Below are 115,343 nucleotides of genomic sequence, written 5' to 3'. Positions count from 1 at the left end.
GACTGACGCAATCGGCCGGGCGACCAGTTTTCTCAAGATGCGATAGTTGCCGCTCTCTTCGAGCGCCCGCACCATGTCTTCATCGGAATGGACGACCGGCTGCGATGGCCGCCGGTGCGATGGACCGCGTGCCTTGGCCGTCGCGGGCGATGCCTTGGCAAACATATCGAGTTGCGAATCTCTGTGCACGCTCATCGAATCTATATGTCACGGAGACGCGATTTAATCCATCGCATGACAACGCCGTGCCTCTTTTCGCGAGGCGCAAGGAACGCCGTAGCACCTTGAATTATGCAGTCGCCAGATGTGGTGGAGTATCAACATGTGCCGTTTTGTCCGTCGGGAAGCTCAGCCGGCAGACTGTCCCGGGATTGTGGTTGTCGATCGTCACCTCACCGCCGTGCATGCGCAGGATGTCGCGAACTAGATTGAGGCCGAGGCCGGCACCGCGTCCGTCGTGATGGCGCTTGAAGAACGGCTCGAATATCCGGTCGCGCATATCGGCGGGGATGCCTGGTCCCTCGTCCCTGACCTCGATCCAGTTGCTGCCTGATGTCAGCGAGATGGTGCCTTTTCTGCCGCCATGGTTGATCGCGTTCTGGAGGATGTTCATCAGGGCGCGCTGCAGCGCCAGAGGATCGCCCTCGATCTTTCCGGCACTGTCGACATCGAACTGCACCGTATAGCCGGCGGCAAAGGCCAGCGGCGCCATCTCGATGATGACCTTCCTCGCCAGCTGGCCGAGATCGACCTTGGTGAACTGGATCTTGCCCTGTTTCAGCCGCTGAAGATCGAGCATCTGCTCGGTGAGTACGGCGAGCCTGGCTGCATCTTCCAGGAGGTCGGTCTTGATCGAACTGTGCGGCAGGGCTCCAATTCTCGTATTCAGAATGGCGATCGGCGTGCGCAGCTCATGGGCGGCATCGGTCAGAAACCGTTCCTGCCGCTCGTAACCCTCGTCGAGACGTCCGAGCGCGCGGTTGACGGCGTGCACCAGCGGCGCGATCTCTTCGGGAATGTCGTGTTCCGACAGCCGGCCCCCACGCTGATCGATATCGATGGTATCGGCCTGGAGCGCGGCCTGGTCGATCCCGACCAGCGATCGTCGCACGACGAGCGGCGTCGCGATCAACGCACCCAACGCCATCACCGCGACGATCGGAATAACAATCTTCGCAAGGATCAGCGAAAGCTTGAGCAGGATGAAGGTGGACGAGATGGGGCCGTCGGTGCCCGTCAGAAACTGAACCTGTCCCCACTCCGTCGCGATCCATTTCATCCGGGCAGCCGGACGGTCGTGGTCGCCGAGATTCGCGCCGAACTCGGCCTCGTCGAGATGATCGAGCGCGTTGCCGATCGTGGCATATTCTTCCGGAATCCGGCCCTCGGTCAAAACATGTCCCTGCATGTCACGGACAGTGTACCAGAGATCGGGCGCGTCCTTGCGCAGCTGCCGCAGATCCTCGGTCTCCCTCAGGCTCAACTCTCCGGTGGGCTGGCGGAAGACGGCCTGGCGCAGGATCTCGATCGTGCCCTCCGTCGACCTATATTCGGATATCTTGCCAACCGAAATCAGCACGATCATCACCAGGATGAGCACGACCGATTGCACGGCAAGAAGGCGCCAGAACAGGCGCTTGCGCAGCGAATAGGAGCATCGTTTGCTCATGATGCTTCCCGCAGGAGATAACCCACGCCCCGGATAACGTTGATGACCACGCCTGCTTGCGATGCCGCCAGCTTGCGCCGCAACCGCGATATGTGGGAATCGAGCGCGTTCGACTGTATCTCGTCGTCGAAGCCGAAGACTGCTTCCATCAAGGCCGGTCGCGGCACCATGCGACCGGCACGACGCATGAGGCATTCGAGCACCAGCGCCTCCCGGCGCGGCATTTCCAGACGCAGTCCGGAGACGATGACGTCGCAATAGGTCGGATCGAACGAAAGACGGCCGATCGAGATCAGCGCCGGGCGCAAGGTTTCGGAGCGGCGCATCACGGCACGCAGCCGCGCCAGAAGTTCGTCGAAGACGAATGGCTTAGCAAGGTAATCGTCGGCGCCGGTCTCAAGCCCGGTGATCCTGTCTGGAACCTCTCCCTTGGCGGTGATGACGATGATCGGCAGTGTCAGCCCCTTCTTGCGGATCTTCGGAATAAGCTCGAGGCCATCGCCGTCAGGCAGTTGCCGATCCAGAAGGACGGCGTCGTAGGCGCCGTCGCCGATCACCAGCTCGGCGTCGCACAGGGTCGAAACGTGATCCATCACCATGTCGTGCCTGGTCAGGGCGCCCCGGAGCGCCACGGCCATTTGAGGTTCATCCTCGATCAGTAATATGCGCATCTCACATTCCTATCGGGGGCGTCTATCGGGGATCGTCGGTCCATAGGTGGAAACCATATCACCATCGAGCAAGTCTGCGGTGCCTGACGCGCGTCGAGCAAAAGATCGCCGTCTCGCAGCGGAGTGAAGCGCGGCGCTTACTCGGTGGTCGATCGAAACGCCCATTGACCCTCACAGTGGCTGTTTGTTCCGAACTATGAACCGGATCAACATTGCAACAGTCTGTCATGTCACCGTCGCGGTGCCGCTGCTCAGAACTTGCATGAGGACTGTGGGCGCGTCCTCCAATCAAACATCATTGCGCGGGAACGGCAGGTCTGCCGCGCCTTGCGTTTCATGAACACGGAGCATAGCTGTTTGATCCCGGGCTCCCCCTCGGGTAGGCGAATTGGCGGCGAGCGGCCAAGGAGAATGCATGCCTGGTGACAACAGCAAAGGTGCCGACGAGGATGTCGTCATCATCGGCGCCGGTGCCGCCGGCATTGCCGCCGCCCGTCGCCTGCGGGCAATCCGCCCGGATCTTTCCATCCTCCTCCTTGAAGCCGGCGATCGTCTCGGGGGTCGCGCCTGGACGGTCAGCCTGCCTGAAGCCGATATCGGGCTTGATCTCGGCTGCGGCTGGCTGCATGGCGCGCGGACCAATGCCTGGACTGCGATCGCCGGCGAGATCGGACTGACGGTCGACCGCACGCCTGCGCCCTGGGACGATGGCGGAAGGCGGCTTCAGCGGGATGACGCGGAGGCGCGTGCCGCAAGGCAGGAGATCGGCGCCTATTTCGAGCGACTTGAAAGCCACTCGGGGAATGATGCGGCCATGGCCGATATGCTCGAGCCGGGCAATCCCTGGAACGGCCAGATACGGGCGGTCGGCACCTATATCACCGGCGCCGAACTGGAGCGGTCGTCGGTCGTCGATTACAACAGATATGATCCTGGCCCTGGCCCTGACTGGCGGGTGCGCGAGGGCTATGGAACGCTGGTCTCGCTTTACGGCAAGCCGGTTCGGGCAAGGCTCGGCACCGAGGTAACCCGCATCGACCATCGTCATGCCGGCCGTATCGGCATCGAGACGAAGCAGGGTGCGCTCAGCGCTCGCGCGGTGCTTGTGACCGTTTCGACGAATGTGCTTGCCGCCGGCAAGATCGCCTTTGACCCGCCTTTGCCTGACAAGATCGAGGCAGCGGTCCGTTTGCCGCTCGGGCTCGCCGACAAGCTCTTCCTGAGGCTCGCAAATCAGGAGGCGCTGCCGGCGGACACGCATATGCTCGGCTCTACCCGTCGCGGCGCGACCGGCACCTATCAGCTCCGGCCGTTCGGCGCGCCCGTCATCGAGGCCTATTTCGCCGGCGACCTCGCGCATGATCTGGAGGGGCAAGGCAGAGAGGCTGCCTTTTCCTTCGCTGGAGACGAACTGGCGGCATATTTTGGTGCTGACATCCGCAAGGAGCTGTCGGTAGCGGCAATGTCGGCCTGGGCCGCAGCGCCTCATATCGGTGGCTCCTATTCCTACGCCGAGCCCGGCGCCTCCGATCAACGCGGCCGTCTCGCCGCGTCGCATGACGGGCGGATCTTCTTTGCCGGCGAGGCCTGTTCGACGTCGCGTTATTCGACGGCGCACGGCGCCTACGAGACCGGCGTCGCCGCAGCCGATCGAATCGCCGGCTCGTTTTCTTGAAATCCGTGCCTTCGCCGGCTGCCGCAGCAGGCAGGAATATTTTTTTCTCACTTGGTCGCGCGGGCGGGATTGGTTATGCTTCCGCTCGCCCCTGTGCTTCCAGCCCAGGGCGCTATACGTCATCCGGCGGCAAGCGGCCGCCTCAAGCACATTATTGTCATTGTCATTGATTGCAGGAGCCCCGGCTTCTACCCCGACGTTTGCACGTCGGCTGCGGGCATCCGCATGAGGAGGAAGAAATGGATTATCGCAAGCTCGGTCCGAGCGGGACCGTCGTCACCGCCTATTGCCTAGGCACCATGACCTTTGGCGCGGAGGCCGATGAGGCCGCCTCGCACAAGCTGCTCGACGATTATTTCGCCTGGGGCGGCAATTTCATCGATACCGCCGATGTCTACAGCGCCGGCAAATCGGAAGAGATCATCGGACGCTGGCTGAAGGCGCGCCCGACCGAAGCCCGCCAGGCGATCGTCGCCACCAAGGGGCGGTTCCCGATGGGCAACGGCCCCAACGATATCGGCCTGTCGCGCCGGCATCTTAGCCAGGCCCTCGACGATTCGCTCCGCCGTCTCGGCCTCGAGCAGATCGACCTCTACCAGATGCATGCCTGGGACGCGCTGACGCCGATCGAGGAAACGCTGCGTTTCCTCGACGATGCGGTTTCCTCCGGCAAGATCGGCTATTACGGCTTCTCCAACTATGTCGGCTGGCACATCGCCAAGGCCTCGGAGATTGCCAAGGCGCGCGGTTACACCCGCCCGGTGACGCTGCAGCCGCAATATAACCTGCTGGTGCGCGACATTGAGCTCGAGATCGTCGCTGCCTGCCAGGATGCCGGCATGGGCCTGCTGCCGTGGTCGCCGCTCGGCGGCGGCTGGCTGACCGGCAAGTACAAGCGCGACGAGATGCCGACCGGAGCCACCCGCCTCGGCGAAAACCCCAATCGCGGCGGCGAATCCTATGCGCCGCGCAATGCGCTGGAGCGAACCTGGGAGATCATCGCTGTCGTCGAGGAGATCGCCAAGGCGCATGGCGTCAGCATGGCGCAGGTGGCGCTCGCCTGGACGGCGGCGCAGCCGGCAATCACCTCCGTCATCCTCGGCGCCCGCACGCCGGAACAGCTCGCCGACAATCTCGGCGCCATGAAGCTCAAACTCTCCGACGACGAGATGGCGAGATTGAACGAGGTGAGCGCTCCTCAGCCGTTCGACTATCCCTACGGCAAGGGCGGCATCAACCAGCGCCATCGCAAGATTGAGGGCGGCCGCTGAGCCTTCCTTCGGCAACCGGATGATTCGTCTCGCCCGGTCTGCAACCACCAATGAAAAAGCCGCCATGTTTCCATGGCGGCTTGGCGGCCTGTCTGCTTGGGAGGCGATTTTAGGCCGGAAGCTGGAAGACGACGTTGGCGATCAGGACGATCGCCAGGCCGCCTGCGAGTGCGAGATAGGGCAGGATGCCGGCTTTCCTGACGCCGAGATCCTGGCCGACGAGGCCGAGATCCTCCATCGCGCCGGCCGGGAACTTGCCGCCGTCGCGCACATAGTGACGATAGGCGAAGACCGGTAGGATCAGGGCGGCGAAGATGAAACCGACCCAGAGCGCATTGGAATAACCCCAGACCTTGGCACCTGCGCCCAAAAACAGAGCGTTGACGAAGGCCAGCACGGTGTTGAGGCCGATCAGCCAGGTCGGCGCCTTCCAGGGGCGTTCGATATGGCCGGAATCCATCCGGTGGATCCAGCCGGAATTGAGGTTCAGGAAGTTGAAGATGATGTAGCCGACATTCGAGACGGCGAGCACGAAGAAGTAGCCGCCGACATCCGAGGCAATCGCCAGCAGGAAGAGGTTGAAGGCGAAATCGGTCCACATCGCCCGCGTCGGCGCCCCGTGCTCGTTGACGTGGTCGAGATATTTCGGCAGCCAGCCATCCTTCGAGCCCTGGTAAAGCGTACGTGACGAACCGGCCATCGCCGTCATGATGGCGAGGAAAAGCGCCATGATCATCAGTACGACGAGCAGCTGGGTGACGATCCGGCCGGCGCCGATCAGGCCGCCGAGCGCTTCGGCGACACCGGTGCCGTCGACGATGCCGGGGGCCAGCATGCCTGCATGGCCGAGAACGCCCTGGAAGGCGAAGGGCACGAGGAAGAAGAACAGGCAGCAGGCAAGGCCGGAATAGAAGATCGCCTTGAAGGTGTCGGTCTTCGGGTTCTTCAGTTCGCGGGTGTAGCAGACTGCTGTTTCAAAGCCGTAGGTCGACCAGGCGGCGATATAAAGGCCGCCGAGGAAGAGCGTCCAGCCGCCATTGCTCCAGGTTCCGTCGGAAGCGGCATAGGCGGCCGTCGGCGGCACGAGGCCGGTGACGTTGGTGGCAAGGATCTGGCCGCTGACGATCGGGTAGAGGCCGATGATGAGCAGCGGCACCAGCACGATGATGGCCAGCCACTTCTGCACGCTTGCCGTTTCCGAAATGCCACGATGCTGGATGGCGAAGATGATCAGCATCAGCATGCCGCCGATGAAGAAGGTGGCATTGATATTGGCGGTGGCAAGGAAGGGAATACTGAAGCTGAAGAGCGACCAGCTGCGGATCGCCGGCGTGAGCGCCGCGACACCGTCGGTGCCGAGCAATGCCTTGACGGCGTCATCCGGCGTCGTGCCGGCATGGGCTGCGATATATTCGGCGACGCGGGGGCTGTCGGCCGTGACGGAAGCGGCATGCGCTGAGATCCAGTCGAGGACCATTTGCGAATCCGCTGCCGGAATCGGGTAGAATGCGTTGAGGATGTAGCCGGCGGCGATAGCGCAGCCGAGCGACAGCACCGGCGACCAGGCAAACCAGTTGCACCAGACGGAGAGCGGCGCGATGAATTTCGAGTAACGCAGCCAGGCGGTAGCGCCATAGACGGAAGCGCCGCCGGATTTGTTGGCGAACATGCCGGCGATCTCGGCATAGGTGAAGGATTGCAGGAAACCCATCACCATCGAGATGATCCAGACGACGAAGGCGAGCTTGCCCGTCGTGCCTGCGATGCCGCCAATGGAGAAAAGAACGAGCGGCGGCACGCCCGCAGCCACCCAGAATGCGCCCTTCCAGTCGAGCGCGCGTACAAGCTTACCTTCGGTGCCGGATGCAATCCCGGCCTCCACAACGTCTGTCATCGGTGAAATTCCCCATTCTATTTGTTCCGGACGTATCTTTGTACGTCTCCCTGAACGCGTCTCCCTGACAGTCTCAAGCCGGCCCGGATGATTTTGGCGATCCGTGTTCCCGACGGATTCCCGAGTCTCAATTCTTTATGCATAGTGAAGATATTTTCTTTTTAGTCAACATCACTTTACTTTCCCGGGGCATTTTGTAACCTGCATGGGTGGGTTGTCCGTGGACGCCCGATCCTCCCATGAGGGCAGTATGCGAGAACTTCATCCTGCTATGACAGGCCTGCGGCCGGCCGCTCCGAGCCTCGTGCATTATCCCGGCATTCCCACCCTGCCGGAGGGAATGGAGCGCTACAAGGCAAAGGGCGGCGGATCGGTCGTTATGCGCGTCGAACCGGGAGACCGCGTCAGCGTCATCGACAGCGAGGGCGGTCAGCTCTGCGAGATCTCCTTCCTCGACGAGAAAGGGCGCTTCCTGGCAGCCGGTCTCGGAACGGCATTCAGCAATTCAGCCGAGGGCTTGAAGGACATTCTTCAAGCCGAGGATGAGAGTGCTGCCCGCACGCGTGCGGCACTTCAGCGGCGCGGCGCCGATCTGGCGGCGGCCGGCGCGCTCTGCATTTTCGGGGCGGGATCGACGCCGGGCAGCCGGGCGGATTTCACGATTTCCATGAAGGGCCTGCTGATCGTCGCAGCACCTGCCAGCGCCATGTCGCCGGAGGCGCAGGATACGGCGACGCCGATCGAGATCAGGATCAAGCGCAGCCTGCTGATCCGCGATTACGCTTCCGCTTTGCCGGAACCGGCCGCCGATCCGGTCGAGGATATCCGCATCCGGGCGGCGACCGCCGCAGCCTATTTCGTGCGTGCCGGCGAATTCATCCAGATCATCGATGTTTATGGACGCCAATGCACAGATTTCCAGGCGTTTGCCGCCCGCCAGGTCGACAAGGGTCTCGACCTGGCGCTCGATTCCACCGTCACCCGCACGCTGCTCGGCCGCAGCTATCCGATGCCGGGTCTCCCCTCCAAGGCCTTCGACCGAGACTTCGAGCCGCTGGTCGAAATCGTCCAGGATACGGTCGGACGTCACGACGCTTTCGCGACCGCCTGCAATTCGCGCTATTACGACGACATGGGTTATCCCGGCCACGTCAACTGCACGGATAATTTCAACGCGGCGCTGGCGCCTTACGGCATTGCCGGCCGCAAGGGCTGGGAAGCGCTGAACTATTTCTACAACACCAATATCGACCACAACAACCAGCTCTATCTCGACGAGCCCTGGTCGCGTCCGGGCGATTACGTGCTGATGCGGGCGCTGACCGATCTCGTCTGTGTCTCTTCGTCCTGCCCTGACGATATCGACGCTGCGAACGGCTGGGATCCGACGGATATCCACGTCCGCACCTTTTCCGGAAAAGAGAAATTCTCACGAGCGGTAGCCTATCGCATGACCCCAGATGCAGACGCCGAACTGACGCGCGAAACCGCCTTCCATCCCCGCCTCTCCGCCTTGACGCGGGACTACACCGAATATCGCGGCTATTGGCTGCCGAACCGCTTTTCCAGCGAAGGGCCGGTCGAGGAATACTGGGCCTGCCGCGAGCGCGCCGCCGTCATCGACCTCTCGCCCTTGCGGAAATTCGAGGTGACGGGGCCGGATGCCGAAGAGCTGCTGCAATATTGCCTGACGCGCGACGTGCGCAAGCTGTCGACCGGCCAGGTCGTCTATTCCGCCATGTGCTACGAAAACGGCGGCATGATCGATGACGGCACTCTGTTCCGGCTCGGCGACAAGAACTTCCGCTGGATCGGCGGCGATGATTTCAGCGGCATATGGCTGCGCCAGCAGGCCGAGAAAAAGGGCTTCAAGGCCTGGGTCCGCTCCTCGACCGATCAGATGCACAATATCGCCCTGCAGGGGCCGAAGAGCCGCGATATCCTGAAGGAGATCATCTGGACGGCGCCGCGCCAGCCGACGATTAGCGAACTCGAATGGTTCCGCTTCACCGTCGGCCGCATCGGCGGCTTCGAGGGTGCCCCGATCGTCGTCTCGCGCACGGGTTACACCGGCGAACTCGGCTACGAGATCTTCTGTCATCCGAAGGATGCGCTGACGGTGTTCGACGCGGTCTGGGAGGCGGGGCAGCCGCACGGGTTGAAGCCGATGGGGCTGGAGGCGCTCGATATGGTTCGCATCGAGGCGGGCCTGATCTTCGCTCACCATGAATTCACCGATCAGACCGACCCGTTCGAGGCCGGGATCGGCTTCACTGTGCCGCTGAAATCCAAGCAGGACGATTTCATCGGCCGCGAGGCGCTGATCCGACGCAAGGAGCATCCGCGCCATCTGCTCGTCGGGCTGGACATCAAGGCGAACGAAGCGGTCGGCCATGGCGATTGCATCCATATCGGCCGCGCCCAGGTGGGCGTCGTCACCAGCGCCACGCGCTCGCCGGTCCTCGGCAAGATGATCGCGCTCGCCCGCATCGACGTGATGCATGCGAGCCCCGGCACCGAGGTCGAAATCGGTAAGCTCGACGGCCATCAGAAGCGCCTTCCGGCGACGATCGTGCCCCTTTCGCATTACGATCCGCAGAAGACGCGGCCGCGCTCGTAATGCCTGCTTTTGAGGTCGGGAGACGGCGATCGGCTTCTTGCGCTGTTGATGAAGCCGCACGTTTTAGCGGCGGCATGCAAGGTGACCAAGATGCAACCTTATATTGAGTGTATGACCGTGAAAAACTAAAAGTTGACAAATTTGGATTGAATGACTATATCTCGGTTGTCGATATTGCTTGTTTGACTTTTGTTATCGCGCGCTGGCAACGTGCCCTGGACGAACTTCCCTCTTCAAAATCGAGATCATCATCCGTCGTGCTTCCGCACGTGCGGTCGTCAATTGCTATGAAAGGGTTCGTTATGACCACTGGCACAGTTAAATGGTTCAATTCCACCAAGGGCTTCGGCTTCATTCAGCCTGATGACGGCGGCGCTGACGCCTTCGTCCACATCTCTGCCGTCGAGCGCGCCGGCATGCGCGAAATCGTCGAAGGCCAGAAGATCGGCTACGAGCTTGAGCGCGATAACAAGTCGGGCAAAATGTCCGCTTGCAATCTCCAAGCTGCTTAAACTGAAATCTGCTTTCCTTTGACCGCGGATGTACCGGCACTGTCGAAAGTATGATACTATCAAGGTCAGGCAAGTTGCCTGGCCTTTTTGCTGCTTTCGCCAAGCGGGCTCACAAATCCAGGATTAATATGACAGAGTCACACAGCAAATCACGCAAGCAGGCGGAGATTGCCTTCGGAAACGCGCAATCGCAATTCCTGGCGCGAAGCCGCGCGGTCGAAGAGATCGATTCGACCGTACGTGCCCGCGAGGAAAAAACCTTGCGATTACGCGAAGCGCGTGAGGCCAAGGAATTGCAGGATCGCTTGACAGGGGTTGCTGCTCCCGGCGCGAAGCGAAAAAAGAAAATCTGACACTACTGCATAATTCCTTAAATCGGATTCGATTTCAGGATAAACCATGCGGCAGTTCAAAGTATTGCAGCGCCCTTCGCGCGTCTGATGGCGCGCGGCGCCCTGGAACAGGATGATTTTAGGCCGGATCGGCCTAGACACTCAATCTGTTCTAATTAAAGAGTAGAGCATGATGTGGTCCGAAAACCGCGCACGCTTTTCGACATCATGCTCTCGGGTCGAAGTCAAACAGTCAGGAAACAGATTTGAAAAACGCCAAAAACAACGAGCTTTCCGATCGCCGCAGCGCCGCTGCCGAAGCCAAGGCGGCTCTCCTCAATGCGTATCGTAGCGCCAAGGATTCGGCCGAACCCACGAGGCTGGCAAAGCAGGCGGAGCGTCAAGCTATTGCCGCGGCCAGGGAAGAACGTCGCGCTCAGCGGGAACGCGTCAAGCTCGAGGAACTGGAGCGGGCTCAGGCCGCCGAAGCCGAACGTCAGGCTGCCGCCGAGGCCGCAGCACGCGCCGATGCCGACGCGCGCGAAGCGGCTGACAAAGACCGGATCGCTCGTGTGATTGCCGATGAAGCCGCCCGAAAGGCCGAACGCGACCTGCGTTACGCCAATCGCAAAGCCAGGAAGTCCTGATCGTCAGCGCCGCCTGTCGTCAGGACAGGCAGCGCTCTCTTTCAAGCGGCCTGCACGGCTGCATTCAGCGGGATTTCGACGTCGATCTCAAGGGTCGAGACGTACTCGTTGCGATCGATCGTCACCTGCACCTTGTCGTGGTCAAGCTGCACATGCTTTGCGATCACCGCCAGGATTTCCTCGCGCAGCAGGGTAACCAGGTCCGACCCCGCCGAGGAACGTTCATGGGCGAGAAGGACCTGCAGCCTTTCGCGGGCGGCCGGTGCGGTTCTCTGCTTGTTGAAAAGACGGAAAATATTCATGCCGCCCTCCGTCCGAAGATCTTGCCGAAAATATTCCTCTTTTCCTCTGGGATCGCGATCGGCACAACTTCGCCGGCGAGCCGGCGAGCGGCGTCGAAATAAGCCATCGCAGCGGCGCTGCGGCTGTCTGCCAGCGTGACCGGCGCTCCGATGTTGGATGCCCGCAGAACATCCATGCTCTCGGGGATGATGCCGAGCAGCGGGATGGACAGGATTTCCAGAACGTCGTCGACCTTGAGCATGTCGCCGCGTTCGGCGCGGTTGGCGTCGTAGCGAGTGAGCAGCAGGTGCTTTTCCATCCGCTCGCCGCGCTCGGCCTTGGCGGTCTTGGCATCCAACAGGCCGATGATGCGATCCGAATCGCGCACCGACGAGACCTCGGGATTGGTGACGACCACGGCAACATCGGCGTGGCGCATGGCGAGCGTTGCGCCGCGCTCGATCCCGGCGGGGCTATCGCAGATGATCCAGTCGAAATAGCGCTTCAGGTCGTTGATCACGCGCTCGACGCCCTCGGCCGTCAGATTGTCCTTGTCGCGTGTCTGCGAGGCCGGCAGCAGGAACAGCGTTTCCAGCCGCTTGTCGCGAATCAGCGCCTGGGTAAGCTTGGCGTCGCCCTGGATGACATTGATCAGGTCGTAGACCACCCTGCGCTCGGCGCCCATGACGAGGTCGAGATTGCGCAGGCCGACGTCGAAATCGACGACGACGACTTTTTCATTGCGTTGCGCCAGCGCCGCTCCCAATGCGGCGGTCGAGGTTGTCTTGCCAACCCCGCCCTTGCCTGACGTGACGACGATCACTTTCCCCATCATTGTCTCTCCTTTGCCGTGGCCCCAGTAATTCAAAGTGTTAAAGCGTCCTTTGCGGCTCTCGAAGAGACGCGCGGCGCTGTCGTCAGATCAGTTTTTCTGCCATGATCGCGTCGTCTTCGAGCCAGAGCTGAACAGCCTGTCCGCGAAGATTGGGGGCCATGTCTTCCGCCATTTTGTAGATGCCGTCGATTGCAACCAGCTCGGCCTCGAGCTTGCGGCAAAAGATCCGCGCCGATGCGTTTCCGATGGACCCCGCCATGGCTCGGCCACGCAAGGCGCCATAGATATGGACGGACCCGCCGGCGATGACCTCGGCACCCGAGGCGACCGATCCGATGACCGTGACGTCGCCTTCCGGAAAGATCACCGATTGCCCCGAGCGCACCGGCTCCCTGATGACGATCGATTGCATGGCCGGGCGGGTCTCCGCCACTGCCTGTTTGCCGGGCGGATCGGCAGGCTCCTTTGCCTGAACCTCGATGTCGGAAACCGAACGACCGCCTTTGAGTGCCGGCGGCATGCCGGATCCGAGGATCGAAGGCCGCGCGCCCTCGATGCCCATGATGCTGACATTGCGCTTGGCAAGTTCGGCAATCAGGTCCTTCAGCTGCGGCCGGTCGATTTGCAGGTCCGTCAGGTCGAGCACGACAGGCCGTCCGAGGAAGAAGCCGGCCGAACGCGCGGCCAGATCGTCCAGCCGGATCAACCAATCATCGATCGGAAGATCCGGAGACAGCATGACCGCGAGGAAAGAACGGCCCTTGATGCGGATGGAGCGAGCGTCTGTTAGCACTTTGGTCATCTATGTGAAGAAATCGTTGACCATGTCTACCGCTGCTATGGTTAACAAAAAGTTAACGCGACCTTAATATCACCGACAATCACCTGAGATTCTTTAAGCGCGGAATTACCGCAAGTCATTGGGAAAGCGTCGCAATCTCTGGAAGCACTGAACGGTTAATGACGCGGCTTTGAACTTGAGCCGCAAATCCGCCGCTGCTTGGGTAACGCTCAGCCTTTCGCCGTGCGTTGTGCGTTGGAAATAGCGCGTGCGGCCTCTTCCGAGGAGTTGGCAAGCGTGCGCATCTCGGCGGCCAGCACGGCAAAACCCGATCCGGCCGTGCCGGCGCGGGCGGCCTCGATACCGGCATTGACGGCCAGCAGCTTCAGGTAACGCAGCGATTGCAGGATCTCATTGGTCTTCGAAGCGGTGATGCGCATGTCGGCGGTCTGGTCATCGATTCGCTGATAGAGTGATTCGATGTTGATGATGCTGCCTTCGAGATAGAGAAGCTCGCCCTTCTCGTCCCAGATGCCGCCGCCCGTCTCGGTGACCCAGATGAGATGCCCCATGGCGTGACGGATGCGGTATTCCATCGTCCAGTCCGCGCGTCTCTCCAGCGCCCGCCCGACGATCTCGTCCATCAAAGGCACGTCTTCCTCGTACATGATCGAGGTGAAGGTCCGCGTGCGGTTGCCGATGATTTCGTCGGCCGGATAACCGAAGATGCGCTCGATGCCGTCGGTCATCTCAAGCATCGTGTAGTTTTCATCGGCATGGCAGCGGTAGAGAAAACCGCTCATGCGCCCGAGAATGCTCGTTTGAAAATCCATGTAGGCGACATCCGAAGAAAAGAGCTGCAGTCGTCTCGCTCAAAGGCGCGGCTCACAATATGCCGGAGGAGAGTGCCCGCACACCCTCCTCCGGCAATGCAGGCCCGCCTCGTCAGTTGCGCAGATATTCCTCCATGGAATCGTCGAGCGCCTCGACCCAGGGCGTGTGGTGCGTCGGCGATATATTGCCGGTCATCAGCGATCGGTAGGCATGGTCGCGGAAGCCCATGATGTTGTGAGCCTTGTGATGTTCCCACTCCATGAAGGTCTGGTTGGTCCCCTCGATGTCGAAGTTGGGATAATCGGTTTCGGCGAGCAGTTCCTTCACATAGTCGCCCTGATACCAGATCATCTGCTCGGCATCCTCGAGCGTTTCCTCACGGGCGCGCCACATGTCGAAATTGGCTTTCAGCTCCTCTTCGGATGGCAGGGTGATGCGACCCATCATCACGTCGCGCGCCCACCAGGCCTGCACGTCGAACATGTTGAAGGTGTAGAACTGGTCCTGCATGCCGATATAGAAAAGCCGCGGGTTCTTGTCGAAAATCACCCCCTTGTAGAGGCTGTCGGCCCAAAGGCGGTTGGCGGTCTTCAGCCGGAGATCATCGGGCAGGAAGGGGAAATGGTGCTGGTAGCCGGTGCAGAGGATCACGGCATCGACCTCCTTGGTCGAGCCGTCGAGGAAATGCGCCGTGCGGTTTTCGAGCTTCACCAGCAGCGGCCGCTCCTCGAAATTCTCCGGCCATTTGAAGCCCATCGGCTTCGAGCGATAGCTGGTCGTCACCGATTTCGCGCCGTATTTCCAGCATTGCGAGCCGATGTCCTCGGCCGAATAGCTGCGGCCGACTATGAGGATATCTTTGCCCTTGAACTCCAGCGCGTCGCGGAAATCGTGGGCATGCAGCACGCGGCCGTTGAAGGTCTTCACGCCTTCGAAATAGGGCACATTCGGCGTCGAGAAGTGACCCGATGCCACGACGACATAGTCGAACTCCTCGTCATACATCCGGTCTTCGATGCGGTTATGCGCCGTCACCGTGAACTTCTTCGTCTCATCGTCGAAGCGCACCATGCGCACCGGCGTGCTGAAGCGCACCCAGTGGCGGACGTTGGCTTTCTCGACGCGGCCCTTGATGTAATCCCAGAGCACGGCGCGCGGCGGGTAGGAGGCGATCGGCTTGCCGAAATGCTCCTCGAAGGAATAGTCGGCGAATTCGAGGCATTCCTTCGGACCGTTCGACCAGAGGTAACGATACATGCTGCCATGGACCGGCTCGCCATATTCGTCGAGGCCGGTGCGCCAGGTATAGTTCCAGAGCCCGCCCCAATCCGACTGCTTTTCGAAGCAGACGATCTCCGGGGTTTCGGCGCCCTTCTGGGCGGCCGATTGAAAGGCGCGCAACTGCGCCAGCCCGGAAGGCCCGGCACCGATGACGGCTACTCTTGTCATGAAGCATTCCCCTCTTGATTATATCGCATTGTCCTGCGTGTCAGTCCGGATAGATGCCGGGGCTGGTCGGTGCCCCGTCGTCATATTTGGCAAGCCAGTCGATCGTCGTCTCGCGGAAGCGGGTGAGGCCCTTATAGTCGATGAGCTCGGGCGGCAGCGTCTTCAGCACGCGCGGGAAGCGGCGTGCCCATTTCGGCACGGTGACGAGCTCTTCCATGTTCATCAGGTAGCAGCGGATGACGAAGAGGATGGCGTTCGAGCGCGGCAGGCGCCAGAGGCTTTGCAGCTCGACGCGCAGATGCACCTTTTCGCCGACATTGTCCGGCGTCACCGTCGTGCGGTCAGGACCCCATTTGTGATAATTCTCCGGGCTGGTGTCGAGGCGCGGATTGATCGTCATCGTCCAGTTGAAGCGCCGTGTCGGCTTGCCCTGCTGCAGGTTCAGCAGGAATTTCAGCGCCCGGTCGAAGACGCCGATCTGGTGGGCGAGCGGCACCGGCCCGTGCCATTCCATGAAATTCATGCCGATATCAAAATCGAGCGACCAGTCGGCCTGCGTCGTCACCATGCCGGCGTCCATCCAGAGATTGCTGTCGCGCTGGTCGACGATGCAGAAATCGCCCTGGGCCTGGCGGGTGATATATTCGAAGGGCTCATAGGGCAGCGTCGAAGCATCACCGAAGGTGAAGCTGTCGTCGATACCGAGTGGGCGGTTGATCCAGCGCCACTGGTCGCCGTCGCGGATCAGGGTGAAATGGTCGGGGTAACCCGCCGCCTGCTCTTCCATCAAAAGTTCGAGCGTATCCCATTGCGCGCTCATCATGTGCGGCAGGGCCTGATAGCGCAGCGGATCTTCCTTCAGGACCAACGCCCGGTCGTGCATCTCGGCGACATAATGCTCGTCGACGTCGATCAGGCTTTCGTAGACGGTTCCCGCCCGGCCGTGCACATGCGGCTCCATATTGACCGAATACATGTATTCGTCGCGGTCGAACGGAAACGGGAAACGCCGGATGTTTTCGGGGCTGTTCCGATAGCTGAAATCGTTCCGGAAGGTTTCCTGCTTGAAGACGATTGCCATGTCCGGTCTCCTTGTTCCGCTTCCGATGCCGCTAGAGATCAAGATGCAGCGTGTTTCCCTCGAAGCGGGAAACGCAGATCATCACCTTGCGGCCAGATGTTTTTTCTTCGTTCGTCAGATAGACGTCATGGTGCAGCAGCTTGCCGTCGCAGGTGACGACCCCGGTCTCGCATTGACCACAGGCGCCGCCGCGACAGAGGAAGGGCGCGTCGACGCCCGCCGCCTCGATCGCCTCCAGCATGCTTTCGTGATGGCCGACCTTCACGGTCTTGCCGGACCGCAGGAGCTCGATCGCGAAGGGCTTGCCTGGCAGAGACGACAGGAACCGTTCCGAATGCAGGTTCTGCTCCGGCCAGCCGGCGTTGAGGCCGGTTTTCAGCACGCCGTCGATCATCCCGGACGGGCCGCAGACATAGAGATGCGTGCCGAGCGGTTGGCTGTCGAGCAGGCGTGTCAACGGGATGGCGCCGCCTTCGGCATCGCAATAGATCTTGATGCGATGTCCGCCATAGCGCTCGACGAGTTGCCGCCAATAGGCACCGCGGTCGCGCGTGCGGATGGCATAATGCAGTTCGAAATTGGCGCCCTCGCGGGAAAACTGCTCCATCATCGCGATGAAGGGGGTAATGCCGATGCCGCCGGCGATCAGCAGGTGCTTGCGCCCGCGCCAGTCCGGCTGGAACAGGTTGACGGGATAGCTGACCTTCAGCTCGTCGCCTTCGCGGACCTTCTCATGCATGAAGGTGGAGCCGCCGCGCGAATCCTCGATGTGCAGAACGCTGATCTCATAGGCTGCGCAATCATGCGGCGGCGACATCAGCGAATAGGCGTTGCGGCGCATATGGCCGCCATCGTTCATCAAAACGATGACATGGGCGCCGCCGGAGAAATAGGGCATCGGCTTGCCGTCAAGGCGCTCGAAACGGAAGCGCTTGACCCGCTCGGCGATCGGCGTGATCCTCGTCACGCGGACAGGAATTTCAGTGCCACCGCTCAAAGGAACAACTCCTCCGGATCAGGCGCGCTGCCCGGTTCTTCCGCATCGATGTTGACGCCCTGGAAGGCAGCCAGCCGGCGCGAATAATGGTCGCGCACCAGAAGGGGCAGCCCGCAATGGCTACAATTGAAGGGGCTGGTGGTGACGTCGTCGGTGATGCCCTTGCAATGGACGCACTGTACGCGCCGGGCCAGGGAGCCGCGATGCTCGGTGATAATAGAGGCATGGTCCATGCCGTAATCGAGCGCCACGAGCATTGCCTGGCCGATGAAGCCTTCCGTGCCCGACAGATAAAGCCGCGTGCCCATATGGGCGGTGGCAAGCGAACCCTTCAATCGGAAGAGCAGCGTGGCGATCGTCGGCGCCGTGAAGAACATGTCGGCGCCGAGGCGGGCCAGCGCCTCGTCCAGGCCAGTACCCTGCGAGCCGCGGGCGACATAGAGGATTTCGCTGCGGGAAAGAGCTGTTTCGTCAAGCTCCGGCTGCTGATCGAGCAGAGCCTTGGCGCCCTCCCCTTCAAGCGCGAAAATGTGCCGCCGGGCGCGCGGCTGGATGGTCAAGCCCGTGTAGACTGGTCGGCTTTTGATGCCTGCAACGAGCATTCGCGTGCTCCTTAACCTACGGCAATCCTCTTTTTCTTCTCCGGATCGTCGAAGGGAAGCGTGTGGGCGGTGGCGCTTGCCTTCACGGTCTTGCCGCGGACTTCGAGTTTCGTCCCATGCATCGCCTTGTCAACGTCCAGACGGGCAATCGCCATGGATTTCTTCGTCAGCGACGAATAGCTCGGGCAGGTGATGACGCCGACCTTTTTGCCGTCGGCAAAGACTTCGTCGCCGAGGTCGGCCGGTCCGTCGGCATCGATCAGCATGCCGAAGATCTTGAAGCGTTCCTTGCCCTTGAGGCGCGCATGTTCCTCGGCGCCGCGGAAACCCGTCTTGCCGGGGCTGACGGTAAAGTCGAGGCCGAGTTCCCAGAGGCTGTCGCCGGGCGGCTGGTCGGCGAAGGGATACATCTGCGAATTGTCATAGGGGTAGAACAGCAGGTAGCTTTCGACCCGCAGCATGTCGAGAACGGAGAAGCAGCAGGGGATGATGCCCATCTCCTTGCCTTCCTCGACGATCCGGTCCCAGACCATGACGGCGTCCTGGCCGCGCACGAAGATCTCGTAGCCGCGTTCGCCGGTATAACCGGTGCGCGAGATCATCACCGGCGCGCCGAACAGCGTCGTCTGCATGTGGTGGAAATATTTGAGGTCGCGGATGCCGGGCACATATTTGGCGAGATAGTCGACCGCGATCGGACCCTGCAGCGACAGGTCATGCAGGTCATCGTCGAAGAGCACCGCGCAATTGCGGCCCGCCGCCTGCTTGACGAGTTCCTCGTGGCCGGAGCCGGAGCCATGCACGAGCATCCAGGAATTCGGGCCGGTGCGATAGACGATGCAGTCGTCGGTGAAGTGGCCGCGCTCGTTCAGCATGGTCGCGTAGACCGAGCGGCCGGGGTAGATCTTCGTCAGGTCGCGGGTGGTGATGTGGTCGAGCACGGCGATGGCGTGCGGGCCGACCAGGTGCACCTTCTTCAGGCCCGAGACATCCATGATGCCGGCCTTGGTGCGGACGGCGACATGCTCTTCCGACATGTCCTTGTCGTAGGTCCAGGCGGTGCCCATGCCGCTCCAGTCCTCGAGCTTCGATCCCAGAGCGCGATGCCGATCCGCCAAGACGGAGAAACGCCATGATAAAGCCATTGTCCGTTCCCTTTTGTTTCCTCTACGGAATATTTATTTCCTGACTATATTCGTCTTTCGCGCCGTGGCAAGCCCGCCCGACATGCATTTCCCAAAACTTTCGGCGCCCTCGCTGCATCCCTCACCGAATGAATGAGGGATACGGCTACGCTTTTGCCGTCCCTCAACCCGCCTCTAACCCATGCGTTCCGAGGCGTAGCTGCCGGGGCTTGCCGGGAAGACCACGGTGCGATTGCCGTTGATGAAGGTGCGGTGATGGATATGGGCGTGGATGGCCCGCGCCAGCACCTGGCTTTCGACATCGCGGCCGATCGAGACATAGTCGTCGGGTGACTGCGCATGGGTGATGCGCGCCGTGTCCTGTTCGATGATCGGGCCTTCGTCGAGATCGGCGGTGACGTAATGCGCCGTGGCCCCGATCAGCTTCACGCCGCGTTGATAGGCTTGTTTGTAAGGATTGGCGCCCTTGAAGCTCGGCAGGAAGGAATGGTGGATATTGATGATCTTCCCGGACATATTCTGGCACATCTCGTCCGACAGGATCTGCATGTAGCGGGCGAGCACGATCAGCTCGGTGCCGGTCTGCTCGGCCACGTCCATGATATGGGCCTCGGCCTGCGCCTTGTTGGCCTTGGTGACCGGAATATGGTGAAAGGGAATGTCGTGGTTGACCACGACCTTCTGGTAGTCGAAATGATTGGAGACGACGCCGACGATATCGATCGGCAGCGCGCCGATCTTCCAGCGGTAAAGCAGGTCGTTCAGACAATGGCCGAAACGCGACACCATCAGCAGCACCTTCATGCGCTTCTCGCTGTCGTGAAAATCATAATCCATTTCGAAAGGAGCGGCGACGGTCGCGAAACCGGCGTCGATATCGGCGCCCGAAAGCCCCTCTTCCGAAATGAAGCCGACGCGCATGAAGAACTTGCCGGTATCGAGATCGTCGAACTGCGAGCTGTCGATGATGTTGCAGCCCCTGTCGGCCAGATAGCTCGAAATCGCCGCGACGATGCCGCGCGTCGACTTGCAGGATACGGTGAGTACGAAACTCTTCATGCTGTCACTTTCTTCGCCATATCAAGTGCAGGGGCCCGATCACGCCGGAGCTTGTTCGCCCCGGCGCGTTAGCCTGTCATTGGACGCGTCTAGGCCACTCAGATATCGAGCGTGCTGTCGCGTTCCCACTGGGTGAAATGCGAGCAGTAGGCATTCCATTCCTGATGCTTGAGCTTGAGATAGGCGGCGGAAAACTCGGCCCCGATCGCCTGCTTCAAGCCCTCGTCGGCATCATAAGCGCGCAGCGCGTCAAGCAGGTTGAGCGGCAGGCGCGGCGCGTCCTTCACCAGGTACCCCTCGGCATACATGTCGATATCGTAGTGGCGGCCGGGGTCTGCCTGGCAGCGAACGCCGTCGAGGCCGGCCGCGATGATGATCGCTTGCAGCAGGTAGGGATTAACAGCCCCATCGGGCAGGCGCAGCTCGAAGCGGCCCGGCCCCGGCACGCGCACCATGTGGGTGCGGTTGTTGCCCGTCCAGGTGACGGTGTTCGGCGCCCAGGTGGCGCCCGATGTGGTGCGCGGCGCGTTGATGCGCTTATAGGAATTGACCGTCGGATTGGTGATCGCGGCAAGCGCGGAAGCATGTTTCATGATGCCGCCGAGGAAGGTTTTGCCCTGAGCGGAGAGGCCAAATGGCATTTCCTTGTCCGCGAAGGCGTTGACCTTGCCACCGACGTCCCAGACCGAGATGTGGGCATGGCACCCGTTGCCGGTCAGGCCCTTGAAGGGCTTCGGCATGAACGTAGCGCGAAGGCCGTGCTTTTCGGCGACCGACTTGACCATGAACTTGAAGAAGGAGTGCTTGTCTGCCGTCTGAAGCGCGTCGTCATACTCCCAGTTCATCTCGAACTGGCCGTTCGCGTCCTCGTGGTCGTTCTGATAGGGCTTCCAGCCGAGCTCGAGCATGTAGTCGCAAATCTCGGCGATGACATCATAGCGACGCATCACGGCCTGCTGATCGTAGCAAGGCTTTTCGGCTGTATCGAACTGGTCTGAAATCACCGAGCCGTCCGCGGAGATGAGAAAGAACTCGGGCTCCACGCCGGTTTTCACCCGGAGCCCTTCTTTCGCAGCTTCAGCGACCAGTCTTTTCAGCACCACGCGCGGTGCCTGTTCGACAGGCTGATCGTCCATGACGCAGTCGGCGGCAACCCAAGCGACGTCTTTCTTCCAGGGGAGCTGGATGACGGAGGAAGCATCGGGAAGCGCGAACAAATCGGGATGGGCAGGTGTCAAATCCAGCCAGGTTGCGAAGCCCGCAAAGCCGGCGCCATCTCTCTGCATATCGGCGATGGCTTCTGCGGGAACCAGCTTGGCGCGTTGGCCGCCGAACAGGTCGGTATAGCTGATCATGAAATATTTGATGCCTTTGTCTCTGGCAAAAGCAGCAAGATCCAGTGTCATTCTCGTTCCCCTTTGGATTTCTTCGAGACACTTTGCCTATGGATGCGAGGCGGCCGGGATGTTTGCCCGGCCGGTAGTAGAAATCAGTAGCCTCCCTTGCCGGGATACCAATTTGTGCCGGCGAGCGGGATCTGGGCCATTGCGGCCGCCTCCATCGTCAGCGCGCAAAGATCTTCCGGTTCCAGGTTGTGCAAGTGGTTCTTGCCGCAGGCGCGCGCGATGGTCTGGGCTTCCAGCGTCATAACCTTCAGATAGTTGGCGAGACGGCGGCCGGCGGCGATCGGATCGAGCCGCTTCATCAGCTCCGGATCCTGCGTGGTGATGCCCGCCGGGTCCTTGCCTTCGTGCCAATCGTCATAGGCGCCGGCCGTGGTGCCGAGCTTCTGGTATTCTTCTTCCCAGTGCGGATCGTTGTCGCCGATCGCAACCAACGCCGCCGTGCCGATGGCAACGGCATCGGCGCCGAGCGCCAGTGCCTTGGCCACGTCGGCGCCCGAACGGATGCCGCCCGAGATGATCAGTTGCACCTTGCGATGCATGCCGAGATCCTGCAGCGCCTGGACCGCGGGGCGGATGCAGGCGAGCGTCGGCATGCCGACATTTTCGATGAAGACATCCTGCGTGGCTGCGGTTCCGCCCTGCATGCCATCGAGCACCACCACGTCGGCCCCGGCCTTCACAGCAAGCGCTGTATCGTAATAAGGCCGCGCGCCGCCGACCTTCACATAGATCGGCTTTTCCCAGTCGGTGATCTCGCGCAGTTCCAGGATCTTGATTTCGAGGTCGTCCGGGCCGGTCCAATCCGGATGGCGGCAGGCCGAGCGCTGGTCGATGCCCATCGGCAGGTTGCGCATGTTGGCGACGCGATCGGAGATCTTCTGGCCGAGCAGCATGCCGCCGCCGCCGGGCTTGGCACCTTGACCGACAACCACTTCAATCGCGTCGGCGCGACGCAGGTCCTTGGGATTCATGCCGTATCGCGACGGCAGATACTGGTAGACCAACGTCTGTGAATGGCCGCGCTCTTCATCGGTCATCCCGCCGTCGCCTGTCGTGGTGGAGGTTCCGGCAATCGTCGCGCCGCGTCCGAGCGCTTCCTTGGCATTGCCGGAGAGCGCGCCGAAGCTCATGCCGGCAATGGTGATCGGCGTCTTCAGATGAATGGGCTTTTTGGCGAAGCGCGCGCCGAGGACAACCGATGTGTCGCACTTCTCGCGGTAACCTTCGAGCGGATAACGCGAGATCGATGCGCCGAGAAACAGCAGGTCATCGAAATGAGGAACCTTCCGTTTGGTGCCGGCGCCGCGGATGTCGTAAATGCCGGTCGCCGCGGCACGGCGGATTTCCGCCAGCGTGTAATCGTCGAAGGTCGCGGACTTGCGCGGCGGGGTATAGGGGTTGTGGTAGCTCATGATGGTCCCTCGCCTTAATACGCGTCGGCGTTGTCGATATTGAAATTGTAAAGCTTGCGGGCCGAGCCGTAACGCTTGAATTCCTCGGGCCTCACTTCGGTCACGCCCGCCTTTTCAAGAAGTTCGGCCAGCTTCGTCAGGTGCTCGGGACGCAGCTCCTTTTCGATGCAATCGGCACCCAGGCTCTTGACCGAACCGCGCACGAAGAGCTTCGCTTCGTAGAGCGAATCCCCAAGCGCATCGCCGGCATCGCCGAGCACCACGAGGTGGCCGGACTGACCCATGAAGGCGGACATGTGGCCAATATTGCCATGAACGACGATGTCGATGCCCTTCATCGAGATGCCGCAGCGTGACGCCGCATTGCCCTTGATGACAAGGAGGCCGCCGCGGCCGGTTGCGCCGGCATACTGGCTGGCATCCCCCTCGATGACGACGGTTCCAGACATCATGTTTTCCGCAACACCCGGACCTGCCGAACCGTGAACGGTGACGGTCCCGCCGTCGTTCATGCCGGCGCAGTAATAGCCGACCGACCCCTTCACATCGACCGTGACGGGCGCATCGATGCCGACGGCAACCGAATGGCTGCCGCGCGGATTGACGACTTCGAAGGAAAGATGGTTCGAACCGTTCTGGATGTTGTGCAGGGCACTATTGAGTTCACGTAACGGCGTAGTGGCAAGATCAATGACAGGCATGTTTCGATAAACCCTTGGAGAATACGCATGAGGCGCCGGTCAAGCGACCTTCTGGTGATCCCAGAAATAGACGGTTGCAGGCTCCGGCTCCCAGACCCGGGCATTCTCGATGCCGGGCAGATTGACGAGCGCCCGGTATTCCGAACCGAATGCGACATACTGGTCCGTTTCGGCCATGACGGCGGGCTTGCAGGCAATTGCGTCGCGCACGACGCCGAAGCCGGATTTCGTGCCGACGACGAAGGTGAAGAATCCGTCGAGGTCATCCACTGCGCCTTCCAGCGCCTGGCCGAGATTCTTGCCCTTGGCCATCTCAGCCGTCAGATAGGCGGCGGCGACCTCGGTGTCGTTTTCGGTTTCGAAGGTCATGCCTTCGCGCTTCAGCTCGCGGCGCAGATTGTTGTGGTTGGACAGCGAGCCATTATGCACCAGGCATTGGTCGGAGCCGGTGGAGAACGGATGGGCGCCGAGCGTCGTGACGGCCGATTCCGTCGCCATGCGGGTATGGCCGATGCCGTGGGTGCCGGCCATCGAATTGACCGCGAAGCGGGAGACGACATCCTTCGGCAGGCCGGTTTCCTTATAGATCTCGATGGCGTCTCCGCTGCTCATGATGCGAACATTCGGACGCAATTCCGCAACGGCTGCCTTGCCCGCGTCGAGTAGATCCTTCGCAAGCGTGATGACGGCATGCGTGCTCTTCACCTGGATGGCGACCGATGCGCCAACCGCCTGGCCGAGTTCAGCCTCGAGGCCGGCGAAATCCTTCTTCGGATTGGCCGACTGGATGGTGATCTTGGCATTGTTGCCGCTGGCGTCGCCATAGATCGCGATGCCGGCGCTGTCCGGCCCCCGATCCGTCATCGTCACCAGCATCGAGGACAGCAGTGCCCCGAGCTCCGGTTCGAGACTTTTATCCTTGAGGAAGAGACCCACAATTCCGCACATGACCAGACCTCCGTTCGTGTTGAGAAAGGACTAGCAGGTCTGTTTTGGGTTTTCAACTCGGAAGAAAGATTTTTTCTTTTAAGGCAAGTCAGCCTTTCGAGCTCTGCTGTGGATAGCTGATGATCGAGAGGTATTTGCTCGGCAGTTTCACCAGTTGCTCCGGCCCATGCGGCGCATCGGCGTCGAAGAACAGGCTGTCGCCCGGCTGCATCTGGAAAAGCTGGTCGCCGTGGCGGTAAACGACTTCGCCCTCGAGCATATAGAGAAATTCCATCCCCTCGTGCTGGAAGGTCGGGAAGATGTCGGAATCGGTCGTCAGGGTGATGAGGTAAGGCTCGACGATGACGCCGCTGGTATTGTTGTCGATATGACCGAGCAGATTATATTGGTGGCCGGCGCGCGTGCCGCGCCGTTCGAGCTCGATACCCTGGCCTGCCTTGACGAAGACAGCGTTACGCGGTTCCTCGAAACGTCGGAAGAAGGCCGTCAGCGGCACGCCAAGCGCCCGCGACAGCGATTGCAGCGTCGTCAGCGACGGCGAGATGTTGCCGTTCTCGATCTTCGACAGCATGCCGAGCGAAATGCCCGTCGCCGCCGCCAGATCGGTCACCGTAATGCCGAGTTTCTTTCGGTAGGCGCGCACCTCATGGCCGATTGCCATTTCGAGGTTGTTTTCCTTCGGCTCGCGGACGGCGTGAGGGTCCTGGGAAAAGGGAGCGCGTCCACTATTCGCCTGTTCCGGTTGCTCTGCCGCTGCACGCTTGGATTTCATGGGTTTTCCCCTGCCGCCTTCTCATTTCTGAAGGCAACCCTATCGTCATAGTGAAAATTCCTCAACCGTGAAGAAAAACCTATTCCCGCCGTGCCTCACGCGGGGCGATGCCATAGACGGCACGGAACATGCGGGAAAAATGGCCCAGACTGGAAAAGCCGGTGGCCACAGCGATTTCCGAGACGGAAAGCGGGCTCTGCTTCAGCAGCCGATGGGCATGCTGCAGCCTGATCCTGCGGTATTGATCAAGAAAGGTGGTGCCGAGATGGGCAGCAAAGAGCCGGTCGAGATGGCGGGTCGTGACGCCGGCGATGCGCGCCATGGCGGCACGCTCGAGCGGCATCTCGATCGTCTCCTCCATTCGTTCGAGAACGTTAAGCAGGCCGGGATGATGGACGCCGTAACGCTCGGCCAAGGATGCGCGCTGGGGTGCAGCGGGCTCGTTGACCTCTGTATGAAGATACCAGTCGCTGACACGGCGGGCGAAATCCGGCCCCATGCGCTCGGCGATCAGCACATGCATCATGTCGAGCGGCGCGATGCCGCCGCCGCAGGTAATCCTGTTGCCGTCGATCATGAAGCGCGCCTGGCGCGGCGTGAGACCCGGGAAGGCTTCGAGAAGGGCGGCCGCATGCTCCCAGTGGATGGTGAAGTCGCGGCCGCCAAGCAGTCCGGCGGCGGCCATAAGATAGGGGCCGCCCGAGATGCCGCCGATCCTTACCCCTTCGCGCGACAGCTGCCGCAAGCAGGACAGCACGCCGGGATACCGCCAGTCGCGGGGCAAGCCGCCGGCGCAGACGAAGGCCGTTCCGAGCCCCGCGCCCCTGACAGGGAGAGGTTCGGCAGGCACGCTGACACCCGAGGAGGAGAGTGCCGCTGCGCCATCCGACGAGAAGATCTGCAGCCGATAGATCTCGCGTCCAGCCAGAAGATTTGCCGCCCTCAGCGGTTCGGTCGCCGAGGCATAGGACATCAGGGCGAATCCCGGGATAAGGATAAAGCCGATCGTCTGCACATTTCTGCTATCAAGCGAGGACATGTCTCTTTCTTAGCGATTAATGTCTCTTCTGTGCAAGTCTGCCCTCCCCTTTCTGGCATCATGCACCTGTTCTTTCCGGGGTGACCCATGCGCTATTCCGCTCTTTCGATTTTCCTGAACGGCCTTCGCGGCAACAAAAGCTGGGCGCCGGCCTGGCGCGATCCGGCGCCGAAGCCGCATTACGACGTCATTATCGTCGGCGGCGGCGGCCATGGCCTTGCCACCGCCTATTATCTTGCCAAGGAATTCGGCGTCACAAATGTCGCCGTCCTCGAAAAGGGCTATCTCGGCTCGGGCAATATCGGCAGGAACACGACGATCATCCGTTCGAACTACCTGCTGCCTGGCAACAATCCCTTCTACGAGCTGTCGATGAAGCTCTGGGAAGGGCTGGAGCAGGACTTCAACTTCAACGCCATGGTCTCGCAGCGCGGCGTGCTCAACCTCTTCCATTCCGACGCGCAGCGTGACGCCTATACGCGCCGCGGCAACGCCATGCGGCTGCACGGCGTCGACGCCGAGCTTCTCGACCGGCAGGCGGTGCGCAAGAAATTGCCCTTCCTCGATTTCGACAATGCCCGGTTCCCGATTATGGGCGGCCTGTTCCAGCCGCGCGGCGGCACGGTGCGCCATGATGCGGTCGCCTGGGGTTATGCGCGCGGCGCCGATCAACGCGGCGTCGACATCATCACCCAGTGCGAGGTGACCGGCATCCGCCGCGAAAACGGTCAGATTACCGGCGTCGAGACCAGCAAGGGTTTCATCGGCTGCGGCAAGCTGGCGCTGGCGGCCGCCGGCAATTCCACCGTCGTCGCCGATATGGCCGGCCTTCGCCTGCCGATCGAAAGCCATGTGCTGCAGGCCTTCGTCTCCGAAGGGCTCAAACCGTTCATCGACACCGTCGTCACCTTCGGCGCCGGGCATTTCTACGCGTCCCAGTCGGATAAGGGCGGCCTTGTCTTCGGCGGCGACATCGACGGCTACAATTCCTATGCCCAGCGCGGCAATCTCGCCTCGGTGGAGCATGTCGCCGAAGCCGGGCTTGCGCTGATTCCCTCGCTGTCGCGCGTGCGATATCTGCGCTCCTGGGGTGGCGTCATGGATATGAGCATGGACGGCTCGCCGATCATCGACCGCACCCACATCGACAATCTCTATCTCAACACCGGCTGGTGTTACGGCGGCTTCAAGGCGACACCCGCCTCCGGCTTCTGCTACGCCCATCTGATCGCCCGCAATGCGCCGCATCAGACCGCCCGCGCCTTCCGGCTCGACCGCTTCGCGCGCGGCTATCCGGTCGACGAAAAGGGCGTCGGCGCCCAGCCCAATCTGCACTGAGGACATTTGACGATGGCAAGCCTGATTTCCTGTCCTCATTGCGGCGTCCGACCGAAGGAGGAGTTCTCGATCCGCGGCGATGCCGGCCTTGCTCGGCCGGTGCCGGATGCCGGTGCGGAGGCCTGGTACGATTATGTCTATCTGCGCGACAATCCGCGGGGCCGGCACAGCGAATACTGGCACCATTCCTCCGGATGCCGCCGCTGGCTGATCGTCGAACGCGATACCGTCACCCATGCGGTCCACGGCGTCAGGGATGCCGCCCTCTCCAAGCTCGGCGGAGAACCGGCATGACGAGCTTCCGTCTTTCTTCCGGCGGCCGCATCGACCGCACTGCTTCGCTCGGTTTCACCTTCGACGGCAAGCCTCTTGAGGGCCATCCGGGCGACACACTCGCCTCGGCGCTGCTTGCCAACGGCGTCCAACTCGTCGGCCGCAGTTTCAAATATCATCGCCCGCGCGGCATTCTGACGGCGGGGGCTGCCGAACCGAACGCGCTGGTGACGACAGGCAGCGGCGGGCGCACCGAACCGAATACGCGCGCGACGATGATCGAGCTTTACCATGGGCTGACGGCAAAGAGTCAGAACCGCTGGCCCTCGCTCGGCTTCGATGTCGGCGCGGTCAACGGACTGCTGTCGCCCTTCCTCAGCGCCGGTTTCTACTACAAGACCTTCATGTGGCCGGCGGCGCTCTGGGAAAAGCTCTACGAGCCGGTGATCCGTAAGGCGGCCGGCCTCGGCAGAGCCTCCTACGAGGCCGATCCCGACACTTACGAGAAATGCTGGGCGCATTGCGATCTGCTGGTGATCGGCGCCGGCCCTGCCGGTCTTGCCGCAGCGCTCACTGCCGGCCGCGCCGGTGCGCGCGTCATCCTCGCCGACGAGGGATCCGAACTCGGCGGCAGCCTGCTTTCCGACAGCGGCACCATCGACGGCGAGGATGACGCGCTTCTCGGTGAGCTGCTTGCCGAACTGGCGAGCCTGGAGAATGTGCGCTTCCTGCCGCGCATGACGGTGTTCGGCTGGTACGATGACAATGTCTTCGGCGCGGTCGAACGGGTGCAGAAGCACGTGGCGATACCCGACCCGGAACGCCCCGTCGAACGGTTGTGGCGCATCGTCGCCCGCCAGGCGATCCTTGCAACCGGCGCCGAGGAGCGTCCGCTCGTCTTCGGCGGCAACGATATTCCCGGTGTGATGATGGCAGGCGCGATGCGCAGCTACCTCAATCGACAGGCGGTCGCACCCGGCAGAAGCACTGTCATCTTCACCACCAACGACGCCGGATATCGCACCGCCGCCGATCTCGAGGCCGCCGGCCTCGCGGTCGCGGCGATCGTCGACAGCCGCGGGGATGGAGGTGGGAGTTGGCAGGGCCGCGCCGAAGTGCTGGAGGGTGCCAGGGTCATCGATGCGTTTGGCGGCAAGAGCCTGCGCGGCGTCAACGTCAAGACCGCAGACGGCACCCGCCGTATCGAAGCGGATGCGCTTGCCATGTCAGGCGGCTGGAGCCCAATCATTCATCTTGCCTGTCATCGCGGCGCGAAGCCGCAATGGTCGCACGAGGCCTCGGCGTTTCTGGCGCCCGCCCAGCAGGAAAGTCTTGCCGTTGCCGGCTCGGCCGCCGGCCTTGCGAAGACGGCGACCTGCCTTGGGGATGGCGCCGCAAAGGCAGCTGCCGCATTGAAGATGATCGGCTTCGCAACGGTGGAGCCGGCCTTTGGCGCGGCGTCCGAGACGGCCGCGCAGGCAAAGCCGCTCTGGTCGGTGAAGGGTTCGAAGAGCAAGGCTTTCGTCGATTATCAGAACGACGTGCATCTCAAGGATTTGGGTCTCGCTGTCCGCGAAGGCTACGGCCATGTCGAACTCGCCAAGCGTTACACGACATCAGGCATGGCGACCGATCAGGGCAAGCTTTCCAACATCAACGCCATCGGAATTCTTGCCGAGGCGCGTGGCGTGTCACCTGCCGAAGTGGGAACGACAACGTTCCGGCCCTTCTATACGCCGGTTTCCTTCGGCGCTTTGACCGGGACGTCGCGCGGCAAACATTTCCAGCCGGCGCGCAAATCGCCGCTGCATGGCTGGGCCGAGAAGAACGGCGCGGTCTTCGTCGAAACCGGCCTCTGGTACCGTTCCGCCTGGTTTCCGCGCGCCGGCGAGGCGACGTGGCGCCAAAGCGTCGACCGCGAGGTGCTGAACATCCGGAAGAATGCCGGCCTCTGCGATGTCTCGACCCTCGGCAAGATCGAAATCTTTGGCAAGGATGCCGCGACCTTCCTCGATCGCATCTACTGTAACGGCTTCGCCAAGCTCGCCGTCGGCAAGGCGCGTTACGGCATCATGCTGCGTGAGGACGGCTTCATCTATGATGACGGCACCACCAGCCGGTTCAGTGACGAGCATTTCTTCATGACGACGACGACGGCGCTCGCCGCCGGCGTGCTGACCCATCTCGAATTCTGCGCCCAGACGGTGTGGCCGGACCTCGACGTCTGCTTCGCCTCCTCGACCGATCAATGGGCGCAGATGGCCGTCGCCGGGCCGAAGTCGCGTACCATTCTCCAGGAGATCGTCGACGAGGATTTGTCGGATGCGGCCTTCCCCTTCATGAGCGCCCGCAAGGTATCCCTCTTCGGCGGCCGCCTCGAAGGCCGGCTCTTCCGGATCTCCTTCTCCGGCGAACTTGCCTACGAGCTGGCAGTACCCGCCGGCTACGGCGAAGGCGTTGCCGATGCGGTCATGGCGGCGGGCGAGAGATATGGCATCTGCGCCTATGGCGCCGAAGCGCTTGGCGTCATGCGCATCGAGAAGGGTCATGTCACCCATGCCGAAATCAACGGTACGGTGACGCCTGGTGACCTCGGTTTCGGCCGCATGGTTTCATCAACCAAGCCGGATTTCATCGGCAAGGCAATGCTTGCCCGCGAAGGGCTGCAGGATCCCGAGCGGCCCCGCCTCGTCGGCGTCAAGCCGCTTAATCCGGCAACCGGCTTCCGCACCGGCTCGCATATTCTTGCCGAGGGTGCTGCGGCGACGCTCGAGAACGACCAGGGCTACGTCACCTCAAGCGCGTTTTCGCCGGGGCTCGGCCATACGATCGGCCTGGCGCTCGTCAGGCGTGGGCCGGAGCGCATCGGTGAAAAGGTGACGGTCTGGAACGGCCTGCGCAACGAAATCACCGATGCGGTGCTCTGCCATCCCGTCTTCATCGATCCCGAAAACGAGAAGCTCCATGCGTGATCTTCCGCAGCACAAACCGGTTCTTGCCGGCATGGCATATAACGGCATCTCAGGGGCGGGCGTCCGGCTGGAAGCCTTGCCGGAGGGCCATCTCCTGCATGTGCTCGGCGCGATCGAGCCCACCGCGCTCGCCACGGAATTGGTGAAAGCAGGCTTTGCGCAAAGTTCGATCCGCCAGGCGGGTTTCCGCCAATGGTTCGTCGCCGGCGACGAACCGTTCGTGCCCGCCAGCCTCGATGCTCTCGTTGCAGCGCTTGCGGGAAAGGCCTTCGTCATGGACCAGAGCCACGGGCGCGTGCGTATCGGCGTTTCCGGCCGTTCTTCGCGGGGGCTTCTCTCAAGGGGGACCGCCGTCGATCTCGATCCTTCCGTCTTTCCGGAAGGCCATTCGGCCATGACAATGGTCGGTCATCTCTCGGTGCAGATCGTCCGCACCGGCGATGACAGCTTCGAACTCACGGTCCTGCGCAGTTTTGCCGAAAGCCTCTGGGACGATCTCACCCATATGGCGGCGAGCGCCGAAAAGGACGGCGTCTGACAGAGCATGATGCCCAAAGGTGTGAGCGGTTTTCGGATGACATCGTGCTCTAACTATATAATGTAGAACAGAATTTCGATTGTTTTTAGGCTGTATGCAGCGCGGCGGCGCCGACCCATTCGGGGCGCTCGGCGCCTTGCAGCTCTTCCACCGCATCGGCGGCGAAGCTCGGCACGACACCGGTCCACAGCAGCGCGCCATCGGGATTGGAATGTCCGTCGCCCTCGAGCTTGTAGATGCTTTCGACGATATACTGGCCGTCATTGTTCAGGCCCTTGATCTCGGAGATCTCGATCACCCGGCGCCTTCCGGTGCGCTTGAAGCGGGCGATCTGCACGACGACGTCGACCGCCGAGGCGATCTGGGCGCGCAGCGGCCGAAGCGGCATGTCGATATCAGACATCAGCGCCAGCGTTTCCAGCCGGTGCAGGGAGTCATAGGGCGTGTTCGCATGTACCGTCGAAAGGCTGCCGCTGTGGCCTGATGTCATCGCCTGGATCATATCGAGCGCCTCGCCGCCGCGGCACTCGCCGACGATGACCCGGTCCGGCCGCATGCGCAGCGACGAGCGGAAGAGGTCGCGGATGCTGGCGCCGCCGCGGCCGAAACGGTCGGGCTTGGTCACTTCGAGATAGACGACGTGTTCCTTGCGGATCTGCAGTTCCGACGTGTCCTCGATGACGATGATGCGCTCGTGGTCGGCAAAGGCTTCCGACAGCGCGTTCAGCATCGTCGTCTTGCCGGTGCCGGTGCCGCCGGAGATGATCACGTTTTTCTGCAGCCCGACGGCCGCCTGCAGCAGCGTCAGCGACTGGTCGGTCAGGCTGCCCTGGGTGACGAGATCGCGGATGCTGCGATGTTCTTTCAGAAAGCGGCGAATGGAGATGCAAAGCCCGGTGCGGGAGGCGGGCGGCTGGATCATCTGCACGCGCGAACCATCCGGCAAACGCGCCTCGACGCTCGGCTCCTCCGGCGTCAGCCGCTTGCCTGAGAACTGCGCGATGCTGCGCGCGGCCGATTCCAGGTCTTCGCGGCTGGCGAAGCGCGTATCGGCGCGTTCGAGCTTGCCTCGCCTTTCGACGAAGATGTCGGATGTGCCGTTGATCAGGATTTCGGACACGCTCGGATCATCGAGGAGAAAACGGATCGGCCCGAGCAGCTTGTCCAGCGCCCGGGTCAGGACCTGGAAGGTTGCCTGTTCGGCAGCGTCGTCGGAAACGGCTTTCATCAGAGCGGCATCCCGACCAGGACCGTGCTCATGCCGAACAGTGTCGCCATCATCTGAACCGCGGTGGGAAAGAACATCATCAATGGAATGAGGACCAATGCAAGTATTAAGATGCTGCTCATCGTTTCCATCGTTTTCTCTCCGGATCGACTGGCGGGCGGTACCCACCATTTTGGGAAAGCTTAATCCAGATCATCAAACAACACCATGGTCGGGCGTCGCGCAGGCAGTGATTCTGATCGCAGTACGCCGTTTCTTCTATCGCTTTGAAAGAATTGACCAATTATGGAGCAGTAGACGAAGCCGCGAAGAACCATCAAAAACTTCCTCTTCGCATGTAAAACTGCAGCCTGTTCAAAAGCTTAGTTAAGAGAATCCGTCGTCAACTGCGATTTTTCCGGCGATGCCTCCAAGACAATTGGAACCCTTCGTTTCGTTTGCTTGACGGAGGGCTGGCCTTGGGCGCACTCTTGGGTCTTAATGGTGTTGCTCAACAAACGTTGGCCGCCGGGGAAGATAAGCTGAAGCAGAAAAAATCATTGGATCGAGCAACATGCTCGTTCGGATCGATGGCGTATGCTTGGTTCATCTTCACCACGGCTTCGAACCGAAACAAACCTGAGAATGAGGAGTAATCACATGTTTGGTAAACTCAAGACTCTCGCAATTGCACTTCACAAGGACGAACGCGGCGACATGGCCCAGATCGTCCTGGCGGTCGCCCTGATCGTCATTCCGCTGATGCTGATCCTGCTCGCCTTCGGCAAACAGATCGGCGAATGGTTCAACGAAAAGAACACGGCGCTCTCGGATGCCGAGAGAATTCCTGAGCCGGGTCAATAAGCGGATCGGGATCATGGATACGACCTATGATCTGACCCTGATGCCTGCGGCGGCGGCTCTTGCCGTCGCCTGCACCATGACCGCGGCGGTGCTCGACCATCGCCACGGTCATATCCCGAACGCCGTCACCTACCCCTGCCTGCTTGGCGGGTTCATGTTGGCGGCAATCGGCGGCGGTCTCGCAGGAATAGGGCTTGCCTTCGCAGGCCTCCTTGCAGCCGGCCTGATCTTCATCATCGCCTTCGCAGCCGGAAGCTGCGGCGGCGGCGACGTCAAGCTGATGGCGGCGCTCGGCGCCATTCTCGGCCTCTGGCCCGCCATCGACGTCACACTTGCCTCGCTGATGGCCGGTGGCGTGATCGCCGTTTTCTCCATGGCGCGGCGCGTTCAGTGGAGCGTGCTGGCCCGAACGGTCGGGCTGTTTGCGCTTCTCCTGCCTGCCGGTTTCCGCGATGCCGCTTCGGTGCTGAAGCCGCGCGAAACCCAACACACGGTCCGCTTCGGCGTTGCCGCTGCTCTCGGACTTCTCTGGTGCCTTTTCATGCCCGATTTCACCCCTCTTTCACTCGTGAGGTAACGGCAATGCGCGCTGAACTCGAACGCCCCATCTTCGACGGTGCCTTCTGGAGTTCGATCCTGCACTCGCGGACCTTCTGGGTCCCTCAGGATCACGGCGCGCTCCTCGGTACCTTTGCGATCGCCATGATGCTGCTTGCCTCGCTGCTGCTGCTGCCGCGGCTTTCCGCCCGCCGGCGCCGGATATCGGAGCTGCACGGCGACATCTCCGGCAGCACGACGATGATGGATTTCGTTCTCGTGACACCCGTCTTCGTCTTCTTCATGTTCGTGGTCTTCCAGTTCACCATCCTGGCCAAGAACCACCTCTTCACCCACTATGCCGCCTATGCGGCGGCGCGCAGCGCCCGTGTCTATTTCTGTCCGGCCCTGCCGATCACCATCCGGAGCTTGATCGACGCCAGGACGTGCGACGACGATGCTGCCGCCGGCAAGGCCGATCTTGCCGCCCGCCTGGCGCTGATCCCGGCCGCACCCTACGACCAGCTGAAATGCGTCGGTGCCTGCCAGCCGCCGGAAGATGCGCTGAAAAGCCTTGCCGATGCCTCGGGCCTGTCGAAGAACTGGCGCGCGATGCGCAACCAGGCCCGTTATATGTTCGACCCGCAGAACGTCACCGTGACCGTCGACCGCGCGCCGATGGCGATCTATGCCGCCATCAACCGCTCGCCGCATGTGCCGGTCACCGCCAAGGTGGAAGCGCGCTTCCTGCTGCTCGAATATGCCGGCTGGGTCTTTGCCCGCGGCCAGAGGAAGGACGGCCGCTACTACACGATCTCTACGGCGGAGGTGAACCTGCTATGACACTGACCCTCATCAAGCGCCTGCACCGCGACGAACGCGGCTTCCTGTCACCGATCATTCTCTACATGACGATCGCGCTCGCCCTGATGATCGTCTGGATCCTGAATACGGGACAGATGATCTACGACAAGCAGCGCACGCAAGACACAGCCGACGCTGCTGCTCTCGTCCACGCCGACTGGGAAGCCCGCTATCTCAACATTATGGCGATGAACAACGTCGCCTCCTCGCAGGCAACCGTCGTCATGGCGACGTCAGTCGCCTTCCAGCTGACGACGGCGGAGCTTGCCCTGCGCTCTACCGCCATTCTGGCAAAACTCGCCCAATATTCTTTTACTGAAGGCTTCGGGCCGGCATCCCTTTTGCCGCCGATGCCTCCGATGCCCTATTGCCCGGGCTGGCAAAAGGTCCCGATCGTCGGTGGCATCATCTACGGTGCTTGCCTGGCATTCCAGGGGGTCCGCGCGATAGGAGCCACCAAGGCGCTTGCATATACGGTAAAAGCACAGCTCGATTATGATCCATGGGGCCTTATCGAAAAGTCCAGCGACATTATCGACGCCATGAACGACCTCAACGACTACCTCGTCGAGAGCTTTCCTCAGCGCGTGGGCAACGAAGCCCTGCATCTGGTGCGCCTGAACAAGTCGGATCATGTCGTCTTCCACCCGCCGTGCGAATCCTGCAACGACGCCGGAGAGGGCGCCGGCGGCAACCTGCCGGTCGATCGCGACGGCATCAATCCCGCTGCGGCCTATGCTGAAATGTGCCTGGCGATGAGCAAGGGCACGCAAGGGCAGGATCCGCTCCTCATGCGCGGCGAGTTTGCCAAACGTGGCTTCCCCAATGGCAAGGGCCCGTTGACCGCGGGCGGCGTCGACGGCAGCCATATCCGCGACTGGGTCAATCACGAGAGCGGCATCGACGATGCTTTAGTGGACTTCTACATCTTTTATGAAGCCTTCGGCCCGGCCTATCTGAGCAAGGTCCCGTTCAAGGCAATCATCGAGCAATTTGGCGATCTCAGCTGGTGGCAGGAATTGCTGCTCGATGGCAGCTTCTATATCGCCGAGGAACTCTTCGGCATCGAGTTCGGCATCGTGAACCCCTTCCAGCTGCCGATCGACGTACCGCCGCGCTATTCCGACAAGCAGACAAAAGACGAGAACGATTTCACCCGCAAGTTCGACATGATCTGGAATCAGGTCTGCGGCCCAGCCGGTGGCGCGATTTCCGTGGCGGGTGCTCCCCTGCCTGTCATCTCCTTCCCGAAGCCTTACTGGCTGAAAGGACGCATACCGTTTAACTTCACGCCCTTCGGCGGCGAGCAGCTCGACGACTACCAGACGCTAGCCATCGTTTCCCGCGCCCCGCGCGCCAGGCTGCAGATCCGCATCTTCAAGGACAAGACACCGTCCGCCTACGCCTTGGCGCAGAGCTGGGTCCACAACTACACGGCCTTCGACCTCTACACCCAGGACTGGCTGGCATCGCTTGCCCCCGCGACACTCGCCGACGATATCGGCCAAGTTTCCAACACCATCAAGCAGAGCCCGGCGGCCGATAGTTTTACCGGCCTGACCCGCGTCTTCGATCAGGGAGGAACCAATGCCTGGGCTGCCATCAACACACACTGAGCCTATGGATGGTCCTCCGGGCCGCGGGCTGCTGATGCGGCTGCACCGCGACAGGCGCGGTCTCGCCTCGATCGAATTCGTGCTCGCCGCGCCTGTTATCTTGCTGATCGTGATTTTCGTCATTCATGCGAACAAGATTTCCACCAAGAAGGTCGGAACCATGGTTGCAATGCGCAACGCCGCCTTCGCCGAGGCGAACGGCCTGTCCTGTACGTCGGATTTCTCGAACGTCTTCCCGATACCGGCCTTGCCGGCACTGCCCGGACGCGACGCCATGAGCTGCTCACGCACACCATCGCATGAAGGCGGCGGCGACCCGCAGCGCACCTTTGTCTGGGACGACGTACAGAAGACCTGGAAGAGCGACGGCCGCGATTTCGGCGACATGGTCGGCGACCTCGCCAATGAGAAGCCGCAGCTCGTCACCGCGACGGCCGACCGGGTCTACAAGTTCAGGGATTCCGACGATCTCGATACGATCAGGAGCCTTCGCTGGAAGGACGCGTTCACGGTGGATGACTCGACACTGTTTGCCTCCCACAACAACGATACCACGCGCCGAGGCTACGATCCGACCCTGCGCCGGGAAATCCGTGGCGTGGCCGACGATTCCGGCGATCTGTTCGACGGCGTCTTTCCGGGAGCGAAATAAGATGAGACAGGGCTCGCGCATCTCCTTTCGTCTCGCCGGCTATCACACCGGTTTGGTGCTTGTCATCGGGCTTGCCGCCGCCATGGCGACACCTGTTCGCGCCGAGATCTATAAGGATTTGAGGGTGACGCTGAATTCGATGCTGGCCGGCATCCTCGGCGCGCCGGAGCGGGCGCCGCGCGATCTCGTCATCAACGGCCAACCGCTTGAATTCACGCCCTATCAGAGCGATCGCAGCATTTCCGATATCACCGACGAGTGGCTGCGGGTACTGGCCGTCAATACAAGGCCCGCCCTGCCGAAAAGCAACGACAAGGAAGAACTGACCGCCGTCATTGCCGCCAACATGCTGATCGTCCCGAAGACGAGCCGCATCCGCGACGATCTCGCCGTGGTGGTGCGATTCTTCGACGGCGACGGCGAGGCTGCCCTCGATTATCTCAGACGGCAGGACCCTTCAAATTCTTCGGCGAGAGCGCCCATCCCGGGCGTCACGATCATGATCCGCAGGCCGGCCGATGCGCCGATGACCGAGGTGCTGATGAGCCGCTTCGACGATGTTGCCTCGACGCTGCCGGCCTTTGCAGCACCTGCCGATGTCACCAAGCTGCCGCAGTCGCTGCGTCCGCCGGCCGGTGTCGAGGTGCTGAGCGATATCGGCGATCGCGACAAGGGCCACACGTCACGCACGGTCGTGTCGAAAGGTACGCTGTCGGCCGTGCGCTGGTCCGATCAGCGCGCCGATCTGCTTGCCCGCGACGGCTTCACCATCGAGACGCCGCCAGCGCAGCGCGGCGGGGTCACCGCGCTTTATGGCCGGCGCGGCAGCGTCGAGGCCAATGTTCTTTACACTCGCAGCAAAACCGACGGCCGAACCGTCGAGGTCATTCAAATCAGGCAACCCTTCGTAGGGGGAATAACACCATGAATTGGAAGCTCATCGCGGCTGTCATCGTCGGGCTAATCACCGGCGTTCTGCTCTACTTCTGGACCGAGAGCGTCAAGAACGAGCAGACGGCCTATGCCTTCATGCGGCTCCAGCCCGACAGGAAGGTCACGCGAGGACAGGCGATCACGCCCGACATGCTTGCCGAGCCGGTGATGCTGCCGGAAAGCTTCGGGGCGCTCGCCAAACTCGCGGTGCCTGCCGCCAGCGCCTATCAGGAATGGCTGAAGGACAGGACGGCTGCCGCCGATATTCCGGCCGGCTCCGTGCTGCTCTTCCAGTATTTCGACGATACCGACGGCGGACGCCTTACGACGATGATCGCGCCGGGTAAGCGGGCGCTGACCCTTCCCGTCAACGCAGCCGCGGCCGTCGGCCATTTCGTCGAGCCAGGCAGCTATGTCGATATCATCGGCACGGTCGACGAACCGGTCGAGCCCGTGGCGCCGGCCGCAGCGGCCCAACCGGGGGCCCCTGGCCAGCCCGCTGCCGTGCCAGGCCAGCCTGCCGTCCCTGGTCAGGCGCCGGCCACAGCAGGACAGCCGCAGGCTCCAGCCCAGCCGCAGTCGCCCGTCGAGCAGATGCTGAAGAACTACCTCACCCAATATCCCGGCGCAGACGAGAACGACGTCAACGCCTACCGCAAACAGGCGCAGGATTATAAACTCGGCATAAGCTCGCGCACCCGCGTCGTCACCCGCACCTTCCTGCAGAATGTCAAGGTTCTGGCCGTCGGCGCGGCGACGACGGCGGAGGGTGCGGTCACCAAGGCCAACAGCACCTACAACAATGTGACCGTCGAAGTGACGCCGTCGGAAGCTGAAATGCTGATTTTTGCCATGGGCCAGTCGAACGGCAGCCTGAACCTCGTGCTGCGCAATCCGGCCGACAATACCGTCGAGGACCTGCCGAGCATCAACTGGACGCGCATGTGACCGCCGCGGGGGAATGAGCCATGCTGTTGAAGATTTCCTATGAGGACGGCAGCGGTCGGGAGGTGATCCCGCTCTCGGCGAACGAGACCTATTTCGTCGGCGAAAGCAGCACGCTGACGCTGCCTGCCGGCGCGGGCGTCGTGCGCCTGCGCGGCAGCCACGTCTCTTCACCGCAATTCGTGCTGCGGAAGTCGGGCCAGGGCTGGTCGGTGCAGCATCATGGCCGCAACCCGACGCGCGTCGACGATCAGCCGCTTCGGGCCGGCACGCCGGTTGCGGTCTCGGCCGGCATGTCGATCTGGGTGCCGAACGTCACGATCGAGCTCGTCGAGCCGGCCGCGGCCGCCGAAGCGGTCACGCAGTTTCCCGATCAGGAACGCGTGCTCGCGCTGCAGATGGAAATCCACGAGCGCCTGCTGAAGGACACGCAATATGACCGGCTGGTGAAATCCGCCGATTTCGGCCGCGAGGACACGCGAAACCGAATCCGCGAGCGCCTCGACATGTTCATCAAGGAGGCGCTCGACGCTGCACCGCAGGATCTCGTCATCCTCGTCATCAAGAACGCCGTCTATCGGTGGCTGGCCAAACGCATTGCCCGCACGGGGCGGCGCGACGCCTCGTCGAATGCCGCAAGCCTGTCGCGCGAGGAGCAGGACAATCGCCGCTTGTTCGACGTCGGCAAGGCGCTGATATCGGCCTTGCAGCTCAAGCTGAACTTCGAATCCACCCGCTCCGACTTCGCCCAGCTCGATACCCGGTTCAGCGCCGCCTTCCAGTCCCGGCAAGCCCTTTTCAACGCCGGCGACCGCTATGAAATCGCCCATATGCACCTGCGCTCCAGCATCGAGGAGCTGATGTATCGCTGGGGGACGATCTCCGAGCTGATGGATCTCGACGTCATCTCGGAAATCATGGTGACGCGCTACGACGAGATCTATGTCGAAAAATTCGGTCTGCTGGAGCGTTATCCCTTCGCCTTCGCCAACGAGCGGCAGCTGATGAAGGTGATCGAGCGCATCGCCGTCGATTCCAACCGCTCGATCAACGAGAGCGAGGCGATGGCCGACTTCCGCATGCCGGATGGTTCGCGTGTCAACGCCGTCATTCCGCCGCTGGCAGTCAAGGGCGCCTGCCTGACCATCCGCAAGTTCGGCGGCAAGTCGCGGCTCGACATCAGCAAGCTAGTGACCGCCGGTGCGCTGAGCGAGCCGATGCGCGCCTTCCTCGAGGCGGCCGTCCGCTCGCGCAAGAACATCGTTGTCTCAGGCGGGACGGGCTCCGGAAAGACGACGCTCCTGAACAGCCTGTCGCAATTCATCCCGGTTGGTGAGCGCGTCGTTGCCGTCGAGGACACGTCGGAACTGCAGCTCGACGGCATTCATGTCGTCTACCTGCAATCGCGGCCGAAGACGGCGGAGTCCGAGACCAGCGTCACCATCCGCGACCTTGTGCGCAACGCGCTGCGCATGCGTCCCGACCGCATCATCGTCGGCGAGTGCCGCGGCGCCGAAGCGATCGACATGCTGCAGGCGATGAACACCGGCCATGCCGGCTCGATGACGACGGCGCATGCCAACACGCCGCAGGACATGATGACCCGCCTTGAGGTGATGGTGCTGCAGGGGCAGAGCTCGCTGCCTGTCATGGCGATCCGCCAGCAGATCGTTGCCGCCGTCGAGCTCGTCGTGCAGTTGAACCGCTTGGCGAACGGGCGGCGCGCCGTCACCGAAATATCGGAGGTGATCGGCATCGATCCGGATACCGGCCTCATCATCGTCGAGCCGATCTTCAATCTCGTCGGCCGCGCCGGCGGCCAGGCCGTGCATGCTTTTACCGGCTACCTGCCGAGCTTCGTCGCCGAGCTCGTCGAGTTCAACGACGACGGCGAAATCGAAAAACTGGACATGTTCGTCTGAGGGCAAAGCGATGAATATCAGCATTCTGCAGATTTTTACGGTCGCCCTCGGCGCAATAACGGCGGGGCTGCTCGTCTGGGGCGCGCCGGTGCGCTGGCCGGCGCCGCTGCTGCGCGCCACCGAGCGTGACATCGCGCTCGCCAGCGAGGCGGCGCAGGTCTTCGGGCGCGATGCCGTTCCGCCCTATACGATGATCCTCGCCTACGGCATCACGGCGATCGTCGTCTTCATCGTGATTTCGCTGATCTTCGGGCCGATCTTCGGCTTCGTCATCGCAATCCCGGTCGCCATCTTCTTGCCCAAGGGCGTGATCCGTTATTATCTGCAGCGCCGCTGGCTGCAGATCGAATCGCAGCTGCCCTATGCCGTCGACCAGATCGTCTCGGCGGTGCGCACCGGTAAGCCGCTCGCCATCGCCGTCAATGCGGTGGCCGATACCGGCCAGATGCCCGCCTCGCGCGAATTCGAGCGCATTGCCCGCGAACAGAAGCTCGGCATCGGCCTGGTCGAGGCGCTCGACCGCCACGGCCGCAACGTGCCGAGCCTGCATTTCAAGATGGTTGACGCAGCCCTCGGTCTCTTTGCCCGCCAGGGCGGCGACATCTCCGAGCCGCTGACGGAAATGTCGAAATCCTTCAAGGAAATCTGGAAGCTCGATCAGAAGATCACCACCTCGTCGTCGCAGGCGCGCATGAACTTCCGCGTCGTCAATGGCGGCGCGCTGTTCATGATGCTGATGATCTTCTTCGGCCAGCCGGAACTGATCGACAAGGTGTTCGGCAACGCCATCGGCATCGTCATCGCGATCGTCGGCGCCATTCTCTATGCGACCGGTTTCTTCTGGATGCGCTCGATGATGAAGGTGTCGGTATGATGTCTCAGATACCCCTCGCCGCGATCACCATCGTCTTTGCCGGCATCACGGCTGCGCTGTTCGTCTGGTGGATCGGCGATATGCTCGGCAGCATTCAGGTGGTGCGCCGGACCGCGGGCGGCGATGGTCCGCCGCCGAATATCGTCGACAGCATCGGCATGCGCACGCCGGTCGAATTCGTGCTGACGCATTTCGAGCCGCTGCTGGCCGACTACGGCGCGCAGCTCGAGCAGAAGCTGATCTATGGCGGCCGGCCTTTCGGCGGCGTCACGGGGCGGGAATATATCGCGCTGCTCGTTGTTTTGAGCCTTTTCGGTTTCGTCCTGCTCGGCCTGCTGTTCGGCATCGCCAGCGGCAGCGTCATCGGCGGGCTCGTGGCCGGGCTGATCCTCGGCCTGATCCCCGCGATCTATTTCTGGGTTGTCGCCGACGACAAGGCGCAGGACCGCAAGGAACGAATCTCGCGGGAATTTCCCTACTTTCTCGATCTCGTCGTCATGACGCAGCAGGCGCAGGCGACGCTGCCGGAAAGCCTGAGGCTTTATGCCGAAGCCGCACCCGGCACAGTCATGAGCGAGGAGATCGAACAGACGCTGAAGGACGTGGCGCTCGGAACCGGCATGATCGAGGCGCTGCAGCGCCTGGAGCGGCGCATGACCGCCGAGGAAGTCATCCGCGTCATCCGCGCCGTGATCCAGGGCGAAGTCGAGGGCAGCAACCGCGTCGAACTGTTGCGCGAACATGCGCGCGACCTGCGCTTCCGCCGCTGGGAAAAGGCCGACAGGGCCAGTGAAAAGCTGAAAGCCAAGATCGTCATGCCGGCGATGATGATTGTCGTATCGATCCTGCTTCTGGTGCTGGCGCCTGCAATTGTCGAGATGATGTCGAGTGGGATGTTCTGATCATGGTCTTTTCCTTCTTTCGCGGAAACAAGCCTAGCCTTCTGCAGACCGGTCCCGGCGGCCAGAGCCGCAGCCATGTGCTCGACCGGCCCGAAATGTCGATCGGCCGGGCTTCTAACGCCGATATCGTCGTCGACGATCCGTTCTTGGCGCCGATCCATGCGCGCATCGAGCGGCAGAGCGATGGCGGCTTCATCATTCGCCGCATGGGGCTGAACCCGATCATGCTGCGCGGCGAAGCGCTGTTGCAGACGGCCTCGCTGAAAGCCGGCGACAGCTTCCGTCTCGGCAAGGACGTTGAATTCCAATTCGTCGTCAAAGCTGCTGCCAAGGAGGCGCCGAAGAAGGAGGCATCCAAGGCAGGTGACGACAAGCCGAAGAAGTCGCTGCTTAAGCAGCCGGCCTTCCTCGCCGGCATGGGTGTCGCCTATCTCGCCATCGTCGGCATCATCGGCTACGTGATCCTCTCCGACAGCGGCAGCGCGGAGGGTGGCCCGACGGCAGAACGCATCAATGCGGAAGCCGCCCGCATTCCGACATGCATCAAGAACGCCCGGCGCATGCGTCAGGTTTCGGAGGCCAGCTTCAACGGCGCCGTCGGCGGCCGTGTCGGCAGGGATGGCGACGCAACCTATGCCGCCCTTTCGCTGGCAGCCGAGCCGTCAGACGACGCCGCGCTGGCCAAGGCAGCCGAACCGATCGTCGAGGCCTACAAACGCACGGCGCTCGCAGCCCTTGCCTCGGAAAACCGCGGCAACAATACGCTGGCGCAGACCCTCTACCAGCAGACCTACGATCTCGTTCCCGACGTCAACTGCTCGGCCGCGCGCTTCGCGCTGCAGCGGCGGGCCGCGGTGAAGCCGCCGGCGCGGCGCTGATTGCCGGTCTTGGAGCGCTGCTCGCTGGCATACTGATGTGCTTGTTCATCATCGTGGCCGCGCGAGCCGGTGGCGATGTCAAGGAGTTGCCGGGACACTGGCGATGACCTTTATCTCAAAGTCGGAGCCGACCGTGTGTTTAGACTGTCGAAGAAGGAGATCACGGGCTTTCGAGGCAGCGTCTGGTGAACTCGGCGATTGCTCGACCATCAGCAGTACCGCGCATTTCCGTCCCGGTTTCCGCGATGTCTATTCTTACGACAGCGGGGGGTGCGGGCAAAAATGCCTGGGATAGCAGGCTAGCCTCTTCAACCGATAACGGCGGCGTCAACACGACGTCGTTTTCGCCATCGCGACGCCACGTCGCCTGCCGGAAGAGCATGTGGGGCGCGTGTTTGATGGCCTGTACCGTTCGTATGTTTTCAGCGAGAATGATGAGGTGTGTTCGCTCCTCGGGACGAGTTCCATTGCGTGCGAATTCCTCCTCGATAGGCAGGCGCGTATTCAACGCGAGCCTGATTTGCCGTCCTTCTGAACACGTAATCCAGAGCCCGCTGGCCGGTCGTTCGGCTGTTGCTATCGTTAGGCTGTCGGTCGCGATGATGCCGGGAAGCGGCGGCAATGTCTGGCCCCGGTCAGACTCGGCGAATGCGGTCGTTACAAAGGCGGAAACGCCCATGGAAAGAGGCCAATTGGTCGTAAGAAGTGCCAGGATGACGACAAAGGCTTTGCTTTGGATGCCGTCCAGGAATGCGCGGCAGGCCGCGAGCCGTAGCGGGGGCTTCAATCGCATCCAATAATCTCTCTCTGCACGTCACGGAGATCAAGCCGTGACCCTGTATCCTGTCTTCGATCAACCGTGGTGCTGGCCTGAAGGTGCTCAGGGCCATCACCTGCTTTAGGTCCGTTGCGGACATTGAACCTGGCCATTACCGTGTCTAGGTTTAATAAATGACCAGACTGCGCAAGACGATAACAACCTTGCTGAGCACCTTGGGGCTGATCATTGGCGGCTGGTTGGGCTATCAACTCGCTGGGATACTAGGCGTGCTCATGTTCGTGCCTGTCGGCGCTATTGTCGGACTTTGCGCAGGTCTTAGGGGCTGGCGGATAATCTATTGGATGGCGTTCGTTCCGTAGCAAAATGTCCAATGACGTGGACCAGTCCATTATTGCTCATGGCAAACTGGTCACTCTGACATAATAGCCGTCAGGATCGACAAGACGAAAGTCACGCAACCCCCAAGGCTGTACAGCAAGATCGGAGACCGGCCAGCCGCTCTTTTTCGCTGTGCGATAGGCACCCTCGACGTCAGCGACCTTCAAGACGATCTCGACGCCGAGGCCAGCACTCTGGCCGGTATCGATCCTTAGCGGATGATCGGTCGAAAGGACGCTGCGCGAATTGATCGCGATCATTGCGTCACCGTTTTTCAACATCGTGTATTCGGTGCTCGACGAGCCCTGGCTCGCAAAGCCGAGAACCCTCCGATAGAAATCAATCGATGTCTCAGGCGCTTCGGCAAATAGCTCCAGACTCAGTTGCAACTGGTGCCTCCTTTTGCTCAGAATGAATGCTTGCCAGAAGGGGCAGACGAGCCTGACGCTGGCGGGCTTCATTTGGAGAGGTGCTTCGTGATCAAATCGCCGGAGAAATAGAAAAAGTTTGCGACGCCACGATGTTTGCAACTGGAGCAAACGTGACGGCGAAAGGCGGTTAGCCCTCGAAATCCGAACTATCTTTGCGCGCTTGATGGCAGGTCCGGCCGTCGCTCTCCAACTCCCTGCCTGACGAGCGACAGAGCAGCGATGCCCGCCTCATCGGCCGCGCGCAGAAGCGCTTCCCGGAATTGTTCCGGAGCAATCTTCCCGCTCAATGCGTCGACGCAGGCTTTCACGGCAGCCACGTATTCCTCGCCGTCATCGCACGGCCAGTCGTTGATCAGGAGACGGGCGGCGTCGCCCAACGTCCATACGATCTTGCGAGATGCCGGACCTCGCAAGGCAAACCCAACCGGCGTGAATGCTGATGATGTATTCCAGCACATTGTCCTCGACCCCTCAAGGCACGGATACCGCAGTCCCCACGTTCAATATACGCGCGTATTTTGTAATTTGGAATTGAAATTTGTCGAATGATGCGGCTTGAGCGCGAGCTGCCGAATGAAGCAGAAACGGCGCGCAAACTGCCCTATTCGGCCCCATTTTTCGCCGCGCTCACCGCAATTCTGCAGTAACCCGGAAGATACCGCCGGCCGACGCGTCGGAGCAGACCACGAAGGTCGAGCCCTCCTGCGCCATGAAGGCGACATTGCCGCCGGCTTCGCAGGGGGTGGCGCTCCATTGCAGGATGATATCGCCGTTGTCGGGCAGTTTTTCCGGCGGGATCTTCGCCGCGCTCGCCATCCATTCCGTCGCCGACGGCAGGTGAACGGGCGCGTTCAGCTGCTTCGACAGCCAAGCCGTATAGTTCTGCGCCTCGGCAAGAGGCACGTCGTCGGCCGGCTGCTGCGGATTGTCGGCATAGGCCTGGGCTGCGGCTGGATCGGAATTGGCGCTGTAATATTCCGCCATCTCCGCCCGGGTGACGGCCTTCGACTGCATGCAGAAGGATTTGTCGACCTTCACGGCGCCATTGGCGACGCCAAGCATGCCGCCGAGCTCCTTCATCGACGAGGTCATCAGCCGGACATTCTCCAGCGAATAGCTTCCCGCTGGGACGGTCTCGAAGGCAACCGTCTGCGAAACCGGGCAGAAGCCGCGTGCCGATAGCGCCTCGAGATCGGCAAGGATCGGCTGGTAGGCTGCGATCGCGAGCTTATAGGCCTCCGCGGTGTAGCGGCCGTCGGCCTCGCCGATCTTCGGGGCGAGTGCCGCAAGCGTCGGATCGGCAACACCGGCGCGGGTGGCGATCGAGGCGTGGAGATCGGTGACTTTCTGCTTCAGCGCCGTCGCCTCGTCCTTCGCCGCCATGACGTCGGCGATGACGGCGTCGAACAGTTTGGCGGCGTCGCCATAACCTGACGTCGCGGCCGGCATCTGCCATTGTTCGGCCTCGGCCTTGGCCTCGGTCATCAGCCCGCTCGCCTTGGCAACGTCGGGGCTATCGCCGGCGCCGATGCGATTGACGGTTTCGCGCTTTGCCGCCGCGTCCTTTTCGGCCGCCGCCAGCGCGGTGAGCGCCTTGGCGAGATCGTCAAACGTCGTTTTCGACTCGTCGTAGGCGCCGACCGCAGCATGCATCTGCTTTGCGGTGGCGGCATCGGCAGCAGACTTCATCTTGACGTCGGCCTCGGCAAAATCCGGCGCCTTGTCGCCGCCTGCGGCCGAAGCGGCAGCCCTCGCTTTCTCGGCATTCTCCTTCGAGATGCCGATCAGCGCATTGCCGAGATTGATGGCCGCCGTCTGGAATCCCGGAAGTGCCTTTTCGTAATCTTCGTCCTTGAGCAGAGCATCGGCCGATGTCAGGGCCGATGCGCCGGTGTCGTAGGATAGCTTTGCCTGGTCATTAGCCGGGCGCTCCGGCGCCTTGGCGGCAATCGCCTTCTGTTTGCGGCTTTCGGCCTCCTTCTTCCAGGTGCCGACGTCGGCGACGAGCTTCGGATCTGGGGCCAGCAGCTTCGGGATGGTGACGACGCCGACGCCGATGCAAATCAAGAGCAGCGCACCGATCATGGACAGCTTGGCAAGCGTCCACTTTTTCGGTTTCGGGGCGTCCGGCTGCTGCTGCATGCTGCCGCGCGGATCCCACGACATCGGCTGGATGCCTGTCGTCACGCGCGCAAATTCGCCGAGCGCATCGGCGCCCGTGCGCGGTCGCGCGGAGGGGTCGCGGCTCAGCATCCTTTCCACCAGGCTTGCAAGACCTTCGGGAAAGCCCGGAATCAGCACGTCGAGGCGGGGAAAGATATTGGAAGGATCGAGATGGATGTTCTTCCAGCTCTGCTCGCGCTGGTGCTCGTCTTCCCAGACCATGACGCTGTCGAAGACGCTGGCGTAGGTCTGCCGCGGCAGGAACAGCTTGTAGGCGATCATGCCCATGGCGTAGATGTCGAGCGCGGCGGAGGCGGAAAAAGTACCGCTGGCATAGATCTCCGGCGCGCCGAATTCCGGCACATAGGGCGGGATGATGTGCTCGCCGATCTTCGAGATCAGGTGCAGGTTGCCGATCCGCACCGACAGGCCGGAATAATCCTCGGAGACATAGATGCACTGGTCCGTCAGCGCATTGTGGGCATAACCGGCGCCGTGCAGCGTCGCCAGCCCCTCAAGGATGTGGCGGCCGATCTCGACGGCGCGCTCGTAGGCCACCATCTCCGTTTCGTCGAGATATTGGTGCAGCGTTTTCGACGGCCGCTTCTCAACAATATAGAAATTGTCGTCTTCCGGCGACGGCGGAATGAGGTCCTCGATTTCCACGAAGCGGCGCGCCGTCAGCGATTTGGCCTCGTTGATGGAGGTCCAGACCCGCTCGAAACGAGCCTTGTCCAGTTTCAGCGCCATATCGGGCGCGACGATGAAGACCGCATGGTCCATCCGCTTGTCTTGGGCCGGATAGACGATGAACTCGTTCTCATAGACCGGCTCGCCGATCGTGTAGCGGGCGATCAGATCACTTCTCATGCACTTGTCCCCCTGCATTCATTACATTCATGAAACCGAATACTATTCGCCTGCCAGTAATGGATCGCCGATCAGGCCCGCGGCCAGCAGCAGGCCGGTTCTTGTATCGCGAAGCGCGAAGGCAAAACGGGCATCGGCCACGACACGAATAAGCTTCGGATCGATACTGCGTTCCGTGATAACAGCCGTGGCTGCTGCCGCCTGCGTGCCGTTTTCGTCAACCTTGATCATCGTCTTCTGAAGGACGCGCGCCAGGCTGATGTTTTCCTTGGTGAAACCCGGGAAACCCGCATCCTTGGCCTTCTCGGGCGTCACTCCCATCGCATTGAGTATCGGCATCAAATCACGCCCGTCGTTCAGGGAAAAGCGGGGCAGGAAGATTTCGCCCTTGGCGGCTTCGAATTTTTCCCCTTGCAGCCAGGAAGCGAGCGCCTTCAGGTCCGCGCCGCCCACCCCCTTGCCGGAGCGCGCCGCCACGACGACCATGCTGTAGCTCCCGCCGGCATAGGCAAGGTCGACGGCGGTGAATTTCTCGTCGAAGCGGAATTTTTGGCCATCGCCGGCAAGATGCATCATCGGTACCGAAATCGTCGACCCGTCCGGCCGCTGAAAGGGGCTTGCCGGGCTTTCCCTATCGAAGGACGTCTTCCAGCGCGCCTTGAAGGAGAGTGCGCCGAGGCTGACGAAGCCGCCGCCCGGCGGTGAGTCCAGGATCACAGGAATGGCGCCCCGCGTCGCTTGTTTGACCCAGCCGTTGATGTGCTCGACCGATTTCGGCCCGTCGAGATCCTCGATCGAGGGCTTGATCCGGTGGCCGGCTAGCATGGAGAGCGCATCGGGAACAAGCACCAGCTTGTCGTCGAAGACGATCGCGACCGCCGTCGTCAACGGCGCATCCGCCGCTGCCGGCTTCTCGGGGGTCATTGCGTCAAGCGCCGTCTCCGGTCCCTTCACCTCACCGCCGAAGCCGAGGCCCTTGGCAATCGAGACCTTGCCTTGGTCGGAGGCGCCGAGGGCGGCAAGGCCGAGTGCCGCGGCAAGGCTTGCCGGCGACACCATGATATTGGCGGCACCCTCCTTTGCCAGCGTCCGGTCGATCAGTTCGGCGGCAAGCCCCGCTTGCGCTGTAAGCATCGCCTTGCTGTCGCCGGCATGAGCCGGAGCAAGCGCCATCAGGGAAGCGGCAAGAGCCGCCAGCAGAGTGGATTTCGGCATGGTTCGCTCCTGTTCAGCGGATGCGATAGAATTTGGAATCGAACGACCATTTGCCTTGGGCGCCGGTCTCGTCGTCGCCGACGATCCTGAGGCTTCGGGCGAGATCGTAGACATAGTTGAAGGCGGCGCGCTGGCCGACGAGCGGCGTCGGCACATCGGGCAGGTCGAGCACTTCGATCGGCTTGTCGCTGAGGATGGCAACGACCATGCCGACGCCGGCCGGCCCCTCCACCACATATTCGAAGCCGGTATAGGGATTGCGCGCATCGGGCACGACGACCGGCCGGGCCGGATCGAGCCGGTTGTCGCCGCTTTTGGCTGATGGTTTCAGGCCCATGGAACGCTTGTTCGGGTAAAGCTGCGTCAGCTTGCCGGAGGCGTCGATATCGACCAGGATCAGGTAACCGGACTTCTTGGTGGAGACACGCATCGCCACCTTGTCGCCGATGCTGACCGCGGTGCCGGGCAGCACGTCGACGGCGACGCCCGCTTCGTTGTCGCTCTTCAGCGTGTTTTCGACGGCGGCGAGCGGCGTCTTGGCTTCCTCGCCGGTGATGACATCCCGGCCGAGCGCATCCGGCTGGCCATAAAATTGCGGCACCGGGGTGAAGCGGCAATCCTCGGCATGCGTCCGGCAATATTCGTCCGATTTGCGCCGGACATAATCGAGAAGCGCGGCATTGCTGACATTCGGCTTGTCGGCCGCGCGCGCCACGCCATCCTGTACGCCTTCGATGAAGCGGCGGGTGAAGACGCCGAGCGCCGGCTTTGCCTCATTATCGACGAGCGCCCACTGTCCTGCGTTGACGGCTGACCAGACCATGGCGTTCTCCCCACCGAAGGAGAATTTCGCTTCCTTGCCAGATTTGTTCGGCGGTTCGAGCGCTGCCAGCGCCGGGCCGAGGCAACGCACGGTGCCGGAGGGTGCGGCCACCGCGCTGCGGCTGCCGGGTCCAACGTGGCAGGCATCGATCAGCAGCGTGACGCGGCGGTCCTTGAGGCTGTTCAGCCGTGCGGCGATCTCGGTTTCGCGGATCTGGTTGGTGACGGTCATCTTGCCTCCCTCGCGCACCAGCTTGGCATCGGCTGCAACCAGCGTCGGGCTGGTCGTAGCCTCCGCACCCATTTCCTCCGAGCCCTGGCCGCTGAAATAGAGGAAGACGCGGCTTCCGGGTGTCGACTGGCGCACCAGCCAGTCGTCGATTTCGGCAAGGATCGCCTCGCGGGTCGCCTTGCGGTTGGTCAGCGTGTGGATCTGCTCCGGGCGGTAGGCGAGCGTCTTGGCGAGAAAAACCTGCATCGCTTTCACATCGGTGGCGGACCCGGCCAGCTTCGCCTCGCGCATCTCGTAGTCGTCGATGCCGATCAACAGCGCGCGGTCGCCGGGCGAACTTTCGATCACCGGCGTCTGGACGACGGGCGGCTGAACGGCGGGTTCATCGGCGACGGGCTGGTCAGCCGGCGAGGTATCGTCGGCGGGCGTGTCGGCAGCAGGCGTTTCGGTCGTAGCAGCCGGCGCGGTATCGCCGGCGGGCGGGGTGGTGATGACGAGATTGGCCTCTTCCTGTCCGGACTTCCTCTGCTTCGTCCCGCCACCGGCCGTGGTGGAGGCGACCTGATCGTCGGCAGCTGGCCCTTCAACATTTGGCACGTCGCCGTCGGTCTTTGCGGCGATCCAGTCGCGGAAGGCGGCCACACGGGTATAGACGCCGTAATGTTCGGCCTCGGCGCAGCCGGCGCCCCAGCTGACAATGCCGAGCTGGATCCAGCGCTTGTCCGGACGCTGGGCGACCAGCGGCCCGCCGCTATCGCCCTGGCAGGCATCCTTGCCGCCCTTGGCGTAGCCGGCGCAGACGTTGCGCTCGTCGATCGGGTTCATGCGCATCGAGCTGTCGCGGTAGGCGGCGCGGCAATCCTCGCGCGGGACGATCGGCAGTTCCACTTCCTGCAGCTCTGTCGGCAGATATTTGTCGTCCCAGCCGTGATCGGCCTTGGTGTAGCCCCAGCCGGTGACGACGGCCGGGTGGCCCGCGGCCTCCACCTCATCATCCGAGGCCGAGGCAAGGATCGCCGGCTTCGATTTGGCGGGCTCGCTCAACTTGATGAGGGCGATGTCGTTGGCGAAGACCTTGCGGTCGAAATCCTCGTGAATGATCACCTCTTCCACGGCAAGACCCGGCTTGTCGGGGCCGTCGACCGCGATCACCTTGTCAATCTTCGATTTGCCCTCGACGATCAGCAGGTCGCGGGCGAAGAGATCCTGCTTGCCGGAGCGGCCGCTGGTGACGCAATGGGCGGCCGTCAATATCCAGCGCGGCGAAATCAGCGAGCCGCCGCAATGGCCGCCGAAGCGGCCGCGCTGTTCGGGGTCGGGCGCCAGGATCTTCACCTGCCAGGGCCATTCGCCCTTCTTTGCCGTCTGGCCGCCGATGACACGCCCGCCATCTTCACCGGCGAAATCGGTATCCTGCTGCGCAAGAGCCGGAGAGGCGAGCAGCAGCATGACGGCCGTAACGTTGAGGATCCTGCTGATCGACGTGCTCATAGCTTGGCTCCGGCGGAGGTATAGAGGACCGTGAATCCGAGGCGCGCGCCCTCGGGCAGGAATTCGCCGAGGCGTTTGGCGATATTGCCGGCGGTGCGACGCCTGTCGTTCTGCTTCAGGAATTCAATAAGGTCGGGCATCGGGGTTTCAGAGGTGACGGCGACGAGCAGGTCCGTGCCAAAAGGTGCGACGACGGAAAGGTCGAGATCGAAGGTCTGAGACATCTCGGCATCGACCTCGTTGTCGCCCGGATAGAGGAACTGCACGGTTCCATCGCCGGTGACGTCGAAGAGCACGAGCTTGCGGCCTGTTATATCCGAAACCGTGACGCCGACGCGTTCACCTTCACGATGGACGGTGTCGGAAGGCGTCACGCGCACGGTCTGCGGGTTGGTCTCGGAGAGCCGCTTCAGCGCATCGAGCGCGGCCATCCGGTCGACGACGAAAGGCATGTCGCCGGCGCCGACGCCGGAGGCGACGACATCGCCGCCGGCAATCGCCTCGTGTTTTTCGGGATCGAAGACGAGTTCGGCATCATATCCCTCCATCAGCTTGAACGGCGTAACGGCGGGGTCGATTCCCTGCAGCACCGGCTCGGAGCCGAGGGCGGCAACGCTGATCGGCGCGGGCTCGGCGGGCAGCGGAGTGTTTGATTTCTCCGCCGCCGCCTGGGCCCCCGCCCCGTAATGATAGACGACCGCGCGATCGAGATCGGTTCCGGGCGGGCTTTCGGTAAAGATGTTCTGTCGCTGGTTGGTGAACTGATAGACCGCCTGGCGCACATATTCGAACAGTTCGCGGCGGCTGACGGCGCCGTCGGCGTTGCGGTCCGCAGCCCCCTCGAAAGCGCGAGCGGTGGCGTAACTCAGCGCACCACGTTTTTGCGGAATGCCGGGAATTGATATCTCGGGCGACTTGGTGTTCTCGTCGACGGCGGCGAGAAAAGTCAGCCGCTTGAAATCGAAGCCGGTGGACAGCGCATCCGCCGTGGTCGAAATCGGCGCGAGGTCGTCTTCCTCTATCGTATAGGAAGGCGCCTGACGCCAGGTGATCTCGGCGCCGCGCGGATCGACGTCGCGGGTCATGCCGCCGGCATGGCAGGTATCGGCGATGAAGATGACATCGGCGCCCTTGCTCTCGAGCTTGCGGATCAGCGTCTTGAATTCGTCGCCGAAGATGCGCTCGCGCGATCCCGGCAGCCGGGTATCGAAACCTGCAAGGATATAGACCTCGTCGCGGCCGCTCGGTTTCGAGCCCTTGACGCGTTCCGGCTCGCTCGAACCGTGACCGGCGATGCCGAGCACGATCAGATCGCCAGGCCCCGCCCTCTCAGTCACGGCCTCGATCGCATGGAAAATACCCTCGCGGTCGGCAGCGCCGTTCTTCAGGAGCGTCATGTCCTCGACGCCGACCGAGCGCAGCGAAAGCGAAAGGTCGTCGGCATCGGCGACGGCGCCGTGCAGCGGCGGAACATTGCGGTAGAGGTCGATGCCGATCAGCACGGCCCTGACTGCACCACGCTCGGGCGCCTCGATCACCTTTGCCAGGCTGTCGGTGGCCGCCATGGTGAGGAGAGCAAGTGCTGCGGCCATGGAAACGAATACGGTCATGGCCAGATTCCCTTCGCCCGGCCTATTCGCGGCGCCATTCGACGCGGCGGTTCAGCGCATCGACATCGTCTTCGGTGAGGTTTGCGGTCGCGGTGACGTCCACCGGTTCGGATGCTCCGCGGCCTTCGGCGTCGATTGTCGCGTCGAGTCCGTGGCTCTTCAGGAAGTCGGCGACGGCCTGGGCACGGCGTTCGGACAGCTTCTGATTATAGTCGTCACCGCCGCGCCGGTCGGTATGGCCGACGAGGATGATCCGGCCGGGCTTCTGCTCCTTCAGCGCCTCCAGCAGTTCCTGGGCGGCCTCGGTGCCGATCGAGGTGAAGCTCGACTTGTTGAAGTCGAAAGTGATCGGAACCGGAATGGAGACCGGCACGATGCCGCGCACATTCTCGGAATAAATACCGCCGAGCACGCCGCTGCGGTGGTCCTTCTCGGCCGGCACGAAGCTGCCTTGCGGATTGTCGCTCGTCGGGTTGGCAGCAAGAATGCGGGCCTGGGCGGCGCGCTGGATGAGATCGGAAATCGTCTCGGCGGGCGGTGCCTTCGGCGTGCGGGTCTCGTTCTTGATGATCTCGATTGCCTGCTGGTAATCGGCGGCGGCATCGGCAAAGCGGCGTGAGGAGAAATAGATCTCGCCGAGCGTGGCGGAGGCCTGCCAAAGCACCTGCGGGCTGTCGGCGGCGACAAGCAGCGGCTCGTAATCGGCAACCGGCTGGTTGGCGGCCATCATCTCCTGAGCTGCGGAAAGCCTGAGGGCCGCGACGCGGCGCTGGGCATTGACCTGGAACTGGCCGCAATCGGCGCTGACGGCGATCGCATCGGCTTCAGCTGCGGCAGCGCTGATATCCTTGGCGGCAACAGCGGTGTTCAGCTTGTCGAGAAGAGCGGTGCAAACAGGCGTATCGGCATTTGCTACCTCAATCTCTTCCCCGGCCTCGGCAGGTTCGGCCGAACGGCCGAGGTTTAGCTGCGGCATCTTGATGCTGAAACCGCCAGGGAGCTTGAATTGCGGCATCTTGATCTGCGGCATCGGCAGTTTCGGCATCTTCGTCTGGGACGTCTGGGCCGGCTGCTTATACTGCGTCGTCGGTTGCTTATATTGGGTCGGCTTGGTGGATGACGTGGTGTCGGCGGGACCGATCAACTCCAGTTCGTCGGCGGCAAGCTCCTGGCCGGGCGCCAGGTTGGTGACGATCTTGTATTTCTTCGGCGGCTGTTGTGTTGCCTGCTCGACAGGCTTCGGCGCAACCTTTTTCGGAGCAGCCGGCTTTGGTTTTTCCACCACCGTTTCCGGCTTCTTGGCGACTTCCTGTTTCGTTACCGGCTTCGGCTTCGGCGCGGCCGCAGGTTTCGGCGCAATGGGCGGCTTTGCAGCCTGCTCGACCGGTTTCGCTGCGGGAGCGGCTGCGACGGGCGGGATGGCAGCCGGACTATCGACCGTCGTCAGCATCAGCGTCTTGCTGCTGATCTTGGTGCCGAGGCTGCGGGCTTCTTCAAGGCTGCGGGAAACGGCATCCATGCCGCCGTCGATCGAGCGGAACATGCCGCCGCCGCTGCCGCCGAGATCGGCAAAGATGGTCAGCGGCTTGGAGGAATAGAAGACTTTGATCTGCTCCTGGCCGACCGGGCCAGAAACCTGCAGCTTGGCGCCGCTTGCCGGATCCGGCACCTGCACGCGCTTGCCGGCGCCGACAAGGGCGTCGGTCTGGTACTTGTTCGGGAAAAGCTTCACGACCGCGCCGTTCGGCGAGACGTTCAGCACCGTGACATAGGCATTCTCGGTCGATTGGATGAAGAGGCCGACAACTTCGCCGATGGCGTATTTGGCTTCCGCGCGATCGAAGGTGATGCTGACAGGCCCGGTCTGCGCCGGCGCTTCGGTCAATGTGCGTTCGTTCTGCGCCTCGACGGCGGGAACCACCGAAAAGAACGAAAGAAAGGTGGCTGCTGCCAGGATGGCTTTGCGGTTCGGCATTGGAAACCTCCTCTTCGAACATCTCACACTGTGTTGAAGATGAGAATAGCACTGACTGGCGAAATTGGGATGGTTTCGCCTGTCTTGCTTGAGGGAGGGTTACAAATTATTTGGAGCCTGGAAGAATCCGCCAAGGCAAAGACGTGAGCAAGACTCACGCTCCGCAATATCCGGGGCCTGCTATAGTCCGTTCAACTACACCGAGACGGTTAGTTCTTGGGTTTCTGCCCGGCAGATTTCAAAATCGAGATCAGGTCGCTCATTCCTTCGGGCGAGGAATTGTAGAGCCAGAGAATATCCGGATTGTCGACCGTGAATTCCTTGCCGGGGGCCGAGCCCATGTCGCGGCCGGGCGAGGTCGCATCGGGCAGCTTCGTCTCGCCGGGCGTCAGCCCCTTGGCGCGTTCGTGTTCGGCGATGATCGCGGTCGCCGCAGCAAAGGCCTTTTCATCATGCTGGCGCAGCGCAGCCAGCGAGGGGTTTCGCGCCGCAAGCGCGTCCTCAGTCGGGCCGGAATGCGCGAGCCCAGGTATCTGCAGCGCCAGCAGAAGGCCGATCGACAAGGTTGTGAGCCGGGATTTCGTCATCGTCGTCAAATCCGTCTTATTGGCGCCATTGCGCGACAAGCGTTGCGACAATAAGGAGAGGCCGGAAGGAAGGCAACGGCGCTCAGTGCCAATCGATTGGGAGGGTTGAAATCGACTGGCAACTAATGTCAGAGGATCTTCAATTGCTGCAGGCCGAGGCGCAGATCGCGCAGCATTTCGCCGAAGATCTCCTCTATCATTCCGGTCGACCAGACGACCATGGTGCCGTAGGGCGAGCGCTTGCGCTGCATGAAGCCGGCCGTCTCGAAATCGATCAGCGTCTTGCGGCAGGTCTCGCTCGACATCACCGCGACAAGAAAACGGGCGAGATTGGACTGGTCGATCGCGCCGGCTTTTTCAGCCCAGTTCTGGATCAGCCGCGGCTTGGTGTCGGCAGTGAACATCGAGGCGAGCGCCCGATCCTGCGAGAGCCCCAGCCGCTGCAGCTTGGCAGGATCGCGGGTGAGCGATACCACATAATCATTGTGCAGATCGGCGAAGCGTTCGATATCCTCGGCGGTGTTGATGCCGAAAACCTTCATCGAATAGAGGAACTCGGCCATCAGATAGGTCGGCTCCGAGCGCAGCTGCGCCAGATGCTTGTCGTCCTTGCTGGCCGAGGCCGCGCAGACGCGGTCTGAGAAGTTGATCCTTGCCGCGCGAACCTGCTCCAGCAAGCTTATGTCGAGCGCCAGTTCGTCACCGTTCCATTCCAGCATACGCATTTCCTGCCGACAAATCTTGGAGACGATGATCTTGTACTATCGCTGGCGCAGATCTCCAAATCGTTTGGAAAGCAACGGCTTGCTGAGAAGTCATATCTAGCCTACCATTTTTGAAAGACGTGATGGTAACAGAGCATCATGCCGAAAAGTGTGATCGGTTTTCGGATGACATAATGCTCTAACCTTAATTGGGAACAGGATTCAGATTTTTGGCCGGTCCGGCGTAAAATCATCCTGTTCTGGGGGTCGAGGCAATGCGTAGTTTTGGGTCGCATATTTTGTTTGCCGCGGCACTTGCGGTCGCCTTCCCGGTTTTCGCCAAAGATACGACGATCATCGAGCTTCGCGGCGGCGACGGCGCGCGTTCGGTCGGCATCATCTCTTCCAACGAAGAAGCAGAGGCATCCGGGCCGGCGGCGATCACCGTCGGCGACGACGGCACCATCTACATCCTCGACCAGAACAACGGACGCGTGCTCGCGGTCGACGCCGAACGTTCGCAGGCCGAGCCCGAGATCCTGCCGCTGCCGGAGAATGCCGCGCCGGAGGATCTCGCCGTCGTCCACAACGAACTCTACCTCTGGTCGGACGGCGTCGTTCCGCTCGAGCGCTCCACCGATGCCGACGGCCGCTCGCAGGTGCTGCGCGCTGTCGACGGCGGCGGTGGTGCCGACGACTACACCCGCTCGGTGTTCGCCTCGATGGGCTCGGTATCGCCGGGGCCGCTGAACAGCATCATTGACGAGATCGGCCGCAGCACCAATAGGCCCGACGCCCGCCCGCCGGTCATTCAATATGTGCCGAGCCGCGGGCTCGGCGATATCGTTGCCGAGGTCCGCGCTGCCGCAAACGACAAGGCGGAAATCTTGCTGCGGCGCGCGAGCTCGGAGGAGAATTTCCTTTCGCTGCAGCTCGCCTCGGAAGGGCGGATCGGCACAGTCGAACTTCTCGACATCGACACGACAGGCAGACCCTATGCGCTGGTCGAGCTCGTGCCCGCCGACCGGCCTGAGCGCACCGGCATGCTGGTGGTGCGCTTTACGCCGAACGGGGCGATGGATCGGGTCTACGACCTGCCGATCGAACCGGGCACGGTATTTTCGAGGCGCTTCGTGGCGATCGGACCGCGCGGCGACGTGCTCTATTTGAGATCGCTGGAAAGCCGGGCGCAGGTGCTGCGGCTCGACGGCCGCGAGCCCGGCCGCAAGCTGGCCGTCGCTCGGCCCGCCAAACAGCCGGCTGCCGGCAAGCCCGGCAAGACGCCGAAGGTGGCGATCGTGCCGAAATCGCGCAACGACGTCATCGAGCGGGCAATCGGCTTCGAGACGCTGAATTGGCTGGTGACGCCAACCGCCTACGGCAAGGATCCGGGACCTGGCTGCGTCAACATGAACCGGCTCCGCCGCCCGATCTACCTGATCGGCAAGCGCGGCCAGACGGTCAAGGGTGTTCCCTACTGCTGGGGCTGCAAGACACCGCTGGAAAATTTCATCGGCGCCGTGGAAAAGGGCCAGACCGCCGGCAATGTCTGCACCAAGAGCGCGCCGCAATCCAACATTCTCGGCGTCGACTGCTCCGGTTTCGTCAGCGACGCCTGGGGCTTGAAGATGCACGTTTCGACGCGCGCCATCCCCGGGATCACCAAGCGCCTCTCCGACCCCTGGTCGATGCGGCCGGGCGACGCGCTGAACAAGCCCGGCTCGCATGTGCTGTTGTTCATGCGCTTCACGGCCGACAAGAAGGTGGAGGTGATGGAGGCCTCGCCGAACGCCTGCAAGGGCCGCGTCTGCCGCAATACCTATTCGCTCGGCAGCCTGTTGATGCGCGGCTACCAGCCGGTGCGCTTCAAGGGGCTCGACGGCTGAACGGTCGGAGCTTACGCCGCCAGCAATTAAATTGTTACAGCGTCCTTCGGGGGTCTTTCAGACGCGCGGCGCCGTGGGCGTCAGCCGGCGCTTCGCCATCGCCAGAAGCCCATGCGCCGCGACGCGCTCGACATAGTCCCGATAGGCGGGATCCCGGCTCAGCATGCGTTGCTCGGCTCGCGCGCGCATGACGTAGATAAGACTGACGATCGCCAGCATGCCGGCCCGGGCAAGCCCTTCCGCAACGCCGCTGGCGAGGAAGCCTGGGATCGCAACCAGCCACCAGGCGATGTTCTTCGAGACATAGGCCGGATGCTTCATGAAGCGATAGGGCCCCGATGTGATGATGCCGCGATGCGTGAGATTTGAAAATCGCGGCCCGAAAGCGACGGTCGCCCAGACATAGATGACGGTGCAGAACAGCGTCGCGACGCTCCAGAAGATAAAGACGGCCGAGCCTTCCTGGATCACGGACTCCCAGCCCGGCCCCTCGCCATAGGGCACGAAGGCATGCGAGATGGCAGGGAAGAACGGCTCATAACAGATGAGGCAGACGAGCCAGCCGAGTGCCGTCGTCTCCGTTGCCCTGACATGCCATCCGAAAAGCTTGAAAGTCGCGACATAGCCGCCGGCGGCAAGCACGATGTCGACAAGAAAGGCAAGCTGTAGCAGGCCTTCGAACCAAGCCGCCGAGAACGGCGGAAACGTCCAGGCCGGCTTCTCGGCAAGATTGGAAAGAGCTGTCATGCCGCCCGAGAACATCAGGACGAGAAAGAAGCACTTGATCGCAAGCAGGCGCAATGCGAACAGCACGTCCTCCTCGCGAAAATCCTGCATCAACACCGCGCGCCCGACCTGGTTGAGATAATCGTCGGGCTCGTCCGCGACCAGATCGGTGACCGCGACGTAGAGAATGGTGACGCCGGCAAGTGCGATGGAAAGGGGAATAGTGGTGTGCCCAGCCTCGATGATCCATCGGACCGCCGACGACTGCGTGAAAAACGGAAAGATCGAACAAGCGATGACGACCACGCCAAGCAGCGCGGCGAGGCCCACAAGCTTCGTTCCGATGCGACGCCAGAAGATGGTGGGAGCCTCGTTTCGTCTCTTTCGCGATACCCAGGTCGAACGAGCAGCGAATGTACCGTCGACGGCGATCCACGCCATGAGAAGGCAGAACACGGCAAGCGCCATTGCCTTGCCGGGCTCAAGCTGCAGATAGGTCGAGAGCGCGATGCCGATCAGAACTCCGGCAAGGGTCGCAGCCTGGCTGACGAGAGGGCTCCCGGGCACGGTATCCCTATCCTGCGATATCGGCACGCGCTCGGCTTTCTCGATTACATTGCCGGCTGGACGGAGCCCGGCGAGCGTATCCGTGCCGCCCGCGTCGCAAGCGCCATCGCGGCTTCAGCCTTAAGTGGAGACGCATCCTCCGGCAGTGAGATCATCGCTATATCGAGCTTGTCGTAATCGACCATGTAGTAACCCGATGCGGTTTCGATGACTGCCTCAGGCCTGATCGCCAATAGATCCTGCGCCATCGTGCCGACGAATAGCGGGCCGCCCCAAATGTAGCGGAAGGCATAGACTGGTATGCCCTCGGCCGAGGTGCCGAGCCGACGAATATTGGTCTTCAGGCGGCGATCGGACCACGAGCCGCCGGTAGAGCTTGAACTGGACGAGCTCGACGAACTGCTCGAACCGGAAGAACCGCTGGAGCCAGAGCCGCCACCCATGCCGCCGCCAGAGCCACCGCCGCCGGAATTGCCACTGTTCTCAGAGCGTGCGAAAGCCGGTTGAGTGCTCGTTGTGGGCACTCTTCTGACGGTGGACGTGGTTCTCCTGGTCGGCGTGGCGCTCCTGGCCACCGGCTCTTCGCTGGCAAACAGCGTCCTGGCGCCAGGATCGAAGATGCAGCTCTGCAGGATTGCGCCTGAGCCTGCGATGAATGTCGAGCACAATAGGACACGGATGATTAGCTTGCTGTTCATGTAGGGCGCCCCCGGACCGCCGTTTCAGAAGAGATCGTACCTCGGATTTCGTTTTACCCAGGTCGCTTTGGCGAGCTTGACGAGCCTGTCATCGAGCGACTTGGTCTTCGGAATTGCCTTTTTTTCCTGAGCGGTCAGCTCGGCGGCAAAGGAGGTCTCCGCTTGTTTCTTCGCGGCGCCAGGCATCCTCTTGAGTTCCGCCAGCGCCTGGTTCTTCGGATCGCCGTTGCCCGGCATGTTGATGGCGGTCGCCAGCGCGAAGTAACGCGCCGCGATCGCAAGGCTGTCGGCGTCCGCACCCTCTTCCTTCGCCAGAATGGCGCGGTCGAGTGCACCCCAATAGTCGCCGCGTTCCGCGCCCATCTCCAGCCACTTCACTGCTTCCGCCTTGTCAGCGGCAACGCCGATACCGTCGCGGTACATGCGCCCGAGGTTTGTCGGGGCATAGGGCTGACCGCCCTCTGCCGCCCGCGTGAAAAGGTCGAGCGCTTTGGGGAGGTCCTCCGGAGCGCCTTTTCCGAAACGGTAGACGAGCGCAAGATTGTTCAGCGAATAGATGTCGTCGCGCTGGACGCCGGCTTCGTAGAAGCGGATACCGCGCTCGGGGTCGGCCGGTACGTTGACGCCGTTCAGGAAGATATAGCCGAGCTCGTTCATCGCATAGGTATGGCCGAGATCGGCGGCCTGCAGCATCAGGCGCAACCCCAGCTGCTGATCGGCCTTGGTGCCGCGGCCGTAGTAGAGGGCCTTGCCGAAGCTATGCAGGGCAAAGGGATCGCCCTTGGCCGCACCATCCTTGGCGATCTGGCTTGCCTTGGCTGCGTCGCGCGGGACGGAGGCGCCGAACTCGTAAAAGCTCGACAGTTCATAGATCGCCCGGACATGCCCGGCATCCATCGCCTTGTTGATCGTCGCGAAAGCTGTCTTCGTATCACGGTTGGCGAGTTGGGCGCGGCCGAGTTGATAGAGGAAGCGCGCGACCTCCGGATAGGCCTTCACCGCGTCGGCGCAGGCGGGAAGTGCAACATCCGGGTCGATCTCGTTCGGCAGCTTGCCTGCTGTCACGCCCTGCAGGTCGAGGGGTGCTGCGGCTGATGTGTCGCAGGCGTCGAGCACCGGCTTGAAAGTGATGGTCGCTGGCGGCAAGTCGTCATTGGCGGCCTGCAGCGTCAGGGCGAAAGGCTGGTTTTCGGTGCCGATCTGAGGCTCATAGGAAAGTGCGGGAATATCGGCTGCTTCGAGCACGTGACCGAGCCCGATCACCCGGTCTCCAGCGCGTAGCGTGCCCTTGTCAGGCAGAGCCGCAACCTTGAAGGTCATTTCCGCAGCCGATGCCGGCACGATCGGGAGGCTGGCTTCAACAGGGCCGACGCCGATCGTCGTGTCCACGTCGCGCGGCAGGGTCTTCAGATAGGTGTCGGCATCGGCCAGCCGCACCTGCTTTTCCTGTTCGAGCTGGGCGAGCTTGGCGCCGGCATCGGCCGAGACGGTGATCGCGACGACGCCTTGCGTCGCCTGACCGTAAGGGTCGCTGACGGTATAGCCGATCAGGCCGACGGTTCCGGCGGCAACACCTGATGAATCATAGGTCAGCGCCGTCAGTGCCGCGGCTGGCATTTTCGCGCCCTGCTCGACCGGCTTGCCGTCGAAGCTGAGCTTGCCGGTCTTCGGAAGCTGGTTGAGGGTGACGAGCAGCGCCGAGCCGGTCTCGTCATGCGGCGGGGCGATCGGCAATTTGGTCGTGGCCGCACCCTCCGGCACGCTCACCTGCTGCATCGGTTCGACGCTCGGCGGCGGCGGCGCCGGAATGAAATAGAAGCTGTCCATCAGCGAGGAGTTTTCCCAGGGGACCTGCTTGCCGTTGGTCATGGCGATCACGTCGCGGCGCACATCGGTCAGGACCTGCCGGATCTCCTTGTTGGGTTCGCTCGCCCGCTTGATGAAGGATTCGGAATAGGGGCTGAGCGCGCCGGTGCCATCGAGCGCCACCTGGCCGGGTTCTGTGGAAAAGGCGATCAGGCTGCCGAGATCGCTGTCGATGCGTGCAAGCCCGCGGGTGGCACCGACCGGTTCCAGTTTTTCTGCCATCCAGAATTTCTGGGCATTGAAGGGATTGTTGCGGCAGGCGTCGAGGAAGATCAGCTGTACCCGCGAGTTCTGCTTGAGATGATTGAGGATGAGGTCGAGCGGCATGGTCTGCGTCTCTACGTCATAGGGCGTCTCCAGCGTCGCATCGACCGGCACAATGAAATTCTGGCCGCCCACCTGGATACCGTGGCCCGAATAGTAGATGAGGCCCGCCTCGGCATTGCTGGTCGAACGCAGGAAGCGGCGCACCGTATCTTCGAGGCCGATGCGGTCGACATTGACGCCGATCGTCACGTCGAAACCGGCCGCGCGCAACGTGGTCGCGACCTCTTCGACATCATTGGCAGGATTGGGAAGCGAGGGCAGCGTCTTGTAGACCGAGTTGCCGATGACGAGGGCGACGCGGCGTCCGCTCTCCTCGGTGATGGCGGCATGTACCGTGCCGATCGATAGCAGCATTGCTGCGATGATCAGCAGATAAGCGCACAGTCTCTTGACGTGGTAAAGCTTGGGCATGGCTCGATCGCAAACATTCTATTGTCTAGGTTCAATAAAATTTGCTGGCCTGCTGGTGCTGGGCCCCCTCCGCATTCACATTTCAAAACTATTCCTCGGCGCTCTAAAAAGCAAGCTGCGCCGCCTCCAAGTGAATTGGAGCAGTTCCGCTAGATTGGAAGCCCATCGATGGCAGGAAAGACTGTCGAGATCAGGAATTCAACATGCGGCCGGCGAAGTTTCCTCAGCCGCGAAACGTATAGTTGCTGATCGAGGCCGGTTTCATCTCGATGGAGAAGCCCGACAGGGTGGGCGGCATGTAGGCGGCGTTCTCGATCCGGCAGGGGTCGAGGAAGTGTTCGTGCAGATGATCGACATATTCGATGACGCGGCCTTCTTTGGTGCCCGACACCGCAACGTAATCGATCATCGACAGATGCTGCACATATTCGCAAAGGCCGACGCCGCCCGCATGCGGCCAGACCGGCAGGTCGAACTTGGCGGCGATCAGCAGCACTGAGAGGACCTCGTTCAGCCCGCCCATGCGGCAGGAGTCGATCTGCACGATGTCGATCGCGCCCTCGGCGATGAACTGCTTGAACATGATGCGGTTCTGGCACATCTCGCCGGTCGCGACCTTTACCGGGCCGATCGCCTGGCGGATCTTTCGGTGGCCGGCGACATCGTCGGGGCTTGTGGGTTCCTCGATGAAGAAGGGTTTGGCGAAGGAGAGCGCCTTGACCCAGTCGATCGCCTGGCCGACGTCCCAGACCTGGTTGGCATCGATCATCAGGTAGCGGTCGGGGCCGATGACCTCGCGGGCGATCCTGAGGCGGCGAATATCGTCTTCCAGGTCGCGGCCGACCTTCATCTTGACATGGTTGAAGCCGGCATCGATCGCCTCCTGGCAAAGGCGGCGCAGCTTTTCGTCGCCGTAGCCGAGCCAGCCGGCCGAGGTCGTGTAGCAGGCATAGCCCTCTTTTTCGAGGATGGCGATGCGTTCCGCCTTGCCCGCCTCGGCGCGCTTCAGGATCTCGACCGCTTCGTCACGGGTGAGAACGTCGGTGAGATAGCGGTAATCGACGATGTCGGCGATCTCTTCCGGCGACATCTCGGCGACGAGCCGCCAGACGGGCTTACCGGCCTGCTTGGCAAGCAGATCCCAGACGGCATTGACGACCGCGCCGGTCGCCAGATGAATGGCGCCCTTTTCCGGGCCGATCCAGCGCAGCTGGCTATCGCTGGTCAGATGCCGCCAGAATTTGCCGGGATGAGCGAGAACCTCGGCAAGCTCGGCGCCGACGACGAGGTGGCGCATCGCTTCGATCGCCATGCAGCAAATATCGTTGCCGCGGCCGATGGTGAAGGTCAGGCCGTGGCCGGCAAGATCAGGCGCATCCGTATCGAGAATGACATAGGCCGCCGAATAGTCCGGATCGGGATTCATCGCATCGGATCCATCCAGGCTTTGCGAGGTGGGAAAGCGAAGATCGAAGACACGAAGGTCGGTGATGCGGGTCATGGTGTTTTTCTCCCGATTATATGGGCCGATTATAGAGAGCCGATTGCAGTGGCCGGGCCGGCCGGCAAGACTGCCGCGCCTGCCGCATCGCTGAAATCAGATCGTCCAGCCGCCGTCGATGGCGATCGCCTGGCCCGACGTGTAGGTCGCGCCGGCGAGATAGACGGCGAGATCGGCGATCTCTTCCGGCGAGCCCAGCCGGCCCATCGGCTGGCGGGCGATGAAGGCGGCGCGCGCCGCGTCGTAGTCGCCCTGCGCCCGCATGCGGTCCTGCAGCGACGGGCTTTCCACCGTGCCGGGGCAGATCGCGTTGCAGCGGATGCCTTGACCGACATAATCGGCGGCAACGGCTTTGGTGAGCCCGATCACCGCCGCCTTGGTGACGCCGTAGGCGAAGCGGTTCGGCACGCCTTTGATGCTGGAGGCGACGGAGGCCATGTTGATGATCGCCCCGTCCTTGCGCTCGATCATGCCGGGCAGCACGGCGCGGATGGTGCGGATCATCGCCTTGACGTTGAGGTCGAAGGCGAATTCGAGTTCGGAATCCTTCATCTCGAGGATCGAGCCGGCATGGACGAAACCGGCGCAGTTGAACAGCACGTCGACGGCTCCGATCTCAGCGACCAGAGCCTTGACCGCATCCTCTTCGAGCACGTTCAGTTTATGGGTGGAGACGCCGGTTTCCGCGGCAAGCGTCGCTAAGGCCTCGGTGTTGATGTCGGTCGCGTGGACCTTGGCGCCGATTGCGGCAAAGGCTGCCGCCGTCGCCCGGCCGATGCCCTGACCGGCGGCGGTAATGAGAACGGTCTTGCCGGAAAGTCTGTTTGTCATGTCACGGGCCTTTTCTGGAATTGTCTACGCTGGACGATGGAGTGCGGTTCATGTCTTGGCGAAGCTCGGTCGTGGTGGAACGCCTCGTCCATCATCGTCCGCCATTCACCCTCTTTGCGCGTTTCGACCGGGTACTGGCAAGATGCGCGCTGCTCTCTATTAAATGGAGGAGTTGCCACTGTTGCAAAGGCAGACCAGCGCCGGATCCTGTCGGTCGCTGCACGCGAACGCCGAATTCGTCGGCTGCAGGGCCGATGACCATCCCCATGCGTTGCATGGTCTTCCTCCCCATTCCGGACCGCTCTTCAACAATGATTTGTCTATTTATAGACAAACAGACGATGGACCATGGGTCAAGCACGAAGTTTTTCTTTTCCGGCTGCGGTTCTGCGTATATGCAGATTGATATTACAGGAGGAAGGAATGGAGACCGACGAGTCCGACCGCTATCGCGCTCCTGCTCTCGACAAAGGCCTCGATATCCTGGAGCTGCTCGCGGGCGTCGACAGCGGCCTCACCCAGGCTGATATCGCCAAGCGGCTCGACCGCAGCCCCAACGAATTCTACCGCATGCTCGACCGGCTGGTGCGCCGCGGTTACGTCACCCGGCTGGATGGCGACCGATACTCGCTGACGCTGAAGCTCTTCGGCCTCGCGCAGTTGCACGCGCCGGTGCGCCGGCTCGCCTCCTACGCCACACCGCTGATGCGCGATCTTGCCCAGCGCACGCGCCAGGCCAATCATCTCGCCGTCTTCGATCGGGGTTCTGCCGTTGTCATTGCCCAGCAGGAGGCGCCGGACTATTGGGGATTTTCGATCCGCATCGGCGCCCATATCAGCCTCTTCGACACCGGATCGGGGCATGTGCTGCTGGCCTTCCGCAGCAAGGAGGAGCGGGAGATGATGATCTCCGAACATGTGCGCAGCCGCGCGGATGTCGAACTCGGGCCCGAATTCTACGATCGGCTCGACCAGATCCGCGAGCGCGGCTACGAGATGATGGCCAGCGCCCAGACTTCAGGCGTCTACAATCTCTCCGCTCCCGTTCTCGGACCGGACCGCCGCTGCATCGCCGCCCTCACCTGCCCCTTCATCGCGCTGGTCAATGCGCCGTCGGCTCCCGATATCACCCAGGCGATCACGCTGGTGCAGAAGGCGGCGGCCCAACTCTCACTGCTTGCCGGCGCCGATGTCGTCACCCCCGCCTGACGGCTGGGAATTTCTATTTGAACAATCCATTCACCAGGGATAGTTTCAAGGCACCATTCTGGGAGGAAGAGCGTGTTCATCGACACCCATCTGCATATCATCGATCGGTCGGCGCTGCCCTATCCCTGGCTCTCGGGCGTGCCTGATCTCGATCATGATTTCCTCTACGAGGCCTATGCGAGGGAGGCCCGTCGCTGCGGCATCACCACGGTGCTGCATATGGAGGTCGACGTCGATCCTGCCGAGATACAGGCAGAGACCGATCACGTCGCCAGCCTCGCCGAAAAGGAAGGCAGTCTGATTGCCGGCGCCATCGTCTCCTGCCGGCCGGAAGAGGAAGGTTTCGCCGCCTATCTCGAGCGGCAAAAGGCCGATCCTTTCGTCAAGGGGTTCCGCCGCGTGCTGCATGTCGTGCCCGATGATGTCTCCGAAGGCGCCCTGTTCCGCGAAAACATCAGGCGCATCAGCGGCAGCGGCCTGACCTTCGACCTTTGTACCTTGCCGCATCAGGCGAGCCGTGTGACCGCCCTTGCCGATCTTGCGCCCGACGTGCAGTTCGTGCTCGACCATTGTGGCGTGCCGGATATCCGCTCGGATGCCTTTGAGCCGTGGAAGGCCGGCATATCAGAGATTGCCCGGCGGCCGAACGTCGTCTGCAAGGTCTCCGGCGTCGTCGCCTATGCCGATGCGAAGACCTGGACGGCGCAAACGCTGCAGCCCTATATCGAACATGTGACCGCAAGTTTCGGCTGGGACCGCGTCGTCTGGGGCAGCGACTGGCCGGTCTGTACGCTCGGCGGCGGCCTCTCCACCTGGGTTGCGGCGACCCACTCCATGCTTTCCGGCGTAAGCGAGACAGAGCGCTCGAAGCTGCTTTTCGCCAATGCACAGCGCCTCTGGGCGCTCTGATGTCACAAAATAAAGCGACCGGTCTCTTGGATGTGCCGTTTCGGCATGTTTTTTGTACCATTTCGGGACAAAAAGGGCCCGATTTTCGAGTTTAACTCTATCTACATGCAAGCAATTGCTAGCCTTATTTATCTCGGCTAAAAGTTGTTGACACGGATATGGCGAATAACCCCTTGTCCGCTGCCTTCAGAAGGGAAATGAGATGAAAGAAGAACCGCATTCCGTCGATGTTCACGTCGGAAAGACGATCCGCATCCAGCGTCTGTTGAGGAAAGTTTCTCAAACGGAACTGGGCGATCGTGTGGGCGTAACGTTCCAGCAGATCCAGAAATACGAAAAGGGCTCCAACCGCGTTTCCGCCAGCATGCTGGTCGAAATCGCCGGCGCGCTGAAGGTCGATGTCAGGACGTTTTTCGACGACCTGTCGACCCCTGATAATGCCAACGACAACCCCGCTCCCAGCGAGGAATTCGTTATTTCGCGCGAAGGCGTCCTTCTCAATGCGGCGTTCTTTTCGATCAAGAACGAGGCGCTTCGTAAGAAGATCCTGAAGCTCGTCCAGGCGATTGCCAATACCGAACAGTTGGATAGTGAAGCGGCCGAATAGACCGGTTGTCTTTCACGTGATCCCAACGGACCGCGTGAGGGTCAACCAGGATCGATCGGATCAATGGCGATCGATCGGGATCAATAGCAATCGATCGAGATCAATGGCGATCGATCAGGATTAGATTCTCGCTGGCATCCTTCATTGCGATCTTGGCTTTGCTGCCAACCAGCTTTTCGAGATTGACGTCAAGCTCCCTGTCGGGATCTATGCCGTCCCAATCGATGACGACCTGCAGCAGCGCCATGTTCGTCAGGTGCATCAGATTGCGCAGCTGAAGCTTTTCAGCCTCCTCCTTGGCTGCCGACAGCAGCCGGAAGATCCTTGCGTATTCGCTGCCGGTACCTTCGTGGTGTTGTTCAAACATTGTTCCCGCCCTCTTTGGTCGTGGAACCCTACGATTCCATCATGACTTCATCTTCCGCCGCGACCGTTATTCAAGCGTTACAGGAACCGCATTGCGCGTGACTTCGGCGTGCAGGAGTTCCCAGTGCGAGGTCGCGGCAAAGCGCCAGTCACGGTTGACCGGGCGGAATTTGTCCCGCCGCAGCCATTCCAGCACCAGTAACGCGTCGCCGCGCTTGCGCTCGACACGGTTCCCCCGGATGGCGGCGAGGATGTGGTCGCGGCGCGGCTTGCGGAAATGGCACTCGTCGGCCACCTTGGCATAGGTGCGCTCGGAGAAATGCAGGAAGCGGCCGGCAAGCAGCAGCTTCTTGCGCTCGCTGAGCGAGATTTCGCCTTTGGCGTAAAGCGCCTCGATCGTCGGTTCGAAATCGACCCAGGGTACGGAAAGCGGTAGCCAGCCGAGCTCCTGCGGCGCATGCACCAGCGCGACGGCCTCGTCGTCGAGTAGCCGCCCGGACTCATAATCTTCGAAGATCGAGCCGAGCCCGACCATGCCGAAGGGCGCGCATTCGGCTGCCCGTAGCGCCCCCATGCTGGCGCCGCCGGCAACGGCGACATCATGTTCGAGTGCGTAAAGTATTTCCTTGTGCCAGACCGAAGGCAGGTCGCCGAAATAGCCGTCGACCAGGCCGATCGCGGTGGCGCCGTCCTGAACGGCTTTCAGGATGTCGCCGGCAGCGGCCGGCGGCCGGAAATCGATGCGGGGGGACATGGCTCTTGCCGCGGCAAGATCGCTGCCAAGGCTCGGGCCGACGAACAGCACCTTCATGATTCGGCTCCTCTCATAGTATTGACCGCGCGCAGGCCGAGCTGGATATATTGGCCTGAAATATCGACCTCCAGCCCCGGCACGATCACCCGGACGACGGACACCGGCAGGGCCGGGTGCGGAAACGGCACGACGACGATCTGCTCGATGCCGGTCGCCGCCAGCCGGTCGGCAATATGGCCAATGGTGTCCTGGATCGTCGCCGGGCGGCGATCGCGGGCCTGGAACGAGCGCATCCGGGCGCTGTCCTCGCAGAGTTCGACCACCTGTTGCATCGCCGCACTCTTGTCGAGCCGCTGATAGATACGCGGCGAGAAATCGTCGCGGCTGCCGGCAATCGCGGTCAGCCGGCTCTGCGCCGCTTCGGTGATGGCACGCAGCGCGGCGCGCACGTGATCGGGGTGGCAGCCGCAGCCACCGCAGACATGTGACCAGCGCGCGTCGACACGGTCGGAAAGATTGCCTGGCATGATGACGGCCAGAAAAGCGGGGACGCCGATATCCGTCGTCATGTCGAGCAGCAGCAATTTCATGCCGGCGCGGGTGATCCGGTCGGTCATGACGTCGATGACCGCATCGCCGAAGGAGGCGGGGTCGATGCGGCTCTCCTTCAGGCGCTCGGGCGATTTCAGCTGGGTCAAGGCCCAGGCGTCGCGCTCCACCAGCTCGCAAAGCCCATGCAGGACCGCTTCGGACGGCGTGTTGCCGGAGGCAAGCCCATCGCTCGACTGCTCGAAGCCCGGCGGCCTCTCGCCGCGATGGTCGAGACCGATGAGCCACCAGGGCACGAAGACGCTGCTGCCGGAAAGAATGTCGAGCCCGGAGCACCACGGAATAGGACTGCTGCCGATTTCGTCGGGCGCGCAGCGTGCGACATTGTCGAGATCGATCATCGCGGCACGCTCCGCCCGCATGCTCTCGACCGTCGCCAGCGTCAGGTCGGCGGGGGCAATTTCGGCGATCCGCGTCTCGACCGCCTCCATCGCCGCCGAGGCCATGGCGGCATCGTTGTCGATACCTTTGCCCTGAAAGACCGACAGCGTATGGCTGTTCGGCCTCGTTGCGAAGGCGACGGGGATGTTCAGAACGTCGAGTGCGGTCAGCAGACCGACGCGCGTAATGCCGAATTCGCGCAGATGCGGCCTGATGGCCGCCAATGTCTGAGCCGGCGTGACGGCGCGGTCATGGTAGTCGCTGACGCCGGCCGATGATCGTTTAAGGTCACCGGCAAGCGTTTCAAGGTCGGTGAAAGCGGACATGCCGATCTGTTCCTTAGCGGAACTTCAGTGCATGTGTGAGGTTCTCGAGACCGTTTGGAGCGATGTTGAGCTCGTCCTGCTTCATCGCGGCCTTGGCTGCAGCCGAGAAACGCGGCTGGGAAAGAATTGCGGCATTGGTTTCAACATTGGTTTTCATTTTCCATCTCCGATAGGGAAGGCAGCGGGAGGCCGCCGTTAACCATCGGAGAGGAACATTGCCTGCGTCACTTAAGCGTTACAGGCTTATTTAAAAGGCGACGGATCAGGGAAGTCCGGCCAGATGCAGGCCGTGAATCAGCGATTCCGTATAGCGAGAATCGCGATCAGGAACGAAATGGCGGATATCCTCGCTGCGGAAATCCGGGAAATTTTCCAAAACGACCTTGGCGTATGTGTGGGCCTTCTTCACGTTGCCTGCCATGGCATGAGCGGCGGCGAGCAAGCGGGCCGTTGCCTGCTTGGATCTCACTGGCTCAAGCGCCTCGATCGTCTTTTCGTATTCTTCGCGGTCGAAGTGAATGCCGCCGAGATTCCAGTAGTAATAGTCTGGCGGCAGGGGATTGAGCCTGAAGGCAGCCTTGTTCAGCTCCAGCGCTCTGTCGAAGTCGCCATAGTGGCATAGCGCGTCGGCATAGTCGGCCAGGATGTCGGCATCATTGGGATTGAGATCCTGGGCTTGCTGAAAATATTCCAGGCTTTCGTCGAAGCGGCGCCGATAAAGCGCCACGAAGCCGAGTTCGCGGTAGGCCCGGCCGCTGTTCGGGTCGGACTGCTGCGCCTGCCGGGCAGCACCGTTCGCCTCGTCGAGCAGTTCCTTGTCCCGCATGCCGCGGATCAGCCATTCCATGCCGAGCGCGCGCGACATGCCGGCATGGGCGGCGGAGAAATGTTCATAACGATTGAGCGAGGATTTGAACCATTTGCGCGCCTGGCGCAGATGCTGCAGGTCTGTCTGGGCAATCAGCCGCTTGCCTTCCAGGTAGAGACGGTAGGCGGACGGCGGCGCCTCACCGATCGGTATCGCCAGTTCGTGGCGCTCGATCGTGTCGGCGAGCGAGGAGACGATCCGCCGCGTCAGATGCGCGAAGGATTCGCTGATCTTCTGCATGACCAGCGGCAGTTCGATGGCCCAGATCACCTCCGAAGTCGTCGTCCGCGTCAGCCGGCAGGTCGCATAGACATCCTCGTCGCGGCCCTGGATGGTGACGTAGACCGCATAGTCGAAGCTGAGGTCGAGCGGACCGGGCACGGCACGCGACGGATCGATCGAACGGCTGAGGATTTCCAGGCTCGTATGCGCCGCGATCACCTTGAAGCCGCGCTGCTGGCTGAGGCCGATGGTGACGTCTTCGAGAAGGGCCCTGCCGACGCGCTCCATCAGCGGGTCGGTGAAGATGCTTTCTGGCGGCAGGATGATGATACGCGGCTGACCAAGCGGACCGACGGAAAGGTTAGGCGCCGACTGAGGATGTCCCGACGTCGCCTGTGCTGCCGGCACCAGGTTCAGTTCGCGGGCAAGAGCGGTGGTGCTTTCTTCCGGCTCGGTGTCGAAGTCGTCTTTTAGCTGGCTCTTACACTTCAGATAGGCCTGACGCGCCGCTGCCGGATCGTTCATCCTGACATAGGTGCGCATCAAGGCGCGATAGGCCGTCTCACTGGCAGAATCGAGTTCCAGCAGGCGCCTGGCAAGCGTGACCTGATCTTCATCCGATCTGTCTTCCGATGTCTCGACCAGCCGGGCGAGATGGGCGGAGCGCAACTCGTCGACCCGTTGGCGCTCAAAGGTCAGCCAGTCCTCGGCGCCCTGCGTCGGCGATTTGACGCCTTCGAGCAATTCGCCGTTCAGCAGGTCGCCGTCTTCGGGCGCGAGCGGCCCTTTCTGTTTCAGGATATGAACGTCGACTTCCCAGCCATCGGCAAGGCCGATATGGGTTCGGGTCGCGGCAAGCAGCGGTGGAAGGCCGGCGGGAATGCTCTGTTCGATGCGTGCCAGCAGCTGGCGCAGGCTTCCGGCCCGCTTTTCCGGCAGCTCCGATTGCCAGAGCTGCCGCCTGACGGTTTCGCGGTCGAGTTCGAAATTGGGTTCGGCGGCGAGCATGGCGAGGAGAAAATAAGACTTCTCCGGCAAGGGGAGTTCCTTCCCCGCCGCCAGCAATCGCGGTCTTCCGAGCAGGCATAGCCTGTTCGTCAGCATCTGCCGGATGTCCGTTGCATCTCGGTTCTCACCCCTGAAAGCCAAGGCGCGCAAGCGCACCGGCCAATCAAAAACATGTTAGAGCCATAAGAGCCCGACGCATAGCGGTTTTGCTTTAAAAAGAAGAATTTTCATCGAATAATTGCATTTTCGCGTGCCGCTTAGGCAGGAAATGCTTGGCCAACACTTTGACAGGTGCCGGTTGCGTTCTGTGGGGCAGGTTATTTACGCCGTGAAATAAGCCTGAGAGCCCGTCGAGAATGGGGTCGAGTGGGACGCGTCAGGATGGGTTGCGAACAAGCTTACCTATATAGGTCTGGAGCGAGATCAATCCTCGAATTGGATCCTCGGGATATTCGGGACCATCGACGGTGAGAGCCGTCATCCTTGCATATGAGTGAGCCGCCGCGTCGGAGAAGCCCAAACTGCGGAATACGTCTTCCCAGTTTTCGCGCGGGATCACGTCGACGCGAACGGCCCGGCCGAGGGCGGCGGCGAAGGCTGCGGCGACATCGTTGGGGGAGTACCGTTTCGGCCCCTCGACGTGGTGTATGCCGATCGGTTCGATCGGCTCCTGCAGAAGCCGCGCCGCCACCTTTCCTAGATCCTCCGGCGCGACCATTGGGAGCGAGAGGTCTGCAGGGAGCATGGTCGCTAGCACCCCGTCCTTCGTGACGGCTCCCATCATCGTATCCCAGTTACTATAGTAGTAGGCTGCGCGGATGACACTGGCAGGAATCGGCTGGTTCCTTAGGCCCACTTCCAGTTCGTAAAGGACGTTGAGATCGCCGCATTTCTCGCCCGGTTGCGCTCCCATGGTTGATTCCGCCACCACCTTCTCCAGTCCAGATCCTTCGATCGCCTCGAGCAGGCAGCGCACAGTCTCGCGTTCCTCCCGATCCGTATCGCTCGATATGTCAGCGTTCGGGTTTAGTAAGAAGGCCCGCTTCCCATAACCGAACACCTCACGCAGCGACGTCACGTCGTGGACGTCGACGACGGCGACCTCCGCGCCGCGCTGTCGCCATGCACCGGCTTTGTCAGAATTTCGAGTGACGACCGTGACGGCTTCGCCTTCGTCTAGCAGCGTCTGCGCCACGGCGGAGCCGACGCGGCCCGTCCCGCCAACAACGATGTACATTGGCCATGTCTCCAGCAGTGATGTGGCGCATAACCCCTCGCCGTTTCAAAGGTTCCTTTCGTTGCAGACGCAGTTCACCGACGCGGAGCGCTTCTTCGCTGGATCAGCCCGACCGCGTGCTTAGGAAAGACCCGGAAGTGACCATCAACTCCGCCAAAGCCTTCCTTTGCGCCGCATTCATCATGGACCCTCGTCAGACGCATTTGCCCGCGCTTCATGAATTGTCGGGCGGACTCTGAGGGATTACAGAACGTGTGCAATCCGTTTCGGGCTAATCTCCGTTGCGGCCGCGGCCTCGACGAAATCAAGCCCGATATCCAGCACCGGCGCGCTGTGCGTCAGCCAGCCGACGGAGATGAGGTCGACACCGGAAGCGGCGATTGCGGCGGCCGTTGTCGGCGTGACGCGGCCGGACGCTTCGGTGATGGCCCGGCTGGCGACGATGGCGACGGCTTCGCGCAGCTGATCGGGCGTCATGTTGTCGAGCAGCACGGCGTCGACGCCGGTCTCCATCGCTTCGCGCAGCTGATCGAGGGTATCCACTTCGACCTCGATCTTCACCATATGGCCGACGCCGGCCCGCGCCCGGCGGATCGCTTCAGCGACGCCGCCGGCGATGGCGACATGATTATCCTTGATCAGGACCGCGTCATAAAGCGCGAAACGGTGGTTCATGCCGCCGCCGGCCTGCACGGCATATTTTTCCAGCGCCCTCAGCCCCGGCGTCGTTTTGCGCGTGCAGGCAACTGATGCCTTGGTGCTGCGAATGGCGGCGGCGATCCCTGCCGTCACAGTTGCAATACCTGAGAGATGGCCGAGGAAATTCAGCGCGGTGCGCTCGGCGCTCAGCAGGCCGCGCGACGGGCCTTCGATGGTGGCGATCACGTCGCCAGGCTTGACCGCGTCGCCGTCCTGGAGATGACGGCGCATGACGATCTCCGGATCGACGAGGGTGAAGGCGAGTTCGGCGGCATCGAGACCGGCGATCACGCCCGGCTGACGGGCCGCCATCACCACCGTCGAACGGTGATCGCGAGGGATGACGGAGGCCGAGGTGATATCACCGGCAAGACCCAGATCTTCGAGAAGGGCCGCCCGCACCAGCGGCTCGACGATCAGGCGCGGAAGGGGAACGAGGCTCATCTCAGGCACTCCTTGCAAGGGCATAGGGCGGTGTCGCGCGGGCGATCTCCAGAGCATCCGAAAGGCACATCTGGCGCCGGTTGGCGTTGGCGAGCTTCAGCGGAAAGTCGGTGCGGGCATGGGCACCGCGCGATTCCATCCGCAGGCTGGCAAAGACGGCGATCAGCAGCGCGACGATAGCCGGATCGGCGGCAGGGCCGTTGCCTTCGGCAAGCGGCAGCAGTGCGGCGATCGCGCCATGAATGGCGCCGGCATTGCGCAGCACGCCGAGATGGCGCGAGACGATCGGCCGCACGAATGACGCATCGGCCGGCGCCGGGAGACTCCCGGCGGAGATGGTGCCGGCACCACTCGCCGGCATGCCTGAAATGTCGCGTGCCGCCCGCATGCCCATGACAGCCGCTTCCAGCAGCGAATTGCTGGCAAGCCGGTTTGCGCCGTGCAGGCCGGTCGAGGCCGCCTCTCCGGCGACCCAGAGACCGGGAACCGAGCTGCGGCCATTTGCATCCGTGGCGACGCCGCCCATGTGATAGTGAACGGCCGGGCGCACAGGAATGAGGTCTTTCGCCGGATCTATGCCGGCCTCGCCGCAAAGGCTCGAGATGACAGGAAAGCGAGCGGCAAAGCGGCTGCCGAGAGCAGCGCGGGCATCGAGGAAGACCCTGCCGCCGCGGGCGATTTCGGCGCTGATGGCACGCGCCACCACGTCGCGCGGTGCAAGTTCGGCGCCTGATATGCGGACCATGAACCGCTCGCCTCGTTCGTTGACGAGCAAAGCCCCCTCCCCGCGCACCGCCTCGCTGATCAGCGCCAGCGGCCGGCGGCGTGAATCGAGTGCGGTCGGATGGAACTGGACGAATTCCATATCGGCGAGCGCGGCACCGGCCCTAGCTGCGAGCGCGATCCCCTGGCCGAAATTGCCCATCGGATTGGTGGTCGCGTCGTAAAGTCCGCCGACGCCGCCGGTGGCGAGCACCACCCTTGATGTCGGCAGAATGACGGCGCCATTCGCGGTCGCGCAGAGCAGGCCGGCGACCTGCTCGCCGTCCATCACAATCCGCCGTGCCTCGAAACCTTCGAGCACCGATATAGCTGGTGTTTTCATCACCGCCTCGATCAGCGCGGCGATGATAGCCGCACCCGAGCCGTCGCCTTCGGCATGGACGATGCGGCGGCGATTATGCGCAGCCTCCAGCCCGAGCGACAGGTCGCCCGCGGCATTCCGGTCGAAACGGACGCCGGCTTGTTCCAGCGCGGCGATCGCCGCCGGGGACTCGGCGATGATGCCGGCGGCAATGGCCGGATCGCAGAGCCCGTCGCCGGCCGCAAGCGTATCGGCAAGATGTAGCGTCGCGCTATCGTCGGCACCGACGCTGGCGGCAATGCCTCCCTGCGCCCAGGCGCTCGACGTCTCCGCGCCAAGGGCCGCGCGGGTGACGATGACGGAAGGTTCTGGCGCCATTGTCAGCGCGGTCATCAACCCGGCAAGGCCGCTGCCGACGATCACCGTGCGTCCTGATAGCTGCTCGAGAATCTCGGTCATATCGCCAGCATCCTCTCGACGGCGCGCCGCGCGGCCACCGCGATCGCCGGATCGACGATGACCTCGTGGCGGTTTTCCTCGAGTGCCGCGCGGATATTGGCCAGCGTGATCCGCTTCATATGCGGGCAGAGATTGCAGGGACGAATGAATTCGACATCGGGATGGTGCACGGCGACATTGTCGCTCATCGAGCATTCGGTAAGCAGCACGACGCGCGCCGGTTTCTGGCTGCCGACATAATCCGACATGACAGCGGTGGAGCCGGCGAAATCGGCTTCGGCCACCACCTCGGGCGGGCATTCGGGATGGGCGAGCACGGTGACGCCCGGATGGTTTTCGCGCAGCTGGCGAACGTCCTCGGCGGTGAAGAGTTCATGCACCTCGCAATGGCCGTGCCAGGCGATGATCTCGACATCAGTCTCGCGGGCGACATTGCGCGCCAGATATTCGTCCGGGATCATCAGCACCTTCGGCACGCCGAGCGATTCAACCACCTGCTTGGCATTGCCCGAGGTGCAGCAGATGTCGGAGGCAGCCTTTACCGCGGCCGAGGTGTTGACATAGGTGACGATGGGCACGCCGGGATGAGCCTGGCGCAGCAGCGCGATATCCTCGGGCGTGATCGAATCCGCCAGCGAACAGCCGGCGCCGAGATCGGGGATCAGCACGGTTTTCTCGGGGTTCAGCAGCTTGGCGGTCTCGGCCATGAAATGCACGCCGGCAAGCACGATGACATCGGCATCGACCTCGATTGCTTTGCGGGCCAGCGCCAGGCTGTCGCCGACGATATCGGCCACGCCGTGGAAGATTTCCGGTGTCTGATAGTTGTGCGCGAGAATGACGGCGTTGCGGCGGCGCTTGAGCTCGAGGATCGCGTCGACGTCATTTTCGAACGTCATCCATTCGGCTTTGGGAATGACGCGGCTGACGCGCTCGTAGAGCGAGGATGCGGAAACAGGGTGGTTCATGACCGGCTCCTAATTATGCTCTCTTTGAGCATATCCTAGGCAAAGAGATATTCTCACGATGAGCATATGTCAATTGCGGGCGAGCGGTAATTTCGTTCCTGCCAGCGCTCGTTCTTCGAGCACGGTGTGGCGAAAGCGGAAAAGCTTGGCCGGCCGGCCGCCGGTTTCGCTTTCGGTTCCGCCGGTTTCCTCGACGAGATCCTGCTGTTCGATGAGGCGGCGGAAGTTCTGCTTGTGCAGCGTCAACCCGGCCAAGGCTTCGATGGTGCGCTGGAGCCTCAACAGGGTAAAACACTCCGGCATCAGCTCGAAGACGACGGGGCGGTATTTGATCTTCGCGCGCAGCCGGGCAATCCCGGTTGCCAGAATACGGCGATGATCGGCAAACATTGCCCGACCGAGATTGGCCTCCGCCCCGCATCCGGCTTCCGAGACGAGCCCCGCCTCGTAAAGCAGTTCGTAGCGCTGCAGGGCCAGATCCTCGTTCCAGCCGCCGCCGTCGAGGCCGAAGGTGAAATCCGCCCGGCGGTGGCGATGGTCGCGCCTTGCCGGATCGGCATCGGCCCAGCTCCTTAGGCGCGCCATGATCTCGTCAAGCACGACGGGTCGGCCCTGCCGATGGTCTTCCCAGGGGAAATATTCGTACCAGCCGTGCCATCCCGGCCGGCCGGCGCCGGACTGCTCGTTGACGAGGCCGAGATAGCTGATCGAGATCGTCCGCCCACCTGGAATGTCGTTGTTCCGGTCGCGGTCGGCGAAGGTATAGAGCTGTTCGAGATAGCCGACGGGATGTTCCGTCTGCTCCTGCACCCATTCGCGCAGGCCCGATTGCAGGGTTCGATGCCCCATCTCGAAAGGCCCCGACGGCAACGCATTGCCGGAACGGATTGTCATCACGCGCGGCTCGTCCCCCGTCACCGCGACGAGCACCGCAATCAATTCCGCATGCGCAAACCCGATCGTCACAGGGGACCGAATACTCCGTTCCGAATGAATCGAACGGATAATTCCTGACACAGGCCGGCACGGAAGCCAATGGAGAGGAAGCGCCTTTGCGGCGCTTCCCACATCATCGAAGCAATAGCGCGCGGTTGCTCTCAGCTATTGCCCGTCCCGCTTTTCAGCCGCTGCATGAAGACCTCCAGTTCCGCGTCGTCGATACCGACGAGATGGCGCTTTTCCGGATAGGTGCCGGTCCGGACATCCTCGGCAAATTCCATGAAGGCGGCGATGCGCTCGCGCTGCAGCCGATCGTGTTCGGCGGCAAAGTCGCGATAGACCTTGGCATGGCGCGGATAGTGGCCGCGATTGGCGCCGAGCACGTCGTCGGCGAAGAGATATTGGGCGTCGCAGCCACTGCCTGCCCCCATGGAGATCATCAGCATCGAGGTGTTGCTGCTGATCGCGGCAGCGACCTCCCCTGGGACGACTTCGATTTCGGCGGCGAAGGCGCCGGCCTCTTCCAGCGCCTTGGTCTGCCGCCAGATTTCGGCCGCACTCGCCGCCGTCTTGCCGACGGCGCGGAAGCCGCCGGTCCAGGTCGCCTTCGAAGGGATCAGTCCGAGATGGCCGCAGACGGGGATGCCCTCGTCCCGCATGCGCCGGATCGTCTGCAGACTTGCGGCGCAATAGACCGCGTCGCCGCCGGCCTTCAGTGCCGCGAAGGCAGCACGCAGATAATCCTCGGCCGAGACATGGTCGCCATATTCGAGCCCCGGAATGGCAAAGGGAGTGGGGGCGGCTTCGCGAAAGACGGGGCCGAGCAGCGAGGGCGGCACGGAGACGATGTCGATCCCCGCCTTTTCGGCGGCTTCCGCCTCCTCCAGCGAGGTGACGCGCAGCATGGTGAGCTGGCGCTTGCCTTTTTCCGAAAGCAGATCGGCGACGGTTGCGCGTCTATGTTTTTTCATCATCAATTCCTTTGAAAATATCGGCAGCTCAGGCGGCCAGCAGGGATTTCAGCTTGATGTCGCTGGCCGCGAGTGCTGCCGGGTTCGGATGGGCGCGCGCTGCGATCAGCATTTCGGCGAGCCTGATGTCGCGTGCTACCGCATTGCCCGGCCCGATGCCGCTTGCAGCGATCAATCGTCCGCCGGCGTCGAGATGGAAGAGAATGAAGGCGCCTGCGCCGAGTTCGCGGCGCTGATGCGTGATAGCCCCTTCGGCAAGGCCTGATATCTGCAGCGTCATGTCGTATTGATCCGACCAGAACCACGGCACGGCCGAAACGGCCTCGTTGAGGCCGAGCATGTTGGCCGCGGCCAATGTGCCCTGCTCCTGGGCATTGCGCCAGGATTCGAGCCGCACCCGCCGGCCGCCATAGATCGACAGCGGAAAGGAGCAGCAATCGCCGGCCGCAAAGACATCCGGTGCGGAGGTCTGGAGATAGGTGTCGACGGCAATGCCGTTGTCGATGGTGAGGCCCGCTCTTTCGGCGATCTCGACATTCGGCCGTGCACCGATGCCGACAAGGACGAGATCGGCTTCGATCACCTCGCCGGTCGACAATCGGATCAGGGCTTTTCCGCTTTCCTCGATCAGCGCCTCGATGGAGACGCCGCAGCGGATATCGACGCCTTCAGCGCGATGGCGCTCGGTGAGCATAAGGGCGATCTCTTCCGGCACGCCACGCTTCAGCACGCGTTCCAGCCCTTCGATGACGGTGACCTCGGCGCCAAGCAGCCGCGCCGTTGCCGCAAGTTCCAGTCCGATGAACCCGCCGCCGATAATGGCGATATGCTGTCCAGGCTTCATTGCTTCGCGCAGCGCCGCCGCATCGTGATGCGTCCTCAGCGCGCGAATATGCGGGCTGCCCCGCGCCGCGCCGGGGAACGACCGCGCGGCGGCACCCGTCGCAAGCAGAAGCTTGTCGTAGGAAAGCACGGTACCGTCCGAAAGCGTGACGATCCTGGATGAGGGATCGAAATCTCTGGCCTCCACGCCGGTCAGCAGCCGGATGCCGTTTTCGATATATTTTTCCGCCGCGGCGATGAATTTCGGATCGCTTGCATCGGCGGGGCCGGCCTTCGAAAGCGGCGGCCGTTCATAGGGCGGAAGCGGCTCGGCGCCAACCAGCGTTATCTCGCCGGCAAAGCCCTTTTCCCGCAAGGCGAAGGCAGCGCGCGCACCGCATTCGCCAGCGCCCAGGATGACGAAATGAACCATGCCTGTCCCCTCAGAGCGAGATGAAGACGGCACCGTCTTCGATCTTGACGGGATAGGTCTTGAGATTGACGCAGACCGGCGCACCCTTGGCTTCGCCCGTCTTGTAGTTGAAGCGGCCATTATGCTTCGGACATTCGATGATTTCATCCATGACAAGCCCGTCGGCGAGATGGATATGTTCATGCGTGCAGAGCCCGTCGGTCGCGAAGAACTCATCGTCCGGGCTGCGGTAGACCGCGAAAGTGCGCCCGTCGTGATCGAAGCGGATGACATCCTCTTCGTCGATCTCGTCCTTGTCGCAGACCTGGATCCAATTTCCGCTCATCTTGTCCTCCCTCGATTGTCTTTATTGCGCGGCCGGGGCCAGCTCGTTGTGGAATTCCTCGCGATAGGGCCGTGCGGTGGCCGGCAGTTCGCGCTTCAGGAAATAATCCTCATTGCGCAGCTGGCGCAGGAAAGCCGGTATCATCTCGCGATAGCCGGACCAGATCGACGGGTTCGGCGCCGGCAGGTCGTGCTTGATCATCGCGTGCAGCCGGGGCAGCGCGTGATATGGCACCATCGGAAACATGTGATGTTCGACGTGGTAGTTCATGTTCCAGTAGATGAACCGGCTGATGGGGTTCATATAGACCGTGCGGCTGTTCAGCCGGTGATCGATGACGTTGTCGGCAAGGCCGCCATGCTGCAGCAGTCCGGTCAGCACATGGTGCCAGGCGCCGTAGAGGCGCGGCAGGCCGATCAGCATCAGCGGCAGGATCGAACCCATGACGATCGCGGCTGCGATCGTGGCCAGATAGATTGCCAACCAGATGCGGGCGATGCGGATCGCCTTCGGCTGCTCCATCTCCGGGATGAAAGTCTTTTCCGCCGCGCTGACGCCGCCGAAAGCATTGCGCAGCATGTCGACGACCGCATACCAGACGTCGAGGATGCCGAAGAAATTAAGCACCAGCCGCAACAGATCAGGCGGCCGCATCACGGCGATCTCGGGATCGCGGCCGACGATCACCGTATCGGTGTGGTGGCGCGCATGGCTCCAGCGCCAGGTCACCGGATTGCGCATGATCATGAAGCAGGCGATCTGGTAGACCACGTCATTCATCCAGCGAGTCTTGAAGGCGGTGCCATGGCCGCATTCGTGCCAACGACTGTCGGAGGCCGAGCCGTAGAGCACGCCATAGGCGAGGAAGAAGGGCAGCGCGATCAATGAGCCCCAGAAATAAATGCCGAGCCCGGCAAGGACCATCATGCTGCCGAGCCAGATGATCGTGTCACGGATCGCCGGCGCGTCGGAGCGCTGCATCAGCGCCTTCATCTCCTTGCGCGCAACGTCGGTGTGATACCATTCGGCGGCCGCCAGCCCCGTCTCGACGGCGGTGCGGCCGCTTTCGCCAAGAAGGTCGTAGTCACGTTTCTTCGTCTGGGTCACCATGATCCGCCTCCCGTTGCCCTTGACTGGGACAATAGGTTGACTTTGGAAAGCGCTCAATGCAGGCTTGATATAATCTATCAAAAGCCATCATGATTGGCTTGCATTCATGATCGAATCCATCAGGAACGCCAATGCGCCGCCCCACTATCTCCGATCTCGCCCGCGCCTCCGGCGTCAGCGTTGCCACCGTCGACCGCGTTCTCAACGCCCGCCACCGCGTGCGCGAGGAAACGGCGCGACGGGTCTATGATGCAGCACAGTCGATCGGCTATCACGCTGTCGGGCTGATCAAACAGCGCGTCTTCGAGGATCTGCCGCAATACAGGCTTGCCTTCCTGCTGCAGAAGCCGATGCAACCCTTCTATCAGAGCTTCGTGCGTGAGATCGAAACCGCAGCACGCGCGGTCACGAGCGCGCGCATCCAGACGCAGATCGACTTTCCCTCGGCCTCGACACCGGCAGCGATCGTCGAGAAGCTGAAGGCGCTCGGTGCCCGCAACCAGGCCGTTGCGCTCGTTGCCCCCGATTACCCTGCGGTCACGACCGCCATCGAAGAACTGAAGGACAAAGGGATACCGGTCTTCTCGCTGCTTTCCGATTTCGCCTCGGGCGTGCGCAATGCCTATGTCGGCGTCAACAACCGCAAGGTCGGGCGCACCGCCGCCTGGACGATCGCGCGCACCACACGCGGGCCTGGCAAGATCGCCTGTTTCGTCGGCAGCCACCGGTTCCACGGACATGAGCTGCGGGAAATCGGCTTCCGCTCCTATTTTCGCGAGAATGCGCCTGAGTTCGATGTCGTCGACACGCTGATCAATCTGGACACCCCCGAGATCACCCATGAGGCGACGTTGACGCTGCTGCAGAAGCATCCCGATCTCGTCGGCCTCTATGTCTGCGGCGGCGGCATGGAAGGGGCGATCTCGGCGTTCCGCGAAGAAGGCGTCGGCGGCAAAATCGTCCTGGTGGTCAACGAGCTGACGCCCGACAGCAAAGCAGGTCTTGCCGACGATATCGTCGCCATGGCGATCGGCACCCCCCTGCCCGCCCTCTGCAAGGAATTGATGATCCTGATGACGGGCGCCATCGAAAACGGCGAAACGGCTGTTCCCGGGCAGCTCTTCCTGCCTTTCGATATCCATATTTCGGAGAACATCTAAGCAATGATGGAATTCCATCATTCCGTTCGAAATTCTCTCAGCAATGAAAGCGGGCGCCGGCGATGACGGATGGATTGCGACGTGAATTCCGATAGAGATTCGCGGACCCATTCACGAGGACTGCTCCGCCCTGATGCGGAGATCAGGAGGAGATACCGATCATGACTTCGATCCGCTTTGCGCTCAACCATATGGCCGCACCGTCGCTTGCCATCGACGATTTTTTCGCGCTGGCCAGATCGCTCGGCATCGATGCCGTCGAGATCCGCAACGACCTTTCCGGCAATGCCATCCTTGACGGCACCAAACCCGAGGTGATCAGGCAAGCGGCCGCCCGCCATGGGGTGACGATCATCTCGATCAACGCCCTGCAGCGCTTCAATGAGTGGAACGCGACCCGGGCCGCCGAAGCGCAGGAACTGATCGATTATGCCGGTGCGTCCGGCGCCAAGGCGCTCGTCCTCGTTCCGAAGAACGACGGCACGGGCTGCGCCGATGGCGAACGGCAGGCCAATCTCCGCCAGTCTCTGGCCGCGCTGAAGCCGATGCTCGAGGAAGCCGGTATTCTCGGTCTCGTCGAGCCGCTCGGTTTCGAGATCTGCTCGCTGCGCTCGAAGACCGAGGCGGCCGACGCAATTAGCGAGCTCGGCGCGGAATCGACCTTCAGGCTCGTCCACGATACCTTCCACCATCATCTTGCTGGCGAAGCCCCGACCTTTCCGCAACTGACCGGCCTCGTGCACATTTCCGGCGTCAGCGATCCTTCCGTTTCCGTTGCCGATATGCGCGATTCCCATCGCGTGCTCGTGGACGGCGACGACCGGATCGATAATGCCAGGCAGATCAGGGCGCTGCTGCTGGAGGGTTATAAGGGTGCATTCTCCTTTGAACCCTTTGCAGCGGAAGTTCATGCAGTCAAGGACCCGGCCGGTGCGCTTAGTGCCAGCATGGATTACCTCAGCGCGCGGGTTTGAGACCTGAGCGAAACGTCGCCTGATGCCGCCATTGGTGTCGGTGCTGGGCGGGGGACGATTGTCACGATTGGCCGCGCTGGCGCGGCCAATCGCCTGAGGTTACTCCCTGCCTCTGAACCGGCGCTGATAGGCCGGATCATAGAGCGAGCTTTCGCGGAAATCTTCCACTGCCAACGAGGGGCCGACGAATATGATCGCTGTGCGTTCGATCGGTTCGGCCGCAACCTTTGCTTCGATATCGGCAAGCGTGCCGCGCAGAATGCGCTCGTCCGGCCAGGAGGCCTTGACGACGATGGCGACCGGGCAGTCGTCGCCGTAAAGCGGTGTCAACTCTTCGACCACTTGCTTCAGCGCGTGGATTGCCAGATGGATCGCCAGCGTGGCGCCCGTCGCGCCGAACTTCGCCAGGGTCTCGTCGTTCGGCATCGGTGACGCGCGGCCGGATACGCGGGTGAGCACCAGGCTTTGGGCTACGGCCGGGATCGTCAGCTCTCGGCCGAGCGCCGAGGCCGCAGCGGCAAAGGCTGGAACACCAGGCGTCATCGTATAGTCTATGCCATGCTTTTGAAGCCGGCGCACCTGCTCGGCGACCGCACTCCAGACCGAGAGATCGCCGGAATGCAGCCGGGCGACATCCTGGCCGGCGGCCGCGGCGCGAAGATATTCCGCCTCGATTTCGTCGAGCGACATCGACGCCGTATCGACGATACGCGCACCCGGCGGACAATATTGCAGCAGTTCGGGCGAGACGATCGAGCCGGCATAAAGGCAGATAGGGCATTGGGTGATCAGATCGCGGCCACGCACCGTGATCAGATCCGCAGCACCTGGCCCCGCGCCGATGAAATGCACCGTCATCTCGTCATCCTTTCGTCCAGCGCCACTGCGTTACCGGCATTGCCGGGCGCCAGCCGGTCATGCCGCCGACGGGTTGGGCGCGCGATATTTCGATCCGCGTGAGAAGGCCGCCGCGTTTGCCATGTTCGGCGAGCAGCACCGCTTCCATTTCCAGCGTCACGGCATTGGAGACGAGCCGCCCTCCCCGCTTCAGCGCGGCAATCGCAGCATCGATAACACCAGGCTCGCTACCGCCGCCGCCGAGGAAGATCACATCCGGCGCCGAGAGGCCATTCAGCGCATCGGGCGCCATACCTTCAATGACGGCGAGATGCGGCACGCCGAAGGCGGACGCGTTGCGGGCGATACGTGCGGCCCGTTCCGGCGACTGTTCGACGGCGATTGCCTTCAGGCTGGGATCGACCAGCATCCATTCGATGCCGATCGAGCCCGAGCCCGCGCCGATATCCCAGAGCAGTTCGTCGTGACGCGGCGCGAGCGCCGAAAGCGTCATCGCCCGGATTTCGCGTTTGGTGATCTGTCCGTCGTGCTCGAACAGCTCGTCTTCGAGCCCCGCGGCAAAAGGCAGGATGCGAGCCCCCTCCCCTGCCGCGATATCGAGTGCGCAGACGTTCAGCGGATCGATGTCCAGCAGGTTGAAATCCGTCGCGGGGGCACTTCTCTGCCGTTCCCGAACGCCGCCAAGCGCCTCAAGCACGGTAAGCCTTGACTGACCGAATCCGCCAGCAGTCAGCAGGGCAGCCAGATCGCCGGGCCCCTTCTCGTCCGAGGTCAGCGCGATGATGCGCCGTCCGGCGTGCAGATGCGGCCGGATCAGATCGATCGGCCGTCCATGCAGCGAAATCGTCGCGACGTCCTGCAGCGGCCAGCCAAGGCGGGAGGCGGCAAGGCTGAAGGCCGAGGGTGCGGGGATGGTGCGCATCTCGTCCGCCGCCACGTAGCGGGAGAGCGTTGCGCCGACGCCATAGAGGAAGGGATCGCCAGAGGCAAGCACGACAACAGGCGTGCCGCGCCTTTCGAGGATAGCCTCGACCGAGCGCTCGAACGGGCTCTGCCAGGAAAACCTTTCGCCTGTGATCAGCGACGCGGCAAGCGCGTGGTGCCGCGCGCCGCCGAAGACGGCGGGTGCGGTCGCAATCAGCCTCTTTGCCTCCTCGCCCAGCCCTTCTGGACCATCTTCGCCGATGCCGATAATAGTCAGCCAGCGCTGGCCGGAAGCAGGAGAGACATCAGACATGGTAAGACCCCGCATCTTGATCCTCGGCGGCACCAGCGAGGCGCGGCTGCTGGCCGAGGCGCTGGCGGCGCGGGATGAATGCGATGTTCTGCTGTCGCTTGCCGGCCGCACCGAAAAACCGGCCACGCAGCCTGTTCCGGTTCGCATCGGCGGTTTCGGCGGTGCTGCCGCACTTGCCGATTTCCTGAAGGCCGGCGGATATGACCTGTTGATCGACGCCACGCATCCCTTCGCCGAGCGCATTTCGGCCAATGCCCCTTTCGCGGCCGAGACCGCCGGCATTGCCACGATCGCTTTGCGCCGTCCCGAATGGCAACGACTTCCGGGCGATCGCTGGCGGGAGGTGCAGAGTATTGCGGAGGCCATCGAAGCGCTCGGCCCCTCCCCCCGCCATGTCTTTCTGGCGACGGGCCGGCAAGGTGCGCATCATGCGGAAGCTGCGCCGCAACATCACTACCTCGTTCGCAGCGTCGATCCCGTCGAACCACCGCTTGTGCTTGATAATGTCGACTATGTCCTCGATCGGGGTCCGTTCACGCTGGACGGTGAATGCGATCTGCTGAGGCAGCACGACATCGACGCCATCGTCGCCAAGAACAGTGGCGGTGCCGCCACCTATGCAAAGATCGAGGCAGCCCGCCTGCTCGGTATCGAGGTGATGATGGTAACGCGCGCGCCGGCCTCCACGGTCAAGGCTGTCGACACTGTCGAGGCGGCGCTGGCGGCGATCGATCACCTGTTTCCCCCCGCCATGAAGCGCGGCGTATAGACGAGGTCCAATCTGCCCGGCCGCGTGACGATGCGTGTCTCGGCCGAGCCGATGATGATGCAGGTCGCCATATCGGCAATCGACGCATCTGCCTGCGCCAGCTGCTGGACGGCGATGCGTTCGTCCGGCCGCCCGGCCGCCCGCCCGAAAATAACCGGTGTTGCTGCAGGCAGATGGTCGCGCAACAGCTTAAAGGCTTCGCCGAGCTGCCAGGGCCGCGCCCGGCTGATCGGATTATAAAGCGCGATGACAAAACCTGCCTTTGCCGCCAATGCAAGACGGTTTTCTATTATATTCCAAGGCTTTAGATTGTCAGACAGCGATATGGCGCAGAAATCATGGCCAAGTGGAGCGCCTGCTCTTGCCGCCACTGCCAGCATCGCCGTGATGCCGGGCAGGATGATGAGATCGACCGCGCGCCAGGCGGCCGGCCCGTTCTCGATTGCTTCGCAGACCGCGGCCGCCATGGCGAAGACGCCGGGGTCGCCGCCGGAGACGACGCAGACCTTGGCGCCATCCGCCGCCATGGCGAGCGCTGCCCCTGCCCTGTCGAGCTCCTCGCGATTGTCCGAGGCATGCCGCAGTTGATCGTGGCGGAGCTCCAGCCTGTCGAGATATGGTCCGTAGCCGAAGAAATCCGTCGCCGCATCGACGGCGGCCAGCGCCTCCGGCGTCATCTGCTCGGGGTTGCCGGGACCGGTGCCGATCACGTAAAGCCTGCCGCTCATCGGCTGCCCTCCCAGCCCGGCACCAGCACGAGCGAAAAATACGGCGCATCGCCGTCGGTCCTGTCGGCAAGCATTTCCATCGCCGCATTCGCCATGGTGCCGCGTTCGACATAGACGGCTTCCGCAAGCCGGCCGGCGGCCGCCAGCGCCCGGCGGATCTTCGGCAGATTACGGCCCACCTTCATGATGACGGCGGCTTGTGTATCGGCAAGTCGCCGCGTCAGCTCGGTCTCGACCATCGTACCGGGCAGTACGGTAAGCACGTCGTCGCCCTGGACGATCGGCATGCCCGCCAGCGACCAGCAGCCCGACATGGCGCTGATGCCCGGGATCACTTCCGTCGGGTAGCGTTGGGAAAGCCTGACATGCAGGTGCATATAGGAGCCGTAGAAGAGCGGATCACCTTCGCTGAGAACGGCGACGCTCAGCCCGGCATCGAGATGCCCGGCAACAGCTTTGGCAGACAGATCGTAGAATTGGGTGATGAGCCTCTGATAGCGTTCGTCGTTCTTGTCGATTTCGGTCGTCACGGGATAATAGAGCGGCAGCAGCGTCACTCCGGTTTTCAGCAGCGGCTCGACGATCGCCTTGCCGTTGCCGCCCCTGCCCTGCTTGGCGAAATAGGCGATCACATCAGCGCCTTCGATGGCGCGCACGGCTTTGAGGGTAAGGAGCTCCGGATCGCCCGGACCCGTGCCGACGCCGATGAGACGGCCGCTTGTCGTCATAGGCCCGGCCTCGCCAATGCATTGATGGCGGCTGCCGTCATGGCGCTGCCGCCGAGCCGGCCGCGGACGATGGCAAATGGTACGCCGTAGGAATTTCCCGCCAATGCATCCTTCGATTCCGCCGCGCCGACGAAGCCCACGGGCATGCCGAGGATCGCCGCGGGTTTCGGGGCGCCGTCGCGCAGTAGTTCGAGCAGATGGAAGAGCGCTGTCGGTGCATTGCCGATCGCGACAACGCTTCCACCGAGCCGATCGAGCCAGAGATGCATGGCGGCGGCCGAGCGCGTATTGCCGGTCTCGCGCGCAAGCTCCGGTGTCGCGGGATCGCGCAGCGTGCAGATCACCTCATTCTGCGTCGGTAGCCGCGCCCGGGTCACGCCCTGGGATACCATCTCCGCATCGCAGAAGATCGGTGCGCCACCCTTCAGCGCGCCGCGCGCTGCGCTGACGAAATCGGCGGAAAAGACAAAATGCTCCGCCGCCTCGACCAGCCCGCAGGCGTGGATCATGCGCACGGCGATTTCGGCTTGATCGTCGGTGAAGCGCGAAAGATCGGCCTCGGCACGGATAATCGCAAAGGAACGCTCGTAGATCGCATCGCCGCTGCGGATATAATCGTAGTCTGGCATTCCTATTCCTGTCGCAGCGCCTTCGAAACGCCGGTTGCGCCAAGCCGTGTAAGGCAGGCGGCGGTCGATTCGCCAGCGTCTTTGTTGTCTTCGATGGTCCGGGCGAGCCTCTCTATAGCGAAATCGATCCGACCGCCAGAGATCCGTTCATCCGGCAGATCCGCGGCAAGCCCATTGAGGATGAGGCCATAACCCTCCGCCGAGCCCGTCAGGGTCAGCGCCGGCCGCGCATGAGCGCAGCCCTTAGGACAGCCGGACAGATGCAGTGTCAGCGAACCGTCGAAAAGGGCAGGTGCTACGGCAATGAGGCGCCGCGCCAGAGTTCGGGTCTCGTAGAAAGCGGAGCCGCAGGCGCCGGCGCCGGCACAGGCGGCAATATGCTCGGTATTCTCGCCGGGCTGGGTGCTGAAGCCAAGTCCGGCGGCGGCCACCTGCATAGCCGGCACTGTATCGGCGGAGAGCCCGATGACGAAAAAACCGCGACCGGGCGCAAGCCGGATGGCTGTAGCGCCACGGGCCTTTGCGAGATCGAGCAAAGCGACCAGATCGGACGATCTCATCTGCCCGAATTCCGGCCTGACGCCGAGTATGGTTTTGCCGTCCTCAAGCCTGTGCGAGCCGGCAAGCGGCATCCCTCCCCCGCGTGAAGCAATGGATCGAACGTCATCCATCGCGGGAAAACGCGCCCGCAGAAGCGCCGGATCGATATCCCTTGCCCGTCTGCCCTGCCCGAGGGTCACCAACAAGCTCAGGATTTCGCCGACGGCCGACATCGCCGTCTCCGCGGGACCGATCGCGACCGGCGTTGCGGTTTCACCGTCGCCATTGGTCGCGACAAGCCAATCTTCGGGGGATTGCGCGACGATACGGATATCGGCCGACAGTGCCGACAAGCCGAATGATCCGCCACCGTCGACGACGAGCGAGAGTTTTGGCGCGAGCCGCGGCGACGCAAGCTGATCGTGGAGCATGCTGCGCAAGGCCATTTCCATCGCGGCCGGATCGCTTATCTCTTCCGGGTCGATGCCGTACAGCGGCGATGTCTCGATCACCGGCCCGTCCGGCACGGTGATTCCGGCGACATCGATATCGGCAGCGAGCTGTCCGACGGTCTCGGCCCGAAGGCCTCGGATCTGCAGACTGCCGCGGGCGGTGATTTCGAGAATGCCGTTTCCATGGGCCGCGGCGGAGCGGGCGAGGCTTGCGAACTGCGACGGCGTCAACGCGCCGCCGGCAGGCCGCAGCCGTACCAGCAAACCGTCGCCGGTCGGCATGGGTGCGGCAAGGGCGGGGCAGGCGCCGCGCCTACGCATCTCCGCCGCCGGGCGATCGTGCAGATCCGCCTCCCCTGTCCTGTCGCTCGCCTTTGCGGCCTTAATGCTCATTCTCGATCCTCTGGCCACTTCTTACATGATCGCAGCCGGGCCGGCAAAGCATGCTGGAAAGGCTTCGGACTGGCTATTCGTCGAAATCCCGTCCCTTGCGCAGGAGATAGATGTCCATGATCCAGCCATGCCGCTGCCTGGCCTCGGCCCTGAGTCTCAGAATGTCGGTGGCGATGTCGCCAAGTCGTCCTGATTTGACGATCTCGTCCTTGGTGCCGAGATAGGCGCCCCAGAAGATCTCGGCGTCGGGATCGTCGATCTTGGCAAAAGCCTGTTCGCCGTCAAGCATGACGACGGTGCTGTCGGTCAAAAGCCCGTCCTGCGCCAGCCTGCGCCCTGTGGTGATTTCGATCGGTTTGCCGACGAGGTTGACCGGGATTCTGTGGCTGGCCGCCAGCGCCTGGATGCTGGTGATGCCGGGAATGACGCTGTAGTCGAAATCCACGCTGCTTTCCCGGCGCACGCGTTCGATGATGCGGATCGTGCTGTCGTAGAGACTGGGATCTCCCCAGACGAGAAAGGCGCCGCTGCCATCATGCGGGAGACCGGAGATCAGTTCTCCATAGATGCGGGCGATCTCACCGTGCCAGGCGTCGACGCTCTGCACATAGGTCTTGTCTGCCGTCTGCCTTTGCGGCACCGCGAATTCTGAAATCCTGCCGGCCGGCCGTGTGATATAGCGTTGGCAGATATCCCGCCGGATTTCGGCGAGTTCTTCCTTTCCGGCGATCTTGACCGGCAGGAAGACCACGTCGACCGCGTTCATTGCGTTGATCGCCTGTATGGTCAGGTGCTCCGGGTTGCCCGTGCCGATGCCGATGATATGGATATGCTTCAAGCGGATACTCCCCGTTGAGTCCTGGCGGTCTTGCCGAAAAAGCCCGCTCGTCGCAAGGGCCGAATAGGGAGTTGGCCGCGGCCAACCGGGCCTGTGGGTGGCATCTAAGCCCTGTTGTTGCTGCAAATCCCGAATCGTGTCACTTTCGATACGCTTTTTGACGCTAAGTTGACAGAAAAGCGCATCGAAAAGGATTGGGTGTTTTGGACAACATTAGCGTATCGACGACAGATGTACGGATCGAGCGGCATGCGAACCAGCTTTCGCGGCAACTGAAGCTCCTCCGCGACAAGCTGTTTCCGCCGCTCTCGCAAAAGACGCTACGAACATTCTCCTCCGGGGAGGCGGCCCAGATGATCGGCGTCTCGGACGGCTATCTTCGCCAGCTTTCGCTGGATGGCAAGGGACCGCAGCCGGATCTTGCCCAGAATGGCCGGCGTTCCTACACGCTCGGCCAGATCAACGAATTGCGCCAATATTTGGCCAAGCTCAAGCCGAAGGACGCGCTTTCCTATCAGCCGTGGCGTCGCCCTGGCGAGAAGCTGCAGACGGTTGCCGTCACCAATTTCAAGGGCGGTTCGGCCAAGACCACGACAACGCTCTATCTGGCGCAGTATCTGGCACTGGCGGGTTACCGAGTGCTTGCCATCGATCTCGATCCGCAGGCTTCGCTCTCCTCCATGCTCGGCGTTCAGCCCGAATTCGATCTTTCCGAGGGCGATACGCTCTACGGCGCAATTCGCTATGATGAGGGCCGCAAGCCGCTGAAGGAGATCGTCCGCAAGACCTATTTCGACGGGCTGGATCTGGTGCCGGGCAATCTCGAACTGATGGAGTTCGAGCATGAGACGCCACGGGCACTGAACGACCGGCAGCGACCCGGCGAGCTGTTCTTCCGTCGCGTTGGCATCGCCATTGCCGAGGTCGAGGCCGATTATGACATCGTGGTGATCGACTGCCCGCCGCAGCTCGGTTACCTGACGCTTGGCGCTGTCTGCGCAGCAACATCGCTGCTCATCACCATTCATCCGCAGATGGTCGACGTCGCGTCCATGTCGCAGTTCCTGCTGATGACGTCGGATCTGCTTTCCGTCGTACGCAAGGCCGGCGGCGACCTGCAGCATGATTTCATCAAATATGTCGTCACGCGTCACGAACCCTTCGATGCGCCGCAGTCGCAGATCGTCGCGCTGTTGCGCGGCCTCTTCAGTGACGACGTATTGACGGCGACCATTCTCAAATCGACGGCGATTGCCGATGTCGGCCTGACCAAGCAGACGCTCTACGAGATCGAGAAGGGGCAGGTGCGCCGCTCGACCTATGACCGGGCGCTGGAATCGGTCAATGCCGCCAACGGGGAGGTTCTCGCCGGTATTCACAAAGCCTGGGGTCGAGCATGAGCAGACGCGATCGCCTGAAAGGTCTTTTCGACGATACGGCGCAGGAGTTGGCCGCGGCCAACTACGAAGAACCATCCTCGCGCGGATCCGCCGGGCCGGTTCGCACGATGGCGCTGACCCTTGGCCGCATGGAGGAAGAGAGCAGGGCGATGCAGGAGGCCTTGCTCTCCGGTGAACGCATCGTCGAGCTTGATCCCGATCTGATTGATTCCTCCTTCGTCCGTGACCGCCTTGTCGACCAGCCCCTCGATATCGAAGACGAGCTGGTGCAGTCGATTGCCGAGAACGGCCAGGAAGTGCCGATCCTCGTTCGCCGCCATCCGAATGATGCTGACCGCTACCAGATCGCATACGGGCATCGCCGCCTGCAGGCGGTCAAGCTGCTCGGCCTCAAGGTGCAGGCGATCGTCCGTAAGCTCGACGATACCGATGTCGTCATCGCGCAGGGCATCGAGAATTCGGCGCGTCGCAACCTTTCCTATATCGAACGCGCGGTTTTTGCCCTCAATCTCGAGCTCAAGGGCTTTGAGCGCCCGGTCATCATGAAGGCGCTGTCAACCGACAAGACCGAGCTCTCGAAGCTGATATCCGTCGCAAAAGCCATTCCCGCCGAGATGGTCAGGGCGGTTGGAGCCGCACCCGGCATCGGGCGACGGCGGTGGATGGCGCTTGCCCAGGACTGGAATGGGATGACGGCCGCCCGGCTCGCGAAGCTCATTGCCTCGGGAAGTTTCATGGCGGAAGAGAGCGACCGCCGATTTGAGCTTTTGGTCGCCGAGCTCGCCAAGAAAGAGGCAAAGCCGGAAACCACGGAATTTGACTGGAAGCCGAAGAGCGGCGGCAAGATTGCCGGTCGAATCAAGAGCGCCGGCAATTCCTTCACGATCGCGTTGAAGACCGGCGACGCGCCGGATTTCGGCGCTTACATTTCACGCCGTCTCGATGAGCTTTACGAAGCCTATCGGGCCGGCAAGTTGCAAGCAGGAGAGTAGGCCGCAAAAGAAAAAAGCCTCCGAACGTTGCCGTCGCGGAAGCCTTTCTCATATCTGGACAATCTGAGAATCGCACTTCCTCGAATCACTGTCAAGCGTCTTCGGCATCCTTTTGGGTGGTAGCTTTCTTTTGCCTTGAGAAAAGGTGAGGGACATGGAGCCTCAATATGTATCGACGCCCTTTGGGCGGCGATCGATGACGCTTGGCATGCTGGCACGCCAGGAAAGCGCCAGCAAGGTCGATCCGGACGCATCGGTCGACAAGTGGAAGATATTTCGCGCGCTCTGCGAAGCAAAGGACGTGGTCGGCGTATCCGACCGTGCCCTGGCTGTTCTCAACGCGCTGTTGACCTTCTATCCGAAGAACGAGATTGCCGAGGCCAACGGTTTCGTCGTCTTTCCCTCGAATGAGCAGCTATCGTTGCGCACGCATGGCATGGCCGGCACGACGTTGCGGCGGAACCTGGCGATGCTGGTGGAAGCCGGCCTGATCATCCGCCGGGATAGCCCGAACGGGAAACGTTTTGCCCGCCGCAACGGCGAGGGCGGACTTGGAGAGGCCTTTGGCTTCAGTCTGGCGCCGCTCCTAGTGCGCGCTCGCGAGATCGAGGCGCAGGCGGCTCAAGTGATGGCCGCCAAGCTCGAATGGAAGCGCCTGAGGGAGCGCCTGACACTTTGCCGGCGTGATATCACCAAGCTCATCGAGATCGCGCTGGAAGAGGAAGTTGCCGGCGAATGGATCGAGATGCAGAAGCATTTCAATCTGCTTTCCGCAAGCCTGCCGCGCCGCCCGTCGGCCGCCGAGATGGAAAGCTTGCTGGCGGATCTCGAAGCCTTCCGGGAATTGCTCGTCAAGACGCTGGAATCGAAGTCGAAAACAGAAAAAACAGACGCCAATGATAACCAAAACGGTCGGCACATACAGAGTTCAAACCCACACCCTATATCTGAACTTGAACCAGGCTTCGAATCGAAGCAGGGCGCAAAGCCGGAGGAAGAACCGCGGCATTGGCGGGAGCCGCCGAAATCCTTCCCCCTTGCCATGGTGCTGCAGGCCTGCCCCGAGATCATCGCTTACGGACCGGGCGGCGGCATTGGCAGCTGGCGCGATCTGATGGCCGCGGCCGTCATCGTCCGTTCCACTCTTGGCGTCAGCCCCAGCGCCTATCAGCTAGCCTGCGATGTCATGGGGCCGGAAAAAGCCGCCACGGTAATCGCCTGCATCCTGGAAAGGGGCGGACATATCAACTCGGCCGGCGGCTACCTGCGTGACCTGACGCGGCGGGCGGAGCGCGGCGAATTCTCGCTCGGACCGATGCTGATGGCGCTGATGCGGGCAAATGGTCCGACGGCGAGGAAAACCGGATGAATGGCTATGAAAAAGCTTCGCGCCAGCTGCGACGGCTAGAAGCATATGCGGCCGGTCGATTAGACAGGTTATCGGCTTCCATTTCCCCAGTTTTGTTGAAATACGCTGTTAACCATGTCATACATGGCGGAAGGAAACACGCGTTTTGCTTCCATTTGTGAAAAACCGTAAAGCTTAACAATGCGCTACGATATCGAAGGCACGATGCTTCAAACCCTGCTTCCAGCCCTTGCCGCGGCGGAGGATGCGGTGGCGCGGCTGGACGAGCGGGTGTTGCGATCGCCGGTCGGCGAGGGATTTGCCGAGCGCAGCCATTTCTTCGATGCCGCCGGCGCGCTCTGGGTGGCCGGCGAACTCGTGCATGTCGAGGATCTCGTTTTGCATGATGCGCATATGGATAGCCGCGCTCCCACCCACGAACTGACGATCGCCCATTCCGTGCTCCGGGCACGTCGGCGTATCTGGACCGGCGAACCTTCCTGGGCACTCGGCGTCTCGGGCCTTGCGACGCTGACTGCGACGGGCGGGGAAGGGGAGGGGAAGGCGCAGGAAGCAAAGAGCCCCGCAGTTCCGGCCGAGACCGACGAAGAGGGCGAGGATGAGGCCGGGCCGCTCGCTGCGGAAATGGCGGAGATCGATGCGCTTCTTGCCCGCTCGCAGAAGCTGCTCGATATCCATACCGGGAAAACGCCGGCAAGCGAGGCGGCGGCCGTTACTCCGGCAAGACGCAACGAAGACCCTCTCGGTTTACTCGGTGACGAAGAGTGGGACGAGGAACAGCGGCTTGCGGAGTGGCGAAGCGTCCAGCCATTGGCCGACACCTTGCCGCCGGTTCTCGGCGCCATCATCCTCTTCGAAGCCTGGGAAAGGATCGAGCCGTTGCGGCGTCAGCACTGGCTCGGCGGTCTTCTGGTCGCAAGCCATCTGCGCGCCCGCGGCAAGGTCGCCTCGCATCTCTTTTCTTTTTACGGCGGGCTGAAGCTGGTGCGCCATGAGCGTCGTCGGGCACGCGATCGCGTCACGCGGCTGCAAGCCTTTCTAGAGGCGATGCATCTGGGTGCTGTGGCCGGCCTCAAGGAAATCGACCGTTTGACCTTGGCGCGCACGCAGATGGAGCTGCGCTTTCGCGGCCGCCGTTCGAACAGCAGTCTGCCGGAACTTGCCGATTTCATCCTGTCGCGGCCGATGGTCTCGGCGGCGATGATTGCCCGTCATCTGCGCATCACGCCGCGCGGTGCGCTAAACCTCGTCAACGACATCGGCATTCGTGAAATCACCGGCCGCGGCCGCTATCGCGCCTGGGGCATCATCTAATCCATGTCGCCAAAAAGTGGGCAGCGGTTTTTGGAAGCGCGTCGCATGATTCCGATTTGACACGAGGGGCTTTGAAAACGAAAACGGCCGGGCGTTGGCCCGGCCGTTTCCTTTGGGTGAGCACCCAGTCCGCCATCCTGTCACAGACTGCAGACCAGGCGCTCTTGCGCTTCCTTTGCCCCCAGAAGCGCAGTCCCTATTCCCGCTCGCCCGTGAAGTTGAGCAGAAGCTGGAAGATGTTGACGAAGTTCAGGTAGAGCGAGAGCGCACCGAAGACGGCGAGCTTCTGGTTCGATTCCTGATCGTAGTTTTCCGAATACTGTTCCTTGATGTTCTGCGTGTCATAGGCGGTGAGGCCGACGAAGACGACAATGCCGATCACCGAGATCGCAAATTGCAGGGCGCTCGAACCCAGGAAGATGTTGACGACAGCGGCGATGATGACGCCGAAGAGGCCCATCATCAGGAACGAGCCCATGCGCGAGAGGTCACGCTTCGTCGCATAGCCGTAGAGGCTGGTGGCGCCGAACATCGTCGCGGTGATGAAGAAGGTCCGCGCGATGCTCGCCCCGGTGAAGACCAGGAAGACGGAAGCGAGCGACAGGCCCATCACGGCGCAGAAGGCCCAGAAGGTGATCTGGGCGGTGCCGGCCGACATCGTCTGGATCTTGAACGAGAAGAAGAAGACGAAAGCGAGCGGGGCAAGCATCACCACCCACTTCAGCGGCGAGCCGAAGATCGGGACGTAAAGTGCCGGCGTCGAGCCGACGACAAAGGCCACCAGGCCCGTGATGACGAGGCCGAGAGCCATATAGTTGTAGACGCGCAGCATGTGCTGGCGCAGGCCCTCGTCGAAGAGGGCTTGGGAGCCGGCGACGGCGCCGTAGCGGGAATTGATCGGGTTCATGCTGATCTCCTCGGTTTGAATTAATAGAGCGAGCGGGCGAGCCGTTCGGCCGCCTGGTCGAGATTGAGACCGCTATCGTCGGCGATCAGCGCATAAGCGACCTCGCCGATCTGCCAATAGGCGGCTTCTGCTTTTTCCAGCGTGAGATGACTGACCGGCTTGACCTCGAAGGCGCCCGGACGGACGGCGAAAAGCGACAGTTGCTTTCCATCCGGTTGTTCGATCGCCATCTCGACGCTGGGGCCGAATTCGGACGGGAAGATCTGCACGTCGGCGACCTTCCAATCCCTGGGCAGTTCGGGCATCACGATCGCCGTGGCGGCGCGAATATCGTCGGGGCTATAGGTGGCCGGCGTCTGCGGAGGCATCGATTGGCGCAGCGCCGCGGTCTGGTAGGCGCGGACGGCATCCTCGACATAGGCGGGTGCCGGAACCGATGCCACCACCTCGGTCGCCGAGAAGGCGCCGAAGGAATTGTGCGCCACCCAGCCGGCGGCGATCAGAATGCCGACGGCGGCGACGCGCTGCAAGGAATGGAAGATGCGGCCATAGGAAAGGCCACGTTCCAGCCGGCGGGCGGCATCGCGAGTCTCGGGCCGGCCGAAGGCACTTTCGCCGGCAAGCGCCAGACGCAGTTCGCCCTTCATGCTGAGGTCGGCCATGACCTTGGCGGCAATCGCCGGATTCTCGGAAAGATAGGATTCCACCTGGATGCGACGGGCGACATCGAGCTCGCCATCCACATAGGCGTCGAGATCGGCATCGATGATCGGATCAACTGCCTTCATTGCCGTTCCCTCCGATTATTCGCAGATGTGAAACCCGCGGCGTCTTCTCCTCGAATTCGCGCAGTTGAGCGCGGGCGCGAGAGATGCGCGACATCAGCGTACCCACGGGAATGCCAAGCGCCTCGGCGGCCTCCTGGTAGGAAAGGTCTTCGATCGCGACGAGCTGCAGCGCCTCGCGCTGTTCCTCCGGCAGATCGAAGAAGGCGTCGCGCACCTGCTGAAGGCGCACGGTATGCTCCTGGCCGGCCGGCAGCGACTGCTCGGCTTCGACAGCCGCCTCGTCGTGGCGGCGCGTCAACGACCGGTTCTGACGAAGACGATCGATATGGGCATTGTGCAGGATGGAGAGCAGCCAGGTGCGCAGGTTGCCGCCGCTGCGGAAGCTTTTCCGCTTCTCGAAGGCGCGCACCAGCGCGTCATGCACCAGGTCCTCCGCCTCGTCCGAATTGCGCACCAGCGAGCGGGCGTAGCGCCGCAGCGCTGCAAGCTGTCCGATGACATCAAAGGGGCGATCTTTGCGTTCCATGATTGAGTATACGAAAATCCGGCGGATATTATTCCCAGCGGGCGTAAAAAAATCATGCCGGGCCCAAACCGTCGCCGGATCATCTCAAATATCCCCTCTCCAGCGGACGGGCGCCTTAATCCGCGATTGTTTATGACAATTACATGACAGATCATGGCGCCGCTGATTTGGAGGGGAACTGAAAGAATGAAGGAAAAGAAGCGGGTCTACGAAGCTCTCGTGGACGGCGCCATGGAAGGGCTGACCGATCAGGCGCTCTACGATTTCGTCAAGGCGCGTTGTCCGAAGGCCACCAGCAGGAAGATCGTTCGGGCCTCGCTTCTCGCCCTGACCGATTCTCACCTGAAGGACCGCAATATTCTCGACGTGATCTACGCGCTCGCGATCAAGCATCGGCTGGATGACGGCGTACTGGACGACGGCGAAGGCGAGGGACCTGACGAGCAGCCTCAATCCTCGCAGGCGGCAAACCAGAACATTCCCCAGCTTTCCTGATGCAGATCATCTGAAACGCGACGCCTGCTCTGCCGGAATTTCAGCTGCCGTCCGAAAGCTCTTCGAGGATCGGACAGTCCGGCCGGTCGTTGCCGTGGCAGGCATGCACGAGATGCTCGAGCGTGCGGCGCAGTTCCGTCAGTTCGCGGATCTTGCGGTCGATCTCGGCGAGTTTGGTCTCGGCGATATCCTTGACGTCGGCGCTCGCCCGGTCCTTGTCCTCGTAGAGCGCCAGCAACTGACGGCATTCCTCGACGGAAAAGCCGAGGCCGCGCGAGCGCTGCAGGAATCGCAGCTTGTGGATGTCGGTCGCGGCATAGTCGCGATAGCCGTTTCCGCCCCTTTCGGGGCGGATGAGGCCGATATCCTCGTAGTAGCGGATGGTCTTGGAAGGCAGGCCGGATCGTTCCGATGCTTCGCCGATATTCATCGTCATCTCCTATAGTTTTGCAAAGCGCAGTCTCAGCGCATTGGCAATGACCGAAACAGACGACAGGCTCATCGCCGCGGCGGCGATCATCGGCGAAAGCAGCAGCCCGAAGATCGGATAGAGCATGCCGGCCGCGACCGGTACGCCGAGCGCGTTGTAGCCGAAGGCGAAGCCGAGGTTCTGGCGGATGTTTCGCATCGTCGCCTCCGCCAGCCGCCGCGCCCTGACGATGCCGTTCAGATCGCCCTTTACCAATGTGATGCCGGCGCTTTCCATCGCGACGTCGGCGCCGGTACCCATGGCGATGCCGACATCGGCGGCGGCAAGCGCCGGCGCGTCGTTGACGCCGTCACCGGCCATGGCGATGATGGCGCCCTTGGTACGCAACTCGTCGATCAGCGCCTTCTTGCCTTCTGGAAGCACGTCGGCGCGCACCTCGTCGATGCCGAGGCTTTTTGCCACCGCACGCGCCGTCCGCTCGTTGTCGCCTGTCGCCATGATGATCTTCAACCCGCTGTCGTGCAGCGCCTTGATGGCGGCTGCTGTCGTCGGCTTGATTCGGTCGGCGACGGCGACAAGACCGGCAAGCGCACCGTCGAACACCACGAACATCACCGTCTTGCCGTCACCTCGCAGGGCTTCGGTCTTCTCGGCGAGTACCGCCGGATCAATGCCGAGATCGGTAAGCATCGCCGCATTGCCAAGCGCCACCGACGTGCCGTCGGCAAGGCCCTGAACGCCCTTGCCGGTCTTTGCCTCGAAGCCGCTGACCTCGACGAAGGTGACGCCACGCTCCTCGGCACCGGAAACGATCGCTTCGGCCAGCGGATGTTCGGAGCCGCGCTCCAGGCTTGCCGCCAGCGACAGCAGCCTGTTTTCGCTAACCCCGCCGAAGGCGACGATATCGGTAAGCTTCGGCTTGCCTTCAGTCAGCGTGCCGGTCTTGTCGACGATCAGCGTGTCGACCTTGGAAAAACGCTCCAGCGCTTCGGCGTCCTTGATCAGCACGCCTTCCTGCGCGCCGCGCCCGGTCGCGATCATGATCGACATCGGCGTTGCAAGGCCAAGTGCACAGGGGCAGGCGATGATGAGAACGGCAACGGCGGCAAGCAGCCCATTGGCCATGCTCGGCTCCGGGCCGATCGCGGCCCAGACAATGAAGGCAAGGATGGCGGCGGCAACCACCGCCGGCACGAAGACGGCCGAGACCCGGTCGACCGCACCCTGGATCGGAGCCCGCGAGCGTTGCGCCTTGGCGACCATGTCGACGATACGCGACAGCACCGTGTCTGCGCCGACCTTCTCGGCGGCCATGACGAGGCTGCCGTTCTTGTTGATCGTGCCGCCGGTCAGGCTATCGCCCTTTGATTTCTCTACGGGCAGCGGTTCGCCCGACATCATCGATTCATCGACGGTGGACAGGCCTTCGAGGACGGAGCCATCCACCGGCACCCGCTCGCCGGGGCGCACGCGGAGGCGATCACCAGGCTGGATATCGTCCACCGGCACGTCGTTTTCGCTGCCCTCGGCATCGATGCGCCGTGCCGTCTTCGGCGCAAGATCGAGCAAAGCGCGGATTGCCGAGCCGGTGCGTTCACGCGCTTTCAATTCCAGCACCTGACCGACAAAGACCAGCGCGACGATAACGGCTGCCGCCTCGAAATAGACCGGTACGGCATCGCCATGGCCTCGGAAGCTCATCGGGAAGATGCCGGGCGCGAGCGTGGCGACGACGCTGTAGACATAGGCGGTGCCGACGCCGAGCCCGATCAGTGTCCACATATTCGGGCTGCGGTTGACGAGGGACGCCTTTGCGCGGCGGAAGAAGGGCAGGGCCGCCCAGAGCACCACCGGCGTTGCCAGTAAGAGTTCGATGATGGTCGCCTGCGGCTCGCCGATCGTTTCCCGGAGCGGCAGGCCGAGCATCGGCCCCATGCCGAGCGCCAACAAAGGTATGGCAAGAATGGCGCTCACCCAAAGCCGCCTGATGAAATCGACGAGTTCCGGGTTCGGGCCTTCGTCCTCAGGCGGAATGCCCATCGGCTCCAGCGCCATGCCGCATTTCGGGCAATCGCCCGGCCGATCGCTGACGACTTCAGGATGCATCGGGCAGGTATAAAGCGTACCCTTGGGCCCCGGCTGTGCCGCTGGGCGGTTGCCGTTGCGATAGGCTTCTGGGTTGGCTTCGAACTTCGCATGGCAGGCGGCCGAGCAGAAATAGAACTTCTCGCCGTCGGCTTTAAGATAGTGTTTCGCCGTCGAGCGATCGACGGTCATGCCGCAGACGGGGTCCTTCGCGCTCAGGTAATCCTGCGGCGCAGCCGCAAACTTCGTCCGGCAGCCTTCGGAGCAGAAATGATAGGTGCCGCCGTCATAATCGAGCGAGGGCTTGTCGACCCGGGGGTCGACCGTCATACCGCAGACAGGATCGCGGATCACCGTCTCGGCATGCTTCTCCTGATCATGACCGGAGCAGCAATGATTATCCCCATTGGCGTGGCCGTGATGGTGGTCGTGTTTAGTATCCATGACTATCTCCTATGCCCCGGAGGGCCGTTGGATAGGCTTATCCACCTTCCAGTGACTGGAAGGTCAAGCGCTATTTTCATGGATTTGATTTTTGCGACGGCTGATCGTCAGATCGGCGTGATCAGCCCGACCGGCTGGCTCCCGAGCAGGGGGGCGATTGAAATGCTGCCCCCGGGTTCGATTGTCTTTCCGGTCACCAGATCGGCCTTCGGACCGTGAAGCGGGGAGGGGATGGCAACCGCCGTATCCTCCCAGAATTCCGGGCCGGCAAAAAGCACGCCCGGATCGAGCCAGCCGAACATCAGCCGCGGCGCGGCGATGATCGCGAAATCACTCTGATGCACCCGGGCAAAAGCAAGCACATGGTCGCGCCGGTTGCCCGTCACCTTCAGCGGCAGATAGTCGCCTCCAGCAAAGAGGTCTGCGTGCCGCTGGCGCAACTGCAGGCCGATCCCGACAAGGCGCTGCTTTAACGCCGCCGCCTGCAGCTTGGCTATCGGCCCGGCTTCATCAAGCCAGGCCGTCAGCCGCTGATGATCGACCGGCCGGCGGTTGTCGGGATCGACGAGGCTGAAATCGAAGCCCTCCGCACCCTGGTAGATATCGGGAATGCCGGGAGCCGTCAGCTTGAGCAGGGTCTGCGACAGACTGTTGAGGTAACCCGCCGCGATGAAGGGCTGCAGCACCCTTTCGAAATCCTCGAGGAAGACGTCATTGTCAGGCGAGACCAGTGCCGCGGCATAGGTGGCGACCGCTTCCTCGTAGGCGGCATCCTGTTCCGTCCAGCCGCTGCGCAGTTTCGCCTCGCGCACCGACTTGACCGCGTAATCGGTGAAGCGTTCGCGGAGTTCTTCTGTCTGTCCCCGGTCGAAATCCTCCGGCCAGATGCCGGCCAGAGCCTGATAGAGCATCCATTCGACATTCGGCTCCGGCGCTGCGCCATCCGGCAGATCCTTCAACCACGGCCGGTTCATGTCGCGCCACCGCTCGACCGCCTGGGCAAAAACATCGGCGCCTTCGCTCAGGGCATAAAGCCTTGCGCGCGCATCCTCGCCGCGTTTGGTGTCGTGGGTGGCGCTTGCCGAAAGCCCATGCGGCTGCAGCCGCGCCCGCTCGGCCATGCGGCGGTGGAATTCTTCCGGGCCGCCTGGCGCCTTGCCCGGTTCGCCGCCGACTTCGTTTGCGGCAAGCAGCCTGTTATAGCGGTAAAACAACGTATCTTCCGTCGCCTTCGCCATCACCGGCCCGCTCAATTGCTGGAAGCGGATACGGAAGTCATGGGCCGCGTCACCTTCGACCTTGCCTTCGAGAAGCTTCAGCACATGGTCGCATGCACGCCGATCGTCGAGCTGCGCCATGGCTTGCGAGGCGGTCGCCGCAAGCACCGCTGAATCCTGCCACGAAAGCGGTCCGCCGTCGCCATAGGTGCGGTAGACGGGAAAGGCGATCAGCAGTTCGCTGAGCGCGGTGGCGATCTCGCCTCTCTTCACCTCGGGAAAGATGCCTGCTGCGATCGACACCAGCCTGTCGGTCTCGCCGGCGAAATTGCGTTCGACCATCAGTCGCTTGGCAATTCGCCGACCCTCCTCGAGATTGGCCGTCTCACCGGCGACGCCGCGGTAGGCATCGTCCAATATGCGCAGTCCGGCGCCATCGATGAACAACTCGCTCAGCGCGGCGATGAATTCATAGCCCGTGGTGCCGGCGACCGGCCAGCTCTCCGGCAGGACCTCGCCGGTTCCCAGGATCTTTTCCACGACAATATAGGTGTCCGGTCCGGCAGCCTCCCGCAGCCTGTCGAGATAGGCAGTGGGTTCGGCGAGCCCGTCGACATGATCGATGCGCAGGCCCTGCACCTTGCCATGGCGCACCAGCTCGATCATCAGCCGGTGCATGTCCTCGAACACGGGGGGATCTTCGACGCGGATGCCGACCAGTCCGGTCACCTCGAAAAAGCGGCGATAGCTCAGATGTCGTGCCGCCTCCTTCCAGTGGGTCAGCCGCCAATGCTGTGCCTCATGCAGGCTTCTCACGAAATCGCGATCGGAGGAGACCTCTTCGAGTTTTTGCCGGAGCACGGCCCGATCGCCGCCTTCGAAGAGAATGTCACGCATCGCGCGGTTGAAGTCCTCGCCGGAGGTGGCTGCCGCAGCTTCCGCCATTCTGGTGGCAACCGGATCGTCGAGCTGGCTCGCAATAATTCCGTAACTCCCGGGGTGCAGCGGCAATAGGGTCTCGAAGTAACCGAACGCAAAGTTACCGTGCATTTCGTCGATCGTGATGCGCAGTTCGCCGTCAGCCAGTGCTCCCTCGAAATCCCGACCGAGCTGCGGCAGGGTCAGCGGCTCGCTCCAGTCGATGTCGAAGTGGTTGAAATAGGCGCTTTGCCGTCCGAATGTCAGCACGTCGCGCCACCAGCCGTTTTCCGGCGAGGCTGCCATGTGGTTCGGGACGATGTCGAGTATCAGTCCCATGCCTGCGGAGGCGAGGGTTTCCGTCAGCCGGTCGAATCCTGCCCGGCCGCCGAGCGCTGGGTCGATATCGTTGGCATTTGTCACGTCATAGCCGTGAGTCGAACCGCTGACGGCGGTGAAGATCGGCGAAGCGTAGAGGTGGCTGATGCCCAGTGTCTTGAGGTAGGGGATGAGGTCGCAGACGCGATCGAAGGTCATGCCGTTGCGGAATTGTATCCGGTAGGTCGCGGTCGGAAGTGTCATGAGGCCGTCTGACGTTGGAGGGAGATTGTCCCCAACGGTTGCAGCGCTGCTTTTGTTCCCTTATCGGACCCCCGTCTTTTGGACGCGCAAAGGACGCTGCCACACTTCTAATCCTCGCATCTTGCTTGATGCGCTAGTCGATGAAAACGCCGACGCTTGCGGCGCGTCCGGCCGAGTCGATGACGGTCAGTTTGGAGTAGCCGCCGCCATCGGGCAGCCATTGCTGGATGCGCCGGCGGGAGAGATCGGGCAGCGGCTTGCCGTTGGCAAGCCAGCGGAACGGGGCGCGGCCGCCCTGAAGCTTCAGCATCAGCGGCGACAAATTGCCTTGCCCAGCGCCGAGATCGACATGCGCGCCCTCGGGCGGATAGATGATCTGCGGCGCGGCCTCGCGGCCGGAGGCGAGCAGGCCGCTGGCATTGAGGGCGAAACGCCGCTGACTGATCGGCAGCTCGGACTGGGCGATGCGCACGGCTCCCGCGGGCGGGCGGGGCAGTGGCGTCGTCGCGATGCCGGATTTGGCGAAACCTTCGAACAGGATGGGTGCTGCGGTACCATAGCCGGTCAATCCCGGCACGGCGCTGTTGTCGGGCCGTCCGACCCAGACGCCGAGCACATAACGCCCGTCATAGCCGACCGACCAGGCGTCGCGATAGCCGTAGCTCGTGCCGGTTTTATAGGCGATGCCGCGCTGCGGCGCACCGGCAGGCGGAATGACGCCGGACAAAATATCGGCGACGTTCCAGACCGCGACTGGTTCGAGCAGCGGTTCAACGTCGAGCTTGGCGGGTTCGCCGGTGACGCCATCGCCGAGCCTAACCGGCTGACCGCGATTGGCGAGCGCCGTATAGAGCTGCACCAGATCCTTCAGGGTTATGCCGACGCCGCCAAGACCGATCGCAAGCCCCGGCGTCTCGTTCGGCGGCAGCACTGGATGGACCTCGGCGCGGCGGAAGCGCACCATCAGCCGCGAAGGGCCGACGGCATCGAGCAGCTTGACGGCCGGCACGTTCAGCGAAAGCTGCAGCGCCTCGCGCACGGTGACGTCGCCCTGGTAGCTCATGTCGAAATTGCGCGGCCGATAGCCGAAGAAATTGGCGGGCCGGTCTTCGATCATCGTCTCCTGGGACACCAGCCCCTGCTCGAAAGCGAGCCCGTAGATGAAGGGCTTCAGGGTCGAGCCCGGCGAGCGGTTGACGCGCGTCATGTCGATCCAGCCGGAGCGGCTGGCATCGAAATAATCGGCCGAGCCGACCTCGCCGACGATCGCGCCGGTTTGCGCATCCGCCATCACCATGGCAAGGGAAAGCTTCGGCCCGAGCTTCATAGCTGCTGCCCTCGCAACCGCCTCCAGCCCCTGCTGCACCTGTTTCTTCAGCGTCGTCTGATGCTTGAGAACCGTCGGCTCGTTGCGAAGTGCGGCTTCGGCCACATGGGCGGCAAGTGCAGGCAATTGCATGCGCCGCGGTGGGACCGCGACACCTTGAGCCCGCTCTGCTTCGCCGTCGCCAATGGCTTCGGCGACCGCCACGCGGTCGAGCACACGCTTGCGTGCGGCCTCGGCTGCCTTGAGATTGCGGTCCGGCCGGCGCCGTTCAGGCAATTGCGGCAGGGCGACGAGCAGCGCCGCCTCGGCGACCGTCAGGCGCCGCGGTTCCTTGCCGAAATAGGCAAGGCTTGCGGCGCGCACGCCTTCCAGATTGCCGCCATAGGGCGCGTGCGTCAGATAAAGGTCGAGGATCTCTTTCTTCGACAGTCGCCGCTCGATCTGCACGGCGCGCATCAATTGCAGGAGCTTTGCCGAAAGCGAGCGTCCTTCGCGCGGCTCGATCAACCGCGCTACCTGCATCGATAGCGTCGAGGCGCCGGAAACGATGCGGCCATTGCTGACCAATTGCACGGCAGCGCGCCCGAGCGCCCAGGGGTCGACACCGCCGTGGTCATAGAAACGCTGGTCCTCATAGGCGATCAGCATGCGCAGGAATTGCGAATCGACCTCGGGGACCGTCGTTTTCAGCCGCCAGCGGCCTTCCGGCGTCGCGAAGGCACGCAGCAATTGCCCGTCGGCATCCAGCACTTCGGCGGACACGGCATTCGCCCTGTCCAGAGGCGGCGGAAAGGCTTTGTCGGCGGCATCGAGCGCAAAAAGAGCCGCGCCGGCAAGAATGATGCCGGCAGCCGACCCGATTGCAAACTTGTGCCGCCGCCTCATTGTTGCGCCGTCACGACCTCCATTTTGCCTGTTGCTGTGCGGGCCGAAAGCTCCGGCCGGTACATATCCTCGACGCTTGCGGCCGGATGGTCGTAGGTGCCGGGGGTGACTGCGCGCACGACATAGGCGACGTTGAATTCGCGGTTGTCGCCGGCTGCACGGTTGAAGGCAGCGACGAAGCGGTCGTAACGGAATTCGGTATGGGCAGCGGAGATCTCGCCGATCCAGTCGAAATTCGTCATCTGGGCGCTGTCGACGAGGTTGGGATTATCGATCTCGAAGCCGGCGGGCAGAAGGTCGGTAATGACGATGCGCGACGGCCAGTCATTGCTTTCGCGTACATGGATGACGACGACGTAGCGTTCGTTCTGCTTCGCCTCGCTGACATTCGCCTCTTCGCCGTCGAGCGTGTAGTAGGTCCGCTCGATGATGAAGCCGTCGCCGCCGGCCGGCAGAGGCACGGTCGGGGCGGCAACGGTGGTGACCACAGCTGAAACCGTGTCGTTCGTCTGGTTGGTCAGCGTCAGCGGATAGTCAGCCAGGGCATCGCCGGTCATGCGTGCCATATAGGCACCGGTGTGTGCGGCGCCGTTGACATCGACCTTGAGGCCATCGTCACCGCCCTGGATGGCGCGCGCGGCAAGCAGCATCCAGGTTTGCTCCTGCGTGCTCTTGTATTTGCTGCGCTGCCATTCCTTGCCGACCGCCTTGGCAAGTTCCGGGATGACGGGCGGCACCGGCCGGCTTTCGGCGGCAAGCGCCAGGATCGCCGCGCCGTCGCGCAGGATCGTGCCGTAGTCGGTGCGCGACAGGTTCACGCGCGACACCATCGACTGCTCCGACATCTGCAGCGCGTCGAGGAAAATGGTCTTCGAACGCTGCGCGTCGCCGTAGAGCGCCAATGCGGCGGCGATATGCGCCTTGGCGAGCGGCGTCGGGAAGTCGTTGATCATCGTATCGGCATAGTAGCGCAGATCGCTGATTGCGGCCTTCTTGTTGCGGGCAAGGACATAGATTGCATAGGCGATCTGGTCGCCCTGGCCCTTGATGTCGGTGGTGTAGGACAGCGTGTTCTGCAGGTTTTCTAGCGCCTGCGAGAAAGCCCTTTCCGGCACGTCATATTTCATTTCGCGGGCCCGCGTCAGGAAATCGGTGACGTAGGAATCGAGCCAGACATCGCCCGAATCCGGTCCCCAGAGGCCGAAGCTGCCGGCCGAGGCCTGATAGGAGAGCACGCGGTAGATCGCATCCTGCACGCGTTTTTTCACATCGTCGTCGTTTTCGATGCCCGCCTGCTTCGCCACTTCGGCAAGATAGAGCAGCGGCAGCGCCCGGCTGGTGGTCTGCTCAGCGCAGCCGAGGGGATAGCGGTCGAGCGTCATCAGCAGGGCCGGGATATCGAAGGCGGCCGAACGGGTGACGTTGACGCTGATCGAGGCGCCGGGCAGCACGCTGTCGGCGAGCAGGTTCTTGTCGACGGTGAGCTTTGCCCCCGGCTTCAGCGCCAGCACCCTGCGTTCGGTGACCGGCAAGGAAGCCGGGCGCACCGGCACGTCGACCCTCTGGTCGAGCGAAAGGCCGGAAGCGTCGGAGAGGTTGATCGAGACGCTGCCGGCGCCCGGCTGTTTGCCGATGAGCGAAAGCGTCAGCTCGGATTTCGCGCCGGCCTCGAGGCGGATCGTCTGCGAGGCAGATGCCTGCTCTATGCCGACCGCGTCATTGCCGGTCAGCTGCAGCTTGTAATCGCCGGCCGGTGCATCGGTGTTGGCGATGTCGAGGCGCAGATTGGCCTTGTCGCCGGGGGAGAGGAACTTCGGCAGGCTTGCGGTCACCACGACAGGATCGCGGATGATGACATCCTTGACGCCGTGGCCGACGCCTGATTTCGACCAGGCGACCGCCATGACGCGCGCCGTGCCGTTGAACTGCGGGATGTCGAAGGAGACATTGGCCCTGCCTTCGGCGTCGAGCTTCACCGGCCCGGAGAAGAATGCGACGAGCTTCTGCGTCGGCGGGCTTGCCTGCAGCGCGATGGCACCGCCATCACCGCCGGTCCGAAGCTTGCCGGTCGCACCCAGCGAGCCATCGATCAGGCGGCCATAGAGGTCGCGGATTTCAAGGCCGAGCTGGCGCTGGCCGAAATACCAGTCCTCCGGGTTCGGCGGTTCGTAGCGCGTCAGGTTGAGAATGCCGACATCGACGGCGGCAACCGTTACATAGGCATCCTCGTTAGCGCCGGCGCCCGCAACCCGCAGGCCAATGTTCAGTGGCCCGCGCGGCAACATTTTTTCGGGCGTGTCGAGCGTTACCTGCAGCGCGCGCTGTTCGGGATCAACTTTCAGCCATTTGATGCCGATCGAGCGCATCGGCATGTGGCTGTCCTGGGCGTCGCCGGGACGGAAGAGCGTGGCGGTCACATAGGCGCCCGCGCCCCAATCAGCCGTGACGGGGATATCGACCTCGCCGCCGGTCTCGCCGATCGTGGCGTTCTGCACGGCGACCAGCTTTTCGGTTCCTGATGTCACCATCAGCTCGCCGCCATGGCGTGAGGTGATTTTCAGCTTGGCGGTTTCGCCGATCTTGTAACTGTCCTTGTCGAGGGCGATTTCCAGCCCGTCGGGCGTTTCGGTCGAGGTCGAGCTCACGAACCAGCCTGCGTCGAATTCGACGCTGGAGGTCGGACCGTCCGCATCGGGGCTTTCCACTTCGAGGCGGTAGCGGCCCCAGCCCACCGGCACGGAGATCTTGCCGCCGTCCATCGTCGCATCGACGCTGCCGTTGGAGACCTGCTCGGCGGTATAGACCGGCTCGTATTTCCATGCCGTTCCCTCGCGATACCATTGGTACTCACGGTTGAGGCTGTAGAATTTCCAGCGCAGGCCCTTCGCCTCCTGCTTCTGCCCGTCGGCATTGACGCCGATCACTGTGAAATTGGCGATCGAGTTCTCCGGCAGGTCGTCGGAAAATTCCGGCTTGATGCCGATCGACGCGCGCTCGTTCTTCACCGGAATGGTCAAGGAGCGCTCGATGGCGCGGCCGCCCGCCTCCTGCATGCGCATGTAGACCGTGGCGTTGAGCAGTTGCGTCGTTGCCGGCAGTTCACTGATGGTGAGATCGGTCGAGGCTTCGCCATTCTCGTCGAGTTCCGGCAGGCCGTCGATCGGCTGACGCGAATCCTCGCTCGCCTCTTCGTCGGCAAGCCCGAAGAAGAAGCCTTTATAGGCCGCACTCTCGCGCGTCGGCTTGACGACGACGTCGCCTTCGAGCGTCAGGCCGGCGGCCGGGGCGCCGTAGAGATATCTGCCCGATACCGTGATCGTCGCCGGTGTGTCCGGACCGACTTCCTTGGCCTCGGTCTTAATCTCCATCTCGGTGCGATCGGGCACGAAATCGTCGACGAGGAAACTCTTGGTGGCAATCGCGCTGGCCTTGGGATCGGTATAGATGTTCATCGTCCAGGTGCCGCGCATGGCGTTTTCCTGGGTCGGGAAATCGACGGTATAGCCGCCGAGATTGCTGGTCTGGCTGACGATCCGCCGGTCCTCGACACCGTCGGGACGGCTGAAGATAAAGGTGAGCGGCAGGTTCTCGATGGCGTTGCCATCGGTGTCGCGGGCGAGCGCCTGCGCATGCACCGTCTCGCCGGCGCGGTAGATGCCGCGTTCGGTAAACGTCAGCACGTCGATCATGCCGGGTGCCGCCCGACCCGTCACGCCGCGGTCGGAAAGGTCGAAGCCGGCCCGCGTCATGTCGAGGAAGACGTAGTCCGAGGTCCCGTTCCTGGCGGCAATGACGGCGGGCGTCAGCGCCGCCGTGCCGCGGATCAGGCCGGCGGTGAAGGTGGCGCGGCCGTTTTCGTCGGTTGTCGCGGTGCCGAGCACCTCATTGTTCTTGGCAAGCAGCTGCAGCTCGACGCCTGATATCGGCTTGGCAGAGGCGAGCGAGCGGGTAAAGACGTTGAGCCCGTCCGTGCCGGCATAGGTGGTGACGCCGATATCGGAGACCAGGAACCATTGCGTCGCTTGTGAATCCCATTCCTGCGCGGGGCCGTTCGCCGCCGTTGCAGTCATCACGTAGATGCCGGGCTTGCGCTCGGGCAGCGCCTCGTCGATCGGAAAACTGGTGACGATGTCCTTGTTGAGCTCCTTGGCGATGTCGATCGAGCCCTGCCAGACGAGTTCGCCGCTCTGATCCTGGATGTTCTGGGCGCTGTAGCCGTCGAGCTGAGACAGGAATTGCGAATTGGTCAGCAGCGGTGCGATGGCGCGATCGCCGATGCGGTAGAGTTTGAGGTTGGCCGAGGTCATGTTGACCGAAACGATCGGGATGCCGCGGCGCGCCGTCGAGGGCAGTACGAAGCTGTCGCCGGTGAAACGCACCATCTGGCTGCGGTCCTTGACGTAGACGTCGATGCTGACAGGTGCTTCCAGCACCTCGTCGACGGCCGACGGCAAGCCGGTACGGAAGCCGATCTTGTAGGTCTGGCCATGCGTCAGCCCCTCGAGGCAGATCTGCTTGTCCTTGGTTTCCAGCGCCTTCGGCGCTTCGCCGTTCAGCGTCACGAAGGGCGTGTAGTCGGTGGTCTTGACCAGCGCTTCGGAGAAGGTGACGCAGGCACGCGGCGTGGCGCTGTCGGCATCGACCGTGTGTTCGGTGACGCGGAAGCCCTGCGTCGATTTCAGCTGCAGGTAGGCCGCCTGCACATCCTTGGCACCGACAAGCGCCAGGCTCGCCTTGTAGGCGTCGAGCGCCGGGCGGTAGTTGGCGTTTCGCTCCAGCGCAGTGGCGAGCACGGCGAGCGCCTCGGCACGCTTGGCGGTGGTGCGTGTCAGCTCGTAACCGTTCAGCGCGTCGACCACGGCCTGTCCGGTCGTGCTGCTCTCGGCGCTGCCGAGCGAGGCTGCGGCGCGGGCGGTTTCGAGCCAGAGATCGGCGTCGTCGGGCGTGATCGACAGCGCACCATGGAAGGACTTCAGCGCGTCGGCCAGGTTGTTGGCGGTGAGGTCGAGGCGGGCATTGGCCGTCAGGCTATCGACGCCCTGGCCCTGCTGGTCGTCGGCGAGGGTGAGATTGTCCTTGAAGTCGTGGGCCTGCTGGATGAGATCGTTGCTCAGGAAGGTCAGGCGCGGCGCAGCACCTATATCCTGCTCCTGCTGGCCGGCCGTTTCGACGATCTTGCCGGCGATGGCGCCGGGGAAGGCGTTCATCGTCTTGAAATCGGATTTGAGGAAGCACCATTTCACCTTGGGATTGTAGGTGAAGGCCTTGCAGCTCTTGTCGCCGATGCAGGATGTCTTGCACTGATCGAGCGAGACGTTCTGTTCGGTGCGAAGATCGAAGCCGAAGAAATCGGCGTCCTTGATCGTCTGGATGTCGCGCCTCGTATCCGCAGCGGCTGCGGGAAAACTGACGGCGATCATGGAAAATGCGATTGTCGCGAAAGCAAAGAACGAGCGCACGGACATAGGTTCCCCCCGGAATGCTGGCTCTGACCGGCGGGCACTGTCCTCACTCCTCGCGAGATTGTCAATTCAAAGTCGAGCGCTGTTTCATCTTCACACAGGCGCTTTCGTCCGGCTGTCACATCGACGTGAGTGACCGCCTTGTGATTTGCGACTTTTGCAAGGATGAGCAAGGATTTGGGCGATCACAGGAGGTAACGCGATGTCCATGCCGTTCCACCGCAGGAGCCTTGCCGCGCTCTTTGCCGCCGTAGTTTTCTCGCTCGGTGCGAGTGGCGCAGGCGCGGCCGAGGAGGCCGTCGTCATCCCGCCACCAGCCGTCGACGAGACGGCCGGCCCGGGCACTGAGACTGCCATTTTCGCCGGCGGCTGTTTCTGGGGCGTCCAGGGCGTCTTCCAGCACGTGAAGGGTGTCGAGAGCGCCGTCTCCGGTTATGCAGGCGGCGACGCCAAAATGGCGCAGTACGAAGCCGTCAGCACCGGCTCGACGGGCCATGCCGAAGCCGTCCAGGTGAAGTTCGATCCGAAACAGGTCACCTACGGCAAGTTGCTGCAGATCTTCTTCTCTGTGGCCCACAACCCGACGCAGCTGAATTTTCAAGGTCCCGACCGGGGAACGCAGTACCGGTCGGCGCTGTTCGTTGCCGATGCCAAGCAGCGCAAGCTCGCCGAGAGCTATATCAGCCAGCTCGACAAGGCGCAGGTCTTCCCGCAGCCGATCGTCACTAAAGTGTCTGAAGCCACGGGCTTCTATCCGGCCGAAGCCTATCACCAGGATTTCCTGACGCTCAATCCGACCTATCCCTATATCGTCTACAACGACCTGCCGAAAATCGAGAACCTGAAGTCGCTGTTTCCCGCCGACTACCGCGACAAACCGGTGCTGGTGATGAAGGTCAAGGGCTGATCGATCGCTGTCGGTCCCGGGATCATCGGCTTTGAACGCAGGGATTCAATGCGGTCGTCGCAACAGATGCGCCATGGACTTCGAATTTCGCCAGTCTATTTCATAACGCCCTTCCGGTGTTTTCTCGTCGCCTTCCCGCTGCTTGGGACCCTCATCGGCAGCTCGCCCAAGAGAAATCCGGTATGTCGAGATGGGGGTATCCCCTTTGAGAAGGACCATGCGACGTTCGGCTTTATAAACGCGAATGAGGTCGGCCTGTAGCTCCAAAGGTACATCCGGAGGGGGCGAGCCTGAGCCGACCCTGGCCATTAATTTCGTATAGGCGAACAAGCTGATGATGACGACGGCCAAAACGATAAATGGTTTTCTCAATATGATTTCTCGTCCTCAGGTAACGGAAGGGTTATACCGTCTTATCGCGCCCTCAGCCGTGAGATCTATCCTCGATATTGAGCACGATCCGGCGTCGTCTTTTTCTCCGCTCTCCATATTATTAAGAATTTGTCAACGTTAACAATATCTTAAATGCAGCAAATCGCGTTCCACTGCGGAACATATCCTCGAGTTGCCCGTTACCGCCATGTGTTTCGCCTGTGGACAGGCTGGCGGAGCGGATCCCTCTAGAGAAGTACAGGCGTAACCAAGGGGACGTATCATGGCCACCAATGTCGTGCGGCGCTGGCAACGAGATGATCTCATGAAACAGAGAGTATTGATCGTCGAAGATGAATTCCTGATCGCCCTGGATCTCGAGGCGACGGTGGAAGGCATGGGCATGCAGGTCGCGGGCCTTGCGAATGATCGCGAACAGGCGTTGCGGCTGGCGCCGCTTGCCGATATCGCTTTCGTCGACGTCAATCTTGCCGACGGCCCGACAGGGCCCGAGATCGGCCGACAGCTGGCGCAAGAGCATGGCATTGCCGTCGTCTTCATGACAGGCAATCCCGAAGTGGTGGCTGACGGCGTCAAGGGCGCGGTCGGCGTGGTCCAGAAGCCGGTCATGCCTTCGGTTGTCGAACAGCTGGTTAAATATCTTGCCGCGCGCCGTGTCGGCATGTTTGCGGTCGTACCATCACAAATGACGGTCTTCGCCTGATCGGACGGGCCTGACGTAAAGGCCTCATCAGCCGGATATGGCTGCGAGCTGCGGCGGATGGTCGGCCTCTTCCGCTTCCGGCCTGCCATAGGCCTTGAGAAAGGTATGGACGGCGTTGCGCG

General features: G+C 62.3%; 101 protein-coding genes and 1 pseudogene (2 of these 102 running past the window's edge). 35 read left to right on the top strand and 67 right to left on the bottom strand.

Annotated elements, in window-relative coordinates:
- The 3 genes from BS630_RS28395 to BS630_RS28385 all read right to left on the bottom strand — a co-directional run.
- A protein-coding gene (locus tag BS630_RS28395; protein WP_077980051.1) for a 3'-5' exonuclease crosses the window boundary here: on the bottom strand, positions 1-195 show its 5' portion. Its footprint begins 786 nt before the window's first position; only the first 195 of its 981 coding nucleotides appear in the window; the start codon lies at positions 193-195; the stop codon falls past the left edge of the window.
- A gap of 94 nt (positions 196-289) precedes the next feature.
- Complete coding sequence (locus BS630_RS28390; protein ID WP_077980050.1) at positions 290-1,669, bottom strand: ATP-binding protein; 1,380 nt, start codon at positions 1,667-1,669, stop codon at positions 290-292.
- Complete coding sequence (locus BS630_RS28385; RefSeq protein ID WP_077980049.1) at positions 1,666-2,340, bottom strand: response regulator transcription factor; 675 nt, start codon at positions 2,338-2,340, stop codon at positions 1,666-1,668. Before BS630_RS28385 ends, BS630_RS28390 begins: the two co-directional genes overlap by 4 nt.
- A gap of 415 nt (positions 2,341-2,755) precedes the next feature.
- Here BS630_RS28385 and BS630_RS28380 point away from each other — a divergent pair, with 415 nt between their 5' ends.
- Both BS630_RS28380 and BS630_RS28375 read left to right on the top strand, forming a co-directional pair.
- Positions 2,756-4,015: a flavin monoamine oxidase family protein gene (locus BS630_RS28380; protein ID WP_077980048.1), complete on the top strand. Its 1,260-nt coding sequence runs from the start codon at positions 2,756-2,758 to the stop codon at positions 4,013-4,015.
- Positions 4,016-4,254: 239 nt separating this feature from the next.
- Positions 4,255-5,286 carry an aldo/keto reductase gene (locus BS630_RS28375; protein WP_077980047.1) on the top strand — a complete coding sequence of 344 codons (1,032 nt, stop codon included), beginning with the start codon at positions 4,255-4,257 and terminating at the stop codon, positions 5,284-5,286.
- Between the two features lie 109 nt (positions 5,287-5,395).
- Here BS630_RS28375 and BS630_RS28370 read toward each other — a convergent pair whose 3' ends face one another.
- Positions 5,396-7,180 carry a trimethylamine N-oxide permease gene (locus BS630_RS28370; protein ID WP_077980046.1) on the bottom strand — a complete coding sequence of 595 codons (1,785 nt, stop codon included), beginning with the start codon at positions 7,178-7,180 and terminating at the stop codon, positions 5,396-5,398.
- A gap of 250 nt (positions 7,181-7,430) precedes the next feature.
- Between BS630_RS28370 and BS630_RS28365 the strand changes: the two genes are divergently transcribed.
- The 4 genes from BS630_RS28365 to BS630_RS28350 all read left to right on the top strand — a co-directional run bounded on the left by BS630_RS28365 (position 7,431) and on the right by BS630_RS28350 (position 11,291).
- Positions 7,431-9,800 carry a trimethylamine N-oxide demethylase gene (locus BS630_RS28365; RefSeq protein ID WP_077980045.1) on the top strand — a complete coding sequence of 790 codons (2,370 nt, stop codon included), beginning with the start codon at positions 7,431-7,433 and terminating at the stop codon, positions 9,798-9,800.
- Positions 9,801-10,102: 302 nt separating this feature from the next.
- Positions 10,103-10,312, top strand: coding sequence for a cold-shock protein (locus BS630_RS28360; RefSeq protein WP_003548109.1), 210 nt, complete (start codon positions 10,103-10,105; stop codon positions 10,310-10,312).
- Positions 10,313-10,440: 128 nt separating this feature from the next.
- Positions 10,441-10,665, top strand: coding sequence for a hypothetical protein (locus BS630_RS28355; protein ID WP_077980044.1), 225 nt, complete (start codon positions 10,441-10,443; stop codon positions 10,663-10,665).
- Between the two features lie 245 nt (positions 10,666-10,910).
- Positions 10,911-11,291, top strand: coding sequence for a DUF6481 family protein (locus BS630_RS28350; protein WP_017957701.1), 381 nt, complete (start codon positions 10,911-10,913; stop codon positions 11,289-11,291).
- A 41-nt stretch (positions 11,292-11,332) separates the two neighbouring features.
- Here BS630_RS28350 and minE read toward each other — a convergent pair whose 3' ends face one another.
- The 16 genes from minE to BS630_RS28270 form a co-directional block, all read right to left on the bottom strand.
- Entirely contained in the window at positions 11,333-11,593 is a 261-nt protein-coding gene (minE, locus tag BS630_RS28345; protein WP_003548116.1) for a cell division topological specificity factor MinE, read from the bottom strand.
- Positions 11,590-12,405, bottom strand: coding sequence for a septum site-determining protein MinD (minD, locus tag BS630_RS28340; protein WP_025397600.1), 816 nt, complete (start codon positions 12,403-12,405; stop codon positions 11,590-11,592). Before minD ends, minE begins: the two co-directional genes overlap by 4 nt.
- Before the next feature lie 85 nt (positions 12,406-12,490).
- Positions 12,491-13,210, bottom strand: a complete 720-nt coding sequence (minC, locus tag BS630_RS28335; RefSeq protein ID WP_062940229.1) for a septum site-determining protein MinC — start codon at positions 13,208-13,210, stop codon at positions 12,491-12,493.
- 209 nt (positions 13,211-13,419) lie between these two features.
- A complete protein-coding gene (locus tag BS630_RS38455; protein ID WP_077980043.1) occupies positions 13,420-14,022 on the bottom strand; it encodes a methyl-accepting chemotaxis protein in 603 nt (200 codons plus the stop codon).
- A 112-nt stretch (positions 14,023-14,134) separates the two neighbouring features.
- Positions 14,135-15,472 carry an NAD(P)-binding domain-containing protein gene (locus BS630_RS28325; protein ID WP_077980042.1) on the bottom strand — a complete coding sequence of 446 codons (1,338 nt, stop codon included), beginning with the start codon at positions 15,470-15,472 and terminating at the stop codon, positions 14,135-14,137.
- Between the two features lie 40 nt (positions 15,473-15,512).
- Entirely contained in the window at positions 15,513-16,553 is a 1,041-nt protein-coding gene (locus tag BS630_RS28320; protein ID WP_077980041.1) for a heme-dependent oxidative N-demethylase family protein, read from the bottom strand.
- A 31-nt stretch (positions 16,554-16,584) separates the two neighbouring features.
- Positions 16,585-17,550, bottom strand: coding sequence for a PDR/VanB family oxidoreductase (locus BS630_RS28315; RefSeq protein ID WP_077980040.1), 966 nt, complete (start codon positions 17,548-17,550; stop codon positions 16,585-16,587).
- Positions 17,547-18,152 carry a dimethylamine monooxygenase subunit DmmA family protein gene (locus tag BS630_RS28310; RefSeq protein WP_077980039.1) on the bottom strand — a complete coding sequence of 202 codons (606 nt, stop codon included), beginning with the start codon at positions 18,150-18,152 and terminating at the stop codon, positions 17,547-17,549. Before BS630_RS28310 ends, BS630_RS28315 begins: the two co-directional genes overlap by 4 nt.
- Positions 18,153-18,163: 11 nt before the next feature.
- On the bottom strand, positions 18,164-19,297 hold the full coding sequence (locus tag BS630_RS28305) for an aminomethyl transferase family protein (protein ID WP_077980038.1): 1,134 nt from the start codon (positions 19,295-19,297) through the stop codon (positions 18,164-18,166).
- 174 nt (positions 19,298-19,471) lie between these two features.
- Positions 19,472-20,356 carry a formyltetrahydrofolate deformylase gene (gene purU, locus BS630_RS28300; RefSeq protein ID WP_077980037.1) on the bottom strand — a complete coding sequence of 295 codons (885 nt, stop codon included), beginning with the start codon at positions 20,354-20,356 and terminating at the stop codon, positions 19,472-19,474.
- 98 nt (positions 20,357-20,454) lie between these two features.
- Positions 20,455-21,762, bottom strand: a complete 1,308-nt coding sequence (gene glnT, locus BS630_RS28295; protein WP_077980036.1) for a type III glutamate--ammonia ligase — start codon at positions 21,760-21,762, stop codon at positions 20,455-20,457.
- Between the two features lie 83 nt (positions 21,763-21,845).
- Positions 21,846-23,174, bottom strand: a complete 1,329-nt coding sequence (locus BS630_RS28290) for an FMN-binding glutamate synthase family protein (RefSeq protein ID WP_077980035.1) — start codon at positions 23,172-23,174, stop codon at positions 21,846-21,848.
- 14 nt (positions 23,175-23,188) lie between these two features.
- Positions 23,189-23,875, bottom strand: coding sequence for a GltB/FmdC/FwdC-like GXGXG domain-containing protein (locus BS630_RS28285; protein WP_077980034.1), 687 nt, complete (start codon positions 23,873-23,875; stop codon positions 23,189-23,191).
- Positions 23,876-23,914: 39 nt separating this feature from the next.
- Complete coding sequence (locus BS630_RS28280; RefSeq protein ID WP_077980033.1) at positions 23,915-24,823, bottom strand: class II glutamine amidotransferase; 909 nt, start codon at positions 24,821-24,823, stop codon at positions 23,915-23,917.
- An 88-nt stretch (positions 24,824-24,911) separates the two neighbouring features.
- On the bottom strand, positions 24,912-25,595 hold the full coding sequence (locus tag BS630_RS28275; protein WP_077980032.1) for a helix-turn-helix domain-containing protein: 684 nt from the start codon (positions 25,593-25,595) through the stop codon (positions 24,912-24,914).
- A 79-nt stretch (positions 25,596-25,674) separates the two neighbouring features.
- On the bottom strand, positions 25,675-26,634 hold the full coding sequence (locus tag BS630_RS28270) for a GlxA family transcriptional regulator (protein ID WP_077980031.1): 960 nt from the start codon (positions 26,632-26,634) through the stop codon (positions 25,675-25,677).
- 87 nt (positions 26,635-26,721) lie between these two features.
- On the opposite strand from BS630_RS28270, the gene BS630_RS28265 reads away from it, so the two are divergent.
- The 4 genes from BS630_RS28265 to BS630_RS28250 are packed head-to-tail and all read left to right on the top strand — an operon-like array spanning position 26,722 to position 31,755.
- Positions 26,722-27,972: a sarcosine oxidase subunit beta family protein gene (locus BS630_RS28265; RefSeq protein ID WP_077980030.1), complete on the top strand. Its 1,251-nt coding sequence runs from the start codon at positions 26,722-26,724 to the stop codon at positions 27,970-27,972.
- Positions 27,973-27,984: 12 nt separating this feature from the next.
- Entirely contained in the window at positions 27,985-28,266 is a 282-nt protein-coding gene (locus BS630_RS28260; protein WP_077980029.1) for a sarcosine oxidase subunit delta, read from the top strand.
- Complete coding sequence (locus BS630_RS28255) at positions 28,263-31,217, top strand: sarcosine oxidase subunit alpha family protein (protein WP_077980028.1); 2,955 nt, start codon at positions 28,263-28,265, stop codon at positions 31,215-31,217. Before BS630_RS28260 ends, BS630_RS28255 begins: the two co-directional genes overlap by 4 nt.
- Complete coding sequence (locus BS630_RS28250) at positions 31,210-31,755, top strand: sarcosine oxidase subunit gamma (protein WP_077980027.1); 546 nt, start codon at positions 31,210-31,212, stop codon at positions 31,753-31,755. The genes BS630_RS28255 and BS630_RS28250 overlap by 8 nt, the downstream gene beginning before the upstream one ends.
- 85 nt (positions 31,756-31,840) lie before the next feature.
- Here the strand turns inward: BS630_RS28250 and BS630_RS28245 are convergent, their stop codons facing one another.
- Positions 31,841-33,154 (bottom strand): TadA family conjugal transfer-associated ATPase, encoded by a 1,314-nt coding sequence (locus BS630_RS28245; protein ID WP_245289859.1) that lies wholly within the window; start codon positions 33,152-33,154, stop codon positions 31,841-31,843.
- 468 nt (positions 33,155-33,622) lie between these two features.
- Between BS630_RS28245 and BS630_RS28235 the strand changes: the two genes are divergently transcribed.
- The 11 genes from BS630_RS28235 to BS630_RS28185 are packed head-to-tail and all read left to right on the top strand — an operon-like array spanning position 33,623 to position 43,949.
- Complete coding sequence (locus tag BS630_RS28235) at positions 33,623-33,826, top strand: hypothetical protein (RefSeq protein WP_003548168.1); 204 nt, start codon at positions 33,623-33,625, stop codon at positions 33,824-33,826.
- A 13-nt stretch (positions 33,827-33,839) separates the two neighbouring features.
- Positions 33,840-34,403, top strand: coding sequence for an A24 family peptidase (locus tag BS630_RS28230; RefSeq protein ID WP_077980026.1), 564 nt, complete (start codon positions 33,840-33,842; stop codon positions 34,401-34,403).
- A gap of 5 nt (positions 34,404-34,408) precedes the next feature.
- A complete protein-coding gene (locus tag BS630_RS28225) occupies positions 34,409-35,206 on the top strand; it encodes a TadE/TadG family type IV pilus assembly protein (RefSeq protein WP_025397620.1) in 798 nt (265 codons plus the stop codon).
- Positions 35,203-36,843 (top strand): TadE/TadG family type IV pilus assembly protein, encoded by a 1,641-nt coding sequence (locus tag BS630_RS28220; protein WP_077980025.1) that lies wholly within the window; start codon positions 35,203-35,205, stop codon positions 36,841-36,843. The genes BS630_RS28225 and BS630_RS28220 overlap by 4 nt, the downstream gene beginning before the upstream one ends.
- Entirely contained in the window at positions 36,815-37,495 is a 681-nt protein-coding gene (locus BS630_RS28215) for a TadE/TadG family type IV pilus assembly protein (protein WP_077980024.1), read from the top strand. The genes BS630_RS28220 and BS630_RS28215 overlap by 29 nt, the downstream gene beginning before the upstream one ends.
- A gap of 1 nt (position 37,496) precedes the next feature.
- A complete protein-coding gene (locus BS630_RS28210) occupies positions 37,497-38,423 on the top strand; it encodes a hypothetical protein (RefSeq protein ID WP_077980023.1) in 927 nt (308 codons plus the stop codon).
- Positions 38,420-39,376 carry a Flp pilus assembly protein CpaB gene (cpaB, locus tag BS630_RS28205; RefSeq protein WP_077980022.1) on the top strand — a complete coding sequence of 319 codons (957 nt, stop codon included), beginning with the start codon at positions 38,420-38,422 and terminating at the stop codon, positions 39,374-39,376. The genes BS630_RS28210 and cpaB overlap by 4 nt, the downstream gene beginning before the upstream one ends.
- Positions 39,377-39,396: 20 nt before the next feature.
- The gene (locus tag BS630_RS28200) at positions 39,397-41,295 is read left to right on the top strand and encodes a TadA family conjugal transfer-associated ATPase (RefSeq protein WP_003548183.1); all 1,899 of its coding nucleotides are present in this window, start codon (positions 39,397-39,399) and stop codon (positions 41,293-41,295) included.
- A gap of 10 nt (positions 41,296-41,305) precedes the next feature.
- A complete protein-coding gene (locus tag BS630_RS28195) occupies positions 41,306-42,169 on the top strand; it encodes a type II secretion system F family protein (protein ID WP_077980021.1) in 864 nt (287 codons plus the stop codon).
- Positions 42,166-43,071 carry a type II secretion system F family protein gene (locus tag BS630_RS28190; RefSeq protein WP_077980020.1) on the top strand — a complete coding sequence of 302 codons (906 nt, stop codon included), beginning with the start codon at positions 42,166-42,168 and terminating at the stop codon, positions 43,069-43,071. Before BS630_RS28195 ends, BS630_RS28190 begins: the two co-directional genes overlap by 4 nt.
- A gap of 2 nt (positions 43,072-43,073) precedes the next feature.
- On the top strand, positions 43,074-43,949 hold the full coding sequence (locus BS630_RS28185; protein WP_077980019.1) for an FHA domain-containing protein: 876 nt from the start codon (positions 43,074-43,076) through the stop codon (positions 43,947-43,949).
- Positions 43,950-44,109: 160 nt separating this feature from the next.
- Here the strand turns inward: BS630_RS28185 and BS630_RS28180 are convergent, their stop codons facing one another.
- From BS630_RS28180 to BS630_RS28130, 10 genes are all read right to left on the bottom strand, one after another.
- Positions 44,110-44,742, bottom strand: a complete 633-nt coding sequence (locus tag BS630_RS28180) for a hypothetical protein (protein WP_077980018.1) — start codon at positions 44,740-44,742, stop codon at positions 44,110-44,112.
- Positions 44,743-45,125: 383 nt separating this feature from the next.
- On the bottom strand, positions 45,126-45,497 hold the full coding sequence (locus BS630_RS28170; RefSeq protein ID WP_020052832.1) for a VOC family protein: 372 nt from the start codon (positions 45,495-45,497) through the stop codon (positions 45,126-45,128).
- Between the two features lie 188 nt (positions 45,498-45,685).
- Entirely contained in the window at positions 45,686-45,997 is a 312-nt protein-coding gene (locus tag BS630_RS28165; RefSeq protein WP_011655309.1) for a DUF982 domain-containing protein, read from the bottom strand.
- A gap of 169 nt (positions 45,998-46,166) precedes the next feature.
- Positions 46,167-48,572, bottom strand: a complete 2,406-nt coding sequence (locus BS630_RS28160; RefSeq protein ID WP_077980266.1) for a protein kinase domain-containing protein — start codon at positions 48,570-48,572, stop codon at positions 46,167-46,169.
- A gap of 42 nt (positions 48,573-48,614) precedes the next feature.
- Positions 48,615-49,787, bottom strand: coding sequence for a serpin family protein (locus BS630_RS28155; RefSeq protein WP_077980016.1), 1,173 nt, complete (start codon positions 49,785-49,787; stop codon positions 48,615-48,617).
- A 13-nt stretch (positions 49,788-49,800) separates the two neighbouring features.
- Positions 49,801-52,332, bottom strand: a complete 2,532-nt coding sequence (locus BS630_RS28150; RefSeq protein WP_077980015.1) for a trypsin-like serine protease — start codon at positions 52,330-52,332, stop codon at positions 49,801-49,803.
- Positions 52,329-53,942, bottom strand: a complete 1,614-nt coding sequence (locus BS630_RS28145) for a caspase family protein (RefSeq protein ID WP_077980014.1) — start codon at positions 53,940-53,942, stop codon at positions 52,329-52,331. The genes BS630_RS28150 and BS630_RS28145 overlap by 4 nt, the downstream gene beginning before the upstream one ends.
- Positions 53,943-53,964: 22 nt before the next feature.
- Positions 53,965-55,917, bottom strand: coding sequence for a DUF4384 domain-containing protein (locus BS630_RS28140; protein WP_077980013.1), 1,953 nt, complete (start codon positions 55,915-55,917; stop codon positions 53,965-53,967).
- A gap of 209 nt (positions 55,918-56,126) precedes the next feature.
- Entirely contained in the window at positions 56,127-56,504 is a 378-nt protein-coding gene (locus BS630_RS28135) for a hypothetical protein (protein ID WP_077980265.1), read from the bottom strand.
- Positions 56,505-56,632: 128 nt separating this feature from the next.
- On the bottom strand, positions 56,633-57,223 hold the full coding sequence (locus BS630_RS28130) for a hypothetical protein (RefSeq protein ID WP_077980012.1): 591 nt from the start codon (positions 57,221-57,223) through the stop codon (positions 56,633-56,635).
- A 260-nt stretch (positions 57,224-57,483) separates the two neighbouring features.
- Between BS630_RS28130 and BS630_RS28125 the strand changes: the two genes are divergently transcribed.
- On the top strand, positions 57,484-59,094 hold the full coding sequence (locus BS630_RS28125) for an NHL repeat-containing protein (RefSeq protein WP_077980011.1): 1,611 nt from the start codon (positions 57,484-57,486) through the stop codon (positions 59,092-59,094).
- Positions 59,095-59,151: 57 nt separating this feature from the next.
- Here BS630_RS28125 and BS630_RS28120 read toward each other — a convergent pair whose 3' ends face one another.
- From BS630_RS28120 to BS630_RS28090, 5 genes are all read right to left on the bottom strand, one after another.
- Positions 59,152-60,414 carry a methyltransferase family protein gene (locus tag BS630_RS28120; protein ID WP_077980010.1) on the bottom strand — a complete coding sequence of 421 codons (1,263 nt, stop codon included), beginning with the start codon at positions 60,412-60,414 and terminating at the stop codon, positions 59,152-59,154.
- A 17-nt stretch (positions 60,415-60,431) separates the two neighbouring features.
- Complete coding sequence (locus BS630_RS37700; protein ID WP_170268859.1) at positions 60,432-61,085, bottom strand: tail fiber domain-containing protein; 654 nt, start codon at positions 61,083-61,085, stop codon at positions 60,432-60,434.
- Positions 61,086-61,109: 24 nt separating this feature from the next.
- Entirely contained in the window at positions 61,110-63,689 is a 2,580-nt protein-coding gene (locus BS630_RS28100; RefSeq protein ID WP_077980008.1) for a caspase family protein, read from the bottom strand.
- Between the two features lie 223 nt (positions 63,690-63,912).
- Positions 63,913-65,190 (bottom strand): L-fuconate dehydratase, encoded by a 1,278-nt coding sequence (locus BS630_RS28095; RefSeq protein WP_077980007.1) that lies wholly within the window; start codon positions 65,188-65,190, stop codon positions 63,913-63,915.
- 96 nt (positions 65,191-65,286) lie between these two features.
- Entirely contained in the window at positions 65,287-66,021 is a 735-nt protein-coding gene (locus tag BS630_RS28090; protein WP_077980006.1) for an SDR family oxidoreductase, read from the bottom strand.
- A gap of 423 nt (positions 66,022-66,444) precedes the next feature.
- Between BS630_RS28090 and BS630_RS28085 the strand changes: the two genes are divergently transcribed.
- From BS630_RS28085 to BS630_RS28075, 3 genes are all read left to right on the top strand, one after another.
- A complete protein-coding gene (locus BS630_RS28085; RefSeq protein ID WP_077980005.1) occupies positions 66,445-67,230 on the top strand; it encodes an IclR family transcriptional regulator in 786 nt (261 codons plus the stop codon).
- Between the two features lie 72 nt (positions 67,231-67,302).
- The gene (locus tag BS630_RS28080; protein ID WP_077980004.1) at positions 67,303-68,139 is read left to right on the top strand and encodes an amidohydrolase family protein; all 837 of its coding nucleotides are present in this window, start codon (positions 67,303-67,305) and stop codon (positions 68,137-68,139) included.
- A 202-nt stretch (positions 68,140-68,341) separates the two neighbouring features.
- Positions 68,342-68,746 (top strand): helix-turn-helix domain-containing protein, encoded by a 405-nt coding sequence (locus BS630_RS28075; protein ID WP_077980003.1) that lies wholly within the window; start codon positions 68,342-68,344, stop codon positions 68,744-68,746.
- Positions 68,747-68,846: 100 nt separating this feature from the next.
- Here BS630_RS28075 and BS630_RS28070 read toward each other — a convergent pair whose 3' ends face one another.
- The 14 genes from BS630_RS28070 to BS630_RS28010 all read right to left on the bottom strand — a co-directional run bounded on the left by BS630_RS28070 (position 68,847) and on the right by BS630_RS28010 (position 82,771).
- On the bottom strand, positions 68,847-69,113 hold the full coding sequence (locus BS630_RS28070; RefSeq protein WP_003548229.1) for a hypothetical protein: 267 nt from the start codon (positions 69,111-69,113) through the stop codon (positions 68,847-68,849).
- 66 nt (positions 69,114-69,179) lie between these two features.
- Entirely contained in the window at positions 69,180-69,923 is a 744-nt protein-coding gene (locus tag BS630_RS28065) for a TfuA-like protein (protein WP_077980002.1), read from the bottom strand.
- Positions 69,920-71,182 carry a YcaO-like family protein gene (locus BS630_RS28060; protein ID WP_077980001.1) on the bottom strand — a complete coding sequence of 421 codons (1,263 nt, stop codon included), beginning with the start codon at positions 71,180-71,182 and terminating at the stop codon, positions 69,920-69,922. Before BS630_RS28060 ends, BS630_RS28065 begins: the two co-directional genes overlap by 4 nt.
- A 13-nt stretch (positions 71,183-71,195) precedes the next feature.
- Positions 71,196-71,339, bottom strand: a complete 144-nt coding sequence (locus BS630_RS37485; protein ID WP_003548235.1) for a hypothetical protein — start codon at positions 71,337-71,339, stop codon at positions 71,196-71,198.
- Positions 71,340-71,444: 105 nt separating this feature from the next.
- Positions 71,445-73,436, bottom strand: coding sequence for an AfsR/SARP family transcriptional regulator (locus BS630_RS28055; RefSeq protein WP_131640642.1), 1,992 nt, complete (start codon positions 73,434-73,436; stop codon positions 71,445-71,447).
- Between the two features lie 220 nt (positions 73,437-73,656).
- On the bottom strand, positions 73,657-74,517 hold the full coding sequence (locus tag BS630_RS28050; protein WP_077979999.1) for an NmrA family NAD(P)-binding protein: 861 nt from the start codon (positions 74,515-74,517) through the stop codon (positions 73,657-73,659).
- A gap of 243 nt (positions 74,518-74,760) precedes the next feature.
- Positions 74,761-75,684, bottom strand: coding sequence for a carboxylating nicotinate-nucleotide diphosphorylase (gene nadC, locus BS630_RS28045; RefSeq protein ID WP_170268856.1), 924 nt, complete (start codon positions 75,682-75,684; stop codon positions 74,761-74,763).
- The gene (locus tag BS630_RS28040; RefSeq protein ID WP_077979997.1) at positions 75,662-77,203 is read right to left on the bottom strand and encodes an L-aspartate oxidase; all 1,542 of its coding nucleotides are present in this window, start codon (positions 77,201-77,203) and stop codon (positions 75,662-75,664) included. The genes nadC and BS630_RS28040 overlap by 23 nt, the downstream gene beginning before the upstream one ends.
- On the bottom strand, positions 77,200-78,171 hold the full coding sequence (gene nadA / locus BS630_RS28035; protein WP_077979996.1) for a quinolinate synthase NadA: 972 nt from the start codon (positions 78,169-78,171) through the stop codon (positions 77,200-77,202). The genes BS630_RS28040 and nadA overlap by 4 nt, the downstream gene beginning before the upstream one ends.
- A 69-nt stretch (positions 78,172-78,240) precedes the next feature.
- Positions 78,241-79,239 carry an NUDIX hydrolase gene (locus tag BS630_RS28030; RefSeq protein ID WP_170268855.1) on the bottom strand — a complete coding sequence of 333 codons (999 nt, stop codon included), beginning with the start codon at positions 79,237-79,239 and terminating at the stop codon, positions 78,241-78,243.
- A gap of 29 nt (positions 79,240-79,268) precedes the next feature.
- The gene (locus tag BS630_RS28025) at positions 79,269-80,084 is read right to left on the bottom strand and encodes a 3-methyl-2-oxobutanoate hydroxymethyltransferase (RefSeq protein ID WP_183594601.1); all 816 of its coding nucleotides are present in this window, start codon (positions 80,082-80,084) and stop codon (positions 79,269-79,271) included.
- Between the two features lie 25 nt (positions 80,085-80,109).
- Positions 80,110-81,336: an NAD(P)/FAD-dependent oxidoreductase gene (locus tag BS630_RS28020; RefSeq protein ID WP_077979993.1), complete on the bottom strand. Its 1,227-nt coding sequence runs from the start codon at positions 81,334-81,336 to the stop codon at positions 80,110-80,112.
- A 10-nt stretch (positions 81,337-81,346) separates the two neighbouring features.
- Complete coding sequence (locus BS630_RS28015) at positions 81,347-81,661, bottom strand: MocE family 2Fe-2S type ferredoxin (RefSeq protein WP_003548266.1); 315 nt, start codon at positions 81,659-81,661, stop codon at positions 81,347-81,349.
- Positions 81,662-81,682: 21 nt separating this feature from the next.
- Positions 81,683-82,771, bottom strand: coding sequence for a fatty acid desaturase family protein (locus tag BS630_RS28010; protein ID WP_077979992.1), 1,089 nt, complete (start codon positions 82,769-82,771; stop codon positions 81,683-81,685).
- Between the two features lie 131 nt (positions 82,772-82,902).
- On the opposite strand from BS630_RS28010, the gene BS630_RS28005 reads away from it, so the two are divergent.
- Positions 82,903-83,931, top strand: a complete 1,029-nt coding sequence (locus BS630_RS28005) for a LacI family DNA-binding transcriptional regulator (RefSeq protein ID WP_077979991.1) — start codon at positions 82,903-82,905, stop codon at positions 83,929-83,931.
- Between the two features lie 161 nt (positions 83,932-84,092).
- On the top strand, positions 84,093-84,905 hold the full coding sequence (locus BS630_RS28000) for a TIM barrel protein (protein ID WP_077979990.1): 813 nt from the start codon (positions 84,093-84,095) through the stop codon (positions 84,903-84,905).
- Positions 84,906-85,004: 99 nt separating this feature from the next.
- Here the strand turns inward: BS630_RS28000 and cobM are convergent, their stop codons facing one another.
- On the bottom strand, positions 85,005-85,763 hold the full coding sequence (gene cobM, locus BS630_RS27995; protein ID WP_077979989.1) for a precorrin-4 C(11)-methyltransferase: 759 nt from the start codon (positions 85,761-85,763) through the stop codon (positions 85,005-85,007).
- 4 nt (positions 85,764-85,767) lie between these two features.
- A complete protein-coding gene (gene cbiE / locus BS630_RS27990; protein WP_077979988.1) occupies positions 85,768-87,000 on the bottom strand; it encodes a precorrin-6y C5,15-methyltransferase (decarboxylating) subunit CbiE in 1,233 nt (410 codons plus the stop codon).
- Here cbiE and BS630_RS27985 point away from each other — a divergent pair.
- Positions 86,999-87,769, top strand: a complete 771-nt coding sequence (locus BS630_RS27985) for a cobalt-precorrin-6A reductase (RefSeq protein WP_077979987.1) — start codon at positions 86,999-87,001, stop codon at positions 87,767-87,769. The two genes, cbiE and BS630_RS27985, sit on opposite strands and share 2 nt — an antisense overlap.
- Here BS630_RS27985 and BS630_RS27980 read toward each other — a convergent pair.
- From BS630_RS27980 to cobF, 5 genes are all read right to left on the bottom strand, one after another.
- Entirely contained in the window at positions 87,733-88,497 is a 765-nt protein-coding gene (locus BS630_RS27980) for a precorrin-3B C(17)-methyltransferase (RefSeq protein ID WP_077979986.1), read from the bottom strand. The genes BS630_RS27985 and BS630_RS27980 overlap by 37 nt on opposite strands.
- Positions 88,494-89,225: a precorrin-2 C(20)-methyltransferase gene (locus BS630_RS27975; protein WP_077979985.1), complete on the bottom strand. Its 732-nt coding sequence runs from the start codon at positions 89,223-89,225 to the stop codon at positions 88,494-88,496. Before BS630_RS27975 ends, BS630_RS27980 begins: the two co-directional genes overlap by 4 nt.
- On the bottom strand, positions 89,222-89,854 hold the full coding sequence (locus tag BS630_RS27970) for a precorrin-8X methylmutase (RefSeq protein ID WP_077979984.1): 633 nt from the start codon (positions 89,852-89,854) through the stop codon (positions 89,222-89,224). Before BS630_RS27970 ends, BS630_RS27975 begins: the two co-directional genes overlap by 4 nt.
- A gap of 2 nt (positions 89,855-89,856) precedes the next feature.
- Positions 89,857-91,239: a precorrin-3B synthase gene (gene cobG / locus BS630_RS27965; RefSeq protein WP_077979983.1), complete on the bottom strand. Its 1,383-nt coding sequence runs from the start codon at positions 91,237-91,239 to the stop codon at positions 89,857-89,859.
- Between the two features lie 73 nt (positions 91,240-91,312).
- Positions 91,313-92,077 (bottom strand): precorrin-6A synthase (deacetylating), encoded by a 765-nt coding sequence (gene cobF / locus BS630_RS27960; protein WP_077979982.1) that lies wholly within the window; start codon positions 92,075-92,077, stop codon positions 91,313-91,315.
- 203 nt (positions 92,078-92,280) lie between these two features.
- On the opposite strand from cobF, the gene repA reads away from it, so the two are divergent.
- The 4 genes from repA (at position 92,281) to BS630_RS27940 (ending at position 97,152) form a co-directional block, all read left to right on the top strand.
- Positions 92,281-93,477, top strand: coding sequence for a plasmid partitioning protein RepA (gene repA, locus BS630_RS27955; RefSeq protein WP_077979981.1), 1,197 nt, complete (start codon positions 92,281-92,283; stop codon positions 93,475-93,477).
- Positions 93,474-94,469 carry a plasmid partitioning protein RepB gene (gene repB, locus BS630_RS27950; RefSeq protein ID WP_077979980.1) on the top strand — a complete coding sequence of 332 codons (996 nt, stop codon included), beginning with the start codon at positions 93,474-93,476 and terminating at the stop codon, positions 94,467-94,469. Before repA ends, repB begins: the two co-directional genes overlap by 4 nt.
- Before the next feature lie 154 nt (positions 94,470-94,623).
- The gene (gene repC, locus BS630_RS27945) at positions 94,624-95,838 is read left to right on the top strand and encodes a plasmid replication protein RepC (protein ID WP_077979979.1); all 1,215 of its coding nucleotides are present in this window, start codon (positions 94,624-94,626) and stop codon (positions 95,836-95,838) included.
- Between the two features lie 180 nt (positions 95,839-96,018).
- Entirely contained in the window at positions 96,019-97,152 is a 1,134-nt protein-coding gene (locus tag BS630_RS27940; RefSeq protein ID WP_077979978.1) for an RHE_PE00001 family protein, read from the top strand.
- A 196-nt stretch (positions 97,153-97,348) separates the two neighbouring features.
- Here the strand turns inward: BS630_RS27940 and BS630_RS27935 are convergent, their stop codons facing one another.
- The 3 genes from BS630_RS27935 to BS630_RS27925 are packed head-to-tail and all read right to left on the bottom strand — an operon-like array spanning position 97,349 to position 99,373.
- The gene (locus BS630_RS27935; RefSeq protein WP_065283950.1) at positions 97,349-98,059 is read right to left on the bottom strand and encodes a Bax inhibitor-1/YccA family protein; all 711 of its coding nucleotides are present in this window, start codon (positions 98,057-98,059) and stop codon (positions 97,349-97,351) included.
- 20 nt (positions 98,060-98,079) lie between these two features.
- Complete coding sequence (locus BS630_RS27930; protein WP_027665798.1) at positions 98,080-98,847, bottom strand: anti-sigma factor family protein; 768 nt, start codon at positions 98,845-98,847, stop codon at positions 98,080-98,082.
- Positions 98,834-99,373, bottom strand: coding sequence for a sigma-70 family RNA polymerase sigma factor (locus BS630_RS27925; RefSeq protein ID WP_077979977.1), 540 nt, complete (start codon positions 99,371-99,373; stop codon positions 98,834-98,836). The genes BS630_RS27930 and BS630_RS27925 overlap by 14 nt, the downstream gene beginning before the upstream one ends.
- Before the next feature lie 186 nt (positions 99,374-99,559).
- On the opposite strand from BS630_RS27925, the gene BS630_RS27920 reads away from it, so the two are divergent.
- Complete coding sequence (locus BS630_RS27920; protein WP_077979976.1) at positions 99,560-99,868, top strand: hypothetical protein; 309 nt, start codon at positions 99,560-99,562, stop codon at positions 99,866-99,868.
- Between the two features lie 40 nt (positions 99,869-99,908).
- On the opposite strand, the gene cueR is transcribed toward BS630_RS27920, so the two are convergent.
- The 5 genes from cueR to BS630_RS27895 all read right to left on the bottom strand — a co-directional run bounded on the left by cueR (position 99,909) and on the right by BS630_RS27895 (position 113,221).
- Positions 99,909-100,298, bottom strand: coding sequence for a Cu(I)-responsive transcriptional regulator (gene cueR / locus BS630_RS27915; protein ID WP_026158357.1), 390 nt, complete (start codon positions 100,296-100,298; stop codon positions 99,909-99,911).
- A 9-nt stretch (positions 100,299-100,307) separates the two neighbouring features.
- Positions 100,308-102,827 (bottom strand): heavy metal translocating P-type ATPase, encoded by a 2,520-nt coding sequence (locus BS630_RS27910; protein WP_077979975.1) that lies wholly within the window; start codon positions 102,825-102,827, stop codon positions 100,308-100,310.
- 107 nt (positions 102,828-102,934) lie between these two features.
- On the bottom strand, positions 102,935-105,544 hold the full coding sequence (gene treY / locus BS630_RS27905; RefSeq protein WP_077979974.1) for a malto-oligosyltrehalose synthase: 2,610 nt from the start codon (positions 105,542-105,544) through the stop codon (positions 102,935-102,937).
- A gap of 133 nt (positions 105,545-105,677) precedes the next feature.
- On the bottom strand, positions 105,678-107,756 hold the full coding sequence (pbpC, locus tag BS630_RS27900; RefSeq protein ID WP_077979973.1) for a penicillin-binding protein 1C: 2,079 nt from the start codon (positions 107,754-107,756) through the stop codon (positions 105,678-105,680).
- A complete protein-coding gene (locus BS630_RS27895) occupies positions 107,753-113,221 on the bottom strand; it encodes an alpha-2-macroglobulin family protein (protein WP_077979972.1) in 5,469 nt (1,822 codons plus the stop codon). The genes pbpC and BS630_RS27895 overlap by 4 nt, the downstream gene beginning before the upstream one ends.
- Positions 113,222-113,420: 199 nt before the next feature.
- On the opposite strand from BS630_RS27895, the gene msrA reads away from it, so the two are divergent.
- Entirely contained in the window at positions 113,421-114,125 is a 705-nt protein-coding gene (gene msrA, locus BS630_RS27890; RefSeq protein WP_077979971.1) for a peptide-methionine (S)-S-oxide reductase MsrA, read from the top strand.
- Between the two features lie 63 nt (positions 114,126-114,188).
- On the opposite strand, the pseudogene BS630_RS27885 reads toward msrA, so the two are convergent.
- Positions 114,189-114,497, bottom strand: a pseudogene (locus BS630_RS27885) (L,D-transpeptidase family protein); the annotation flags it as partial.
- Between the two features lie 283 nt (positions 114,498-114,780).
- On the opposite strand from BS630_RS27885, the gene BS630_RS27880 reads away from it, so the two are divergent.
- On the top strand, positions 114,781-115,221 hold the full coding sequence (locus BS630_RS27880; protein ID WP_025397685.1) for a response regulator: 441 nt from the start codon (positions 114,781-114,783) through the stop codon (positions 115,219-115,221).
- A gap of 27 nt (positions 115,222-115,248) precedes the next feature.
- On the opposite strand, the gene BS630_RS27875 is transcribed toward BS630_RS27880, so the two are convergent.
- Positions 115,249-115,343, bottom strand: the 3' end of a protein-coding gene (locus tag BS630_RS27875) for a TetR/AcrR family transcriptional regulator (protein ID WP_077979970.1). The gene runs 646 nt beyond the window's last position; the window shows 95 of its 741 coding nt (coding positions 647-741); its start codon lies off the right edge, out of view; the stop codon is at positions 115,249-115,251.

It is taken from the genome of Rhizobium laguerreae (genome assembly GCF_002008165.1).
Taxonomy (GTDB): Bacteria; Pseudomonadota; Alphaproteobacteria; order Rhizobiales; family Rhizobiaceae; genus Rhizobium; species Rhizobium laguerreae.
This window is presented reverse-complemented; position numbering and strand designations above follow the sequence as displayed.

Excerpts from the sequence above, each read along its gene's own strand:
- BS630_RS27935 (WP_065283950.1), bottom strand. The coding sequence starts at position 98,059 with ATGAACCCGATCAATTCCCGCTACGGCGCCGTCGCCGGCTCCCAAGCC.
- cpaB (WP_077980022.1), top strand. The coding sequence starts at position 38,420 with ATGAATTGGAAGCTCATCGCGGCTGTCATCGTCGGGCTAATCACCGGC.
- pbpC (WP_077979973.1), bottom strand. The coding sequence starts at position 107,756 with ATGAGGCGGCGGCACAAGTTTGCAATCGGGTCGGCTGCCGGCATCATT.
- cobG (WP_077979983.1), bottom strand. The coding sequence starts at position 91,239 with ATGAGCATTAAGGCCGCAAAGGCGAGCGACAGGACAGGGGAGGCGGAT.
- BS630_RS28150 (WP_077980015.1), bottom strand. The coding sequence starts at position 52,332 with ATGAGCACGTCGATCAGCAGGATCCTCAACGTTACGGCCGTCATGCTG.
- BS630_RS28065 (WP_077980002.1), bottom strand. The coding sequence starts at position 69,923 with ATGAAGGTGCTGTTCGTCGGCCCGAGCCTTGGCAGCGATCTTGCCGCG.
- msrA (WP_077979971.1), top strand. The coding sequence starts at position 113,421 with ATGTCCATGCCGTTCCACCGCAGGAGCCTTGCCGCGCTCTTTGCCGCC.
- BS630_RS28235 (WP_003548168.1), top strand. The coding sequence starts at position 33,623 with ATGTTTGGTAAACTCAAGACTCTCGCAATTGCACTTCACAAGGACGAA.
- BS630_RS28290 (WP_077980035.1), bottom strand. The coding sequence starts at position 23,174 with ATGAGCTACCACAACCCCTATACCCCGCCGCGCAAGTCCGCGACCTTC.
- BS630_RS28255 (WP_077980028.1), top strand. The coding sequence starts at position 28,263 with ATGACGAGCTTCCGTCTTTCTTCCGGCGGCCGCATCGACCGCACTGCT.
- BS630_RS28265 (WP_077980030.1), top strand. The coding sequence starts at position 26,722 with ATGCGCTATTCCGCTCTTTCGATTTTCCTGAACGGCCTTCGCGGCAAC.
- BS630_RS28075 (WP_077980003.1), top strand. The coding sequence starts at position 68,342 with ATGAAAGAAGAACCGCATTCCGTCGATGTTCACGTCGGAAAGACGATC.
- BS630_RS28015 (WP_003548266.1), bottom strand. The coding sequence starts at position 81,661 with ATGAGCGGAAATTGGATCCAGGTCTGCGACAAGGACGAGATCGACGAA.
- BS630_RS28210 (WP_077980023.1), top strand. The coding sequence starts at position 37,497 with ATGAGACAGGGCTCGCGCATCTCCTTTCGTCTCGCCGGCTATCACACC.
- BS630_RS28320 (WP_077980041.1), bottom strand. The coding sequence starts at position 16,553 with ATGGCAATCGTCTTCAAGCAGGAAACCTTCCGGAACGATTTCAGCTAT.
- BS630_RS28130 (WP_077980012.1), bottom strand. The coding sequence starts at position 57,223 with ATGCTGGAATGGAACGGTGACGAACTGGCGCTCGACATAAGCTTGCTG.
- cueR (WP_026158357.1), bottom strand. The coding sequence starts at position 100,298 with ATGAATATCGGCGAAGCATCGGAACGATCCGGCCTGCCTTCCAAGACC.
- BS630_RS28195 (WP_077980021.1), top strand. The coding sequence starts at position 41,306 with ATGAATATCAGCATTCTGCAGATTTTTACGGTCGCCCTCGGCGCAATA.
- nadA (WP_077979996.1), bottom strand. The coding sequence starts at position 78,171 with ATGAACCACCCTGTTTCCGCATCCTCGCTCTACGAGCGCGTCAGCCGC.
- BS630_RS28160 (WP_077980266.1), bottom strand. The coding sequence starts at position 48,572 with ATGAGAAGTGATCTGATCGCCCGCTACACGATCGGCGAGCCGGTCTAT.
- BS630_RS28140 (WP_077980013.1), bottom strand. The coding sequence starts at position 55,917 with ATGCCGAACCGCAAAGCCATCCTGGCAGCAGCCACCTTTCTTTCGTTC.
- glnT (WP_077980036.1), bottom strand. The coding sequence starts at position 21,762 with ATGACACTGGATCTTGCTGCTTTTGCCAGAGACAAAGGCATCAAATAT.
- BS630_RS28215 (WP_077980024.1), top strand. The coding sequence starts at position 36,815 with ATGCCTGGGCTGCCATCAACACACACTGAGCCTATGGATGGTCCTCCG.
- BS630_RS28145 (WP_077980014.1), bottom strand. The coding sequence starts at position 53,942 with ATGACCGTATTCGTTTCCATGGCCGCAGCACTTGCTCTCCTCACCATG.
- BS630_RS37485 (WP_003548235.1), bottom strand. The coding sequence starts at position 71,339 with ATGAAAACCAATGTTGAAACCAATGCCGCAATTCTTTCCCAGCCGCGT.
- repC (WP_077979979.1), top strand. The coding sequence starts at position 94,624 with ATGGAGCCTCAATATGTATCGACGCCCTTTGGGCGGCGATCGATGACG.
- BS630_RS28375 (WP_077980047.1), top strand. The coding sequence starts at position 4,255 with ATGGATTATCGCAAGCTCGGTCCGAGCGGGACCGTCGTCACCGCCTAT.
- BS630_RS28310 (WP_077980039.1), bottom strand. The coding sequence starts at position 18,152 with ATGCTCGTTGCAGGCATCAAAAGCCGACCAGTCTACACGGGCTTGACC.
- BS630_RS28100 (WP_077980008.1), bottom strand. The coding sequence starts at position 63,689 with ATGCCCAAGCTTTACCACGTCAAGAGACTGTGCGCTTATCTGCTGATC.
- BS630_RS28095 (WP_077980007.1), bottom strand. The coding sequence starts at position 65,190 with ATGACCCGCATCACCGACCTTCGTGTCTTCGATCTTCGCTTTCCCACC.
- BS630_RS28185 (WP_077980019.1), top strand. The coding sequence starts at position 43,074 with ATGGTCTTTTCCTTCTTTCGCGGAAACAAGCCTAGCCTTCTGCAGACC.
- BS630_RS28050 (WP_077979999.1), bottom strand. The coding sequence starts at position 74,517 with ATGTACATCGTTGTTGGCGGGACGGGCCGCGTCGGCTCCGCCGTGGCG.
- BS630_RS28190 (WP_077980020.1), top strand. The coding sequence starts at position 42,166 with ATGATGTCTCAGATACCCCTCGCCGCGATCACCATCGTCTTTGCCGGC.
- BS630_RS28220 (WP_077980025.1), top strand. The coding sequence starts at position 35,203 with ATGACACTGACCCTCATCAAGCGCCTGCACCGCGACGAACGCGGCTTC.
- BS630_RS28125 (WP_077980011.1), top strand. The coding sequence starts at position 57,484 with ATGCGTAGTTTTGGGTCGCATATTTTGTTTGCCGCGGCACTTGCGGTC.
- BS630_RS27975 (WP_077979985.1), bottom strand. The coding sequence starts at position 89,225 with ATGACGACAAGCGGCCGTCTCATCGGCGTCGGCACGGGTCCGGGCGAT.
- BS630_RS28070 (WP_003548229.1), bottom strand. The coding sequence starts at position 69,113 with ATGTTTGAACAACACCACGAAGGTACCGGCAGCGAATACGCAAGGATC.
- nadC (WP_170268856.1), bottom strand. The coding sequence starts at position 75,684 with ATGCCCTTGCAAGGAGTGCCTGAGATGAGCCTCGTTCCCCTTCCGCGC.
- BS630_RS28090 (WP_077980006.1), bottom strand. The coding sequence starts at position 66,021 with ATGACAAACAGACTTTCCGGCAAGACCGTTCTCATTACCGCCGCCGGT.
- BS630_RS28360 (WP_003548109.1), top strand. The coding sequence starts at position 10,103 with ATGACCACTGGCACAGTTAAATGGTTCAATTCCACCAAGGGCTTCGGC.
- BS630_RS27980 (WP_077979986.1), bottom strand. The coding sequence starts at position 88,497 with ATGAGCGGCAGGCTTTACGTGATCGGCACCGGTCCCGGCAACCCCGAG.
- BS630_RS28380 (WP_077980048.1), top strand. The coding sequence starts at position 2,756 with ATGCCTGGTGACAACAGCAAAGGTGCCGACGAGGATGTCGTCATCATC.
- BS630_RS28180 (WP_077980018.1), bottom strand. The coding sequence starts at position 44,742 with ATGCGATTGAAGCCCCCGCTACGGCTCGCGGCCTGCCGCGCATTCCTG.
- BS630_RS28225 (WP_025397620.1), top strand. The coding sequence starts at position 34,409 with ATGCGCGCTGAACTCGAACGCCCCATCTTCGACGGTGCCTTCTGGAGT.
- BS630_RS27985 (WP_077979987.1), top strand. The coding sequence starts at position 86,999 with ATGGTAAGACCCCGCATCTTGATCCTCGGCGGCACCAGCGAGGCGCGG.
- BS630_RS38455 (WP_077980043.1), bottom strand. The coding sequence starts at position 14,022 with ATGGATTTTCAAACGAGCATTCTCGGGCGCATGAGCGGTTTTCTCTAC.
- repB (WP_077979980.1), top strand. The coding sequence starts at position 93,474 with ATGAGCAGACGCGATCGCCTGAAAGGTCTTTTCGACGATACGGCGCAG.
- BS630_RS37700 (WP_170268859.1), bottom strand. The coding sequence starts at position 61,085 with ATGAACAGCAAGCTAATCATCCGTGTCCTATTGTGCTCGACATTCATC.
- BS630_RS28230 (WP_077980026.1), top strand. The coding sequence starts at position 33,840 with ATGGATACGACCTATGATCTGACCCTGATGCCTGCGGCGGCGGCTCTT.
- BS630_RS28135 (WP_077980265.1), bottom strand. The coding sequence starts at position 56,504 with ATGACGAAATCCCGGCTCACAACCTTGTCGATCGGCCTTCTGCTGGCG.
- BS630_RS28165 (WP_011655309.1), bottom strand. The coding sequence starts at position 45,997 with ATGTGCTGGAATACATCATCAGCATTCACGCCGGTTGGGTTTGCCTTG.
- BS630_RS28040 (WP_077979997.1), bottom strand. The coding sequence starts at position 77,203 with ATGACCGAGATTCTCGAGCAGCTATCAGGACGCACGGTGATCGTCGGC.
- minE (WP_003548116.1), bottom strand. The coding sequence starts at position 11,593 with ATGAATATTTTCCGTCTTTTCAACAAGCAGAGAACCGCACCGGCCGCC.
- BS630_RS28155 (WP_077980016.1), bottom strand. The coding sequence starts at position 49,787 with ATGCCGAAATCCACTCTGCTGGCGGCTCTTGCCGCTTCCCTGATGGCG.
- BS630_RS28285 (WP_077980034.1), bottom strand. The coding sequence starts at position 23,875 with ATGCCTGTCATTGATCTTGCCACTACGCCGTTACGTGAACTCAATAGT.
- BS630_RS28020 (WP_077979993.1), bottom strand. The coding sequence starts at position 81,336 with ATGGTTCATTTCGTCATCCTGGGCGCTGGCGAATGCGGTGCGCGCGCT.
- BS630_RS28385 (WP_077980049.1), bottom strand. The coding sequence starts at position 2,340 with ATGCGCATATTACTGATCGAGGATGAACCTCAAATGGCCGTGGCGCTC.
- BS630_RS28305 (WP_077980038.1), bottom strand. The coding sequence starts at position 19,297 with ATGGCTTTATCATGGCGTTTCTCCGTCTTGGCGGATCGGCATCGCGCT.
- BS630_RS28280 (WP_077980033.1), bottom strand. The coding sequence starts at position 24,823 with ATGTGCGGAATTGTGGGTCTCTTCCTCAAGGATAAAAGTCTCGAACCG.
- BS630_RS27930 (WP_027665798.1), bottom strand. The coding sequence starts at position 98,847 with ATGAAGGCAGTTGATCCGATCATCGATGCCGATCTCGACGCCTATGTG.
- BS630_RS28355 (WP_077980044.1), top strand. The coding sequence starts at position 10,441 with ATGACAGAGTCACACAGCAAATCACGCAAGCAGGCGGAGATTGCCTTC.
- BS630_RS27940 (WP_077979978.1), top strand. The coding sequence starts at position 96,019 with ATGCGCTACGATATCGAAGGCACGATGCTTCAAACCCTGCTTCCAGCC.
- minC (WP_062940229.1), bottom strand. The coding sequence starts at position 13,210 with ATGACCAAAGTGCTAACAGACGCTCGCTCCATCCGCATCAAGGGCCGT.
- BS630_RS28270 (WP_077980031.1), bottom strand. The coding sequence starts at position 26,634 with ATGTCCTCGCTTGATAGCAGAAATGTGCAGACGATCGGCTTTATCCTT.
- BS630_RS28025 (WP_183594601.1), bottom strand. The coding sequence starts at position 80,084 with ATGATGAAAAAACATAGACGCGCAACCGTCGCCGATCTGCTTTCGGAA.
- BS630_RS28390 (WP_077980050.1), bottom strand. The coding sequence starts at position 1,669 with ATGAGCAAACGATGCTCCTATTCGCTGCGCAAGCGCCTGTTCTGGCGC.
- BS630_RS28260 (WP_077980029.1), top strand. The coding sequence starts at position 27,985 with ATGGCAAGCCTGATTTCCTGTCCTCATTGCGGCGTCCGACCGAAGGAG.
- BS630_RS28085 (WP_077980005.1), top strand. The coding sequence starts at position 66,445 with ATGGAGACCGACGAGTCCGACCGCTATCGCGCTCCTGCTCTCGACAAA.
- minD (WP_025397600.1), bottom strand. The coding sequence starts at position 12,405 with ATGGGGAAAGTGATCGTCGTCACGTCAGGCAAGGGCGGGGTTGGCAAG.
- cbiE (WP_077979988.1), bottom strand. The coding sequence starts at position 87,000 with ATGTCTGATGTCTCTCCTGCTTCCGGCCAGCGCTGGCTGACTATTATC.
- purU (WP_077980037.1), bottom strand. The coding sequence starts at position 20,356 with ATGAAGAGTTTCGTACTCACCGTATCCTGCAAGTCGACGCGCGGCATC.
- BS630_RS27880 (WP_025397685.1), top strand. The coding sequence starts at position 114,781 with ATGGCCACCAATGTCGTGCGGCGCTGGCAACGAGATGATCTCATGAAA.
- BS630_RS28010 (WP_077979992.1), bottom strand. The coding sequence starts at position 82,771 with ATGGTGACCCAGACGAAGAAACGTGACTACGACCTTCTTGGCGAAAGC.
- BS630_RS28275 (WP_077980032.1), bottom strand. The coding sequence starts at position 25,595 with ATGAAATCCAAGCGTGCAGCGGCAGAGCAACCGGAACAGGCGAATAGT.
- BS630_RS28000 (WP_077979990.1), top strand. The coding sequence starts at position 84,093 with ATGACTTCGATCCGCTTTGCGCTCAACCATATGGCCGCACCGTCGCTT.
- BS630_RS28200 (WP_003548183.1), top strand. The coding sequence starts at position 39,397 with ATGCTGTTGAAGATTTCCTATGAGGACGGCAGCGGTCGGGAGGTGATC.
- BS630_RS28325 (WP_077980042.1), bottom strand. The coding sequence starts at position 15,472 with ATGACAAGAGTAGCCGTCATCGGTGCCGGGCCTTCCGGGCTGGCGCAG.
- BS630_RS28060 (WP_077980001.1), bottom strand. The coding sequence starts at position 71,182 with ATGTCCGCTTTCACCGACCTTGAAACGCTTGCCGGTGACCTTAAACGA.
- cobM (WP_077979989.1), bottom strand. The coding sequence starts at position 85,763 with ATGACGGTGCATTTCATCGGCGCGGGGCCAGGTGCTGCGGATCTGATC.
- BS630_RS28005 (WP_077979991.1), top strand. The coding sequence starts at position 82,903 with ATGCGCCGCCCCACTATCTCCGATCTCGCCCGCGCCTCCGGCGTCAGC.
- BS630_RS27910 (WP_077979975.1), bottom strand. The coding sequence starts at position 102,827 with ATGGATACTAAACACGACCACCATCACGGCCACGCCAATGGGGATAAT.
- BS630_RS27895 (WP_077979972.1), bottom strand. The coding sequence starts at position 113,221 with ATGTCCGTGCGCTCGTTCTTTGCTTTCGCGACAATCGCATTTTCCATG.
- BS630_RS27970 (WP_077979984.1), bottom strand. The coding sequence starts at position 89,854 with ATGCCAGACTACGATTATATCCGCAGCGGCGATGCGATCTACGAGCGT.
- BS630_RS27920 (WP_077979976.1), top strand. The coding sequence starts at position 99,560 with ATGAAGGAAAAGAAGCGGGTCTACGAAGCTCTCGTGGACGGCGCCATG.
- BS630_RS28370 (WP_077980046.1), bottom strand. The coding sequence starts at position 7,180 with ATGACAGACGTTGTGGAGGCCGGGATTGCATCCGGCACCGAAGGTAAG.
- BS630_RS28365 (WP_077980045.1), top strand. The coding sequence starts at position 7,431 with ATGCGAGAACTTCATCCTGCTATGACAGGCCTGCGGCCGGCCGCTCCG.
- treY (WP_077979974.1), bottom strand. The coding sequence starts at position 105,544 with ATGACACTTCCGACCGCGACCTACCGGATACAATTCCGCAACGGCATG.
- BS630_RS27925 (WP_077979977.1), bottom strand. The coding sequence starts at position 99,373 with ATGGAACGCAAAGATCGCCCCTTTGATGTCATCGGACAGCTTGCAGCG.
- BS630_RS28250 (WP_077980027.1), top strand. The coding sequence starts at position 31,210 with ATGCGTGATCTTCCGCAGCACAAACCGGTTCTTGCCGGCATGGCATAT.
- BS630_RS28245 (WP_245289859.1), bottom strand. The coding sequence starts at position 33,154 with ATGGTGGGTACCGCCCGCCAGTCGATCCGGAGAGAAAACGATGGAAAC.